The sequence below is a fragment of the Bifidobacterium callitrichos DSM 23973 genome, assembly GCF_000741175.1.
GTDB lineage: Bacteria > Actinomycetota > Actinomycetes > Actinomycetales > Bifidobacteriaceae > Bifidobacterium > Bifidobacterium callitrichos.
Window position 1 is genome coordinate 57,672 of record NZ_JGYS01000011.1, and the last position, 85,890, is coordinate 143,561.

63 protein-coding genes, 1 tRNA gene and 2 pseudogenes (1 of these 66 cut by a window edge) are annotated in these 85,890 nt (G+C 63.3%); 44 read left to right on the plus strand and 22 right to left on the minus strand.

What is annotated here, in order from left to right; all coding sequences use genetic code 11:
• Positions 1-839, plus strand: partial view of an MFS transporter gene (locus tag BCAL_RS07145; RefSeq protein WP_052119157.1) — the 3' portion only. 796 nt of this gene lie to the left of the window's left edge; 839 of the gene's 1,635 nt are visible here — the last part of the coding sequence; its start codon lies off the left edge, out of view; the stop codon is at positions 837-839.
• A gap of 70 nt (positions 840-909) precedes the next feature.
• On the plus strand, positions 910-2,556 hold the full coding sequence (locus BCAL_RS07150; protein WP_202961954.1) for an amidohydrolase: 1,647 nt from the start codon (positions 910-912) through the stop codon (positions 2,554-2,556).
• A 324-nt stretch (positions 2,557-2,880) separates the two neighbouring features.
• On the opposite strand, the gene BCAL_RS07155 is transcribed toward BCAL_RS07150, so the two are convergent.
• From BCAL_RS07155 to BCAL_RS13755, 3 genes are all read right to left on the minus strand, one after another.
• Positions 2,881-3,939 carry a glycyl-radical enzyme activating protein gene (locus BCAL_RS07155; protein ID WP_081887339.1) on the minus strand — a complete coding sequence of 353 codons (1,059 nt, stop codon included), beginning with the start codon at positions 3,937-3,939 and terminating at the stop codon, positions 2,881-2,883.
• A gap of 153 nt (positions 3,940-4,092) precedes the next feature.
• Positions 4,093-5,451: a pyruvate formate lyase family protein gene (locus BCAL_RS13960; protein ID WP_274518255.1), complete on the minus strand. Its 1,359-nt coding sequence runs from the start codon at positions 5,449-5,451 to the stop codon at positions 4,093-4,095.
• Positions 5,406-6,572, minus strand: coding sequence for a pyruvate formate lyase family protein (locus BCAL_RS13755; protein ID WP_238549657.1), 1,167 nt, complete (start codon positions 6,570-6,572; stop codon positions 5,406-5,408). Before BCAL_RS13755 ends, BCAL_RS13960 begins: the two co-directional genes overlap by 46 nt.
• Positions 6,573-7,038: 466 nt before the next feature.
• On the opposite strand from BCAL_RS13755, the pseudogene BCAL_RS13965 reads away from it, so the two are divergent.
• The 7 genes and pseudogenes from BCAL_RS13965 to BCAL_RS07190 all read left to right on the plus strand — a co-directional run.
• Positions 7,039-7,467: pseudogene (locus BCAL_RS13965) on the plus strand (LLM class flavin-dependent oxidoreductase); the annotation flags it as partial.
• Positions 7,468-7,535: 68 nt separating this feature from the next.
• Entirely contained in the window at positions 7,536-8,345 is an 810-nt protein-coding gene (locus tag BCAL_RS13970; protein ID WP_274518252.1) for an NtaA/DmoA family FMN-dependent monooxygenase, read from the plus strand.
• A gap of 235 nt (positions 8,346-8,580) precedes the next feature.
• Positions 8,581-9,609, plus strand: a complete 1,029-nt coding sequence (locus BCAL_RS07170; protein WP_052119158.1) for an aliphatic sulfonate ABC transporter substrate-binding protein — start codon at positions 8,581-8,583, stop codon at positions 9,607-9,609.
• Positions 9,610-9,678: 69 nt separating this feature from the next.
• Positions 9,679-10,602, plus strand: coding sequence for an ABC transporter permease (locus tag BCAL_RS07175; RefSeq protein ID WP_081887340.1), 924 nt, complete (start codon positions 9,679-9,681; stop codon positions 10,600-10,602).
• Between the two features lie 10 nt (positions 10,603-10,612).
• Positions 10,613-11,359: an ABC transporter ATP-binding protein gene (locus BCAL_RS07180; RefSeq protein WP_043166111.1), complete on the plus strand. Its 747-nt coding sequence runs from the start codon at positions 10,613-10,615 to the stop codon at positions 11,357-11,359.
• 279 nt (positions 11,360-11,638) lie between these two features.
• Complete coding sequence (locus tag BCAL_RS07185; RefSeq protein ID WP_202961957.1) at positions 11,639-13,132, plus strand: YeiH family protein; 1,494 nt, start codon at positions 11,639-11,641, stop codon at positions 13,130-13,132.
• A 107-nt stretch (positions 13,133-13,239) separates the two neighbouring features.
• Complete coding sequence (locus BCAL_RS07190) at positions 13,240-13,629, plus strand: hypothetical protein (protein WP_043166051.1); 390 nt, start codon at positions 13,240-13,242, stop codon at positions 13,627-13,629.
• Here the strand turns inward: BCAL_RS07190 and BCAL_RS07195 are convergent.
• On the minus strand, positions 13,626-14,471 hold the full coding sequence (locus tag BCAL_RS07195) for a uroporphyrinogen-III synthase (RefSeq protein ID WP_043166053.1): 846 nt from the start codon (positions 14,469-14,471) through the stop codon (positions 13,626-13,628). The two genes, BCAL_RS07190 and BCAL_RS07195, sit on opposite strands and share 4 nt — an antisense overlap.
• Positions 14,472-14,602: 131 nt before the next feature.
• Here BCAL_RS07195 and cobA point away from each other — a divergent pair, with 131 nt between their 5' ends.
• A complete protein-coding gene (gene cobA, locus BCAL_RS07200; protein WP_052119159.1) occupies positions 14,603-15,328 on the plus strand; it encodes a uroporphyrinogen-III C-methyltransferase in 726 nt (241 codons plus the stop codon).
• Positions 15,329-15,405: 77 nt separating this feature from the next.
• Positions 15,406-15,948 (plus strand): precorrin-2 dehydrogenase/sirohydrochlorin ferrochelatase family protein, encoded by a 543-nt coding sequence (locus BCAL_RS07205; RefSeq protein WP_160268291.1) that lies wholly within the window; start codon positions 15,406-15,408, stop codon positions 15,946-15,948.
• An 18-nt stretch (positions 15,949-15,966) separates the two neighbouring features.
• Here BCAL_RS07205 and BCAL_RS07210 read toward each other — a convergent pair whose 3' ends face one another.
• The 3 genes from BCAL_RS07210 to BCAL_RS07220 form a co-directional block, all read right to left on the minus strand.
• Positions 15,967-17,676, minus strand: coding sequence for an ABC transporter substrate-binding protein (locus tag BCAL_RS07210; protein ID WP_081887342.1), 1,710 nt, complete (start codon positions 17,674-17,676; stop codon positions 15,967-15,969).
• A 440-nt stretch (positions 17,677-18,116) separates the two neighbouring features.
• Positions 18,117-19,082 (minus strand): hydroxymethylbilane synthase, encoded by a 966-nt coding sequence (gene hemC, locus BCAL_RS07215; protein WP_081887343.1) that lies wholly within the window; start codon positions 19,080-19,082, stop codon positions 18,117-18,119.
• Positions 19,083-19,134: 52 nt separating this feature from the next.
• A complete protein-coding gene (locus BCAL_RS07220; RefSeq protein ID WP_081887344.1) occupies positions 19,135-19,623 on the minus strand; it encodes a DUF4235 domain-containing protein in 489 nt (162 codons plus the stop codon).
• A 227-nt stretch (positions 19,624-19,850) separates the two neighbouring features.
• Between BCAL_RS07220 and BCAL_RS07225 the strand changes: the two genes are divergently transcribed.
• Both BCAL_RS07225 and BCAL_RS07230 read left to right on the plus strand, forming a co-directional pair.
• A complete protein-coding gene (locus BCAL_RS07225) occupies positions 19,851-20,561 on the plus strand; it encodes a histidine phosphatase family protein (RefSeq protein WP_043166055.1) in 711 nt (236 codons plus the stop codon).
• Positions 20,562-20,958: 397 nt separating this feature from the next.
• Positions 20,959-22,287, plus strand: coding sequence for an ABC transporter substrate-binding protein (locus BCAL_RS07230; RefSeq protein ID WP_043166057.1), 1,329 nt, complete (start codon positions 20,959-20,961; stop codon positions 22,285-22,287).
• A 128-nt stretch (positions 22,288-22,415) separates the two neighbouring features.
• Here BCAL_RS07230 and BCAL_RS07235 read toward each other — a convergent pair whose 3' ends face one another.
• A complete protein-coding gene (locus BCAL_RS07235; protein WP_043166059.1) occupies positions 22,416-23,432 on the minus strand; it encodes a LacI family DNA-binding transcriptional regulator in 1,017 nt (338 codons plus the stop codon).
• A 459-nt stretch (positions 23,433-23,891) separates the two neighbouring features.
• On the opposite strand from BCAL_RS07235, the gene BCAL_RS07240 reads away from it, so the two are divergent.
• From BCAL_RS07240 to BCAL_RS12770, 6 genes are all read left to right on the plus strand, one after another.
• A complete protein-coding gene (locus BCAL_RS07240; RefSeq protein WP_043166061.1) occupies positions 23,892-24,746 on the plus strand; it encodes a carbohydrate ABC transporter permease in 855 nt (284 codons plus the stop codon).
• On the plus strand, positions 24,746-25,585 hold the full coding sequence (locus BCAL_RS07245) for a carbohydrate ABC transporter permease (protein WP_043166062.1): 840 nt from the start codon (positions 24,746-24,748) through the stop codon (positions 25,583-25,585). Before BCAL_RS07240 ends, BCAL_RS07245 begins: the two co-directional genes overlap by 1 nt.
• Before the next feature lie 1,121 nt (positions 25,586-26,706).
• Positions 26,707-27,114: a hypothetical protein gene (locus tag BCAL_RS07250; RefSeq protein WP_043166064.1), complete on the plus strand. Its 408-nt coding sequence runs from the start codon at positions 26,707-26,709 to the stop codon at positions 27,112-27,114.
• A gap of 237 nt (positions 27,115-27,351) precedes the next feature.
• Positions 27,352-27,651: a hypothetical protein gene (locus tag BCAL_RS13225; protein ID WP_152600353.1), complete on the plus strand. Its 300-nt coding sequence runs from the start codon at positions 27,352-27,354 to the stop codon at positions 27,649-27,651.
• 121 nt (positions 27,652-27,772) lie between these two features.
• Entirely contained in the window at positions 27,773-28,285 is a 513-nt protein-coding gene (locus BCAL_RS13230; protein WP_152600354.1) for a hypothetical protein, read from the plus strand.
• Between the two features lie 49 nt (positions 28,286-28,334).
• A complete protein-coding gene (locus tag BCAL_RS12770; protein WP_081887345.1) occupies positions 28,335-29,144 on the plus strand; it encodes a TraX family protein in 810 nt (269 codons plus the stop codon).
• Positions 29,145-29,158: 14 nt separating this feature from the next.
• Here BCAL_RS12770 and BCAL_RS13235 read toward each other — a convergent pair whose 3' ends face one another.
• The 4 genes from BCAL_RS13235 to BCAL_RS07260 all read right to left on the minus strand — a co-directional run bounded on the left by BCAL_RS13235 (position 29,159) and on the right by BCAL_RS07260 (position 32,998).
• Positions 29,159-29,494 carry a hypothetical protein gene (locus BCAL_RS13235; RefSeq protein ID WP_152600355.1) on the minus strand — a complete coding sequence of 112 codons (336 nt, stop codon included), beginning with the start codon at positions 29,492-29,494 and terminating at the stop codon, positions 29,159-29,161.
• Positions 29,495-29,815: 321 nt separating this feature from the next.
• Positions 29,816-30,346 (minus strand): hypothetical protein, encoded by a 531-nt coding sequence (locus BCAL_RS13240; RefSeq protein WP_152600356.1) that lies wholly within the window; start codon positions 30,344-30,346, stop codon positions 29,816-29,818.
• A gap of 12 nt (positions 30,347-30,358) precedes the next feature.
• A complete protein-coding gene (locus BCAL_RS07255) occupies positions 30,359-31,069 on the minus strand; it encodes a LuxR family transcriptional regulator (protein WP_081887346.1) in 711 nt (236 codons plus the stop codon).
• A 114-nt stretch (positions 31,070-31,183) separates the two neighbouring features.
• Complete coding sequence (locus BCAL_RS07260; protein WP_043166066.1) at positions 31,184-32,998, minus strand: glycoside hydrolase family 13 protein; 1,815 nt, start codon at positions 32,996-32,998, stop codon at positions 31,184-31,186.
• A 108-nt stretch (positions 32,999-33,106) separates the two neighbouring features.
• Between BCAL_RS07260 and BCAL_RS07265 the strand changes: the two genes are divergently transcribed.
• Positions 33,107-33,712, plus strand: coding sequence for a DUF624 domain-containing protein (locus tag BCAL_RS07265; protein ID WP_043166123.1), 606 nt, complete (start codon positions 33,107-33,109; stop codon positions 33,710-33,712).
• A 161-nt stretch (positions 33,713-33,873) separates the two neighbouring features.
• On the opposite strand, the gene malQ is transcribed toward BCAL_RS07265, so the two are convergent.
• Together malQ and BCAL_RS07275 are read right to left on the minus strand one after the other, a co-directional pair.
• Positions 33,874-36,216 (minus strand): 4-alpha-glucanotransferase, encoded by a 2,343-nt coding sequence (malQ, locus tag BCAL_RS07270; protein WP_043166067.1) that lies wholly within the window; start codon positions 36,214-36,216, stop codon positions 33,874-33,876.
• A gap of 390 nt (positions 36,217-36,606) precedes the next feature.
• Entirely contained in the window at positions 36,607-38,295 is a 1,689-nt protein-coding gene (locus tag BCAL_RS07275; protein WP_081887347.1) for an alpha-amylase family glycosyl hydrolase, read from the minus strand.
• Between the two features lie 328 nt (positions 38,296-38,623).
• Here BCAL_RS07275 and BCAL_RS07280 point away from each other — a divergent pair, with 328 nt between their 5' ends.
• The 5 genes from BCAL_RS07280 to BCAL_RS07300 all read left to right on the plus strand — a co-directional run bounded on the left by BCAL_RS07280 (position 38,624) and on the right by BCAL_RS07300 (position 45,133).
• Entirely contained in the window at positions 38,624-39,877 is a 1,254-nt protein-coding gene (locus BCAL_RS07280; protein WP_043166070.1) for an extracellular solute-binding protein, read from the plus strand.
• A gap of 69 nt (positions 39,878-39,946) precedes the next feature.
• Positions 39,947-41,347, plus strand: coding sequence for a carbohydrate ABC transporter permease (locus BCAL_RS07285; protein WP_043166072.1), 1,401 nt, complete (start codon positions 39,947-39,949; stop codon positions 41,345-41,347).
• 29 nt (positions 41,348-41,376) lie between these two features.
• Positions 41,377-42,279 (plus strand): sugar ABC transporter permease, encoded by a 903-nt coding sequence (locus BCAL_RS07290; RefSeq protein WP_043166126.1) that lies wholly within the window; start codon positions 41,377-41,379, stop codon positions 42,277-42,279.
• 5 nt (positions 42,280-42,284) lie between these two features.
• Positions 42,285-44,333: a type I pullulanase gene (pulA, locus tag BCAL_RS07295; protein WP_223847674.1), complete on the plus strand. Its 2,049-nt coding sequence runs from the start codon at positions 42,285-42,287 to the stop codon at positions 44,331-44,333.
• A gap of 11 nt (positions 44,334-44,344) precedes the next feature.
• A complete protein-coding gene (locus BCAL_RS07300; RefSeq protein ID WP_052119163.1) occupies positions 44,345-45,133 on the plus strand; it encodes a TraX family protein in 789 nt (262 codons plus the stop codon).
• 6 nt (positions 45,134-45,139) lie between these two features.
• On the opposite strand, the gene BCAL_RS07305 is transcribed toward BCAL_RS07300, so the two are convergent.
• On the minus strand, positions 45,140-46,165 hold the full coding sequence (locus BCAL_RS07305; protein WP_043166073.1) for a LacI family DNA-binding transcriptional regulator: 1,026 nt from the start codon (positions 46,163-46,165) through the stop codon (positions 45,140-45,142).
• 449 nt (positions 46,166-46,614) lie between these two features.
• Here BCAL_RS07305 and dnaK point away from each other — a divergent pair, with 449 nt between their 5' ends.
• From dnaK to BCAL_RS07345, 9 genes are all read left to right on the plus strand, one after another.
• Positions 46,615-48,501 carry a molecular chaperone DnaK gene (gene dnaK / locus BCAL_RS07310; protein ID WP_043166074.1) on the plus strand — a complete coding sequence of 629 codons (1,887 nt, stop codon included), beginning with the start codon at positions 46,615-46,617 and terminating at the stop codon, positions 48,499-48,501.
• An 11-nt stretch (positions 48,502-48,512) separates the two neighbouring features.
• Positions 48,513-49,175, plus strand: coding sequence for a nucleotide exchange factor GrpE (gene grpE, locus BCAL_RS07315; RefSeq protein ID WP_043166075.1), 663 nt, complete (start codon positions 48,513-48,515; stop codon positions 49,173-49,175).
• Between the two features lie 345 nt (positions 49,176-49,520).
• On the plus strand, positions 49,521-50,531 hold the full coding sequence (locus BCAL_RS07320) for a DnaJ C-terminal domain-containing protein (RefSeq protein ID WP_043166076.1): 1,011 nt from the start codon (positions 49,521-49,523) through the stop codon (positions 50,529-50,531).
• 129 nt (positions 50,532-50,660) lie between these two features.
• On the plus strand, positions 50,661-51,257 hold the full coding sequence (locus tag BCAL_RS07325; protein ID WP_043166131.1) for a heat shock protein transcriptional repressor HspR: 597 nt from the start codon (positions 50,661-50,663) through the stop codon (positions 51,255-51,257).
• Positions 51,258-51,462: 205 nt separating this feature from the next.
• On the plus strand, positions 51,463-52,134 hold the full coding sequence (locus BCAL_RS07330) for an HAD family hydrolase (protein WP_043166077.1): 672 nt from the start codon (positions 51,463-51,465) through the stop codon (positions 52,132-52,134).
• Between the two features lie 44 nt (positions 52,135-52,178).
• The gene (locus BCAL_RS07335) at positions 52,179-52,862 is read left to right on the plus strand and encodes a DedA family protein (RefSeq protein WP_043166078.1); all 684 of its coding nucleotides are present in this window, start codon (positions 52,179-52,181) and stop codon (positions 52,860-52,862) included.
• Between the two features lie 95 nt (positions 52,863-52,957).
• A tRNA-Ala gene (locus BCAL_RS07340) sits at positions 52,958-53,030 on the plus strand.
• A 465-nt stretch (positions 53,031-53,495) separates the two neighbouring features.
• Complete coding sequence (locus BCAL_RS13975; RefSeq protein ID WP_274518253.1) at positions 53,496-53,624, plus strand: hypothetical protein; 129 nt, start codon at positions 53,496-53,498, stop codon at positions 53,622-53,624.
• A gap of 640 nt (positions 53,625-54,264) precedes the next feature.
• Complete coding sequence (locus BCAL_RS07345) at positions 54,265-55,902, plus strand: C69 family dipeptidase (RefSeq protein WP_043167768.1); 1,638 nt, start codon at positions 54,265-54,267, stop codon at positions 55,900-55,902.
• A 21-nt stretch (positions 55,903-55,923) separates the two neighbouring features.
• Here the strand turns inward: BCAL_RS07345 and BCAL_RS07350 are convergent, their stop codons facing one another.
• Positions 55,924-58,296 carry a YhgE/Pip domain-containing protein gene (locus BCAL_RS07350; protein ID WP_043167766.1) on the minus strand — a complete coding sequence of 791 codons (2,373 nt, stop codon included), beginning with the start codon at positions 58,294-58,296 and terminating at the stop codon, positions 55,924-55,926.
• On the minus strand, positions 58,293-60,905 hold the full coding sequence (locus BCAL_RS07355) for a YhgE/Pip domain-containing protein (protein ID WP_052119347.1): 2,613 nt from the start codon (positions 60,903-60,905) through the stop codon (positions 58,293-58,295). The genes BCAL_RS07350 and BCAL_RS07355 overlap by 4 nt, the downstream gene beginning before the upstream one ends.
• Before the next feature lie 272 nt (positions 60,906-61,177).
• On the opposite strand from BCAL_RS07355, the gene rsmI reads away from it, so the two are divergent.
• The gene (gene rsmI, locus BCAL_RS07360) at positions 61,178-62,140 is read left to right on the plus strand and encodes a 16S rRNA (cytidine(1402)-2'-O)-methyltransferase (RefSeq protein WP_043167764.1); all 963 of its coding nucleotides are present in this window, start codon (positions 61,178-61,180) and stop codon (positions 62,138-62,140) included.
• On the opposite strand, the gene BCAL_RS07365 is transcribed toward rsmI, so the two are convergent.
• The gene (locus BCAL_RS07365; protein ID WP_152600443.1) at positions 62,127-62,960 is read right to left on the minus strand and encodes a hypothetical protein; all 834 of its coding nucleotides are present in this window, start codon (positions 62,958-62,960) and stop codon (positions 62,127-62,129) included. The two genes, rsmI and BCAL_RS07365, sit on opposite strands and share 14 nt — an antisense overlap.
• Before the next feature lie 519 nt (positions 62,961-63,479).
• On the opposite strand from BCAL_RS07365, the gene BCAL_RS13245 reads away from it, so the two are divergent.
• From BCAL_RS13245 to BCAL_RS07395, 7 genes are all read left to right on the plus strand, one after another.
• Positions 63,480-63,752 carry a hypothetical protein gene (locus BCAL_RS13245; protein WP_152600359.1) on the plus strand — a complete coding sequence of 91 codons (273 nt, stop codon included), beginning with the start codon at positions 63,480-63,482 and terminating at the stop codon, positions 63,750-63,752.
• A 368-nt stretch (positions 63,753-64,120) separates the two neighbouring features.
• The gene (gene metG / locus BCAL_RS07370; protein WP_043166138.1) at positions 64,121-66,019 is read left to right on the plus strand and encodes a methionine--tRNA ligase; all 1,899 of its coding nucleotides are present in this window, start codon (positions 64,121-64,123) and stop codon (positions 66,017-66,019) included.
• A gap of 829 nt (positions 66,020-66,848) precedes the next feature.
• Complete coding sequence (locus tag BCAL_RS07375; RefSeq protein ID WP_043166141.1) at positions 66,849-68,708, plus strand: ABC transporter ATP-binding protein; 1,860 nt, start codon at positions 66,849-66,851, stop codon at positions 68,706-68,708.
• A 114-nt stretch (positions 68,709-68,822) separates the two neighbouring features.
• On the plus strand, positions 68,823-70,610 hold the full coding sequence (locus tag BCAL_RS07380) for an ABC transporter ATP-binding protein (protein WP_043166142.1): 1,788 nt from the start codon (positions 68,823-68,825) through the stop codon (positions 70,608-70,610).
• A 265-nt stretch (positions 70,611-70,875) separates the two neighbouring features.
• Positions 70,876-73,137 carry a glycoside hydrolase family 127 protein gene (locus tag BCAL_RS07385; protein WP_052119170.1) on the plus strand — a complete coding sequence of 754 codons (2,262 nt, stop codon included), beginning with the start codon at positions 70,876-70,878 and terminating at the stop codon, positions 73,135-73,137.
• A gap of 32 nt (positions 73,138-73,169) precedes the next feature.
• The gene (locus BCAL_RS07390) at positions 73,170-74,006 is read left to right on the plus strand and encodes a hypothetical protein (RefSeq protein WP_052119171.1); all 837 of its coding nucleotides are present in this window, start codon (positions 73,170-73,172) and stop codon (positions 74,004-74,006) included.
• A gap of 10 nt (positions 74,007-74,016) precedes the next feature.
• On the plus strand, positions 74,017-75,126 hold the full coding sequence (locus BCAL_RS07395) for a LacI family DNA-binding transcriptional regulator (protein WP_043260056.1): 1,110 nt from the start codon (positions 74,017-74,019) through the stop codon (positions 75,124-75,126).
• On the opposite strand, the gene BCAL_RS07400 is transcribed toward BCAL_RS07395, so the two are convergent.
• Positions 75,090-77,576: an alpha-L-rhamnosidase gene (locus BCAL_RS07400; protein ID WP_052119172.1), complete on the minus strand. Its 2,487-nt coding sequence runs from the start codon at positions 77,574-77,576 to the stop codon at positions 75,090-75,092. The two genes, BCAL_RS07395 and BCAL_RS07400, sit on opposite strands and share 37 nt — an antisense overlap.
• A gap of 246 nt (positions 77,577-77,822) precedes the next feature.
• On the opposite strand from BCAL_RS07400, the gene BCAL_RS07405 reads away from it, so the two are divergent.
• The gene (locus BCAL_RS07405; RefSeq protein WP_052119173.1) at positions 77,823-79,949 is read left to right on the plus strand and encodes a beta-galactosidase; all 2,127 of its coding nucleotides are present in this window, start codon (positions 77,823-77,825) and stop codon (positions 79,947-79,949) included.
• Between the two features lie 678 nt (positions 79,950-80,627).
• Here BCAL_RS07405 and BCAL_RS07410 read toward each other — a convergent pair.
• Positions 80,628-82,145: an alpha-L-fucosidase gene (locus BCAL_RS07410; protein WP_052119174.1), complete on the minus strand. Its 1,518-nt coding sequence runs from the start codon at positions 82,143-82,145 to the stop codon at positions 80,628-80,630.
• Between the two features lie 241 nt (positions 82,146-82,386).
• Here BCAL_RS07410 and BCAL_RS07415 point away from each other — a divergent pair, with 241 nt between their 5' ends.
• A complete protein-coding gene (locus BCAL_RS07415) occupies positions 82,387-83,133 on the plus strand; it encodes a hypothetical protein (protein WP_152600360.1) in 747 nt (248 codons plus the stop codon).
• A gap of 222 nt (positions 83,134-83,355) precedes the next feature.
• Here the strand turns inward: BCAL_RS07415 and BCAL_RS07420 are convergent.
• Together BCAL_RS07420 and BCAL_RS13765 are read right to left on the minus strand one after the other, a co-directional pair.
• Positions 83,356-84,443 (minus strand): annotated as a pseudogene (locus BCAL_RS07420) (Fic family protein).
• Between the two features lie 515 nt (positions 84,444-84,958).
• Positions 84,959-85,890 (minus strand): transposase (locus BCAL_RS13765; RefSeq protein ID WP_476559203.1); only part of this gene is annotated, 932 nt, incomplete at its 5' end.

The following is an 85,890-nucleotide window of genomic DNA, read 5'->3' on the forward strand; positions in this document are numbered from 1 at the left end:
AGAAGGGCGTCGAGGAGCGCAACGGCGTGGCTTTGTTGCCGCAGTCGTTCCTGAAGACCCCGCAGGTGCTTGCAGGTCTGTATGCATGGCTGATCACCTTCCTGTTCCTTGGAGTCCAGGGCATTCTCATGGGACCGTACCTGCAGCTGGTGGCCGGATGGTCTCCGGCCAAGGTCGGCGTGATCTCCGTCCTGTCCGGATTGCCGACGATTCTCGTGGCGATCGGATTGCCGAAGCTCCTGCCGAATGCGAATCCGAAGCGTGTGATCCAGCTGGGATACATCGTCATGATCGTGGCGTTGTTCATCCGCTCGTTCTCCATCACGCTGCATAGTGCGATCGAATGGCTGGTGTTCGTCGGTACGATCGTCACCGGTATCGGCGTCGGTCTCATCAACTCGCAGGCGTCGAACGTCGTCGCATTGGCGGTGAACGAGCGTGACGCCTCGCAGTCCGGTGGAGTGCAGGGCGTAGCACGCAACATCGGCCAGGCGCTCGGCGTCGGCATTCTTGGAGCGGTACTGCTGTTCGGCATCACCGCGAATGTGGGCAATGCCGTGAGGAATTCTCCGGTGATCTCTTCCGATGTGGCGTCCGCGGTGACGAGCAAGAGCATCACGTTGGTCGGCGACGAGGAGTTCGAGAAGGAGATCGCCGACGTTGGCGCCACGCCTGAGGAGAAGACCGAACTGGTGAGAATCAACGCCGAGCAGCGATACAACGTCACGCGTTCGGCCTACGTCGTCGCCGCCGCGATCGTGGCGTTCGGCCTGTTCACCACTCGCGGCATCACCAAGTTCGGTGAAGCCGCGGAGCAAGACGAACGTAGCGAACGGTAGAAGGGCCTCGGGCATGAGTCTGCACACAAGTCACACACCGAGGCTGTTGTACGGCGGTGTCATCCTTACGATGACGCCTGACTTCGAGCGATGTTCACGTCCGGAGGCGTTGCTCACCGACGCCGATGGGCGCATCGCGTTCGTCGGCTCCCTCGATGAGGCTCGGGCCCATGCCCGAAGTATGACGACCTCCGTACAGGAACGGGATCTGCAAGGCGCGACCTTGCTGCCGGGATTGATCGACCCACACAGTCACTTCTCCGGGATATCGCAGTATTTCACGGCGGCCGATCTCACCAGATCGACGTCCATCGATGACATCGTCATGCGATTGCGGTATTTCGCGTTGCGCAGAGGCGTCTCCACGTCGGATGACGGGGTGATTCTCGGTGTCGGATACGATACGCATCTGATCGCCGAACGGCGTCATCCGAATCGCCATGATCTCGATCGGGTGTCGACGGATGTGCCCGTTCTGGCCGTGCACGTGTCGAGTCATATGCTGGTCGCCAATTCGAAAGCGTTGGACATCGCCGGCATCACACGCGATACGCCGGACCCGGCCGGTGCGCGGTTCGGTCGCGAGGTCGACGGAACGCCGGATGGACTGTGCCAGGAGCCGAATGCCATCTTCGCGGTGTATCGCGCGCTGGGCAGTCGTATGAATGTCGACCCTCTCGCTCTAGCCGATGACATGCAGGACGAGTATCTGTCTCATGGCATCACGACTGCTCAGGATGGCGCGACGACCGCCGGCTGGGCGGACAATCTCGATACGCTCGCCCAACGGGAACGACTTCGACTGGACGTGGTCTCCTACCCGATGTATGGGGAGCCCGTCGCGGACATTCTTGCCCAGCATCGCTACTATGTCGGACCGCGTTACGTGAATCATCTGCGTATTGGCGGGCTGAAGCTGATCCTCGACGGATCGCCGCAGGGACGCACGGCGTGGGTGTCCGAGGCGTATACCCCGGGGCCTGAAGGCACCGATTTCCACGGCAATCAGGCGGTCGGAGACGATGCTGCGTACGATTTCGCACGCACGGCGATTGACTCTGGATTGCAGTTAATGGCGCATTGCAACGGGGACGCGGCTTCGGAACAGTTCCTTGATGTGTACGAGCGTGCGTATGCGGATTCGCCGAACGCGCATAAGGACGGATTGCGTCCGGTGATGGTGCATTGCCAGCTGACACGACGGGATCAGTTCGCTCGCATGCCGGCACTGCATATGGTGCCGTCGTTCTTCGTGTCACACTGCTGGTATTGGGGCGATGCCCACCTGCGTAATTTCGGTCCGGCTCGTGGCCGTCGGATTTCGGCGGTCCGGGATGCGGCCGATTTCGCTCTGCCCTTTACCTTCCATACGGATTCGCCGATCATCCGTCCCAATCTGTTGGAGGCGGTCTGGTGTGCGGCGTCGCGGCGCACCAGCAATGGCGTGCTCTTGGACGAGTCGCAGCGGATCGGCGTTGCGGATGGATTGCGCGCGATCACGGCGAACGCCGCATTCCAGTATGGCGAGGAACATGACAAAGGCACACTGGAAGCCGGCAAATTGGCTGACCTATGCGTGCTGGAGCGAAATCCCCTTACGGTGCCGATCGGTGATGATGGTGCCCCGGAGCCGTCTCTTCGCGATATCCACGTAGTGCGTACCTACAAGGAGGGCGATCAGGTATGGCCCCGCAACGAAGATGAATCCTCTGTCTGATCTGTCTCCTCTGTCTAATGGGCGGGATAGCCACCGCTTGAACGGATTGGGCATGATTTACCTCCCGTCACAGGTCACCCGGTCACGATCGTAGGCGACTTATAAAAGATATAATACTTATAAAAAGTTATAAAACGGGGCAAGTCCCCGTTTACGTACGCTGAGTGGTGGTCAGTGTACGGGGAACGGGAGTATCGGCGGATAATCACCCGTATTCGTACGCCTGCGTCGTGGCAGCATACGAATGCGGGTGATTCAGTCGGAATAGCCACCAGCAACGTACGCCTGCGTCATCTCAGCGTACGGTGGCGGGGAGTTGGAGTTTCAGTCGGAATCCTTGTAGAGGGCGTCGGCGGCCAGACCGGAGGCGAGGACCATGTCGCGGATCTCGTTGAACAGGGCGTCGTCGAGCTTGATGTCGCCCATCGGATAGTCGCGGTCCAAGGCATGGTACTTGCCCTCGCCGAACCGGTGATAGTGCAACGGCTGATAGGTGATGTTCGCCTCACGGCCGCCGAGCCCATGCAGGAAATCGACGATCGCCTCGATATCCTCAAGCGAATCGTTGAACCCCGGGATGATCGGCGTGCGTACCAGCTTCGGCAGCTCGGGGTGATCGGCGCACAGTCGCGTGAAATTGTCGAGGATGCGCTCGTTGCTGTATCCGGTCCATTCGCGATGGACTGCCGAATCCATCGACTTGATGTCGAACAGCACGTAGTCGAGGTGTTCGGCCGCGCTCGCGAGCGAGGCGTACGGGGCGTATCCGCAGGTTTCGATGGCGGTGGTGATGCCGCGTTCGTGAGCGCCCGCGAGCAGGTTCGTCAGGAACGTCCGATGCGCGAGCGGCTCGCCGCCGGAGACCGTGAGCCCGCCGCCGGAACGGTCGAAGAAGACCTCGTCGCGTTCGACGATGTCAAGGATCTCGTCGATCTGCATCGGTCTGCCCTCAAGCGTGATCGCCTTCGACGGGCACGCTTTGGCGAAGCGGGTGATCGCATTGAGATCGAGTTGGTCGAGTACGTCCCGATCAAGGGAGATAGTCGCCGAATCGTTGACACCGGCATCGCCGTCGACCCGGTGTACCGCCGACGGGCACGCCAATGCGCACCGGTCACAGCCCATCGAGGCGATGCATTTGTCGGCCACGTAGCTCACCTCCGGGCCGAATCGCTGCGATTCCGGATTGCTGCACCAGGGGCATCGCAATGGGCATCCCTTGAGGAAGACGATCGTGCGGATGCCGGGGCCGTCGTGCAATGAATAGTGCTGGATGTTGAACACCATCGCCGAGTTCTTCGGGGCCAGACGCCGCCATTCGCCGGTGGGGCGGAGCGAGGCCTCGCGGTCTAAGAGGATACGTTCGGTGAGTGCGTGCTGCATGGTGTGACCAGACTTGTGTATGTGACGGATGTGTGATGGGCATGGGCGTGGACATGGCAGGTGCCCGGGGCACATGTACATGTGAAAGGGGTGGTCATGGCAATCGCGTCATGACCACCCCATTGGCGTGACAATCACACGAGCATCGGCGGACTAGAACGCTTCCTGCTCGTTGCGGGAGATCAGCTCGTCCTGCAGGTCCTTGGACAGCTCGGTGAAGAACGCCGAGTAGCCCGCGATGCGCACGATCAGGTTGCGATACAGCTCGGGGTGCTTCTGCGCCTCGCGCAACGTCTCGTTGTTCATCACGTTGAACTGCACGTGCCACAGCTTCAGGTCACGCCACGTCTCGATGAACTCGACCAGCTTCTCGGTGCCCTCGCGGCCGGCCACGCAGCCCGGGGAGAGTTTGATGTTGAGCAGTCGGCCGGCGTGCTCGTTGTGATCGAAGTTCTTGGTCAGGTAGTTCGACAGCAGGATCGCGGTCGGACCTTCGTGGTCGGCGCCCTGCGCGGCGGACGATCCGTCGGACAGCGGCGTGAACGCGCGACGGCCGTCAGGCGTGGCGGACACCACCTTGCCGAAGGGCACGTGGCTGGTGAACGGCACCAGACGGATGTCCATGTGCACGCCGATCTGCTCGGAGTACTTGGCGGTGAACTCCTGGGCGGTGCGGTCGAGGATCTTGCCGATCTCGTCGGCGTACGGGTCGTCGTTGCCGTAGGCCGGCGCGTTCCTCAGCAGCTGACGAATCACCTCGTAGCCCTCGAAGTCGTGCTCGCACGCCTCCTTGAGCTCGTGCAGGCTGATCACGTGCTCCTCGAACACGAGCTTCTTGATGGCGGCGAGCGAGTCGATCACCGTGGCGAAGCCCATGTATTCCAAGTATCCCAGATCGATGCCGCCGGGGATCTTCGGCTGATGCAGGTCGATGCACGATTCGCGGCACAGCTTCTGCAGCATCGACCCCAGCGGGGTGGCGAAGTGTTCGGCGCGCAGGCGGATGATCTCGTGCTGCTGGATGAACGCGTGCTTGAGCAGGTTGTTCTGCTGCCTGAGGAACGCGGCGAACAGGTCGTCGAAGCTCTGGAAGTCCTCGAACTCGCCGGTCTCCAGACCGAGCACCTCATCGCCGTACTTGAGCATGCGGCCGTTGTACATCACCATCTCCAGCGCGGCCGCGAAGTTGATGTACGCGTTCGGGCTGGTGTAGGTGTCGCGGTTCGGCATGCGGCATTCGGCGCAGCCGGACACGGAGTAGTCGAGCGCCTCGTCGAACTTCGCGCCCTTGCTCAGCAGCAGCGGCACCACGTCCTCGTCGTTGAGCAGCTTCGGGAAGCCCTCGCCGCTCTTGATGGTCAGGGCCACCTCGCGCAGGTAGCGCTTCGGCGAGCGCGTGTGGATGCGCGCCGCGAGATCCGGGTAGTTGAGCGGGAACTCTCGCTTCGACTTGAGCAGGATGTACGTCAGCTCGTTGGTCGCGTCGTAGCCTTCGGGGGTCTGGCCTCCGATGGTGACGGCCTCCCAGTGGGCGTAGCCTCGTTGAACGCGCCGCCCGCGTCGGACAGGTACAGGTCGATGTACTGGGCCATGTCGACCCACATGCATTCGAACAGCTCCTGCGCCTCGTCGGCGGTGATGCGTCCCGCCTCCTTGTCGGCCTTGTAGAACGGGTAAAGGTACTGATCCATGCGGCCGTTGGAGATGATCGTGCCGGTCTTCTGCTCGATGCGGCTGAACAGCTGTGTGAACCACTGGCTCTGCATCGCCTCGTAGAAGGTGCGTGCCGGGTGTTCGGGCACCCAACGGCAGGTTTCGGCGATGCGCTGCAGTTCGGCGGCGCGCTTCGGATCGCCCTCCTCGGCGGCCTGACGTTCGGCCTCGTCGGCGTGACGGTTGGCCCACAGGATGATCGCGTCGGCCGTGAGGATCTCCGCCTCGAGGAACGGTCGCTTCTCGCAGTTGTCGATCGGCGAGAATTCGTCGAGCTGCGCCAGACGCTCCTGCGCCTCGGCGCGCAAGCCGCCGAATCCCTTCTTCAGCACGATCTCGTAGTCGTGGACCCACTGCAGGCTGGAGCGGAACGATGCGGTCTCGTTGACCACGTAGCGGGAGGTCAGCGCCTCATCCGGATTGTAGGTGAGCTTCATCGTCTCCGGGCCGAGCGCCTTGGCGAGGTCCTCGTGGAAGGTTTTGCCCTTCCAGTACGGGGCGATGTCCTCGATGATGGTCTTCGCGTCTTCCGGCGCGATGTCGAACGGCGAGCTTTCGCGCGTGGGCAGCTTCTTGATGGCGAGGTCGAGCGTATCGCCGTCGAGTTCCGGGTAGAGCAGTCCGTAGCGGCCCTCGCCGCCGCCGCGGCCGACGATCAGCTGGTCCTTGTCGACGTACACGGTGGCCTTCTCGGCGTAGTGGTACAGCGCCTTCGCCCAGCGCAGCACCAGCGGCTCGCCTTCGGTCTGGCGGAAGCTTTCGGTGAACAGCAGTCCTCGTTCGACGTCGACGTGCGGCTTCTGCGCGCGGACTCGCGCCAGAATGTCGTTGGCTCGCGTGTGATGGGCGGGCTGCGCCTGCTTGTTCTCGATCTGCTCCTGGATGCGCGTCTCCTGCGGCGAGAGAACGGTTGTGCTCATAGGTGTGTATTCCCCCTGATGAAAATGTGATGCCTCCACCGCATTGAAACCCCCGATTGCGGTGATTACCGGCCATTGTATGGGCGATTCGAGGGGCGACGGGCGGCATCGGGAAGGAATCGCTATAGCCAAATGCTATGGCGCATCATAAGGTGCGTACGGCCCCCTCTGACGAGGGGGCTGGCAGCCGAAGGCTGACTGGGGGAGAGACAGGGGAAGAAGACATGCCGTTGATAATCGGCGATAAGCAGCGTCTATAGGCCTCCGCCGTGCCGCGCGATGCCGCTGACGTCATAATGGGATATCGGCCGGCGGATCGGGGAAGACGGCCGGCATCGGCGCAATCCGCGCGCATACGATCACACGAAAGGTGGCAACACAGGTGGGGGACTTCGCTCGTCAGTCTGCACGACAGATTCATTTCAACGGCTTCGTCAAGGACTGCGTGGGGCACCAGTCCTCGGGCATGTGGCGCTATCCGGGCGATCGCTCGGCGGACTACACCAAACTCGATCACTGGATCGAACTGGCCCGACTGTTCGAGCGGGGCAGGTTCGACGCGATGTTCATCGCCGATCTGGTCGGCTATTTCGACGTGTACGGCGGCAACGTGGACTCCGCGCTGCGCACCGCCTCCCAGCTGCCGATCAACGATCCGACCACATTGGTCTCCGCGATGGCGGCCGCCACGCACGATCTGGGATTCGGCGTGACCGCCGGCGTCTTCTACGAGCATCCGTACACGTTCGCCCGGCGCATGAGTTCGCTCGATCACATCACGAACGGCCGCGTCGGCTGGAACGTGGTGACCGGGTACCTGCCCTCCGCCCTGCGCAACATGGGACAGCAGGACATCCCGCACGACAAGCGCTACGACTACGCCGACGAATACATCGAGGTGCTCTACAAGCTCTGGGAGGCTCGTGGGAGGACGACGCCGTCGTCAGGGACAAGGCCCACGACGTGTACGCCGACCCGGCGAAGGTGCATCCGATCAACCATCACGGCGAGTTCTTCGACGTGCCCGGCATCCACCTGTGCGAGCCGTCGCCGCAGCGCACGCCGGTCATCTTCCAGGCGGGCGGATCGCCGCGCGGCATCCGCTTCGCCGCCGAGAACGCCGAGGCGATCTTCGTGACCGGGCCGACGCCGGAACTGGTGGCCCCGACCGTCAGGCAGATCCGCGATTCGCTCGAGGCCGCCGGTCGCGGCCGATACGATGCGCGCATCTTCATGATGCTCACCGCGATCACCGCCAACACCGAGCAGGAGGCGTGGGACAAGTACCACGACTACGAGCGGTACGCCTCCACCGAGGGCGCGCTGACGCTGTACTCGGGCTGGATCGGCACCGACCTGTCGAAGTACGATCTCGACCAGCCGCTGGACGACATCGAATCGAACGCCATCCAGTCGACCGCCGCCAACATGCAGAAGGTGACCGGCGACGACGGCAAGCGATGGACGGTGCGCGACATCGCCATCAGGCGCGCCATCGGCGGCAACAGCCCGGTGGTGGTCGGCTCGGGCGAGCAGGTGGCCGACGAGCTGCAGCGCATCGTCGAACTCGCCGACGTGGACGGGTTCAACCTCGCCTACGTGACCAATCCGGGCACGTTCGAGGACATCATCGACTACGTGGTGCCGATCCTGCAGGAGCGTGGCGTCTACCAGACCGAGTACGCGCCCGGCACGCTGCGCAACAAGCTGTTCGGCGCGGGCGATCATCTCAAGCCGACGCATCCGGGGTACCGGTACAAGGTTTCGAAGTGAGGCAGTAATCGGCTGAATTTCGGCTGAATTCCAAGGGCTGATAAGGGGTTCAAGATTTTAGGTCTAGTCAATCTCCCGATTTCGGCCCGTCATGGCAGTGCGGATGCGCGATACTGGAGGCTACGCGCGGTCAGGTTGGGGTTTGACCGCGGCGTAATCCACATCTACGAACAACAATCACGGGCCGTCACGGCTCGAACGCATAGAAACACCACATATCGGGGGAACAAGGGGAATGAACGCATCCACGAGATCATCTCTGGCAGGCAGAGTCATCAAGGCGGCGGCCACGGCGGTCGCTCTGGTCATGACGCTGGCCGCCTGCTCGAGTCCGAGCGCGCTGATCGCCAACGCGAGTGACAAGTCGAAGGGCAGCAACAGCGGCAGCACCACGACCGTGCGCATCGCCGCACAGCCGTACCCGCTGTATTCCGACATCTGGGTCGCCTACGAGGAGGGGTATCTGAAGGAGGAGCTCGCCAAGGCCAAGGCCAGCTTCACGTGGGATTCGTTCAAGAGCGGCCCGCTGGTCAACGAGGCGGTCGCGGCCGGTAACGCGGACGTCGGCTACATGGCCGATCTGCCGGCGATCATCGCCAAGTCGACCGGTCAGGACATCAGCATCGTCTCCAACGTGGCCTACGGCGAGAAGGCGCTGGCCGTGCTGGTGCCGAAGGATTCGCCGATCAAGTCGGTCGCCGACTTGAAGGGGAAGAAGGTCGGATACGCCGTCGGATCCTACGCCGAGCATCTGCTCGCCCTGCTGCTGAGCAAGGACGGCCTGACGCTGAACGACGTCACCTCCGCGAACCTGTCGGCCGACGATCAGGTCGCCGCCCTGCAGAACAAGAGCGTCGACGCGATCGTGATCTGGGAGCAGTACATCACCAAGCTCGAGGATGACGGCACGGCCCGCGTGCTGGCGGACGGCACCGGCATCAAGCGCGGCAACATGATCACGTACTTCACCACCGACTACGCCAAGCAGCATCCCGAGGTGGTCAAGGCGTACAACCGCGCCGTGCAGCGCGGCGCCGACCTCATCAACAAGGATCCGGACAAGGCGGCCGCCGCGGTTTCCAAGGACTTCGGCGTGAGCGCCGATCAGCTCAAGACGATCTGGACCCGTCTGACGTTCACGACCAAGCTTGAATCCGCGGACATCGACGCGATCAAGCAGGTCGAGGACTTCGCCTGGAAGAACGGCATCCTCAAGTCCGAGGTCGACGTCGACAAGCTGATCGACACCAGCTATCAGAACTGACTGCTCCTCCCCGAGAAGCGGGACTGAGGGGCAGTCAACAGAGCGCAATGAACGAAAGGTGGAAGTGCAATGGTGGAGAAGGTAATCGCCGGGTTGCCGGCATGGGTGCACGGACGCTCCGAGCGTCCGGCACGTCCGGAGGTCGTCGGTGAGGTCGTGAGCGGCAAGACAGCACAGACCGGGGCCGTCGGGACGACCGAGAAGACGGCCGCTCGCAGACGACGCAAGGCGTCGACGCTCGGACTGACCGGCGTGACGGGGTGGCTGCTGTACCTGGTGCTGCCCGTCGCCATCGTGGCCCTGTGGTCGCTGTACGGCTCGGCCGGTCAGACGCAGTCCTACTCCATGGCCACTCCCCAGCAGATCGTCGCGGCGGCGGTCGAATACGCCACCGACGGCGAACTGCTCATCAACATTCTGGTGAGCTTCACGCGTGTGCTCGAAGGATTCCTCGTGGCACTCGTCGCGGCCGCCGTACTGGGCGTCGCCGCCGGCATCTCCCGCAGGTTCGAGCGCTTCATCGACCTGGTCATGCAGGTTCTGCGCCCGATTCCGGGCATCGCGTGGATCCCGCTGGCGATCCTGTGGTTCGGCATCGGCGAGAACTCGAAGATCTACATCATCTTCATCGGCGCGTTCTTCCCGATGTTCGTCAACATCGTCGACGGCATCAAGGGCATCGACAAGCGCTACTTCGAACTGGGCGAGGTGTACGAGATCCCGAAGTGGCGGTTCATCCGTCAGGTGGTGATCCCCGCGGCCCTGCCGCAGATCCTCACCGGCATCCGCCTCGGCCTGTCCGGCGCGTGGATCTGCGTCGTCGCCGCCGAGATGATCGGCGCGACCTCCGGCGTGGGCTTCATGCTCTCCGATGGCCGTTCGATGTCCCGCCCCGACGTGGTGATCCTCGCCATGCTCCTCATCGGCGTGATCGGCAAGCTCATGGACGACGTCGTCGAATGGCAGCGTCGACGCATCGTCAAGTGGCTGTGAGCGTGTGTGCATGACTGACGACATCATCGACATCCGTCACCTCACCAAGGTGTTCCACACCGACAACGGTGACGTGGAGGCGCTGCACGACGTCACGCTCAACTTCCCGCGAGGCGGATTCACGTCGATCATCGGACCGTCCGGCTGCGGAAAATCCACGCTGCTGCGCATCATCGGCGGACTCGACACCGACTACGACGGCGAGGCGCTGATGGACGGCGAGCCGATCCCCGGACCGGGGCGCGACAAGGGCTTCGTGTTCCAGGATCACCGCCTCCTGCCATGGCTGTCGGTGCGCGAGAACATCCGTTTCGCCCTGCCGCCCGAACATAAGAAGGACGACGGGCTGATCCAGTCGAACATCGATCTGGTGGGTCTGACCGGCTTCGAGGACGCGCTGCCCAAGCAGCTGTCCGGCGGCATGTCGCAGCGCGTCGCCATCGCGCGTGCGCTCGCCAACCGGCCGAAGATCCTGCTGCTCGACGAGCCGTTCGGCGCACTGGACGCGATCACCAAGATCAAGCTGCAGGACCAGCTGCTGCGCATCTGGCAGAGCGAGCACATCACGATGGTGATCGTCACCCACGATATCGATGAGGCCGTGTATCTGGGGCAGACCGTGGTCGTGATGAAGCCGCATCCCGGCGAGATCAAACGCGTCGAGCATATCGACCTGGGCTGGCCGCGCCAGCGCATCGGTGAGGCGTTCAACACCGCCAAGGACTCGATCTACCAGGAGTTCTTCGCCACGAACTGACTGTGTTCGTTATGCACTGTGTTCGTTATGCACACGGGCATGCCGCTATTGATTCCTTCGATAGCGACATGCCCGTTTTTGCTGTAATGGCGAGCTTGCCGGCGGCGGAATCGCCCGCTTAGAATCAAACCAACACGGCGCAGTCAAGCGCATCGGAACCATGAAAAGGATGTCGGGGGACATCCGGAACCGATACGGGCGGTCGGCGAACCCAGCCGGCCGACGGGGCAGACGCCGTGGAACGTCACCATTCGAAGTCAAGCAGAGGGGAAGAATATCGTGACCGCATCAACCGTACCGTCGACCGCCACAGGGGCGTCGACGAAGCAAACGCAGAAAACCAAAGTGAAGGAGGCCGTTCCGGCCGCCGCCGAGGGCAACAAGATCCTCGGCAGCGAGGACTGGTGGGCCGTGTTCATCGGCCTCGGCATCGTCGTGCTCGGCTTCGTGCTGTGGGCGGCGGGCAGCTCGCTCAACCTGTTCGCGGCGAAGATCCCCGGCTGGGGAACCTGGTCGTTCCTGTTCGGCGGCGGCGACGTGACCAAGAACGGCGCCACCACGCACGCGGCCGGCCTCGCCGAACGCTGGCCGAACATCCTGCTGCTGTTCGTCCTGTTCGCGGCGGTCTTCGGCATCGCCGCCTACTTCCTCAAGCTCAAGGTCTCCGCCTTCCTCGGCGGATTCCTCGCGCTGTTCATCCTGAGCTTCGCGGTCAACGTGTTCAGCACCTCGAAGTTCGCCTCCTCGTACAACCTTGAGGCCCCGCTCGTCGCGCTGGTCATCGGCCTGATCATCGGCAATATCGTCAACGCGGAAGGCTTCTTCGGCGGCGCGCTGCGCACCGAACTGTATGTGAAGGTCGGCATCGTCCTGCTCGGCGCGACGCTGCCGTTCACCACGATCCTGTCGGCCGGCCCGGTCGCGTTCCTGCAGGCCACGTTCATCGCCGTCTCCACGTTCCTCGTCATCTACTTCGTCGCCTCGAAGGGCTTCGGCCTCGACAAGCGATTCGCCGCGACGCTCGGCGCGGGCGGCTCGATCTGCGGCGTCTCCGCCGGCATCGCCGTGGGTTCCGCCGTCAAGAGCCGCAAGGAGCACGTCTCCGCGGTGATCTCGATCGTCGTGGTCTGGGCGATCATCTCCATCTTCCTGCTTACGGGCCTGTCCAAGGCGTTCGGCCTGCCCGACGGCGTGGCCGGCGCGTGGATCGGCACCTCCGAGTTCGCCGACGCGGCCGGCGTGACCGCCGCCTCCAGCTTCGGCGAGCAGGGCATCGCGGCCTTCACCCTGATGAAGGTCGTCGGCCGTGACATCTTCATCGGCGTGTGGTGCCTGATCCTGGCGTTCATCGCCATCACCTACTGGGATCGTCAGGATCGCGTCGCCGAGGCCAAGGCCGCCGGCAAGGACGTGAACGCGCTGCCCAAGCAGAAGCTCGACGTCTCCCAGATCTGGCACCGCTTCCCGAAGTTCGTCATCGGCTTCTTCGTCGCCTCGATCTTCCTGACCATCGTCATCGCCACGGCCGGTGCGGGCTCCTCCGCGAGCATCAGCAGCGACCTGATCGCGCCGGTCAAGGAGCTGCGCACGTGGGCGTTCACGTTCACGTTCCTCTCCATCGGCCTGACGACCCGATTCAAGCAGCTGTCTTCGCTCGGCTGGAAGCCGATCGCCGCCTTCAGCATCGGCGCCGTGGTCAACATCATCCTCGGCTTCATCCTGTCCGCGGTGCTGCTGCCCGGCTTCTGGTCCACCATCTCCGTCGCCGCCTGACGTTCGGCCTCAATCAACCAACCAAACGGCACCGGGAGCTCCTCCGGATTCTTCCGGACAGTTCCCGGTGCCGTTTCCATATCTTCCAAATCCCGTAAGGAGCCAACATGTCCTTCACTGATCTGCTTGCCCGCCCGCGCGAGGCCGATACTTCCGGCACCACCTCCGACTCCGGTCTGCCCGTCGTGTGGCATGTGATCGTCGACATCCCGTTCGCGAACTGGACGCTGCGCCGCACCGGCGTCACGCTGGAGGACGCCGCCGAGGATCTACGCCTTCGATCGGCCCGCCTGGCCCGTGCTCAGGCGGTGCTCGCCACGCTGCGCCGCGTCAGCGACTCCGACGACTGGCAGGTCTCGATCACACAGCACGGCATCCGCGCCGAACGTGATGGGGAGCCCTTCGAACAACTCGACCGGCAGCTTACCGACGCCGGATTCACCGCCGACGACTTCATCGTCCACGTCGAATACGCCCGTTCCTGGGGCATGCTTTAGTTCACAAGCAGGCGTTCGATGGCCGTCTGGAGGACATTGTCACGCAAACCGGGAGACACCGCCGTTCCTCCGTCGGCTTCGACCGCCGCGGTGGTGCTCGGACCGAGCGTGTAGTACGCGAGGTCTGCCGCAAAGCACTGCGGGATTCGCTGCATGATGGACCGCAGTCGACGGTAGGCTGAGGGGCTCGTCACGAGGATCCGGTTGATGCGGCGGTTGGCGGTTGGCGGTTGTTGAGCGTTCTCGGTATTGAGACCTGCGGCGTCTTCGGTGCGATTCGGGTCGGGGGCAATCGCCGCGTCAATCGCTTCGCATGCGCGCGATTCGCATTCGTCATCCCAATGATTCTCGTAGATCCGCACGCGTTCGACGTCATCCGGCAGTGCGTTGTGCGCCACGGACAGCGAACCGCACAGATGCACCGCATGCCGGTATCGCATCCTCTTGAGCAGCGCTGCGACTCCGCGCTGGTTCTCCTCCGGCGGAGTGAGGATGGCCGCCTTCGTGCCGGTGACCGTGCCGGCGGCCCTTGCGGTCGCCGCCATACGCTCGCTGAGTACGATCAGCGTGGGGGAAGGCGCATCTTCGCCAGTGCCATCTTCGCGCCACTCGGGGTGGGCGAGATAGATGTTGAGCGCGAAGCCGCTGGTGATCACGATGACGTCCGCATCGCGGATCGCGCGCAGGCCGGCGTCGCCCGGATCCACGGCGCGCAACTCCTTGAGCGGACAGTACACGGGTGCCGCGGTCGAGGCGGCTGCCAGTCGACGCTGCTGTTCCCGATCGACCCGCCGTTGTTCGATGGTGAGCAGGATCGATCCCGATGCCGATGAGTCATGCACAATGATGATGATACGTTTGCGGATGCGTCGATATATGTCGCATACGGCGATCGGTGAGACGGATGGCGCATGAGCCCGCCCAGACACGACTGGACACGACTGGACACGACAGAAAGAAGGGGTACACGGCAATGAGCGATGGATTGGTGTCGTTGGTGGGGGCCGGCCCGGGCAGCGTGGACCTGCTGACCCTGCGCGGCAAGGACCGCATCGAGAAGGCCGACGTGATCGTCTACGATCGTCTCGTCAACCCCGAACTGCTCGACCTCGCCAGACCCGACGCGCAGCGCATCGACGTGGGCAAGTCCGCGCACCATCACCCGGTCAAGCAGCGTGAGATCAACGATCTGCTCGCGCGCCTCGCCAAGGAGGGCAAGCGCGTGGTTCGGCTCAAATCGGGCGATCCGTTCGTCTTCGGCCGCGGCGGCGAGGAGCGCGAATACCTCAAGGCGCAGGGCGTCGAGGTGGAGGTCGTACCCGGCATCACCAGCGCGATCGCCGGTCCGGCGGCGGTCGGCATTCCGGTCACGCATCGCGACTACGCGTCGAGCTTCCACGTGATCGCCGGACATCGCAAGCGCGAGGGGCACGAGCTTGACTGGAACAACATCGCCCACATGGAGGGCACGCTCGTGTTCCTGATGGGCATGGAGTCGTTGGGACGCATCGTCGAGAACCTCGTCGCCAACGGCATGCCGGACACGACGCCGGTCGCCGTGATCCAGTGGGCCACGCGTGCGGATCAGCGCGCCGTGGGCGGCGACCTCGCGACCATCGAGCAGCGGGTCGAACAGGCCGGACTCGGCGCCCCCGCCCTCATCGTCGTCGGCGGAGTCGCCTCCCTCCTCGACGCGTAAATCGCCTCGCCAAGGCGTGACTACACTTGGAAATCGTTGTGGGATGTATCGGAATGCAACGGAAACGAGTGTGGACAATGACTACTGTGAACGCGAACGATAACGCAACCATGAACGCGGCCAACGACGAGGACGAGCCGCTCACCGCTCCGGGCACGAGCCCGTATCCGGTCGACCTGCGCGTCGCCGGCGAGCCGGCCGTCGTGGTCGGCGGCGGCAGGGTCGCGACCCGCAAGGTCACGCACCTGCTCAACGCCGGCGCGAAGGTCACGGTGATCAGCCCGGAGCTGGACGAGGCGCTCGCCGAGCGTGCGAAGAATGGCGAGATCGCCTGGCAGGCCAAGGACTACGAGACCGGCGATCTCGCCGACGCCCGCGTGGTCATCGCCTGCACCGACGACCGGGACGTGAACCATCAGGTCGTGGCGGACGCGAAGCCCGGTCAGCTGGTCAACAACACCGCCGACCCGCAGGAATCGGACTTCTTCAACGTGGCGGTCATCGAGCAGGGCAAGCTGATCGTGACCGTCTCCAGCAAGGGCGTCGACCCGGCTCTGGTGCGCCGCGTCAAGCAGCGTCTGGCGGGTGTCCTGCCGGATCTGCTCGCCGGCGAGGAGTGATCGACCGGATCGGGCCGATCACTCCCGCTCGAGCGACGGGTAGCGCAGCACGAAGTTCGTGTCCATCACCACGCCGCTGATGTCGCCGCCGGTCACCGACTGGGACACGCTTTGCAGGATCGGCAGGATCGGCAGGTCCTTCGCCGCCAGCTGCTGTACCTGTTCGATCGTGTCGAGTCGCTGCGATTCGTCGGTCTGACCGGCCTGCGCCTTGAGCAGCGCGGCCACCTGAGGGTTCTCGTACCCGTTGCTCACGAACCCGTCCGGCGCGAAGTACGGGATCAGATAGTCGGACGGATCCGGGTAGTCGGGCGCCCAGCCGATCTGATAGGCGGGGAAGTCGCCGTCCTGCGAATCGGTGACGACGCGCTGCTTCGAATACTGCACCCATTCGGTCTGCTGCACGTCCACGGAAAACAGTCCGCCGTCCTCCAGCTGCGTCTTGATCGCCGCGTACTCGTCGGCGGATGACGGGCCGTAATGGTCCGTGTTGTACTGGATGTTGAGCTTGACCGGTGTCGTCACGCCCGCGTCGGCCAGTGTCTTGCGCGCCTTGGCGACGTCCGGCTTGCCCGATCCGTCGCCGTACGCGCTGGTGAGCGTGTCGACGAATCCGGCCTGCCCGTCAGGGATGAACGAGTACAGCGGCTTGTACGTGCCCTGATACACGTTCTTTGCGAGCGCCGCGCGATCGACCAGATCCGCGACCGCCTGACGCACCGCCTTGGCCTTGTCCGCGTTGGCGTTCTGCTGCTTCGAGCCGTACGGCTGGGTGCGTAGGTTGAACACGAGATAGCGTCCGCCGCCGCCGTTGCCGGTGACGACCTTGAGCTTGCCGTCCTTCTTCAGATCGGTGATGTCCGTGGGCGTGAGCGAACGGTACGCCACGTCCACGTCGCCCTGCTGCACGGCCAGTTTGAGGTTCGACGAATCCGCGTAGTAGCGGGTCGTCACCTGCTTGTTGTGCGCCGGTTCGATGCCCTGGTAGTCGGCGTTGCGCGCGAACAGCGCGTGGTCATTGCTCTTGTACTCCTTGAGCGAGTAGGCGCCGCTGAATCCGTTGTCCTTGACGACCTCGTCGTCGGTGGCGAGCTTGTCCTTCGGATACGACTGCTCGTCGACGATGCCGGAGGCGGTCATGCTGAGCACCGGCTTCAACGTCACGTCGTCCTTCACCGAGGTCGTGAAGACGACGGTGGTCGGGTCGGGCGCGTCCACGCCGGTGATGTTCGCGAACACCGACACCGGTCCGTTCTCGGAGTTGATCTCCTTGATGCGGTCGATGCTGAACTTCACGTCGCTGCTGGTCAGCGCGTGGCCGTTGGTGAATTTGAGATTCGACTTGAGTTTGACGGTGAACTGCGTGCCATCCTCGTTCCATGTGCCGTTGTCGGCCGCGAGGTTCGGTACGATATCGGCCTTGCCGTTGCGTTGCGCGAACAGCGGCGCGTAGATCTGGTATGCGGTCTGGATCGACCCGAGTTCGGAGATGCCGGCCGGATCGAGGCTGACGACCTTGTCGGTCGTGCCGACGATGATGGCGGCCGCCTGACCGGTGGCCTTCGACGAGTTGGCGGTGGCCGCGCTCGAGCTCGCTCCGTTCGACGCCGTGCCGCCGCACGCCGCGAGCCCCGTGACCAGCAACGCCGCGATCGCGCCGGCCGCCGCATGCCGTATCGTGTGAACGGCATGGCTGTTCCATATGCGAGATGACTTGTGCAATGACATGCTTCCCCCTCTGTCCCTGATTGCCTCTGATGCCTTACCGCGTCACGTACCGGATCGCGATACCGCATGATGCCTTGTTGCGGGCTTCATCTGCACCACTGACAAACCTCGGTGCTGACTGGTGCGATTCATGTATCGACGGGTATGGGCGCGGTCATACGCCCCCAACGCGCCCATACCACGACTGTACCCGCTGAGAGACATCGCATGGTGCAGTTTCGATCGCAATCGTTCAGTTTCGATATTCCAAAATCCGATAACGGGTTCAATCGCCGTCCATTCGTCGCCCGTTCGCCGTCCGATCCTATAGGAACGGACGTTCACGAGGTGCGTTGCGGGGGTGTTTGCGTCCGATACTGCGGGATCGGACGTTTCGGCCGTGCTGGGGAGGCTGTTTTCGACCGATCCTATAGGATCGGACGGCGGTGGGTAGGGCGGGCTTATAGCGGGGATCCGGCGGCGTGCAGGTCGCGGATGACGGAGGCGATGAGCGCGGCGGTTGCGGTCGTAGCCGTGGCGCGGTAGACATGTGAGCCGTCGGGGGTGGCGACCATCGCGTCGAGGGTCAGGGGAGCGTCTGCGGCATCCGATGCGGCACTGCCATCTGTCGAAGACGTGGGATGCCTCGTCATGTCATGCAGCGTCGTCCGTCGCGCGTACGCGCCGATGGGCAGCGTGCAGTTGCCGCCGATCGCGCGCATGAACCCGCGTTCGAGCGTCACCGCCTCGCGCGTCGGCGCATCGTCGATGAGCGCGAGCAGTTCCAGTGTCCTCGTGTCGTCGGCGCGACATTCGACCGCCATCGCCCCCTGCCCCGCGGCCGGCAGCAGCACGTCGCGCAGCGAGAGCCGGTGGAGTCCGGTCGTGTCAGGGGCGAGCCGGTTGATCCCGGCCTCGGCGAGGACGATCGCGTCGAGATGCTCCGTTTCGATCTTGCGGATGCGGGTGTCGATGTTGCCTCGGATCGGCACGATCTCGAGGTCCGGGCGCAGATGCAGCAGCTGCGCCTGACGCCGCTGGCTGTTCGTGCCCACCCGCGCGCCTTGCGGAAGGTCGCCGATCGCGCGTACCGGCGCAAGGCTCAGCAGACAGTCGAACGGCGAATCACGCACCGGCGTGCAGCCGATCGTCAGCCCTTCCGGCAGCTGGGGTTGCACGTCCTTGAGACTGTGCGCGGCGAAGTCGATGGTCCCGTCCTCCAGCTCGCGTTCGATCTCCTTGACGAACACGCCCTTGCCGCCGATGACGTGCAGGCTGGACGTGCGGTCGCGGTCGCCCTGCGTGACGATCGGCACCACTTGGAACTCGACGCCGGGCGCGCACGCCTGCAGCATCCCGATGATGAGTTCGGTCTGGCGCATGGCCAGACGGCTTGTGCGGGTGCCTACCTTGAATGTCGTGGTCATATGAGGAATCTGGTGAGGAATCTGGATTGCGGTGGGATTCAGCGGAGCGGAATCACCTGCCGGACTTGCGGGCCCTGCGCTGGTGACGGCGGTCGACGAACGCCTTCGAACCGCGGTCGGACAGCTGCGAGACGATCGCGCCGAACGCGGCCGAGGCGGCGGCAAAGACGAGACTCGCGACGAAGCCCTGCGGAGCGTCGGCGGCGAGCCCGCGCGCGAGGTTTCGTTTGCTGGCTCCCCGGTCCCAGAGCATCTGGAACGCCTTGCCGGCCACGAGCCCGATGACGGACGGGAACGCCCACTTGAAGAGTTTGTCGCCCAGTGAATCGGGGTCGTTCAGTCTGCGTTCGCGCATGTCGTTCACCTTTTCGTCGATGCGGTGCAATGCCTCGATGGCCTCGTCGGCCGAGGAGTAGTCGGAGCCGGCGTCGGCACCTGTGCGGGCGGCGTGGGCGGCGGCGTGCCGGCCGGTGCCGGAGGTCCCGCCGGTGGAGTCCCCCGTGCCGGTGCCGTGCGTCTCATCGTTCAGCGTCTCGCTCATAGCGTCCAGTCTAGTGTCTCGCCTGCCGCACCGCGCACACTCAGGCGTGAGGTGATACCAGTAAGTTTCGCTGCCTTGAACTACCCCTCAGTCCCGCTGCGCGGGCCAGCTCCCCTGACAAGGGGAGCCGAGTATTGGCTAACGGGGCGCAAAGTGGGTGGTGGATGTTATGGCGACTCGACGAACCGCGGTGGAGCCGGGAGCGTTCACGGGCTAGAGTGGGAGTCATGAGCGAACACACTACTGACGGCACTGTGGCCGTCGACGCCCGCGGCGGGGCCGGTTTCCTGGTGCTGCTGCGTCATGGACAGACCGCATGGAGCGAATCGGGCCAGCACACCGGACGCACGGACATCCCCCTGACCGAGGTCGGCCGCGAACAGGCGCGCGCGGCAGGCGAGAGGCTGCGCGCCGCGTTTCCCGGCGGATTCGACGCGGGATGCGTCTTCTCGAGTCCGCTGATCCGCGCGCGGCAGACCGCGGAATTGGCGGGATTCCCCGATCACGGCGTGCTGGACGGCATCGCTGAGTGGGATTACGGCGGGGCCGAGGGCCGCACGCGCAAGCAGGTGTGCGAGGCGAGCGGCTTCCAGTGGGACGTGTGGCGCGACGGCCCGCAGTCGCTGCCCGAATCGCTGCAGGGCGATTGGGACGAAACGCTGCCGAGCGGCGTGACGGTGCCGGTGCACGCCGGCCCCGGCGAGACGGTCGACGAGGCCGCGACCCGCGCGCGCGGCGCGATCGAGGAGGTGACGCCGCTGCTCGAGGCCGGCCACAACGTGCTGCTCGTCGCCCACGCGCACATCCTGCGCATCCTGACCTCCCAGTGGCTCGGCGTCGACCCGCACTTCGCGAGGCTCCTGCGCCTCGACACGGCCCATTACTCGATCCTGAGCCGCTACAAGGGCGACAACGTCATCGAGCGCTGGAACTGCTAGCGACCGTATCGCGATTGCCCGAGTGACAGGGAGAGGCTGGCTTTAGGCCATCACCGGCACTGCAAACGATAGGCACGGCGTGTCGCGCGATCATGCGCAAACGCGCCGTGCCTATCGTTTTTGATACCAAAATCGATGTGAGCGCTCTCATCGTTGCGAACGCTTGCATTAGAAGCGATCACAACAATCGCTGGAATCACGCGGTTTTATAGACAGATAACAACGATATGTCATTTCTGACGCAATGAAACACCCCGAATACTGCCATCGTTTGCAAAAACGGCGAACATGCGTCATAATGAATCGCGTCGGAACAAACTTCGAGGCGCCAAAGCCGACGCCACCAACCCCGGTCGGCCGCACCGTCCGAGGAGCAACAAGGAAAGAGAAAGGTTCGATGATGAATCGCACACTGAAGTCGACGATCAGCATGGTCGCCATCGCAGCAATGTCCATCGGAGCGCTCGCCGCGTGCGGCTCCAGCACGTCGGGCGACGACGCCAAGGGCAAGGTCTACTACCTCAACTTCAAGCCGGAGGCGGCCGACCAGTGGACCGCGCTCGCCAAGGAGTACACCAAGGAGACCGGCACCGAGGTCAAGGTGCAGACCGCCGCGTCCAACACCTACGAGCAGACCCTGAAGTCGGAGATCGCCAAGACGGAGGCGCCGACCCTGTTCCAGGTCAACGGTCCGGTCGGCTACCAGAACTGGAAGCGCTACACCGCCGACCTGTCCGGCACCGACGTGTACAAGGAGCTCACCAACCAGGACGTGGCCCTGAAGGACGGCGACAAGGTCGTCGGCGTGCCGTACGTGATGGAGACCTACGGCATCATCTACAACAAGGACATCCTCAACAAGTACTTCGCGCTCGACGGTGCCAAGGCCAAGTCCGTCGACGAGATCGACAACTTCGACACCCTCAAGGCCGTCGCCGACGACATGCAGGCGCGCAAGGACGAGCTCGGCATCAAGGGCGCGTTCACCTCCGCCGGCTTCGACTCCAGCTCCGACTGGCGCTTCAAGACCCACCTCGCCAACCTGCCGCTCTACTACGAGTTCCAGAAGGACAAGGTCACCGAGCAGCCGGCCACGATCAAGGGCACGTACCTGCCGAACTACAAGAAGATCTTCGACCTGTACATCACCGACTCCACCACCGACCGCACGCAGCTGAGCGCCAAGACCGGCGACGACGCCAACTCCGAGTTCGCGCTCGGCGAGGCCGCCTTCTACCAGAACGGCACCTGGGCGTGGACCGACCTCGAGAAGGCCGGCATGAAGGCCGAGTCCGTCGGCATGATGCCGATCTACATCGGCGTCAAGGGCGAGGAGAACCAGGGCCTCACCACCGGCTCCGAGAACTACTGGTGCATCAACGACAAGGCGTCCGACGCCGACAAGAAGGCCACCGAGGACTTCCTCAAGTGGGTCATCACCTCCGACACCGGCAAGAAGGCCCTCTCCGAGGACATGGGCTTCACCACCCCGTTCAAGACCTTCGATGACGTGAAGTCCGACAACCCGCTGACCGAGGCCGCCGTCGAGGACCAGAAGTCCGGCAAGACGCAGGTCAGCTGGAACTTCACGATGATGCCGTCCGAGGAGTGGAAGAACAAGCTCGGCCAGGCGCTGCTCGAGTACGCGCAGGGCACCGGCGACTGGAACGCCGTCAAGACCGCGTTCGTCGACGGCTGGGCCTCCGAGTACTCCGCGACCCACTGATCGTCTCTGATCCCTGATTGCCAACCTGATGCCCCGGTGACGGCCGTTCTCCTCCTCGGCCCGTCACCGGGGCATCGTCATATCCGGACTGATGAGCCGGACGGCGGGCAGGTCGCCGCACCGCCGGCTCAGCGCCGGCGCGCGGTGCTCGATCGCACCACCAGCTGCGCCGGCACCTTGCGCAGCGGCTCCCTCACCTCGCGCCCGTTGATGAGGTCCATCGTCATGCGGGCGGCCGCGCGGGCCATCTCGACCGGGTCCTGACGGATCGTCGTCAGCCCGCTGTCCGCGGTGTAGAAGCTGTCGTCATAGCCGATCAGCGACACGTCGCCCGGCACGGACAGCCCGTTGCGTTCGAGCTGGAACATGAGCGGCAGGGCGATGCCGTCCTCCTGGCACGCGATCGCCGTCGGCATCGTGCCGAGGCTCATCAGCTGCGTCACCACGTCGCCGATCTGGTAGTGTCCGTCGGCGTCGACCTTGCACACGATGACCTGCGGCTCGATGCCCTCGCGCCGGCAGCAGTCCATGAACACGTCGAACCGGCCCCGCACCGAGAAGCTCAGCGAGATGTCGCGGTCCGTGCTGATGTACGCGATGTCGCGATGCCCGAGGTTCATCAGGTGACGCGCGGCCAGCGTCGAACCCTGCTCGTCGTCGATGTTGACCGCCGCCGCGAACCCGTGGGCCGACGACTTCGCCGTGTTGATGCCGATGATCGGCACGTCCACGCTGGCCAGCTGCCTGGTCTCCTCGTCGTCGATGTCGAACGAGACGACGATCACCGCGTCCGCGTTGCGGCGCACCGGCAGCATCTCGAAGAACTCGCGGCGCTCCTCGATCGAGGAGATCTGGAAGATCGAGATGTCATAGCCCTCCGCATGGAAGACGTCGTTCAGCCCTTCGATCACGGATGCGGCGAACCACAGGCGGATGTGGCCGCTCATCAGCACGGCGACGCGCAGCGCGCGCCCGGACTTCAGCGCCGCGGCCGAACGGGAGAGCGAGAAGTTGAGCTGGCCGGCCATCGCCAGCACGCGCTCGCGGGTCTTCGCCGAGACCAGATCGGGCCGCGTGAAGGACCGCGACACCGTCGAAATGGAGACGCCCGCCGCCTTGGCGACGTCCTGGATGCTGCTGCTCATGAAACCACCTTGTCGTTCGGATGTGTGGGGCGTCGCGCGCCGGCCGGGGCGCGACGGCCGATGGAGCGTACCGCCCGATCGCGCCGGACGCCCGGTCGCCGCACTTACTGCACGTTTACTGCGCTTACTGCAAAGACTTCCCGCGTAGGAAAACCGCGTATCGACCAGCTTACACGTCCTAGAACTGTTGACTCGCGATGACGACGATTGCATTACAAACGTTTGCAAAAATGGTTCGGAATATGGAAAATCGCAAAAAATAGCCAATATATGGCGATGAACGACTGGTGCTGGGGTGATTGGTGGGGGAGTATGAAACGCCGCAAATGACAACGTTTGACATCATGGCGCCGGGCGGTTACGATGTCACTACAACAACGGATTCGTTCGCCGGCCGCGGGTCGGCGGAAGTCGTGGCACGCAGCGGTGCGCGGCGCTCAAGGAGGAGGATCATCCATCATGGTTAGCATGGCCGGCAAGGCGATACGGAAGTGGTGGGCGCTATTCGCGCTACCCACGTTCGCCGCGTTCATCATCGGGTTCGTGGTGCCCTTCATCATGGGCGTCTACCTGAGCTTCTGCGAGTTCACCACCGTGACCGACGGCGAGTTCGTCGGTCTCAAGAACTACGTCAAGGCGCTCGGCGACAAGGAGTTCCTGCACGCGCTCGGCTTCTCCACCGCGTTCACGATCGTCACCACGATCGTCATCAACGTGGTCGCGTTCTTCATCGCGTACATGCTCACGAAGACGATCAAGGGATCGACGATCTTCCGCTCGGTGTTCTTCATGCCGAATCTGATCGGCGGCATCATCCTGGGCTACATCTGGCTGCTGCTGCTCAACGGCATCCTCGCGCACTGGTCGCGCGCCCTGACCTACTCCGCCACGTACGGCTTCTGGGGCCTGGTCATCCTCGTGTGCTGGCAGCAGATCGGCTACATGATGATCATCTACATCGCCGGCATGCAGGCCCTGCCCACGGACGTGCTCGAAGCCGCGCAGGTGGACGGCGCGAGCGGCACGCAGACGATGTTCAAGATCATCATCCCGCTGATGATGCCCTCGATTACCGTGTGCTCCTTCCTGACCGTGACCAACGGTTTCAAGCTCTACGACCAGAACCTCGCCCTGACCAACGGCGCCCCGAGCAACATGTCCGAGGGCCTCGCGATGAACATCACCCGCACGTTCTACGGCCGCATGGGCTGGGAGGGCGTCGGCCAGGCGAAGGCCGTCCTGTTCTTCATCCTGGTGGCGGTCATCGCGCTCATCCAGAACAAGCTCACGACAAGCAAGGAGGTGGCGGCCTGATGAACGCCGACAAGGTCAAGCACGGAGGGCTCTGGACCGCCCTGTTCACCGTCGTCTCGCTGGCATGGGTCTTCCCGATCGTGCTGGTGGTCATCAACTCGTTCAAGCAGAAGGCGTACATCTCCAAGAACGCCTTCTCCCTGCCCGCCGGCAAGGCGTTCGTCGGATTCGAGAACTACGTGCGCGGCGTGGAGACCACCGACTTCTTCGCGAGCTTCGGCTGGACGCTGCTCATCACCGTCGGATCGGTGCTGCTGATCCTCGTGTGCACGTCGATGTGCGCGTGGTGGATCGTGCGCGTCAACAACTGGGCCGCCAAGCTGCTGTACACGCTGTTCCTGTTCAACATGATCGTGCCGTTCCAGATGGTCATGTTCACGCTCTCCAAGATCGCCGACATGCTGAAGCTCAACACCCCGTGGGGCCTGTGCATCGTGTACCTCGGCTTCGGCGCCGGCCTCGCGGTGTTCATCTTCACCGGTGTGATCAAGGGCATCCCGGTCGAGCTGGAGGAGTCCGCGATGATTGACGGCGCGTCCGTGCCGCGCATCTTCTTCCAGATCGTCGTGCCGATCATGAAGCCGTCGATCGTGTCCGTCGCGATCCTCGAGGCCATGTGGATCTGGAACGACTACCTCCTGCCGTACCTGACCCTCGACCTCGGCAAGTACAAGACGATCTCGGTCGCCGTGCAGTACCTCAAGGGCGGCTACGGCTCGGTTGACATGGGCGCCATGATGGCCTGCCTGGTCCTCGCGATCATCCCCATCATCATCTTCTACCTCATCTGCCAAAAGTACATCGTCAAGGGGGTTATGGCTGGTGCCGTCAAGGGATGATGACTCGTGTCATCATCCATCCCTTGGATGGAAGCCCGGTGGGCTTCCATCAGGCGCCAGGCCGAGGTGCGGCAGCGCCGAGGCTGGTGTTGGGTCTCGCCGTGAGGCGAGTCCGTTGTTCTGGAGGGGGCGGTGAAGGGATGAAAGCCATAATCTCCGTCGGTGTGCCGTACGTTGATCGGGGCTAATGGCGGACAGCCCCCAGAGAACGTACTGTGGCCGTGCGTCAGCGTACGCTCCCTGTGGCTAAATCCGTGTTACCCCGTGTTTTCGTATGCTGACCACAGGCAGGCGTACGAAAACACGGGGTAACCACGATTATCATCCCGGGCAACGTACGCTGAGCGCAGCCAAGCGTACGGTGCCTGTGTGCAGACGGTTTTTCGCCACGGTTTTCGTACTCAACACGCCATCGGGGCCTCACCGGGACCCATCGGGGTCTCACTAGGCCCCATCGGGTTCCCGTGATATGCAAGAACCTCCCCATCTCAATCACACTGGGCCTCCTCCGGGTCCGTTTCCCATCAGAACAGACGGTGTACTGGTGGAAAAGGGACCCGGAGGAGGCCCATTACGTCTTTATGCCGTTAGTATCCCTCGGCTACCGCCGAGATTCGGACACTCACACGCTCTGTATCGTCCGTTCTCAGACATCGGCGCAACCGGTGGGAACGGCGCTCGCTCGGCGTCAGCGCTCGATGCCGTACTCCATGTACGCGTAGTTGTCGAAGAAGCGGTCGTCGTCGCGATCGGTGCTCGAATGGTGGATGTTGTTCTCCTGCATGATGGGCTCCTTTCACCCGTATTGCACTGTTGACTATGGTCTACCGCTCTGTTGTGTCGCCTGTGTATGCCTTCGGCTAACGGCGGATGAACTCGTGCGGAACGCTGGTTGCGGCGTACGTTGCGGTGGGATGGGGTTTCCGCCGGAGCCGCGGGGCTGGAATCGTGATGACGAGGGGTGGCGTTGAGATCGGCCTGTGAGCATGCGAGAGAGGCCCTTTGCAGTTTTCTGCATTGCCATCCGAGGGCCTTGTCAGCGATGGATAGCATCGGTGTCGATGGCTGGACGGCGACTGCCGATCCAGTTGTCTGATGCTTTATCGACAGAAAGGAAGATCATGAAGGTCAGTATGCGACGAGTGCACGTGCTATCCGCCGTTATGGCCGTGATGGCATTACTGGTTGGAATGGCGCTGGCGGGGAACGCCCATGCGAGCACCGATGCAGATGAGTACATTCGCATCGGCAATGTGGAGGTGGCGCGCTCGCTGGGGGTGACTACTGAGGCTCAGCTTCAGCAGCGTTACAGCGAGGGTTATCTCAGCGTCGATTTCAACGAGAAGGCGGAAATCACTGCGATAAGGCCTCTGAGCGCCGAAGAAATGAAGGAGATGCAGCTGACCGAGAATCAGCCTGCTGTAGTTAACGAGACACGTGTTCCCTGTCACGCTTCTGATGTCTGCCTTACCTTCCAAAATGGATCAAAGCGAGGCTTCTACGGAACCGGCATACGGGCGGGCAACTGAACAAATGTCGCATTGTCGAATTCTGGGAAATGGTACGCTAAGTATCGCATCGTTTATAAAGGCGGTAGATATGATTCGCCGGTAGTGCCTTCACATACCAGAGGAGAGCATAAGGGGAATACTATTTCGAAAGTTACTATTATACAATGACTGTTGTATAATAATGTGAATGGTTCTCGGGGATATTCTGGCATGGTCAAGTGCTAGAATATCCCAAAGATCTGAAAGTGGATGTCAATGAGTTCAAATAAGAGGCGATTGGCGGCGCTGGTCATTCTGGCAATTGCGTCTCTTATGGGTTCATGTCTGTATAATTATATTGATAGCACATCGTATATAGTCATTGATAACGTAAAAGTTGCTCGATCAATGAAGATCAAGAGCAAAAATCAATTGGAATCAAGGATTAAATTAGGCTATATTGATGTTGTTTTTAATGAGAAGGCTGAAATAGTTATTGTTCGTCCTTTGCCGTCTATAGAAGATTCTGGTCCGCAAGGTTCTTGTTCCGTGTACTATCGCTGGATTTGTGGATAATAATATATATAGTTGGGTTTTTCAAGCATTAAAAATAATTAATGCAGTTTTCTGCAAGCGCATAAAACAAATATGAGAATTCGCGATAATATGTTATTGACAGATATGAAAGGAAGAAAAAATGAGCAAACTTATACGACTAATAGTTTTTGTATTTATTGTTATGTCAATGGCAATACTGATGCCTCAGGCCGCTCTTGCGTATGATGGTCAGTTTAATGGAGACAAAGAAAATGGGCATAATTCAACAGTTTGTCGTTTGTGCGGTGATTCGGATAATGGAATGGCTGAAAAGGGAATAAGGCCGCCGTTCCAATGGATAGGAGCGGTAAAAGATATATCAGGTGGTAAAACGTATTCTTTCAGTGGAGAGTTGCCGGGGATATTATACAGCGATTACAGGTTTAAAGGCAAAACGTCATACATGCTTAAAATGACAAAAGTGACTCAGCCGGTTACGATAAGAATTACAAAGTACATTAAGGCTGATGATTTGCATAATCCTACAGTTGCTTCGTTTACGGCATATACGAGCGGAGCAGTGCTGGGATTTAGTGCATCAAAAACAAGCGATCAATTCTATATTGAGTTTTCTTCAGACTATGACAGTACATTTGCGGGTTATGTGAAATAACTTGGATTATTGACCAGGAGAAACGAAAGCTCTCCTGCACAATGTTATTATGAATAGTTTACAGTTAAAAATTGTTGCTTGCGTGTTTATGGTAATTGACCATTGCGCGGTATTTGCTTCGCCTTTCATTGCACTTCCGATGCATTGGATTGGTAGGCTTGCAGCTCCTGTATTTGTGTATCTGTGCGTGTGGAGTTGCGAATACACAAGAAATATTTGGAAATATGTGTTCAGCTTATATTGCGCAAGTGTTATAATGATCGTTGTAGATGCGCTGATTAATAGCACGTCGAATGTGTTTAATATGCTGTTTCAAATTGCTTTAGTAATAGCGATTCTCTCTCTTAGTAAAGTTAGATATAGAGCCCTTTTTCTATTATTTTACATAGTTTGGCAGGTTTTCTCATCTCTGTTTGTTATATCGATTTTGCCTGTTTGGGGAGATGCTGCTCAGTATGTTCTCTCTATTGTCCTTGGTAACTTAGTGGATGGAGGCTATTTTTGGGTTTTGTTTGGGGTTGCTTTATTCTACTGCCGTGAAAATGATGTTGTCGTCTCAATATGTGTGATGACGTTCTCAATCATTGCTTTCTTTACTCAGAATCTAGGATTCGAACTCATGACTTTAGTGGGTCAAAATTCTCCTGTGATTGGTATTGTTCAAACTTTTGGATATTTTGGACATTGGGGGCCTTTGGTCAGTAATCAGTGGATGATGGTGTTTTCATGTCCTCTGTTATGTCTATATAACAGAGAGAGGGGATTATATTCAAAGTATGTGTTTTACTTCTTCTACCCAATTCATTTGATTATTATTCACGCGTTCATGGTTATGTTTAATGTATCTCTTGGAGCATAAATAATTAAAATGGACTAGAACGGAATAGCGGCATGCATTGACCAAATGCCTTTGGTCCGAACTTCTAGTGTTCCGTTCATCGCGGTAATGATTTCGCTGTATCTTTTCAGTCCTGAATTCATCCCTTTCATATGCATCCTTTCATTGGGTTCATGTACAGGTTTATCGCTTAATTCAAGTGTTACTTGATTGTCTGTGGTTGAGATAAGCAATGTGTATTCATATTGTGGATCTGAGTGTTTTGTAATATTGCCAAATAGTTCATGAATAAAATCGATAAGGAACCGTTCGATATGTTCGGGTAATTTGTTTATATTTCCTATGGTGATGATTTCGCCATAGTAACCCATGTCCTCGATTCGGTTTTTTTTGTTCCTCGATCTCTTCCTCAATATGTTTTTCTTTATTTTTAATATTTTGAGAACTATGTATCTGAGTTGATTTTTGTCTGATAAAATAAATGTGCTGTCTAGAGTTGTTATCGATTGACGTGTATGGTGTAATGCGTTCGATGCGAGATCGCGAATTGTCAGTAAATCCTTTGTCTGGCTACTTATTCTATCCGATGTTTTGTCTGTTATTGAGGTATTATTGTCTTCAAGTCGTTTATTGATGATCATTATTATGTTTGTTAAATCATTTGTCGTATGATCATGTAACTCTCTTGCGATTTACATGTTGTGCTGTAAGGTTATGTTTTTCTGATGCTCTTTAATGTGTTGTGCATTGATTCTAAAGCCCTGGCCGATTCCTGCGCCTATTACAATAAACGCAATAAAAGTATATGCACTTCCTGCTCCCATTATCCCTGTCGGACGTATGATGCCGTCAAGTATCATTATGAGTGCGTATAATACTGCTATTGCATAACCTATTAATGGTTTATTGTAAGTGGAAACAGCTATTGCGGATATTCCTAGTACAAGCAACGATAATGGCGCAGGATCGAGAATAGTTTCTCCTAGTGCTGTAATCCAAAGTACTGCGTATGAAGCAGAAATAGGGTATTTAATATAATATACTATTATTATCGTTGTTGTGATCAATAGAGCTGTAGTGAGTACCAGTTCTTTTGTTGAAGGTTCCATTGCTTGCAGTAGAATCAGATAATTTATGAATTCTACAATCGCTGGTGTTCCTATAATACATGCTATTAGTGAAAGATAAGGGTGTGCAAATTGTTTTACTATCTTCTTAATCATCTATCTAACCCTTTACACGATATGCATGGATCGACAGTAGTCCATTGCTTCCAGCCAGGTATCAACTCCGAGCTTGCGTTTGATGTTTCTTCGGTGCGATGAGACCGTGTCTGCGGTGATGCCCATGCGCGCGCCGATCTGCTTGCTGCTGAGCGCACCCAGACTGAGGGCGACGATGGAGCGTTCGATGTCGCTCAGTGGCTTCGTGACGTGGCCGTGGACGTTGACTGTTGGTGACGTTTCTGCTGCGGTCTGTTGTTCATCGGCTATCTTCTCGATGGTGTCAAGCAGCCCCTGCCCGAAGGTCGCCTTGTCAAGTAGCGTGGCAATGCCGGCGTGTGCCGCGGCCTGTCGGTAGGTGTCGAGATTGTACGAGGTCATGCCGATGATCACGGTGTGTGGCGATCGACTGAGTATCACCGAGGCGATCTGAGGTCCTGTCACACCGTTCAACGCCATGTCGATAAGCAGTATGTCAGTCTTATCCTGCCCATTCCCGGTCATGCGACATTCCTGGATCGCATAGGCGGGGGACGTGGTTGACCAGATCGTCACTCTACGGCGCAACCTACGACTCTGTGACTCCAGCATTCGCGTGATGCTGTCCAAAGCGAGCGCATCGTTGTCCAGTATCCCGATGCGAAGCAGCGAGTCTGTAACTGCCGCTGCTGTCGTCGAAGTGGTGTCTGCTCCCGTGCTTGCGGCTTGGCTGGCGTAACCCATGATCTGAGTATATGCAGTGCGGGGAAAGGGCGAGGAGGGCCCTTGCAGTTTTCTGCAAAGGCCCTCCCGTTGACTGTTAAGACCGCTTAACAGCCTGCCGGCGTCTGTCGCCTGTCAGCGCACGAGCCAGGCGGTGGCGTCTTGCGGGAGGCGGTCGTCGTCGGTGAGCGGGGCGGAGGTGAGGATCACCGCGCCGTCGGGCAGGGCGACCGGCTCGGCGCCGAAGTTGGTCACCGAGGTGAGCGTACGGCCTTCGGTTGCCGGGCGTGCGTACGCGATGACGTCGTCGTGGTCCTCATCGCCGTTCAGCCAATCGAACGTCGAAGTGTCGCCGGTCGCGGTGAGGAGCTTTGCGCGCAATGCCAGCGCGCGGCGATAGAGGTTGAGCATCGACCCCTTGTCGTCGGCTTCGGCGTCGGCTGCGAAGTCCTTGAACCACAACGGCTGCGGCAGGTGCGGCTCGGCCGCGGGCGTGCCGTCGGCGCGAGTCGCGGGGGAGAAGCCGAACGACGTGCCGGCTGCGAAGTCCGGCGACCACGAGGCCGAGGCGATCGCGGAGGAATCGTCCTCATCCGCGGACCCATCGCCCGTGTGATCGGCCGCACGATCGCCCGCGACCCACGGCAGCGGCACGCGGCAGCCGTCGCGGCCCTTGTCGGTGAAGTTGCGGCGCGTGTTGAACGGCGTCGGGTCCTCGAGGCGATCCCACGGGATGTTCGCGACCTCGAACAGGCCCAGCTCCTCGCCCTGATAGATGTACACGGCGCCGGGCAGCGCCAGCTCCATCAGCGCGGCGGCGCGGGCGCGGCGGGTGCCGAGTTCGCGGTCCTCGGTGTACGAGGTGCCGTCGCGCAGCAGCCAGTCGTGCGCGAGCTGGTGGTAGACGGGGCCCTTCACCTGCGGCAGGCCGTAGCGCGACGGGCTGCGCGGCACGTCGTGGTTGTTCATCACCCATGTGGTGGTCGAGTCTCCGGTTTCGGCGGCCGCCTCGAGGCCGTGGCGGATCGCGGAACGGAACTCGTCGACGTCCCAGTTCGCCTCGGCGAACTCGAAGTTGAACACCTGACCGAGCTCGTCGGTGTCGGCGTACAGGTGCTGGTGCTCCGGCACCACCCACGCCTCGCCGACCGCGAAGCGCGGCGGATCGTACTCGTCGAACACTTCACGCCACTCGCGGTAGATCTCGTGCACCTCGCGGCGGTCCCACAGCGGGCTGGTGAAGTCGTGGCACAGCACCTGCTGCACGGTGTCGGCGGGCATGTCCTCGAGGGGTGTGCTCTCGAGGTCCTTGGCCAGGCCGTGCGCCACGTCGATGCGGAATCCGTCGGTGCCGTGGTCGGACCAGAATCGCAGCGTCTTCTTGAACTCCTCGTGCACGTCCGGGTTCTTCCAGTTGAGGTCCGGCTGCTCCTTGGCGAAGATGTGCAGGTACCACTGGCCGTCGTCGACCTGCTGCCACGCCGGCCCGCCGAACAGCGACTGCCAGTCGTTCGGCGGCAGCTCGCCGTGCTCCCCGCGGCCCTCGCGGAAGATGTAGCGGTCGCGTGCGGCCGATCCGCGGCCGGCGGCCAGCGCCTCCTGGAACATGACGTGCTTGTCGGCCGTGTGGTTCGGTACGATGTCGACGATCACCTTGATCCCGGCTCCGTGCGCGGCGGCGACCATCCGGTCGAAATCGTCCATCGTGCCGAGGCGCGGATCGACGTTGCGGTAGTCGATCACGTCATAGCCGCCGTCGGCGAGATCCGACGGGTAGAACGGCGACAGCCAGATCGCGTCCACGCCGAGATCCTTGAGATAGTCCATCTTCTCGGTGACGCCGGCGATGTCGCCAAGGCCGTCGCCGTTCACGTCCTTGAAGCTGCGCGGGTACACCTGATAGACGACGGCCTGCTTCCACCAGTCGTCGCGTTCGTTGTTCGCGGTCATGCTGTTCCTTTCCCTTTCGTGATGCCAACGCTATCATTGACAACGTATGCAATATGATGTGACGTCCGCGGCGAAGCGGGCGCGCGAGTGATCGACGGAGGTTCGACGATGCGATTCCTGTCACCCGATTCCGGACTCATGCGAGGCCTTGGCGACCTCGTCGATGCGATTTGGATCAACATCCTGATGCTGGTCACCAGCCTGCCGCTGGTCACGGTCGGCGCCGCGCTGTCCGCGGGATTCGACACGGCGCGGCGATCGTTGGCAGGCGAGGGTGGCGGCGTCACCCGCAACTATTTCCGCGCGTTCCGTGCGAACCTTGTCAAGGCGACCGCCCTGTGGCTGCCGTTCCTGATCGTCGGCGCGGGAGTCGCCTACTCGTGGATCGCGCTGCGGATCACGCCGCTGCTCGTGCCGAAATTCGGCCTGACCGTGCTGTGGGTCATCGGCTTCGAATGGGCGTTCGCGCTGCAGTCGCGATTCGAGAATCCGGTCGGCCGGACCCTCGCCAACGCGTACGTGTTCGGTGTGACCCGATTCGGCTACACGCTGGCGATGGTCGCGATCGACGCGGTGTGGATCGCCCTGCTCGTCGCCTGCTGGTTCTACCTGCCGCAGGGGCTGTTCCTGCTCGTCGTGATGGGGTACGGCACGGCGACGATGCTGCACGTGCCGGTGTTCGAGCGGGCGATGAAGGCGTATCTCTCTAGATGAATGACTACCCCTCAGACCCGCTTCGCGGGCCAGCTCGTCCCGCAACTGCGGACGCGCTGCGCGCGCAGCTGACTGGCTCGCATGTCGGCTCGCACGTTGCCTACAAACAGCATTGCTGTTTGTTTTCACGGCAACGTCCTAACAGGGGGAGACGAGATGGGCTAGTTGTTCATCACCCGGGCCAGCGAGAGCACGCGCGGGTCGGCGAACACCTCGTCCGTGTGCACCACCCGCCCCGAGGCATCCTGCAGCGGGATGCGCCAGTTCGGGTACTGGTCCGACGTGCCCGGCTGGTTGACTGTCGCGTGCTGGCCGGTGCCGTCGACCAACGCCGCCTGACGCAGCACCGAGGGCGTGGCGGTCAGCATCGCGTGCATCGCCTCGACGATCTCCTGCTCATGCCCCGGCACATCCTCGGCGGCCTCGGCGCTGAGCCGGCCGTCCTCGACCAGGCGATCCAGCATCGCCTGACGTTCCGCGCGCGCCGAGGCGGCGAACACCTCGACCGGTTCGGACAACAGATGCAGACGTTCGCGCAGCGCGACATGCTCGAACTCCAGATAGCCCGCGGTCGGCGGCAGATCGTGCGTCGTGACCGACGCCAGCGCCTGACGGCGGTAATCGGTCGGCGGCTTGTACGGGTCGCCCGCGTTCGGCGAATCGTCGACGCGTGCGAACCACTCCACATCGGTGCCGAGCACGCCGTGATCGGCCAGAATCCGGCGTACGTAATCAGGCACCGTGCCCAGATCCTCGCCGATGACCATGCCGTTCGCGCGCGTCGCCTCGATCGCGAGCACGGCCAGCATCGCCTCGTGATCGTACATGACGTACGCTCCGCCCTTCGCGCCCATGCCGCGCGGAATCCACCACAGACGGAACAGGCCGAGCACATGGTCGATGCGCACCGCGCCGGCGTGCGCGAAGATCGACTGGACCATCTCGCGGTACACGCGGTATCCGGTGCGCTCGAGATAGCGCGGGTTGAACGGCGGCTGACCCCAGTCCTGACCCTGCTGGTTGTAGAAGTCCGGCGGGCAGCCGACCGTCACCGAGCCGACCGCGAACCGCTCCGGGTTCCACCACGCGTCCGCTCCGAGTGCATGCACGCCGACCGCCATGTCGAGCATCAGCCCCAGCGCCATGCCCGCGTCCTTCGCGGCCGACTGCGCGGCGGTGAGCTGCTCGTCGGCGATCCACTGCAGCCAGCGGTTGAACTCGAACAGGTCGCGATGCTCCTCGACAAGGGCCGTGACTTCGGGCGATTCGCGGTTCGTGCGGCCGAACCACGAGTTCGGCTCCCACGGCGCGCCCCACACCTCGAAGGCGACGCACCACGTCGCGAACGCGTCGAGATCCGGGCCGGCGTGACGCTTGAACTCCTCGAACGCGCGATCGCGCTCCGGTGTGCGCGGCGCGTTGAAGATCAGACGCAGCGCCTCGCGCTTCGCGGCCCACGAGACGTTGAGGTCCATCGGATTCGGGTCGTCGTTGCGGTCGGTGACCCGCGCGTGCAGGGAGTCGACGCGCTCGCGGTCGGCGGGGGTGAGATCGGCGTACTCCGGTACGTCCTGCGGGCGGATGTACGTGACGTTGAGGAACCGGCGCGATTCCGGCAGGTACGGCGACGGCTCGAGCGGCGGGATCGGCGCGCCCGCGTGCACCGGGTTGATGAGCATGAAGTCGGCGCCGGATTTCGCGGCGGCGTCGGCGGCGAGGCGCTTCAGGTCGCCGTAATCGCCCACGCCCCACGAGTCGCGCGAGCGGACCGAGTACATCTGCGTCATCCAGCCCCAGCGCTGGCGGGTCCTGACCGCCTCGGGCAGGGCGATGCGCCTCGGGGCGACGATGAGCGTGGCGTCGGCGGTCTGCTCGGCCATCTCGACGTGCAGGGTGTGATAGCCGATCGGCAGGTCGGCCGGCAGCGTCAGGATGCGGTCGCCGCTGTTGAAATCGGGCAGGATATCGGCGGGGTCGCTGTGGAGTTCGGTGCCGTCCTCGAGGGTGATGGTGACGGTCGGCTCCTCGTCGGTGGCGGGGGTGGCGTTGGTGTCTGCGCTGGTGTCGGCGGTTTCTGGACGATGCAGGCGGATGGTGGCGGGGCTGAGCGTGGGGGCGGGGGCGTCTGGGTCGCCGTCCGAGTCGCCGTCCGGCCCGTCGACCGTGATGACGATGGTCGACGACGGGAGCAAACGTTTGCTGTTTTCCTCCTCGATCGCCGCCTGTGACCGCGCGATCGCCTCGTCCGACGTGGCGTCGACGCCGAGCGCGCCGAGCACGTTGACGAGTACGTCATCGTCGATCTCGACGTAGGTGCCGAGCTGGTCGATGTACGAGGTGGCCACCCCGCTCGCCTTCGCGAGGCGGATCAGCGGGCGAGCCAGACGTTCGGCGCTTTCGGTGTGCTGTGTGCCTGCAGTTCCCTTGTGGTCCGCGGTGTCTGTCGTAGTCTTGGTGTCGACCGGCGACTGGGTCGGCACGTCGGTTGGCGTGTGTTCGCTCATGGGTGTGCTCCTTTGGGTGCGGCTGTGTGCACGCTGCGTCGCGTGCCGGCCGTCGTGCCGCTACTGCGCGACGCGACGGCATCCGGGTGCGGATTGCTGCTGCTGCATACGACCATACCGCGTATTGACATCGTTTGCAATACGGTGGGTGTGGCTAAGTCGAGTGTTCAGGGCTGCTTGTTCATACGTATCTGCGTTATGAGGGGTACATTTCCTGCTTTGCAGACCTCTATCTCGCTTACGAGGGGTACCTGGTGTGGGTATAAAAGCCCAAAAATGGCTTGACGGCCACGAGGGCTGGCTATTCTCGGGGCTTTGTACTTCGGGTAGATACCCCTTGTAAGCGAGATAGATGTCCGCAGGAGTCCCGAAGTACCCCTCATAACGCAGTTAGCGCAGGATCGCGAGGGATTGGGGCGGCAGGACCAGCTCGTCCGCCTCGATCGTCGGTTCGCCGACGGCAAGGCTGATGGCGCGGGCGCGGTCAGTGTCGCCGAGATGCAGGCGCAACGTGTCCCGACCCGGGTTCATCGCCACGATGACCGAGTCGGAGGCGTCTTTCGCCGTGCGGCGATAGGCGAAGAGCCTCCCGTCGCCGGACAGCACCTCGAAACCGGCGTCGGAGGCCAGAGCCGGTGTGGCGTGGCGGAACCGCAGTACGGTCTGCATCCAGCGCCACAGCGAATCCGGGTCGGCCATGCGATCCGCAACCGTCGCCGGCGCGGACGGGCCGCCCTCTACCGGCAGGTACAGATCGGCCGGATCGCCAGCCTCGGAGAACCCGAGGTTCGTCATCCCCGCATCCCACTGCATCGGCGTGCGACTGCCGGTGCGCACGTAGCCGCCTTCCTTGGTGGGCAGCGGACGGTAGCGCATCGCGATCTCGTCGCCGTAGTAGACGAACGGGCATCCGGGCATCGTCAGCAGCATGCCGTAGGCGATCTTGAGCTCATGCTCGGTCAGGCGCTGGCCGACGCGCAGCGTGTCATGGTTCGACGTGATGAGGTCGAAGCGGCCGCCCGCGCGCTCGCAGTCGCGCAGCTGCGGCTCGTACTGCTCGAGGAAACCGCGGATCGACTCGCCCGAGTCGGCGTTGAAATAGCTGTGGTCGCCCTCGCGCACGAGCGGCGTATCGGTGTTGCGCAGCAGCATGTTGTACCCGTTCGGATTGCCGTCCCAACGCCAGTCGAGATAGAAGTCCATGTCGAAGCCGGCCTGCATCGACTCGTTGGGCCGACCCCATTCGGAGACGAACGCGGCTTCGGGGAATTCGGGGCGGATCTTCGAGAACATGTACTGCCAGGTGCGGATCGTCGCCGGCTTGCCCCAGTCGTCGTGCTTGACGAGACTGTCGGCCATGTCGACGCGGAAACCGTCGGCCCCGCGGGAGAGCCAGAAACGCATCACGTCGACCATCGCGTCGCACGTGGCGAGCGCGTCGGGACCGAGCGCGGGCTTCTGCCAGCCCTGCTTCGGGTGTGCGAAGCCGTAGTTCAGCGCCGGCTGGCATTTGAAGAAGTTGAGGATGTACGTGCCGTCGCGATCGGTCTCGCCGCCGATGAACGGCAGGCCATCGCCGCCGGAGATCCAGCAGTCGGTCCAGATGTAGCGTTCGGAGACGTGCTCGCCGGCCGCTTCGCCGGCTCCTCTCGCAACGCGATCGGCGGGATCGGGCTGCGCGCTCGCGCGGAACCATGCGTGCTCCTCGCTGGTGTGGCCGGGCACGAGGTCGAGCAGGACGTGCATGCCGCGTTCGTGCGCGGCGTCGAACAAGGCGATGAGATCGTCGTTCGTGCCGTAGCGCTCCGCGACCTTCCGGTAGTCGCGCACGTCGTAGCCGGCGTCCTTGAACGGGGAGTCGTAGCAGGGGTTGATCCACAGCGCGTTGCAGCCGAGATCTCTGATGTAGTCGAGTTTCGCGGTGATGCCGGGGATGTCGCCGATGCCGTCGCCGTTCGAGTCGTTGAATGACTGCGGGTAGATCTCGTAGAAGCATGCGTCCGCGAGCCACGCTGGGTGGCCGGCTGGGTGGTCGGGGTGATGCTCGTGCTGGTTGGTGATGTCTGCGATGTCGTTCATGGTGCCCTCCTCATTGAACACGCCGGTCGTGTCTCCAGTGTCTCGCGGTTTCCTGAAACGACTGTCAGGATACGCAAGTAATGCGAACCTTGTCAATACGGCATGAAACGCCGCAAAACGTTGAAAAATCAACATAAACACACCGACACGCGCGAAAGAAACGCAAGAAGTTTGCATACGTATGCAAAATCTCGTACACTGGTCCCAACACGAAAACACGGTCCGGCATGGTCGGCAACGAGGCTGCGGTGATCTCGCCCCATCGGCCAAGGTCGGAGCCGACGTGGGGAGTCGCATGGTGGGCGGCTCCGAAGGAAAGGAATCAACGATGATTGCACGATGGAAGAAAGCCCTTGCGGCCGTCACGGCGTGCGTGCTGTCGTTCGGCATGCTGGCCGCATGCGGCACGGCCGGCGCCGGCGCGAACGGCGGCGAGGTCGAGCGCATGACGCTCGTCGTCTGGGCCTCGCAGGAGGACCAGGTCGACTCCGACTCGTGGCTGCAGACCATGGAGAGCGAGTTCGAGAAGCGTCACCCCGAATACGACATCACATGGAAGAACCAGGTCGTCGCCTCGGCCGACGCGGCCACGATCGCCAAGCAGGACCCGACCGTCGCCGCGGACGTGTACACGTTCGCCTCCGACCAGCTCGGCACCCTGATCGACGCCGGCGCGGTCGGCCAGGTCAGTGATCCGACCATGAAGCAGCTCAAGAAGCAGACCGCCGGCAACGAGACGATGCTCAACACCGTCACCGCGCCCGACGGCAACGTGTACGGCGTGCCGCTGGCCGGCAACACCTGGTTCATGTACTACCGCAAGAGCAAGTTCACCGAGCAGGACCTCACCTCGCTCGACGCGATGCTCGCCAAGGGCAAGGTCTCCTTCCCGCTGACCAACTCGTGGTACCTGCCCGCCTTCTACATCGGCGCCGGCGGCACCCTGTTCGGCGAGGACGGCACCGACGCCGAGTCCGGCGTCCAGTTCGGCGGCGAGATCGGCGCGGCGGTCACCAATTACCTGGTCGACCTGCGCAACAACAAGAACTTCGTCAACGACAAGAACGGCTCCGGTCTGGCCGGCCTCAAGTCCGGCAAGGTCGACGTGGTCTTCACCGGCAACTGGGACGCCGCCACCGTGCGCGAGAACCTCGGCGACGACTGGGGAGTCGCCAAGCTGCCGAGCTTCAACCTCAACGGCAAGCAGGTGCAGATGCGCGCGTTCGCCGGCTCCACCGTCTACGCGTGGAACCCGTACACCAAGCACCCCAAGGCCGCCGACCAGTTCTCCGCGTTCCTGTCGAGCACCTACTCGCAGAAACGCCACTACGAGATGCGATCGGTCATCCCCTCCGACGTCGAACTCGCCTCCGAGTCGGACATCAAGAAGGACGCCGTCGCCCAGGCCCAGATGGACACCATCGCCGACACGTCCGTCGTGCAGCCGTCCATCGACCCGATGAGCAACTTCTGGGGTCCGTGCGAGAACTTCGGCAACTCCATCTACAACAAGGAAGTCACCCACGACAACGCGGCCAAGCTGACCGAACAGTGGATGAAGTCCTACGAGAACACGCTCTGACGCCGCGGACGGCCCAGCCCGCAGCAACCCTAAGTCAAGGTAGACCAGGATAAGACAAGGACAACAATCATGGAAGCAACCGTTTCCCCAACCAAGAGCGGCAAGCGCGCCCGCCGCAGGCCGGCGGACTACATCCCGCCGTCCCGCTACACCATCCGCGGCGCGGCCGGGCAGGGCGACGCCCTGACCCGACTCTCGTTCCTCGTGCTCGGCGCCGGCAACATCGCCCGCAGGCAGATCGCCAAGGGCGTCCTGTTCCTCGCCGTCGAGATCGCGTACATCGCGTACATGGCCGTCTCCGGCGTGCCGGCGCTCGCGAACCTCGTCACGCTCGGCTCGCGCACGCAGACCAAGCAGAAGATCGACGGCTATTGGTACTACGATCCGGGCGACAACTCGGTGCTGCTCATGGTCTACGGCATCGCCGCCGTGTTCATCACCGTGCTGTTCGTCGTGTTCTGGTCGTACGCCGTGCGCAGCGCGTACAAGGCGCAGCTGCTGGCCGCCGAGACCGGTTCGGCCCCGACGTTCGGCGACGATCTGCGCAACATCACCGACCGTAACGGTCAGGTGGCGTTCATGGCGCTGCCGGTGGCGGGCATCCTCGTGTTCACCGTGCTGCCGACGCTCATCATGATGTGCATCGCGTTCACGAACTACGACTCCGACCACGTCCTGCTGTTCGACTGGGTCGGCTTCAAGAACTTCGGCCAGCTGTTCAGCGCGACCGGCGAGGTCAACGCCACGCAGTTCACCTCCGTGCTCATCTGGACGCTGGTGTGGGCGTTCTTCGCGACGTTCCTCAACTTCTTCCTCGGCCTGTTCCTCGCGATGGTCATCAACCGCAAGACCACCCGGTTCAAGGGATTCTGGCGCGCGGTGTTCTCCCTGTCGATCGCCGTGCCGCAGTTCGTCTCCCTGCTGGTCATCAACCAGATGCTCCAGCCCGAGGGTGCGATCAACCGTCTGCTCATCGAATGGGGATGGATCGATCAGGCGCTGCCGTTCTTCACCGACACCACATGGGCGCGCGTGACCGTCATCGTCGTGAACCTGTGGATCGGCATCCCGTTCACGATCATGCAGATCACCGGCATCCTGCAGAACATCCCGGCCGAGCAGTACGAGGCCGCGAGGCTCGACGGCGCGAACTGGTGGCAGGCGTTCACGCAGATCACCATGCCGTACCTCGTGTTCGTGCTCACCCCGTACCTGATCACCACGTTCACCGGCAACGTGAACAACTTCAACGTGATCTACCTGCTCTCCGGCGGCAACCCCACGCCCGTGGGCGACACGGCCGGCAAAACCGACCTGCTGATCACGTGGCTGTACAAGCTCACCGTCGATCGCGGCGACTACAACCTCGGTGCCGTCATCGGCATCTTCACATTCATCACGCTTGCGGTGGTCTCGCTGATCACCTACCGTTCCAGCGCTTCCTACAAGGATGAGGGAGGATTCCGATGAGCAGCAACATGAGCGGCAACCGTTTCGATATGACTTCCGTGACGACCGCGACCGCCAAGCCGGCCGGCAACCCGTTCTGGCACGACCAGCGTAAGCGCCGCATCGTCGGCGACGTGCTGAGCCATCTGCTGCTCGCCGTGCTCGCCGTGATCTGGGTCATCCCGATCGTGTGGGTGTTCCTCGAGAGCTTCAACAAGAACCCGGGGCCGTACAACGAGACGTTCTTCCCGACCGAGTACACGCTCGACAACTACGTCAAGCTGTTCACCGACAACCACGTGCTCAACTTCCCGCGCATGTTCATGCACACGTTCGTGATCTCCGTGTTCACCTGCGCGATCAGCGTGTTCTTCGTGCTGTGCGTCGCGTTCTGCATGAGCCGCATGCGCTTCCGCTTCCGCAAGTCGTTCATGAACATCGTGCTGGTGCTGGGCATGTTCCCGGGCATCATGTCCGTCGTCGTGATCTACTTCATCCTGAAGTCCCTGGGACTGACGCAGGGCGTGGGCGTGACGATCGCGCTGATCCTCGTCTACTCGGCCGGCGCCGGCGCGGGCTTCTACGTGATGAAGGGCTACATGGACACGATCCCGATGTCCCTCGACGAGGCCGCGTACCTCGACGGATGCACCCGCTGGCAGGTGTTCACCAAGATCATCATCCCCGTGTGCAAGCCGATGCTCGTCTACCAGGCGCTGACCTCGTTCCTCGGCCCGTGGCTCGACTTCGTCATGGCCAAGGCGATCGCCCGCACGCAGGACAACTACACGGTGGCTCTCGGCCTGTACCAGATGCTCTCCCGCGAGTACCTCAACGACTGGTTCGCCCGCTTCGCCGCGGCCGCAGTGGTCATCTCCGTCCCGATCGCCATCCTCTTCATCATCATGCAGCGCTTCTACCAGGAGTCGATGACTGGAGCGGTGAAGGGATGACACCCGTGTCACTGCCGCTGGCCGTGGTCGATGCGACGCCCGCCGAGCCGGCGATGCCCTGCCCTGATTACCCCGTGTACACGGGTGACGACCTCGGTGCGATTCCCGGCGCGCACGGCACCACCTTCCGCGTGTGGGCGCCGAGCGCCTCCGGCGTCACCCTGCGACTGTTCACCGCCGGATCGGACGGGGAGTCGGTCGAGTCCGCCGAACCGTTCGAGACCCACGAACTGACCACCGGCGCGGACGGCACGTGGCTCGTGCGCTGCGACGGCGTCGGCCACGGCGTCTACTACGACTACCTCGTGCACTTCCCGAACGGCGAGACGCATCGCACCGCCGATCCGTGGGCGCGCGCCGCCGGCGTGAACGGGCGGCGCAGCATGGTCGTCGACCTCGCACGAACCGACCCGGACGGCTGGGCCGACGATCGTCGCCCGCACGTCGCCGCCAAGGATCTCGTCATCTGGGAGACGCACATCGGCGACTTCAGCGCCGACCCGGCGAGCGGCATCCCCGCCGAGCATCGCGGCACGTACCTCGCGTTCACGCACGAGGACACGAGCGTCGACGGCGAGGGCGACTTCCCGACGTGCGTCGCGTACCTGAAGCACCTCGGCGTCACCGCAGTGCAGCTCATGCCGTTCTACGACTACGGTTCGATCGACGAGTCGATTCCCCGCGACGACCCGAACCGCGGCTTCAACTGGGGCTACGATCCGCTCAACTACAACGTTCCCGAAGGCTCGTACTCGACCGACCCGTTCCACGGCGACGTGCGCATCAGGGAATGCAAGCGCATGATCCAGGCACTGCACGCGGCCGGCATCAAGGTGATCATGGACGTGGTCTACAACCACCTGTACTCGCCGGACAACTGGTTCGAGCGCATGATCCCCGGCTACGCGCTGCGCCGCCTGGCCGACGGCACCTTCGCCGACGGCTCCGGCTGCTCGAACGACGTGGCCAGCGAGCACCCGATGATGCGCAGGTACATCGTCGACTCGGTCGTCCACTGGGCGCGCGAATACCACGTCGACGGCTTCCGCTTCGACCTGATGGGCCTGATCGACGTGGACACGATGAACGCGGTCCGCACCGCGCTCGACGCCCTGCCCGACGGCGCGTCGATCCTCATGCACGGCGAGCCGTGGTCCGCCCGCGAGACCGCGCTCGACCCGAACCCAGATCACCCGGTCATCCTCGCCGACAAGCGCGGCCTGCCGTACCTCGACCCGCGCATCGGCGCGTTCTGCGATTCGACGCGCGACGCGGTCCGCGGCCACATCTTCTACCAGAAGGAACCCGGATACCTGACCGGCGCCGCCGACGATTTCGCCGACGACATCCGCCGCGCGGTCGACGCGTGGCGCGGCACGTCGCGCGAGAGCGCGAGCGTGGGGCAGGTGATCCAGTACGTCTCCGCGCACGACGACCTGACCCTGTGGGACAAGCTGTGCGCGGCGATGCGCCGCATGCCGGGGGAGCGCGACTACGCGGCCGGTGGCTCTGCCGTCGGTGAGGCCGGCGCATGCGACGACCTGATGCGCGCCAACCGCCTGGCCGCCGGCATCGTCTTCTCCTCGGCCGGCGTGCCGTTCCTGCTCGGCGGCGAGGAGTTCGCACGCACCAAGCACGGCGTCTCCGACTCGTACAAGAGCCCGGTCGAGCTTAATCGGCTCGACTGGCGTCGCGCGCGGCGACTATCCGGACTGGTCGACCACTATCGCACGCTCATCGCCCTGCGACACGGCAACCCCGCGTACTTCGGCGGCGCGCGCATGGTCGTCGAACGTGACGACGCGGCCGTCGTCTTCCGCGTCGGCGACGACTGCATCGCCATCAACCCGACCGGCAGCGCCCTGACCCAGCCGACCGTCGATCTGGAGACCCTCGGGCCGTACGATGAGGTCACGAGGATCGCGCCCGACGAATGGGCGTGCATCTACGCCTCGATCGGCGCCGACGGCGATGCGGGCTCCCGCCCCGCGCTCGCCGGCAGGGCCATGCCCCTGCCGCCCTACAGCTTCGCCGTCTGGCGCCGCCGCAAGTGATGTAAGGAGAGATGACGATGAATCAGCCGAACCGGTCGCGTGCGTCGCGCGGACTGACCTCGTTCCGACTCAAGGTGATCGGTGCGGTGTTCATGGCGTTGTCGATCGCCTCGACCACGCTCATGCCCGCGATCCTCGGCGTCTCGCTCGACGCCGGCGCGGGCATGGCGTCGATCTCCTCCGCCGACATGGTCTCCCTGACTGAAATCGTCCTGTGCGAGATCATCTCCTGGTGCGCTGTCCCGATCTACGCATGGCTGCTCGTCGACGGTTATCGTCACACGCGCGGCGTGTGGGCGTACGTCGGTCGCCTCGCCGCGCTCGCCGTTGTATGCGAGGTGCCGTACGACCTCGCGACCTCCGGCAAGGCTTTCGATATGTCGTCGCAGAACCCGGTGTGGGGATTGGTCATCGCCCTGATCGTGCTCGCCCTGCTCGACTGGACGGTGGCGCGGTTCGGCCGTGCGGCCGCACGCGTTCTCATCTCCCTAGCGATCGTGCTGGCCGGTATCATGTGGAATCTGCTGATGAACGTCGGTCTGCGCCAGCACGTCATGTACGCGGGCGCGCTGACGCTCGGCTTCGCGCTGATCTTCCGATATCTCGCCGCCCGCGAGAACACGATGATGATCACCGCCGGATTGCTCGGCGCGATGATGCTCATCGTGCCGGCCGTCGGCGTCATGTTCCTGCACTGGCGCAACGGCGAGGCCGGCTATGCGCGGCCGTGGACCAAGTGGGTGTTCTACGCCCTGTATCCGGTCATGCTGCTGGCCGGATGCGTGTTCACTGTGCTGTAGCCGCGCCTAGGCGGCGGTGTAGGGGGCGTCGGTGTCGCGTAGCACAAGCTGGGCTTCGACGGTTTCGTGGGCCTCGCCTAGCTCCTCGCCGTTGATCAGCTTCAACGCCTTGCGCGCAGCGGACCGGCCCATCGCGCGCGGATCCTGGCGCATCGTGGTCAGGCCCATCTCGCGCGCGTAGATGCTGTCGTCGAAGCCGATGATCGAGTAGTCGCGCGGCGTGCGGCGACCGTATCGCTCGAGTTTGATGATCATCGGGATCGCCATCATGTCCATCTGACAGCAGATCGCATCGGGGAACTCGCCGAGTGCGAGCAGCGCGGAAAGCGCCGAATCGACGAACTCCGGACCGCGCGGCACGCTGAGCACGCGCCAGTCGAGATCCCTGCGACGGGCGGTCGCCTCCTCGCACGCGCGGATGAAGCCGCGCCCGCGGGCGTCGATCGAGGCGTCCATATCCGTCGCCTCGGAACAGGGGTACACGATGTGGCGATGCCCCAGTCCGATCAGATGCTGCGTGGCCCTGTACATGCCCTCCTCGTCGTCGATGCTGATCGAGGCGTCGAATCCGGTGGTCGAGGGGATGTTGATGCCGATGATCGGCACGTGGATGCGCTTGAGCTGCTCCACCTCGGGCGGGTCGATCGCGAACGATGCGACGAACACCGCGTCCACGTTGCGCCTGATCGGCAGGTCCGTGAAGAACTCACGCCGATTCTCCGCCGTATCGATGTGCTGGAACAGGGAGATGTCGTAGCCCGCGGGGTGCATCACCGACTCCAGACCGGCGAACACTTCCGTGTTGAACCAGCAGGTGATCTCCTCGTTCATCAGCAGCGCCACGCGGTTCGTGCGTCCGGATTTGAGCGCCGTGGCCGATCGGGAGATGTTGAAATCGAGGCGATCGGCGATGTCGAGCACCCTGCGCCGCGTCTTGTCGGAGACGAGATCGGGGCGTGTGAACGCGCGGGAGACCGTCGAGATGGAGACGCCCGCCGCCTTGGCGACGTCATGGATATCGGCTTTGGTCATCGGGCTCTCCTCCCATCATCGCCGGAGTCAAAGAACGGTACACCATCATACTGCGAACGTTGGCAACGGTGGATCGCGTTGCAGCAAATCGTTCTCAATAAGAAACGTGTGAGGATTGACGGGTCGTCAATCGAACGTTGAGATGGCCAAAATGGCGTGATTGCGCCGTTTCGTCCGTGTGGTGATGTGTGCGGAAATGTGTGGGAGGCTCACACATTTCTTATTGAGAACGATTCGCTGCAAGTTCCCTCTCGGCGACCGGTCGAGAGGGGCAGCCCCCATTTAAAACTTGAGCAACACCCACTCAACTTTTTGTGTGGAATATGGGAATAAAACTTGCGAGTCGGAAGTTGAGTGGTGTAGGCTCAAGTTTTGGAAGGTCCGAGAGACGATCATCCGGAACTCGGGCGAAGAACGTAAGAACGAATAAGACAAAAGGAGCACACATTATGGCACGTGCAGTTGGTATCGATCTGGGCACCACGAATTCCTGCATCGCTACTCTTGAAGGCGGCGAGCCCACCGTCATCGTCAACGCCGAGGGCATGCGCACCACCCCGTCCGTGGTGGCGTTCAGCAAGTCCGGCGAGATCCTCGTCGGCGAGGTCGCCAAGCGTCAGGCCGTGACGAACGTCGACCGCACCATCTCCTCCGTGAAGCGTCATATGGGCACCGACTGGACCGTCGAGATCGACGGCAAGAAGTGGACCCCGCAGGAGATCTCCGCGCAGATCCTGATGAAGCTCAAGAGGGACGCCGAGGCGTACCTCGGCGAGCCGGTCACCGACGCCGTCATCACCTGCCCGGCGTACTTCAACGACGCCCAGCGTCAGGCCACCAAGGACGCCGGCAAGATCGCAGGCCTGAACGTCCTGCGTATCATCAACGAGCCGACGGCCGCGGCCCTCGCCTACGGCCTTGAGAAGGGCAAGGAGGACGAGCGCATCTTGGTCTTCGACCTCGGCGGCGGCACCTTCGATGTCTCCCTGCTGGAGATCGGCAAGGACGACGACGGCTTCTCCACCATTCAGGTCCAGGCCACGAACGGCGACAACCACCTCGGTGGCGACGACTGGGATCAGAAGATCATCGACTGGCTGGTCTCCGAGGTCAAGAACAAGTACGGCGTCGACCTGTCCAAGGACAAGATCGCGCTGCAGCGTCTGAAGGAAGCCGCCGAGCAGGCCAAGAAGGAGCTGTCCTCCTCGACCTCGACGAGCATCTCCATGCAGTACCTGGCCATGACCCCCGACGGCACGCCGGTCCACCTCGACGAGACGCTGACCCGCGCCCACTTCGAGGAGATGACCTCCGATCTGCTCGGTCGCTGCCGTGCGCCGTTCAACAACGTGCTGCGCGATGCGAACATCTCCGTCGGCGACATCGACCACGTCGTGCTCGTCGGTGGTTCCACTCGTATGCCGGCCGTCAAGGAGCTCGTCAAGGAGCTCACCGGCGGCAAGGAAGCGAACCAGTCCGTCAACCCGGATGAGGTCGTCGCCGTCGGCGCGTCCATCCAGTCCGGCGTCATCAAGGGCGACAAGAAGGACGTCCTGCTGATCGACGTGACTCCGCTGTCGCTGGGCATCGAGACCAAGGGCGGCATCATGACCAAGCTCATCGACCGCAACACCGCCATCCCGACCAAGCGTTCCGAGGTCTTCTCCACGGCCGAGGACAACCAGCCGTCCGTGCTGATCCAGGTCTATCAGGGCGAGCGTGAGTTCGCCCGTGACAACAAGCCGCTGGGCACCTTCGAGCTGACCGGCATCGCGCCGGCTCCGCGTGGCGTCCCGCAGATCGAGGTCACCTTCGACATCGACGCCAACGGCATCGTGCACGTGTCCGCCAAGGACAAGGGCACCGGCAAGGAGCAGTCGATGACCATCACCGGTGGCTCCGGCCTGCCGAAGGACGAGATCGACCGCATGGTCAAGGAGGCCGAGGCTCACGAGGCCGAGGACAAGAAGCGCAAGGAGGATGCCGAGACCCGCAACCAGGCCGAGGCGTTCGCCTACTCCACCGAGAAGCTCGTCAACGACAACAAGGAGAAGCTGTCCGACGAGGTGGCCAACGAGGTCACCGAGAAGGTCAACGCCTTGAAGGAGGCCCTGAAGGGCGACGACATCGAGAAGGTCAAGACCGCGCAGAGCGAGCTGATGACCTCCGCCCAGAAGATCGGCCAAGCCCTCTACGCCCAGCAGGGCGCCGAAGGTGCGGCCGGTGCCGCCGGCGCCGCGGGTGCCGGTGCCGCGTCGGGCTCCGCCTCCAACGGCGGTGACGACGACGTGGTGGACGCCGAAGTCGTGGATGACGACGACAAGGACAACAAGTAAGGTTCCGTCCGATGGCTGAATTCAACAAGGACGACTACCTGAAGGATCTGCCGGATCCCGACGACGCGCGCGACACCGCCGCGTCGTCGGCCCCGGCCGACACCCCCGCCGACGCCGCTGCCGCCAAGACCTCGACTCCCTCTGAGGAGGGAACCGGCGCGGCGGATGGCGCGACTGAGGCAGAGACCTCCAATCAGGCCGATGCCGCGGCCGCCGACAAGGACTCCGACAACACCCTGACCCCGCTGGGTCAGGCCAAGAAGGAGGCCGCCGACTACCTCGAGGCCCTGCAGCGCGAGCGCGCGGAGTTCATCAACTACCGCAATCGCGCGAAGAAGGAGCAGGAGCGCTTCCGCCAGCACGGCATCATCGACGTGCTGACCGCACTGCTGCCCGCCCTCGACGACATCGATCGCATCCGCGCCAACAGCGAGATGGACGAGTCCTTCAAGGCCGTCGCCGCGAAGATCGACAAGGCCTTCGAGAAGTTCGGCGTCGAGAAGTTCGGCGAGGCCGGCGAGGACTTCGACCCGACCAAGCACGACGCGATCCTGCACAAGCCGGACGCATCGGCCGAGAAGGAGACCGTCGACACCGTAGTGGAGGCCGGATACCGCATCGGCGACCGCGTAATCCGCGCCGCCCGAGTAGTGGTAGCCTCCCCCCAGAACTGATCCCATCCCGCCCACCCCTAAAGAGGAGTTTGTAGAAGTCAAACAGACTCCTACAAACCCCCGGTGGGCAGGAAATATGCCGGCGTGAAACGAACGTAACGCAAGTTACGCACCCAAGTGAGCGTGGGGCGGGCGAATCGCATATTGTGACCGTAAAGACTTGGCCTATTGCGCTTCGCGCAATCGTCGCGGCATAGCCGCTCCCCTCGCCTACAGACAGCCCACTGGGCTGTCTGTTTCACGGCTCGGCCCGGAGCGTGTCGCAGTATGCGATTCGCCCGCCCCACGCGACAACGCACTTACTTGTGAATAAAAACATAAAAAACAACACGAAAGGAGACATGAATGGCTGAGAACGAATGGCTGAGCAAAGACTTCTACAAAGTCCTTGGTGTCTCCAAGGACGCCACCCCCGAGCAGATCACCAAAGCCTACCGCAAGCTGGCGCGCAAGTACCACCCCGACCTCAACAAGACGAAGGAGGCGGAGGAGAAGTTCAAGGACATCTCCGAGGCCTATGACGTGTTGAGCAACAAGGATCAGCGCCAGAAGTACGATGCCATCCGCCAGTTCGGCATGGGCGGCGCCCGCTTCGCCGGCGGTTCCGGCCAGGGCGGCTTCGACGCCTCCGGATTCTCCGACATCTTCGGTTCGATGTTCGGACAGGGCTCCGGCATGGGCGGCAACGGGAACATCCGCTTCACCACGTCCGGCGGCGGCAATCCGAACCTCAACGACATCTTCTCGATGTTCGGCGGCGCGGCCGGTGCCGGGTCGCAGGGCGCGTACGGTGCTGGCCCCGGCGGCTACTCGTATGAGGAGCCTCCGACCCCGACCAAGGGCAAGGACCGCAACTCGAAGATCACCCTGACGCTTCGTCAGGCCGCCAAGGGCGCGACCGTCTCGCTGTCCGTGGACGGCTCGAAGTTCAAGACGCACATCCCCGCGGGCGTGCGCGACGGCCAGAAGATCCGTCTGGCCGGCAAGGGACACGCGGGTTTGAACGGCGGTGCGCACGGTGATCTGTACCTGCAGGTCAGCGTCAAGCCGGATTCCAAGTTCACGATGCGCGGCCATGATCTGGTGATGGATCTGCCCGTGAGCGTGGGCGAGGCCGTGGCCGGCGCGAAGGTCGAGGCCACCGATATCGACGGCGAGACCGTCACGTTCAAGGTGCCCGCCGGCTCGTCCAGCGGCACCGAGGTGAAGGTCGCCGGCAAGGGCGTGCAGGTCGGCAACACGCCGGGCGATCTCATCGGCCGCGTGATGATCCAGGTGCCGGTCAAGCCGGGTCTGGGCGTCAAGCACGCCGCCAAGGAGTTCGACAAGGCCGCGGGCGACTACATCCCGCGGTGACATGCGGCGAGGTTCCAACGGTTTGGTCCCCGCCATATTGCGCAAATCGACGAAGTACTACCCCTCAGGCCCGTTTCACGGGCCAGCTCCCCTGACAAGGGGAGTCGGAAGGATGCATGGAGGTGAATGATGGCGAGGGTTGCGCGTGAACTGCGCCAGCTGTACGCGATGTGCGCGACGGCGATCGTGCTCGGTCGCGCCGATCTCGACGGCGCCGACGAGGCCGGCTTCGATCTTGAACTGCCGGTGTTCACGATCGGGCAGGCCGCCGAAGTCGCCAACATCCACCCCCAGACGCTCCGCCAGTACGATCGCGTCGGTCTGGTCGTCCCACAGCGTACGGAGGGCGGTGCCCGCCGCTACTGTCTGCGCGACATCGACCGCCTCGTTCAGGCGCAGCGGATGATCCAGACCGAGGGCATCAACCTGTCCGGCGTGACGCGCATCCTCACGCTGCAGGAGGAGAACCGGCAGCTGCGCCGTCAGGTGCGTCGCCTGCAGACGGCCGGCGAGGAGAGCGTGTTCGCCGCCGGACGCGATGGCGACATCGTCGAGATGCAACGGTCGAACAGCGCGCGCATGTGGCGTCGCGCGATCCGCACGCAGATGCGCGAGCTGCCGGGCCGTCCGGCGCCGCGCCCGTTGCGTGGCGTGGCGCCGGACGCCGGCGACGCGTTCGGCTACGGCGATTCGCCCGACGACAAGTCGCTGGTCATCTGGCGCTGAATCGCCTGAATCGCAGATCTTTGCTGTCATTCCGTACGTCATTTCCGTACACGAGGACCGTTATTGCCGGTCCCGCGTACGGTTTTTCTATTCCTCCGCACGATTCCGGCACGTCGCGCGCGGCGACTGTCGGGCTGGTTTGGTGTGATGGAACCGATGGAAAGCCGCGAGCGTTCGCGGCCTGCACGCGACGGACGGAGGAATCATGCTGCTCAAGGCGGTGTTCTGGGATCTCGACGGCACTTTGATCGATTCGGAGCCGTTGTGGCACAACGGCGAATTCGAGATCGCCGCGGCCAACAACGGTACGTGGAGCGAGGATCTCGGCTGGGAGTGCTCCGGCACGCCGGTGCCCGATGTGGCGAGGCGTATGATCGAGCACGGCTGCACACTGTCGGTCGAGGAGATCGACAGGCAGCTCAAGCAGTATGTGTTCGATCAGGAGAAGATCCACATGCCGTGGATCGACGGCGTGACCGACGTGCTGCGCGCGCTCAAGGAGGCCGGCATCCCGTCGATGCTGGTGAGCACCTCTCCGCGTCCGATCGTCGAGAACGTGCTCGACGCCGCCCCCGGCCTGTTCGCGGGCTATGTGTGCGGCGACGACGACGCCAAGCACAAGCCGGATCCGGCGCCGTACCTGCTGGCCGCCTCCAAGCTCGGCATCGCGCGCGAGGACATGGCCAAGTGCGTGGTGCTCGAGGATACGCTCGTGGGTCTTACCGCGGGCGCCGCGTCCGGTGCGACGACGATCGCGCAGACCTGCACGATCCGCACCGACACGTCCGCCGGCCCGCAGTTCGCCTCGATCAACGGCTACGCAGGCATCGACCCGGCCGCGCTCGACGGTTTCGTGCGCCGGCGTCTGGAGGCGTGAGACAGTTCCGGCGTGACGCCCGCGACTGATAGAGTGACAGCGCTATGGCTTTTATCAATTTCATTCTTGAACTCCTGAAGGATCCGCGCGCGGCGATCGCCGGGTGGATCGCGATGGGTGTGGCGCCCACGCTGGGCTTCATCTTCCTGATCGTCTTCATCGAGACGGGTGTGGTGTTCTTCCCGTTCCTGCCCGGCGACTCCCTGCTGTTCGCGGCGGGCGTGTTCGCCGCCCCCGACGCCGTGACCGGCAAGGCCGCGCTGCCGTTGCACTTCCTGCTGCCGGTCGTGTGGCTCGCCCCGATCGTCGGCGACCAGTGCAACTACTTCATCGGCCACTTCTTCGGCCGCCGCATCATCCAGTCCGGCAAGGTCAAGGCGATGACCCCCGAGCGCATCGCCAAGACCGAGAAGATGATCGAGAAATGGGGTCCTCTGGCCGTGTTCTTGGGACGCTTCTTCCCGTTCATCCGCACGTTCATGCCGTTCATCTCCGGCATCTCCGGCATGCGATGGAGCCGTTTCGCGCCGTTCTCGGTGCTCGGCGGCCTCGTGTGGTCGTCGCTGTTCACGCTTCTCGGCTACTTCTTCGGCAACATTCCGGCCGTGCAGGATCACTTCGAGCTGGTGATCGTCCTCATCCTGCTGGTCTCGCTCGCCCCGACGATCATCGGCCTGTTCAAGGCCAAGTTCGGCAAGAAGAAGCCCGCCGCCCACGCCGCCCAGTGACGTGATTGGGGGATTCTTCCGCGTGTCGAGTTGCGAACGCGTGAGAATCGACTATATTGAAGCGAGTTGTCCTGCGGAGCAAGACAACACACCAAGGGGCTGTAGCTCAGTTGGTAGAGCGCTTCGTTCGCATCGAAGAGGTCGTGGTTTCGATTACCATCAGCTCCACAAACCCTCCGGAATTCCACCTCCGGAGGGTTTTTCATTTCCTTTCGTAGGCGCCAATGCCGGTGGTGGCGGTTTGCCGACTCTCGCGTCTGTTGTCATAACGCGATTGTCATAACGTGATCATTCTGACCGTTTTGGCGTGTTGTGGCGAAATCCGTTGCCACAAGTGTCCGGGAAGGGGATTCTGGGTGCGTTGTGTCGATGCGTGTCCGAGGGGCTGTGGTTGCGATTGTCGTGGAATGGCGGAATTCCAAGGATCCGGTTGTGGAGGGGCGTGCCACAACTCTTGCGTTGCCTTGATTTCGTCGTGTTGTGGCGGGGCCTGTTGCCATAAGTGTTCGAAAGGGCGGGGTTGGCTGTGGTGTGGCGGGGATTGCTGCCACAAGATCGCGAAGATGCGGTTCTGGTCGCGTTGTGGGCGGGTAGTGGGGCACGACGGTGTGGAATCGGCGCGTTGTGCGGGTTGTGGCGGGAACGTCCATCGGCATGGGCGTCGGACTGGATGACGTCGGACCGGCCGACATCGGGCCGGACGTTTGGGTGTCGGGCCTCCTGCCTGTCGGCGGCACGGCGGATGAGGTGGATGACGGATGACGATGCGGCGTATGGTGGCACGGCCGACGGCAATGCGGCGGATGACATGACCGACGGCAATACAGCTGACGAGGGGATCAGGCGTTCAACACGCCAAGCCAGTTACATATTCATTACCGGGACAGACCCGTGTCGATTGGACTGTCGATTGGGCTCCGTGGAACAACTGTGCGGAAACAGTTTCTGCGGGATGGTGTCGGGGGAAGCTCGCTATGGTTCGGTTCAACGAGAGGCGTGTGCTGGCGGGTGACCGGAATCTCTCGCTGGAGTGGCGCTTGGGGAGAGGTTGGTGCTAGGGGCTGTCAGGAATCTCTCGCTTATACGGTGCAGGAGAGAGATCTGTGCCGGGCAGTGGCGGAAACCTCTCGCTAAGCGGGGTGTTAGCGAGAGATTGGTGTCAGGTGCGTGCGGCGGGCTCTCGCTGAGGGATCATGGGGAGAGATCCACGGTATGTAGAGTGACGCGGGTGTCTCGCTGGAGGTGGATGGAGGGGGCGACGGCAGCGTGACTGCCATCCGGCTTCGTGCGGCCCGTGATCCGGTGCCGCCCATCCAAGCCACGTCCGTGCGCGGCTCATATCCGCGAATCATCCCTGAGCATGATTTGCCCGGGCGCATCGACCCTCCTAGAGTAGGGCGGCATGTCATGCACCACCATTCTCGTTGGAAAAGCAGCCAGCTATGACGGTTCGACCATCATCGCGCGCGACGATGACTCCGGTTCGGGCCGCTACGATCCCAAGCGCTTCATCGCCGTCGACCCGAAGGACCAGCCACGCCACTATCGCAGCGTCCTGAGCCACGTCGAGATTGACTTGCCGGACAACCCGTGCCGGTACTCGATCGTGCCGAACGTGCTCGATAATCGCGGCATTCTCGCCGAGGCGGGCGCGAACGAATACAACGTCGCGATGAGCGCGACCGAGACCATCGCGGTCAACGAGCGAGTGGCCGCCGCCGATCCATTCGTCGAACTGATCCCCGCGGGCGAGAACGCAGACGAGCATTCCGCCGAAGTCCCCGGCGGCATCGGCGAGGAGGACATCATCACCCTCGTCCTGCCGTACGTCAGGACCGCGCGAGAGGGCGTCGCCCGCCTCGGCGAACTGCTCGAACAGTACGGTACATACGAGTCGAACGGCGTGATCATCTCCGACGTGGACGAGATCTGGTACGTCGAGACGATCGGCGGCCATCACTGGATCGCCCGCCGCGTGCCCGACGACTGCTACGCGACGATCCCCAACCAGCTCGGCATCGACGACTTCGACCTGTCCGACGCGTTCGGCGATCAGCGCGAGTACATGTGCAGCGCCGATCTGCGCGAGTTCATCGTCGATCATCGCCTCGATCGCACGATGCGCGCGCACACCTCCCGCCGCGCCGTCTCCACCCACCGCCGCGACCGGTTCAACCCGCGCGCGGTGTTCGGCGACTCCACGCCGAAGGACCACATCTACAACACGCCGCGTGCCTGGTACATGCAGCGTCACCTGAACCCGAGCGAGGACTGGGATTCCCCCAACGCGCGATTTACGCCGATCTCCGATGACATCCCGTGGTGCCGCGTGCCCGAGCGCAAGGTGTCGATCGAGGACATCGACTTCCTGCTCGGATCGCACTTCGAGGACACGCCCTACGATCCGTACGGCACGCTCGGTACGCCCGAATCGCGCCACCGTTACCGTCCGATCGGCGTCAATCGCACCGGACACATGGTCGCGATCCAGCTGCGCCCATACGCGCCGGAGGCCTTGCGTGCGGTGATGTGGATCTCGTACGGTTCCGGCCCGTTCACGACCGCGGCCCCGTTCTATGCGAACGTCGACGATACGCCCGCGTATCTGCGCGATACGACCCCGGAGGTGTCGACCGCGAACCTGTACTGGACGAACCGTCTGATCGCGGTGATCGCGGACGCGCACTGGTTCGAGACGCAGAACCTGATCGGCCGGTACGTCGAACAGGTGCGCGTGTTCGGCCATCGCCTGGTCGAGGCGACCGATGCCGAGGTCGAGGATGCGATCGCGGCGGCATCGACGCCGGAGCGGCCGAACGCGGATCGGCCGTCCGAGGACGCGCCGGCCGGGGTGGCCGACGGCGTGGCTGGCGTGAGTGGCACCGCCGACGCAAACGGCGTATCTGCGGCGCTTGCGAAGGCCAACGAACGCATGGCCGCCTTCCTCGAGACCCACGCGCACACGCTGTTGAACGACGTGCTCTACACGTCCAGCAACCTGATGCGCAACAGCTTCGCGATGTCCGACCGCTGGATCTGAGCCGGTAACTGCAGGAAGGCCCTACATTACCTTGGTGCTTTCGAGGTTGCGGATGATCCAGTCGTTGAGGCGGATCACGGGCTTGCGCAGCATGAGACCGAGCAGCAGCGAAGGCACCAGGAACAGGGCCAACTTGCCCATCGAGATCCAGTACTCCATGCCGTAGTAGCCGGCCATCGCCGAGTGCATCGCGTCGACGCCGTACGGGAACAGCAGCCATTTGGCAATCACCTGGAAGAACGGCGGCAGGGTCTCCACCGGGAACGTGCCGCCGGAGCCGGCCACCTGCATGACGAGCAGCACGACGGCGATCGCCTTGCCGATGTCGCCGAACGACACCGTGAGTGTGTACACGAGGTTCGAGAACACCAGCGAGGCGAGCCATCCGGTCATGAGGAACAGGAACGGATGCTTGCACTGCACGCCGAGGTAGAACAGGTCTCCGAGGCATACGAGCGTGCCCTGCAACAGCGCGAGCAGACCGAAGATCATGTATCGGCCGAAATACTCCTGATGCAGTTTGAGCCCGAACTGCCGCGCGTTGCCGGGCGATTCGGAGTGCGGCTTGCGCAGCACGTCGAGCATCGCGCCCGGCCCGGCCGCGCGTCCGATCCTCACCGCCTCGCGCAATCCCACGTCGGAGCCGAGCGGCAGGTTGTTGCCGAGCCCTAGGATCACGGCCTTCTCATGGTCGGAGATCGATACTTTCATCATCGCGGCGAGCACGATCGCGCCCACCCAGATCGACAGGATCGTGTAGAACGGCGTCATCGCGGAACCGTAGTTCGCGATCGGATAGATCGCCTTGCGATCCACCTGAACCGGCGCGGACAGCAGCGAGGCGATCTCCTCCGGGTCCGCCGACATGATCGCCGACAGGCCGCTTGCCCCCGCGTCGGACGTGCCGGACCCTCCCGACCCGTCGGACCCGCCGGACAGCCCGCTCGTCAGCGTCGCGAACTTCGCGTTGAGATCGTCCAGCTTCGCCGCCGAATCGGTGAGCGCCTTCGACACATCGCCCAACGCGCCGCGCGCCTCCTTGAGGCCGCCGCCGACCCCGTCCGCGAGCGAGGCCATGCCGTCCGTCGCGCCGGACAGGCGGTCGATCACGGTGCCGGTCTGCGCGGTCAGCTCGTCGATCGACGACTCCAGCGCCTCGAGCTGCGGCTTCAACGTCGTGCGATACGTGTTCGCCGCCTTGTCGACCGCCGCGCGTGCGTCGGCGACCTGCGCCTTCAGATCCGCGCGCGTCTGCTCCGCGTCCGCCATGTCGTCGTCGATCCGCTGCGCCGCCTCTCCCAGCGCCTTGGCCGCGGACGCGAGCTTCGCCTGCGTGTCCGCCGCCTGATCGGCCGCCGCGTCGAGCGCGTCCCTCACCGCCGGCAGCGTCGCCGATTCGGCGAGCGCGCGCAGCGACTCGGCGTACTGTCCGTACGCGTCGGCGTGCGCCTGCACCTTGCCCTGCAATGTGCGCAGTGCGGCTGACGTCTGCCCGGTCTGCACCTTCACGTCGTCGAACGCCGCGTCGATCTCGCTGCTGACTTCCGCGTACGCCTTGTCGGCGCGTTTGAGCGCGGCCTCGGCCTGTGCGCTCGCGCTCGACATCACGTTCTTGAGTCCGTCGGCGCCCGATTTCGCCTGCGTCATCGCCTTCCTGGCGTCCGCGGCGGCCGATCCGGTCGAGCCGAGCAGCTTGTCGGTCGACGCGACGAGGCTTTCGGTCGATTTGATGAGGCTTGCGTACGCGCCGACCTGCGCGGAGGCTGATTTGAGCTGCGAGGACATCGCCTTGATGTGTCCGGTGGCGTTGGTCACGTACTGCTTCATCTGCGGCGTGTCCGCGTATTTCGCGACGTTCGACGCCAGTCCGATCGCGACCTGGCCGATCGTCGTGACGAACGTCTGGTCGATGGTCGTGGCGACGGTGGAGGCGCCCTCATCGGTGATGTGCGGGGCGATCGGGTTGATCTTCTCGTTGAGGTAGTAGTCGAGTTCCGCGTGCTTGACCTTCGTGGAGAACAGGGTCATCATGTCGGCGCTGAAGCTGGAGGGGATGACGAGCGCCGCGTAGTATTCGCCGGAGTGCACGCCGTCGATCGCCTTGTCCTTGCCGACGAACTGCCAGTCGAGCTGGTGGTTGGCGCGCAGGGCGCTGACCACGGTCTCGCCCACGTTGATCGTCACCGGCATGAGGTCGGACTTGTAGCCCTTGTCGGTGTTCGCGACGGCGACCTTGAGCGCCTTCGTGTTGCCGTACGGGTCCCAGCTGGCCGCGATGTTGTACCACGCGTACAGGGCGGGCACGATGACCAGTCCGATCGCCACGATGATCGCGATCACGTTGCGCGTGGCCTGTTGGACGTCCCGTGCGAAGATGCGCCAGATGTTCCTCATCGCGTGCCTCCCTTGCCGTCGTTGCGTCCGTCGCCGCCGCGGGCACGCCGCTTGCGCCGCCAGATGTACCCGTTGAGCATCACGTCGCGGAACTGTTCGGTGGTCATCGCGCCCGTGCCCAGCTGGCGCGAGTAGCTTTCGCGCGTGTATTCGACGATGATCAGGTAGGCGTCGATCACGATGATCGACACGATCCATGCGGTGAGCATCGCGATCTTCGCCTGCGTGGCGAACAGCAGCACGAGGAAGACGATCGGCAGCACGGTCAGCATCACCAGACCGGAGACGATGAGCTTCGGGTAGCGTGTGAAGAACCGGTGCGCGCGGCGCGTGAGCAGTTCGCGCAGATCCTTGGAGTCGGAGGCCTCGCGGAACACGGAGGTCAGGCTCATCCGCTCGTTGACCATCGTGTTGTGTTCGGTGATCATCAGGTCGGTGTCGCTCAGACGACTGTCGAACAGGGCGTTCAGGTTCATCGCGTAGCGGCGTACGACCAGTCCGATGAACAGGGCGACCGGCAGATAGTAGGCGAGGTGCATCATGTCGAGCCAGTAGTGGTTCTCGTACAGGCCGCCGATCGGCCCGCGCATCGCGTTGATGCCGTACGTGAACGGCAGCCAGGGGTGCAGCTCGCGGAAGAAGTCCGGCATCATCTCGATCGGGTAGAGGCCCGATGCGCCCGGGATCTGCATGATCACGAGGATCACCGCGACCGCCTTGCCGATGTGCCGGAACGCGACCGCCAGCGCGTAGATGATGTTGATGTACACGAACGAGCAGAAGATGCCGGCGAGCAGGAACAGCAGCGGATGATCGCATTGGATGCCGAGCAGCAGGTCGCCGGTGCAGGCGATGACCGCCTGCATGAAGCCGATCACGACGAGCAGTAGCCAGCGGCCGAGATAGGCCTGCGTGGCGGTGAGCTGGATCAGCCCCTCGCGGTCCACCTCGAGCTTGTAGATCGCGATGAGCACGAATCCGCCGACCCACAGCGCGAGGTTCGTGTAGAACGGGGTGACCGCCGAACCGTAGTTCGCGATCGGGTAGACGGTCTTCGTGGTGAGCGTGACCGGGCTGCCCATGAACGCGCCGAACTCTTTGTCATTGAGCTTGAGCCGGTCACGCAGCTTGGCGTACGTCTCGGAGCTTTCGATCGCGGCGACGTCGTTCCTCACGGTCGTTACGTCCTGCTGAAGGGTCTTCAGCGAGTCGCGCGTGCCGCCGATCGTCGTCGACGCCTCGGCGAGCGTGCCGTCGAGCTGGGAGAACAGGCCGTCCGCCTGCGTGATGGTCGTGTCGAGCGAGGTGAGCGTGCCCGCGAGCGTGCCGTTGAGCGCGGCGAAGCTGCCGAGCGACGCGTTGAGGTTCGGCATGATCGAGGTCGTGAGGTTCTGGCGTGCCGCGTTGAGTCCGGCGATGCCGCCGCTTGTGGTCGTGCCCGCCACGTTCGACAGATGCGTCGTGACGTCCTTGCCGGCCGTGATGAACGTCGTCGCGTTGTTGCGGAAGTCGCTGACCTGCTGCTGTTGCGTCTTGACCGCCGTGTCGATCACGTTGATCTGGCTCCAGATGTGCCGGCCCAGCGGGTCGGTGGTGTCCTGCGTGATGCCGGCCCGGGTTAGCGCGGCCTTCACGTCGGCGACCGTCTGGGCCGTGGCGTCGAGCGGGACCGAGATCGTCGTCGTGATGCGGTCGACCGACGCCTGCGCGTCGTTGAGTGATCCGGTGATCGCGCCGGCCGCGATGTTCGCCTGCACGCCCACGCCGGACAGCTGCGCCGATCCGAGATCGAACGCGCCGGTCAGCACGCCGCCGAAGCGCTGCGCGTCGTTTTGAGCGGTGTTCAGCAGCGTGCCCGCGTTGTTCGACACCTTGCGTGCCGAGTCGAGCTCCTTTTTCAGCTCGACGAGCGTCCGCCGCGCCTCGGCGACGGAATTGCGCGACTGGTCGAGGCTTGCGCGCGTGCGTCCGAGCGTTTCCGACGCCTTGCGGATGCGCTCGTTCGTCCTGTCGAGATCCGCGATGATGTCGTCGGTTGTCGCGCCCGCCTTGTCCGCGATGTCGTCGCTCGCCTTCGTGACGGCCTTGGCGACGACCTCGCCGACGGTCGACACGAACGTCTGGTTGATCTGCTCGTCGATCGTGCTCGCGCCGGTATCGGTGATCTTCGGTGCGATCGCGTTCTTCTTCTCGTTGACGTAGTACGTGATCTTCGGGCGCTCAGCCGAGCCGGTGACCACGCCCGCGAGGCTCTCGCTGAAATCGTCGTCCAGCACGATCGCCGCGTAGTATTCGCCCTTCTGCATGCCGTCCATCGCTTGTGCGCGGCTGACGAACCGCCATCCGAGCTGGGTGTTCTTCTTCAACTGCGCGACGACCTGCGTGCCGGCGTCCAGCTTGCCCGCGATCGGCGAATCGGTGCCCTTGTCGTCGTTGACGACGGCGACCTGGATGTTGCCGGTGGCGGAGTACGGGTCCCAGTTGGCGAGGATGTTGAACCACGCGTACAGCGACGGGATGATCGCCACGCCGAGCGTGACCACCAGCGCCACCGGATTGCGCAGAATCCGCATGAGATCGCGCGTAAACACCTGCCAGATCGTGCTCATGCCGTTGCCGTCCCTCTTTCGCCGCGATATCGATATCCGAGATGCAGATTACTCAGGGTGGGCGTCGCGCCGCTATATCGTGGACGAAAAACAGCCGTGCAGATGAACCGATGCTGTCCAGATAGTGATTGCGTGCGATTGCGTGCGATTGCATCGGCGGACATGGGTCATCGCCGGCCATCGCCGGTGGACCTGGGCGCGCAATTTAAGAGGGAATTTACGTAGCCTGCGGCATCCGTCACGCGCGAATGGGGGATACTGGAACCATGACTATGACTAGTGCAGACGACGTTATCGAGATCACGGATCCCCAGCCTCACGACGAGTCCCGGCCCCTTGCGGCCGTGCGCATCCCCGTCGGGACCGTGGTGCTCGCGGCCACCCCGATCGGCAATGTGTTCGACGCCTCCGAGCGTCTGAAGGCGCTCATCGAGCACGCCGACATCATCGCCGCCGAGGACACGCGTCGCCTGTACGATCTGGCGAACCGCCTCGGCGTGCACGTCAACGGCCGCGTCATCGCCTACCACGACCACAACGAGCGCAACAAGGCCGACGGGCTGCTCGACAACGTCGAGACGGGCGCGACCGTCCTCGTCGTCTCCGACGCCGGCATGCCGACGATCAACGATCCGGGGCTCGCGATCGTGCGACGCGCCATCGAACGCGGACTGCCGGTCACCTGCGCGCCCGGACCGTCCGCCGTGCTCGACGCGCTCGCCCTGTCCGGACTGCCCACCGACCGCTTCTGCTACGAGGGATTCCTGCCGCGCAAGCACTCCGAACGCATGCAGCACCTGCGCACGCTCCTGCCCGAACGGCGCACGATGGTCTTCTACGAGACGCTGCATCGCATCGACGATTCGATGGACGATCTGCTGGAGGCGTTCGGGCCGAACCGCCGCATGGCCCTGTGCCGCGAACTGACCAAGGACTACGAGGAGGTGCGCCGCGGCACGATCATCGAGATCCGCGACGGCGTGCGCTCCGATCCGCCGCGCGGCGAGATGGTGCTCGTCGTCGCCGGTGCGTCCGACGAGGAGGCGACCGCCGCGGCTCCCAGCACGCTGTCGATCGAGGATCTGGCCCGACTGGCCATCGACCGCGCACTCGAGGACGGGCTGCGCATCAAGGAGGCGATCAGCCAGGTCGCCGAGGAGCACCCACTGCCCGACGGCACCCTGCCCAACCGCAAGCAGATCTATACCGCCGTCCTCAAGCTCAAGCAGGACTGATTTCGTTCTTGGCCTCCTCTGACGAGGGGGCCGAATTATTCCCCGCCCGCCGCTGGGCGTAGATGCGGCTGACCGACCGCAGGAGGGTGCGCGCCTGCGGGACCGTGGGCATGCACGGGTTCTCGTCGAGGATCGTCATGCAGTCGCCAGGGGAGAAGTCGTAGACGTCCATGCAGTCGGCGATCGGCTCGATGAGCAGCATGTCCTCCGTGCGATCGCCGAAGATCGTGACGATATCGCACACGGTGCGCGCCGGACGTGTGACCCGCAAGGGTCCGATGCGCGCCAGATCGCGGTGTTCCACCTTGCGGTCGAACGCGCGCACGCGGCGCCCGTGATGCGTCTTGCGGAAGTGCGAGCGCGACATCACGTCCAACGTGTCGGGGAACGTGCCGCCCATCCACACCCACAGGGCGGTGAACGCGCAGGCGATCGTCGCGAACGGGATGATGCGCTCGGTGATCATCGCCCGCCCGTACAGGGTGTCGGCGTGCTCGATCCAGTATCCGCTGCGCGAGTCCAGTCCGCCGACCGAACCGAGGATCGTCAGGCGTTTGAGACTCAGTGGACCCGGCAGATCGCGGTCGATGAGAATCGGCGGAATGATCGGCTTCGGCCGGGGCGCGAGCGGCATGCCCGGCGTCACCGGCTCGGCCGGCGCGGGAATCGTGTCGCGTGGCGCGTCCGGCGAGGTGTTCCGCGTGGCCGCTGGGGGATTGGGCGGTGGGGGATTGGGCGGTGATGCGTCCTGCGCGGCGTCCGATGGCATCTCCGTATCCGAAGCATGGTTCGATATGAGGTTCGTCGTTGAACTGTCCATGCACCTACGATACCGGTCGGTCGGTCGGCCGCGTTTCCGTCAGACGGCTCCCGTGGATGACGGTGGATGAGCCGGTGGATAAGCGGCAGTGCCGGACGGCTTGATTGGCGTATCGATCGGCGTCTGCCTATCGTGTTTGTTGTCATAACGTGATCATTCTGACCGTTTTGGCGTGTTGTGGCGAAATCCGTTGCCACAAGTGTCCGGGAAGGGGATTCTGGGTGCGTTGTGTCGATGCGCGTCTGGGGTGCTGTGGATGCGATTGTCGTGGAATGGCGGAATTCCAAGGATCCGGTCGTGGAGGGGCGTGCCACGACGTTTGCGTTGCGTTGGTTTCGCCGTGTTGTGGCGGGGTCTGTTGCCATAAGTGTTCGAAAGGGCGGGGTTGGCTGTGGTGTGGCGGGGATTGCTGCCACAAGATCGCGAAGATGCGGTTCTGGTCGCGTTGTGGGCGGGTAGTGGGGCACGACGGTGTGGAATCGGCGCGTTGTGCGGGTTGTGGCGGGAACGTCCATCGGCATGGGCGTCGGACTGGCCGACATCGGACCGGCCGACATCGGACCGAACGTCTGGGTGTCGGGCCTTCTGCCTGCCGGCAGCACGGCGGATGACATGACCGACGGCAATACGGCTGACGACAGAATCAGGCGTTCAACCGCCAAGCCAATTGCACACTTACTGAGGCCGTCCCGTTTGGTCTATCATAATTGCAAGGGAATCGATGGAGATTCCGGCGTAAGGAGAAAGGTGTCAATGAAAAAAGATTTTCCCCCAAAAGACGATGGCGATTGATGAATAAATGCTCTGTGCTGTCGATCGTGGGTTTGCTGTTTCTTGCGATTGCCTTATATCTCACTGCCGTTGGTTCCATTCTGCTTATTATGTGGTGTCTTGTTGTGGCTTTTGCGTGTTCGTTGCTCTCGTCTGTGTTGTGTGTTGTTACTCTATGCTGTTCGCGGCGAATGAATAAGGCGTCCATCGGCCGAAAGATATCCTGTTATGCGATTCCCGTTTCGCTGATGGTTCTTGGATATGCCGGTGTGGTTGTCGTACCGATGATTTTCCATTTTGCGTTTGCCGGGTGATCGTGGCTGTGGGGCGTGAAGATGCGGGACATGCGCCGTCGGACACTTCCACAGCCGCGGTTAGTATCGAGCCTTATGAGTCATATTTTGGTCAATGTTGCATGGCCGTACGCGAACGGCCCCCGCCATATCGGTCACGTGGCCGGTTTCGGCGTTCCGTCGGACGTGTACGCGCGCTACGAACGCATGAAGGGCAACGACGTGCTGATGGTCTCCGGCACGGACGAGCACGGCACCCCGATCCTCGTCGAGGCGGAGAAGGAGGGCGTCACCGCCCAGGAGCTGGCGAACCGCTACAATCGCGTCATCGCCAAGGATCTGTGCGATCTCGGCCTGAGCTACGACCTGTTCACCCGCACCACCACGGGCAACCACGAACACGTCGTCCAGGAGCTGTTCAAGCAGTGCCTGAAGAACGGCTACATCTACAAGGGCACGCAGAAGGTCGCGATCTCCCCGTCGACCGGCCGCACCCTGCCCGACCGCTACATCGAGGGCGAATGCCCGATCTGCCACACCGAGGGCGCGCGCGGCGACCAGTGCGACGCCTGCGGCAACGAGCTCGACCCGGACGAGCTGATCAACCCCGTCTCCAAGATCAACGGCGAAACCCCGCGCTTCGAGGAGACCGAGCACTTCTTCCTTGACCTGCCGGCGCTCGCCGAGGCGAACCTCGCGTGGCTCAACACCCGCGAGGGCTGGCGCACCAACGTCATCAACTTCTCCAAGGGCCTGTTCAAGGAGGTCAAGCCGCGCGCCATCACGCGTGATATCGACTGGGGCATCCCGGTTCCGGTCGCCGGCTGGATCGACAACCCGAACAAGAAGCTGTACGTGTGGTTCGACGCCGTGATCGGCTACCTGTCGGCCTCGATCGAATGGGCCCGCCGCAAGGGCGACCCGGAGGCGTGGCGCGCATGGTGGAACGACCCGAAGACCCCGGGCTACTACTTCATGGGCAAGGACAACATCACGTTCCACTCCCAGATCTGGCCCTCCGAGATGCTGGCCTACAACGGCCAGGGTTCCAAGGGCGGCGAGACCGGCGAGCTCGGCCCGCTGAACCTGCCCGAGCAGGTCGTCGCCTCCGAGTTCATGACGATGGAGGGCAAGAAGTTCTCCTCCTCGCGCGGCATCGTCATCTACGTCAAGGACATCCTCTCGCGCTACCCGGTGGACGCGGTGCGCTACTACATCTCCATCGCCGGGCCGGAGAGCTCCGACTCCGACTTCACGTGGGCCGAGTTCGTGCGCCACAACAACGAGGAGCTCGCCTCCTCCTGGGGCAACCTGGTCAACCGCGTCGCCAACCTCATCGCCAAGAACTTCGGTCAGATCCCGGCGCTCGACGAGGATTCGATGACCGACGAGGACCGCGCGCTCCTGACGGAGACCCGCGGCGCCTTCGACTCGGTCGGCGGCTTCATCGAGAACCATCACCAGAAGGGCGCGCTCCTCGAGGCGATGCGCGTCGTCGGCGACATCAACAAGTACATCTCCGCCGAGGAGCCGTGGAAGATCAAGGACGACGACAAGCGTCTGGCCACCGTGCTGCACGTGGCCGCGCAGGCCGTCTCCGACGCGAACCACCTGCTCGCCCCGTTCCTGCCCCACTCCGCGCAGAAGGTGTGGGAGGCCCTGGGCGGCAAGGGCACGTTCTCGCCGCTGCCGCGTCTCGAGGAGGTCGAGGATCTCGACAAGCCGGGCTTCCACTACCCGATCATCACCGGCGACTACGTGATGGGCGAGACCGTCCACCCGTGGGAGAGCGAGCCGATCGAGGTCGGCGCGCCCGTCGCCAAGCCGACGCCGATCTTCGCGAAGATCCCGAAGGAGGCCGTCGAGGAGGAGCTGGCTCGCTTCGACGAGGCGCTCGCCGCCCGTCGCGCCGCCGAGGCCGAGCGTCTCGCGGCGGCCAAGGCCGAGCTCGCGGATTCCGCAGGCAAGGCCGAGGACAAGGCTGAGGACAAGTAGTTACAAACCTGTCACAGAGTGTTGAGAGTTCTTTCAGGAACGCGCATCGTTCCTCTAAGAAACGGGCGGTTAACTAAAGACTGTCGGCGGATGAAGTTGAACCGCAGGCGAGGTTCTTCCGGACCCCATAACTGAACCCTTCTTCTCTCTTCTCTCTCGCCCGGCGGCTTCTCACCGCCGGGTTTCTTTTTGCCCGTTTGCCCGTGTACGCGGCAACGGAGGCCGATTGCCGCGCGATGTAATGTGGCACCCCGATGTGGTGTCCCATGGTGCAGTTGCCGGTGCCATCGCGCGGTGACTTTCCCATGAAGTAGTGAAATCCCCATGACGCGGTGACACAAAACGGCGGAATCATGCGGTTTGCAGAAAACGGCTCACCGCGTCATGGGAAAGTCACCGCGCGATGTGTACGCAGCCAGCGCGATGGAGAGGCATCGGAACCTCGCGGAGATGCATATGTCGCCGGAAGCCCGGCGTGTGCCGTTACGAACACCCCCGAAACCTCCCCTCGGGCGCATCCCGGTTGCGTTTGTGGCGTCCCTTGTCGGCGAAACACGCGGAGGTTCGCGGATTGCGAACGGGGGAAGGTTGTCTAGACTGGTATGCGTTTGCGAAACGCGATGCGTTTGAGGGTGCGGGGCCGGTGTGGTCCTGTACCCTCAGCCGGTGAAGGAGAGCACCGGTCGGGCGCCGGCGATCGGAAGGTCAATCCGTCGGTGAGCCGGACGCGGGTGGTCGTGAATCGTGGCGGCAACGAATGCCGCGCGCGGCGAAGGAGAGCGCCGTGCCAACCACAGGCAAACAATCCGAAGAAACGGTGACTTCCCCCATGTACGTCGATCCGGGAACCAACCAACAAGCCGGCAACATTCGCTGGATCCTGCCCTACTGCAAACCCGACCTGCCGCGCGTCATCGGCGCGCTGCTGCTGTTCATCGCGAACAATGCGATGGCCCTGACCATCCCCATCATCTCCGGTCTGATCGTCGACCGCGTCATCGTCGGCGGACACACCGACGAGCTGCTCAAGTTCTGCGGTCTGATGATCGCGATGACCGTCATCCGCGTCGGCGCGCGATACGGCTACCAGATGTGGATGGAGCGATTTGGCCAGAACTCCGTATACCGCCTCGTCTCCGACGAGTACGAGAAGCTGCACGAACTCGACTTTACCTACTTCAACCACACGCGCACCGGCGACATCATGAGCCGCCTGACCTCCGACACCGACGCGATCCGCCACTTCCTGAGCTGGGTGAGCTACCAGATCGCCGACTGCGTGGTCATGTTCATCGGCGCCCTGTGCGTGATGTTCGCGATCGACTGGCGACTGGCGATCGCGCTCGCCTGCGTCACCCCGTTCATCTTCATTCTCACGCGCGGACTGTCGACGCACGCGCACCCGCTGTTCTTCGCGATCCGCAACTCGCTGGCCGCGTTGAACTCGATGGTCGAGGAGAACATCGAAGGCAACCGCGTGGTCAAGGCGTTCGTCCGCGAACCCTACGAGACCAAGCGATTCGACGAGCACAACGACGACTACATGCGCCGCAACATGGCGCTCGCCTACAACTCGCGCCGGTACATGCCCTGGCTCGACGGCCTCGGCTTCTCGCTGCAGCTCATCACGCTCGGCTTCGGCGGTTTCCTCGTCATCAAGGGGTACATGACGCTCGGCAACCTCGTGAGCTTCAACTCGTTCCTGTGGATGATCGACGGCCCGGTGCGCGCCTCCGGATGGCTCATCAACGACTGGCAGCGATTCAACGCCAGCTGCATCAAGATCAGGAGGCTGCTGACCGAGAAGTCACGCATCGTGGAGAAGCCCGACGCCGAACAGGCGGTCGCCGACAGGGCCGCCGCATCGCCCGCAGCGCACATTACGGGCGACATCCGCTTCGACCACGTCTCCTTCTCCTTCCCCGACGATCCCGCCACGCCGATCCTCACCGACCTCGACTTCCACGTGCCCGCCGGCACGAAGCTCGGCATCCTCGGCGAGACCGGCGCCGGCAAATCCACGCTCGTCAGCCTCATCTCGCGCTTCTACGACCCGACCTCGGGCCGTGTGCTCATCGACGGCGTCGACGCGCGCGACTGGCCGCTGGCCACGCTGCGCTCGCAGGTGTGCATCGTCGCGCAGGACACGTTCCTGTTCTCCGACACGATCAGGGGCAACATCGGCTTCGGCGCCAATCGCCTCGAAAACGACGGCGACGGGCGCCCGCGCACCGGCTCCGGCGACGGCGCCGACGACGAGTTCATCCGTCGCATGGCGCAGATCGCCGGCGCCGACGGCTTCATCCGTTCGCTGCCCGACGGCTACGGCACGATCGTGGGCGAGCGCGGCGTCGGCCTGTCCGGCGGCCAGAAGCAGCGTCTGAGTCTGGCGCGTGCGCTGGCCGATGATCCGTCGATCCTCATCATGGACGACACGACCTCGGCCGTCGACATGGAGACCGAGGCGGAGATCCAGCGTCATCTGCGCGAGATGGACGGCGACAAGACGATCGTCACCATCGCGCATCGCATCTCGTCGGTGAAGGACTCCGACCTGATTCTCGTGCTCGAGCGCGGGCGGATCGTCGAGCGCGGCACGCACGCCGAGCTCGTGGCCGCGCACGGGCGCTACTGGAGCATCTACTCGAAGCAGCTCGGCGCCCAGTCCGGCGCCGCGCAGGGGTTCTAGCGGACCTGTCCCGCAGTCTGACCCCCTCTGACGAGGGGGCTGTCAGCAAAGCTGACTGGGGGAGAGACAGGTCATGGATACCAAGATCAGAGGATTCGAAAAGGCTTACTTACCATGGCACAACGTAATACGTTCCGCGAGGACGAGGAACTCGAGGAAACCATCAACCTGCGCGACATCGCGCGCGTGGGCAAGTATCTCAAACCGTATCTTCCGCGTGTGGTGCGCATTCTGGCGGTCGTCATCTCGATGAGCTGCATCGTCGTGAGCGTGCCGTACCTGACCAAGATCATGATCGACGAGGCGATCCCGAACAAGGATCTGACCAAGCTGGGGCTGCTCGCCGGCGCGCTGGCGTGCCTGATCGTGCTCTACGAGCTGGCGCTGCGCTATCGCACCGTGTCGATCACGCGCGTCGGCCAGATGATGTTGAAGGACATGCGCCGCGATCTGTTCACGCACATCCAGACGCTGCCGTTCAGCTACTTCGACTCGCGTCCGCACGGCAAGATCCTGATCCGCGTGGTCAACTACGTGAACACCCTGTCGGACACGCTCTCGTCGGGTCTGATCAGCGTGTTCGCCGACGTGTTCACGTTCTTCGTCACGCTGATCGTGATGTTCGTGATCGACTGGCAGCTGGCGCTGTGGAGCCTCATCCTCTTCCCGGTGCTGATCCTGTGGGTGCGCGTGCTGCAGCATTTCCAGCGCAAGGCGTATCAGAAGCTGTCGAACAAGCAGAGCAATCTGAACGCGTTCATCCACGAGTCGATCGCCGGTGTCAAGACCACGCAGACGTTCGCGCGCGAGAAGACCCAGTTCATGACGTTCCAGCAGCAGCAGGACGACGTGCGTACCGCGTGGATGGCGGCCAAGCACATCGAGTTCCTCATGTGGCCGGGCGTGCAGACGATCTCCGTGATGACGATCTCGTTCATCTACTTCGTCGGCATCACGGGCTTCGGCGGCGTGGACGTGACCACCGGCATGCTGATCGCGTTCGTCGGGTATGCGAACAACTTCTGGAACCCGGTCATCAACATCGGCAACTTCTACAACCAGCTGGTCACCTGCTCGGCGTACCTCGAGCGCATCTTCGAGACGCTCGACGTGGTCCCCGAGATCGAGGACAGGCCGGGTGCGCGCGATCTGCCGCAGATCGCCGGCCGCGTCGACTTCAACGACGTCGTCTTCCGCTACGAGGACGGCGGGCGCAACATCCTCAATCTGGTCGACTTCCATGTCGAGCCGGGGCGCACGATTGCGCTCGTCGGTCCGACCGGTGCCGGCAAGACCACGATCGTGAGCCTGCTGTCGCGCTTCTACGACGTGTCCGAGGGGTCGGTCGAGATCGACGGCCACGACGTGCGCGACGTGACGCTCGCCTCGCTGCGCCGCCAGATGGGCGTGATGCTGCAGGATACGTTCATCTTCTCCGGCAACGTGCGCGAGAACATCCGCTACGGACGGCTCGACGCGACGGACGAGCAGATCGAGGCGGCGGCCCGCGCCGTGCACGCGCACGAGTTCATCATGGAGCTGCCCGACGGCTACGACACGGTGGTCGAGGAGCGCGGTTCGACGCTGTCCGCCGGCCAGAGGCAGCTCATCGCGTTCGCGCGCGTGTTGCTCGCCGACCCGCGCATCCTGATCCTCGACGAGGCGACCTCGAACATCGACACGCGTACCGAGGAGGCGCTGCAGGCGGGTCTGCGGCACCTGCTCAAGGGACGCACGTCGTTCATCATCGCCCACCGCCTGTCGACGATCGAGAACGCGGACGAGATCTTCTACATCGACCACGGTCGGATCGTCGAGCACGGCTCGCATGCCGAGCTGCTGGCCGCGCGCGGCGCGTACTGGCGCCTCTACGAGTCGCAGTACGCGGCGATCCGCGCGTAGGGGCGCGGGATCCGAGGGACTCAACGCGATTTCCCGCGATTTGCGCGTTGAGTCCCACTGGATCCCACCGAGTCCCGCGGCAGGTGCCGTTGTTCGTGCTCCGCGTGTCATGGATAAAAGTAGGTTAACGTTAAACATAAATGATGTGAGCGGTAACAGACCGCATCCGCCTACTGCGATCCTGTGGCGCCGTGCCGTGGGGTCGCTGGTCGGCGCGGTCCCCACGCACATGTGATCTTCACGGATGTCAAAGGAGCATACGAACATGACCGATTCCGCAACGACGCCCGCCGCAACGCCCGCGTCCACCGCCGCGCGCCACAGCGCGCCGCTCAAGCTCAGGGACGTGACCGTCACCGATGCGTTCTGGCACACCGAGCAGGAGCTTGTGCGCACCGCCGTGCTGCCGTTCCAGTGGAACGCGCTCAACGACAACGTGCCGGGTGCCGCCCCCAGCTACTGCATGCACAACTTCAAGGCCGCCGCCGCGCAGAACGCGCGCAAGGACACGGAGGGCAAGCAGTTCGTGCCGCCGGCCTACTCCTACCGCGGCTTCGAGTCCAAGCCCGAGGACCCGGCCCGCCCCGATCCGGACAAGTTCTACGGCTTCGTGTTCCAGGACACCGACTTCTCCAAGTGGGTGGAGGCGGTCGGCTACAGCCTCGCCCATCACCCGGACGCCGAACTCGAGGCCACCGCCGACAAGGCGATCGACATCGTGTGCGCCGCCCAGCTCGACAACGGCTACCTCGACACCTACTACATCTTGAACGGCATGGACCGTGCGTTCCACAACCTGCGCTGGCACCACGAGCTGTACTGCCTCGGTCATCTCATCGAAGGCGCGATCGCCTACTACGAGGGCACCGGCAAGGACAAGCTGCTCAAGGCGGCCGAACGCTTCGCCGACTACACCGCCGAGGTCTTCGGCCCGAACGAGGGCCAGTGCAAGGGCTACCCGGGCCACGAGATCGCCGAAATGGCGCTCGCCCGCCTCGCCGGAGTCACCGGCGAGCGCAAGTACCTCGACCTCGCCAAGTTCTTCATCGACGAGCGCGGCACCGAACCCAACTACTTCCGCTACGAGGGCGAACGCGACAAGAAGAACGGCAGCACCGACACCGACTGGAAGTTCGACTACCCGTACGCGCAGGCCCACGAGCCGGTGCGCGAGCAGACCGAGGCGGTTGGCCACGCGGTGCGCGCCGGATACCTGTACTCCGGCATGGCGGCCGTCGCGCGCATGACCGACGATCCGACGCTCGCCAAGGCGTGCGAGAACCTGTGGCGCAACATCGTCGACAAGAAGCTGTACGTGACCGGCGGCATCGGCGGCACGCGCGAGGGCGAGGCGTTCTCCTACAACTACGATCTGCCGAACGACTCCGCGTACTCCGAATCCTGCGCGGCGATCTCGCTCGCGTTCTTCGCCCGCCGCATGCTTGAACTCGACCCGAAGGCCGAGTACGCGGATGTGATGGAGCTCGCCCTGTACAACACCACGCTCGCGGGCATGGCCCTCGACGGCAAGAGCTTCTTCTACGTAAACCCGCTGGAGGTCAACCCGTACGCCTGCCACAAGGATCGCAGGCTCGACCACGTCAAGCCGGTGCGTCAGAAGTGGTTCGGCTGCGCCTGCTGCCCGCCGAACATCGCCCGCATCGTCGAATCGGTGCAGGAGTACGCGTACACGGTTTCCGACGACGCGTCCACGCTGTACACGCACCTGTACATGGGCGGTTCGGCGCAGGTCACGCTCGGCGGCGTGCCGGTGCGTCTGAGCGTCGACGCCGACCTGCCGTGGCATGGCGACGGTTCGGTGGTCGTGCACCTCGGCGACGGCGAATCCGAGGCGTCCGCCGCCCCGTCCGACCGCTTCACGCTCGCCTTCCGTCTGCCCGGTTGGGCCGGCGCGCAGGAGGCGACCGCCGCCGCGATCTCGGCGACCGGCGAATCGCCCGAAGCCGACGGATCGCCCCGCATCACGCGCAACGTGCGCGGCGGCTACCTGTACCTCGCCGGCGAATGGCGCGACGGCGACATCGTCTCCTTCGACTTCCCGATGCCGGTGCGCATGCTCAAGGCCAACCCGCTCGTGCGCGAGGACGTGGGCAAGGTCGCGTTCACGCGCGGTCCGATCACGTTCTGCGCCGAGGAGCGCGACAACGGCGCGAACCTGCACCTGCTGCACGCCGACGTGGACGCGATCCTCGCCGATCCGGGCGAGGTCAAGGTCGAGGACTTCGACTTCCAGGCCGGCGCCGAAGGCATCGACGATCAGGGCCAGGGCGAAGTCGATCAGGTGACCCGTCACATGGTCAGGCTCGAAGTGCCCGCATGGCGCGAGGTCGTGCCCACGGCGGTCGCCGACGCTCCGGCGGGCGATTCCGCGGACGTGCCCGCGTTCTCCCCGCTGTACGCGCAGTACGCGCCGGCCGAACGCGAGTCCGTCACCGCGACCCTCATCCCGTACTTCGCATGGGCCAACCGCGGCGAAAACGAGATGACCGTCTTCCTGCACGACTGATCGCTCGACCCATTCCGACTAGACTGACCCGTATGACCGATGATCAGCAGAGTCAGACGAACGGCGGCGGAGCGCTGAGCGACGAGCAGCAAAGCTCGATCGCGGCGCTCGCCGCCGAGAACACCTATGTGAAGCAGTCGAAGTGGAAGACGTTCCGCGAACTGCCGGCCGCCGACAAGTGGCCGTTCTTCGTGCAGCATTTCCTCGTCGGCACGATCGCGGTGGTGGTGGCGATCGCGTTCATCGTCTCGCTGGCGGTCACGTGGCTCACCAGGCCGCCGCAGACGGAACTGTCTGTCGCCGGCATCGGCATGGGGGAGTACTCCGCCCAGCTGGATGAGCTCAAAAGCGGGTTCGTCAAGGCGGAGAAGATCGATGACGACCGTCTGGTCGACATCGACGGGTCGTTCACGCTCGCGGTGCAGGGCGGTTCGGGCACCGGCTCGTCGAACGGTTCGACCAACTCGTACACGGACGACTCCTCGAAGCTCATGACGATGGTCTCCGCCGGCGACGTCAACATGATCATCGCCGACAAGGCCACGTTCGCCGAACTCGTGCATCGCGGGCTGATCGGCAAGGTCTCCGACGTCGAGAAGGGCGATGCCGCGCTCGGCAAGCTGGCCGACGCCGGCGCGCTGGTCGACAAGAAGGGCGAGCCGATCGCGGGTGCGTCCTCTTCGGATGACGCCGCCGAGGCCGGCAAGGCGTACGGCCTTGCCCTGTCCAAGTCCGCCACATGGTCCGGTGCTGGTGTCGCAGGCGTCAAGGGCCTGCCCGACGACGCCGTCATCGGCTTCTCCAACGTGGTCGACGCCACCCACGCCTCCCGCGCCCGCGACTTCGTCACCTACCTCCGTTTCGAGTGACGGGCTGCACATGAGCAACAAGGGAAGGGTTACTGGCGGCAGGACGACGCTGCGGGACGTGGCGGCGGCGGCCGGCGTCTCCCCGATGACCGCGTCGAACGCACTGCACGACAAGCCCGGCGTCAGGGAATCGACCCGGGCCAAGGTGCTCGCCACCGCCGAGAGACTCGGTTACCGCATCAACCTGACGGCGAGCATGCTCAAGTCGGGGCGCAGCAACATCATTCACATCATCGTCAACGCGTTCGACGCGCCGTTCTACTCGAAATTCGTGCAGTCGCTGACCGCCGCGACCGCCGAACGCGGACTCACGCCGTTCGTCGAACAGACGCACTATTCGCCGGCTGACGGGCAGCGGGCGCTCGCCTCCAACCCGTTCTCCGGGCAGCTGTTCGACGGGGAGATCATCAACGCGGCCGGTCTGGACGCGCCCGGGCTCGAATCGACGGGATTGGGTGCGGGCGCATCGCATCACGGTCGTCCGATCGTGCTCATCGAGGGCTGCGAGGAGACGCCCAGCGTCGACTCGGTGAACTTCCCCAACGAGGACGGTGCGCGCGCCGCCATACGCCATTTGATTGATCGCGGATGCCAGCGCATCGCCATCGCCGTGGGATGCGGGTACCTGTCTCGCGCGGATCTGACGCATGCCGAGGATCCGCAGCAGCTGCGACTGCGCGGAGCCGGCGCCGCGCTGCTCGACGCCGGACTGCCATGCGACGAGACGACAGTGTTCACTGCGTACAACGCCGCGACCGGCATCGAGGCAGGCCACGCCATCGCCGATTCGTCCGATTCGTCCGATTCGTCTCAGGCGTTCGACGGCGTATTCGCGGCCACCGACTATGCGGCGTTCGGCGTGCTGCGCGGTCTCGCCGATCGCGGGGTACGCGTGCCCGACGACGTGAAGGTCATCGGCTTCGACGGCGTCACGGCCGGCACGTACTGCGTGCCGACCCTGAGCACCATCCAGGTTGATTTCGACCAGCTCTCCCGGTTCGCCCTCGACATGATCGCCCGCCGCATCGAGGAGCGCGGCGATTCGTCCACGTCCGCCGCGCCCCCGGAACGCGTCACCGTAGGCTACACGCTCGTCGCCCGCGAATCCACGGAGGTGTAGAGCGAGAAGCGATGCTCGCCGGCCTCCAGTGTGGTTCCGGCGGTGACGACCTCATGCGTATCCTCGTCGACGATGCCGCCATCAGGCTCGTCAAGGCCGGGATCGAGGGTCGCGCGCACGCCCTCCGGCACGGTCACGACGAGACGGCAGGAATCGTTGTCGTCCATCGTCCATGACACCGCGATCGTGCCGCCGGACGGCACCTTATGCGAGGCCGCCCCGGAACGGATCCCGTGACGAACCGCCTCGGCGATGAGCGGAGCCACGCGCACCGTGCGCCAGCCGGGTTCCGCGATCTCGAGTCCGCCGATCGCCGTGTGCATCCAATCGGCCACGGCACCCAGCGCGTAATGGTTGAACGAGGTCATGTCCCCCGGATTCACCTCGCCGTTCGGCAGCATCGAATCCCACCGCTCCCATGTGGTCGTCGCGCCCATGCGCACCTGATACAGCCATGAGGGGCAGCGGTCGGACAGGAACAGCGAGAACGCCTCGCGGGCGTGGCCGGTCGCGCACAGCGCGCCCAGCACGTACGGGGTGCCGGCGAACCCGGTGCCCACCACGTACTCGCGCTCGCGCACCAGTTCGGCGAGCCGCTCGCCTGCGATCTCGCGCAGATGGTCGTGGTCCGTGGCGTCGTCCTCGAGCAGATCCAACGCGATCAGCAGCGCGTACGCGCACTGCGTGTCCGAGGTCATGCGGCCATCCGGCAGCACGAACCGCCTGCGGAATCCGTCGCGGATATGCGCGGCAAGCTGCTCGTAGTGCGCCGCGGCCTGCGGATCGCCGACCACGTCAAGTATCTGCGCGACCAGCTTCGCCGAATTCGCGGCGAACGCGGTCGCCACGAGATTCTTCTCGGTCATCGCACGGGCGGCGTCGTCCGGCGGGGCGGTCGGATCGAGCCAGTCGCCGAGCTGACCGCACCACACCTCCGGTCTGCGATCCCACACACCGTCGTCGGACAGCAATCCCGCGACCTCGTCCATCCAACGCCGGGCGAGCGGCAGGTGACGACGCAGTATGGACGCGTCGCCGGTCGCCATGTACAACGCCCACGGCACCATCACGACCGCATCGCCCCACAAGGCGACCGCCGCCGGCTTGCCCCAGCCGGGCGAGGGGTACGGCACGTAGTAGGGCACCGTGCCCCACTTGTCGGTTTCGATCGCGACATCGTCGAGCCAGCTGTCGAGGAAGCCGGTCACGTCGTACAGGTATGCGGCGGTCGGCGCGAACACGGCGATGTCGCCGGTCCAGCCGAAACGCTCGTCGCGCTGCGGGCAGTCCGTCGGAATGGAGACGAAGTTCGACAGCATCGACCAGCGGACGTTCTCGTGCAGGCGATTCACGCGATCGAGCGAGCAGGAGAAGTCGCCGAGCGGGCGTCGCGCGGAGCTGTAGACGCGTGTGAACAGATCGTCGGCGGTGAGCGGGCGATCCTCGGGCCAGCCGCTGATGCACGCATAGCGGAACCCGTGCATCGTGAACCGAGGCTCCCACCAGCTCTGCGTTGCGTCTCCCTCTTGTCCCGACGCGATGTAGTGATCGCGCTGCACCGCGCGACGCAGCGGACGCGTCGCCGGGCTGCCGTCCGGATTGAGCACCTCGACATGCTGGATCGTGATCTCGGCCCCCGCCGTCAGCCCCTCCGGGATGCGCAGGACCACACGCTGGGTGCAGTTCTGGCCAAAAACCACCAGCCAACGGCCGTCGGCAAGACGGGTGATCGCGCTGCTCGCGGGCAGATGGCGCTCGCCGATCTCTCGCACCGCGGTCGACTCGTCCGCCGGGTAGAGCACGGATGGATCGAACTCCAGCTCCTCGACCGGCTGCCAGCGTACGGAGTCGGTGCCGGGGCTGACGGCGCTGAGCGGCAGTCCGAATCCCGGCAGGGCCTCGCGTGCGTCGTAGGTCTCGCCCTCATACAGCCCGCTTGCGAGGATCGGACCGTTCGTCGTGCGCCACAGGCCGTCCTCGGCATTGCTTGCGATGACGGTCGTGCCGCCGTCCGCGTCGACGATCTCCAGCTGGGCGATCAGGCCGAGCCGGTCGCCGTAGCAGTCGCGCTCGCCGCCGCCGAAGCCGATGCGGCCGCGATACCAGCCGTCGCCGAGCCAGAAGGCCATTGCGTTGTGGCCGTCCGCGATGAGATCGGTCACGTCGTACGTCCAGTACGGCAGGCGTGTGCCGTAGACCGTCCATCCGGGCGTGAGCACGTCGCGGCCGACCCTGTGGCCGTTGATCTCGCATTCGACCAGACCCCACGCGCTCAGGATGAGCCGTGCCGAGGCGATCGTGGGGTGAGAGGAGTGGAGTGGGTGGTCGAACTCGCGCAGGAACACCGGCGGCTGGCGCATGTCCGGCGCGCGGTCGAACGGCGTGGAGTCCGGCCCTGCGATCATGCGCGCCTGCGACGGCGCGTGCGGGGCGATCGGTCCATCTGTCATGAGGTTCCCTTTCCGCTTCGGCCGTCAGTGGCCGTTGCAGAGACCTAGGTGTATGTAACGGTATATATTGTACTGTGCAATCGGCAAAAGAGATAGTGAAGAAATGCCGTGTTGCATGTGGTTGTGACTTCAATTACGATATGTACCGGTACATATAATAATGCTGTTCGTATACATATCAATGACTGGGATCCATGGATGGTCGGGACCCGTATCGAACGGCGATGGAATGAAAGCGAGAGACATATGTCCGAGAACGCGTCAGCGTCCGCCACATCCATCGATCGCATCCTGTTCGGATGCGCCTACTACGACGAATACATGCCCTACGACCGTCTCGACAGGGACATCGAGATGATGAAGGCCGCGCACATCAACGTCGTGCGCATCGCCGAATCGACCTGGTCCACCGAGGAGCCGCAGCCGGGCGAATTCGACTTCCGTCACGTCGACCGAGTGCTCGACGCCACCGAGCGTGCCGGCATCAAGGTGATCATCGGCACGCCCACCTACGCCGTGCCGTCCTGGCTCGTCCGCCTCGACCCCACCGTGCTCGCCGACACCCCGAACGGCCGCCGCGGCTACGGCCCGCGCCAGATCATGGACATCACCAACGCCACGTACCGCCACTACGGCGAGCGCATCATCCGCCGGCTCGTCGCCCACGTCGCCGATCGCCCGAACGTCATCGGCTATCAGGTCGACAACGAAACCAAGTACTACGACGTCGTCTCGCCGAACGTGCGCCAGATGTTCGTGCGTCACGTGCGCGAGCTGTTCGACGGCGATCTCGACGCGCTCAACCGCGCGTGGGGGCTCGACTACTGGTCGAATCGCATCGACGCGTGGGAGGACTTCCCCGATCCGACCAACTCGATCAACGGGTCGATGCGCGGCGAATTCGACGCGTTCCGCCGCGGGCTCGTCAGCGAATACCTCGCCTGGCAGGCGTCGATCGTACGCGAGTACGCGCGCGACGACCAGTTCGTCACTCAGAACTTCGATTTCGGCTGGAAGGGCGGATCGTACGGCGTGCAGCCGGCCGTCGACCACTTCGAGGCGGCCCGTGCGCTCGACATCGCCGGCGCGGACGTGTACTTCCCGACGCAGGACGAGCTCGACGGGCGGCGCATCGCATTTGCCGGCGATCTGACCCGCGGACTCAAGGGCGGACGCAACTATCTGACGCTCGAAACCGAGGCGCAGGGCAACATGGGCTGGCTGCCGTACCCCGGCCAGCTGCGACTGCAGGCGTACGGCAACCTCGCCTCCGGCTCCGATTCGGTCATGTACTGGCATTGGCATTCGATCCACAACTCGTGGGAGACCTACTGGAAGGGCATCCTCTCGCACGATTTCGAGCCGGGGCGAACGTATCGCGACGTCGCGGCGATCGGCGCCGAACTCGAGGCGCACGGCGATCGGCTGCTGCATCTGACGAAGCGCAATCGTGCGGCCGTGATCGTGAGCAATCGGTCGCTCACCGCGCTCGAGCAGTTCTCGCTGGAAGGCGGATTCCGCCGCGGCGGGAATCAGGCCGACTACAACGACGTGGTGCGATGGATGTACGACGCGCTCTACGGGCTCAACATCGAATGCGACGTAATCGACGGCGACCGGCTGGGGGAGGGCGGCGTCACCTCCAGCGGACGTGCGCTGAACGAATACGACCTCGTGCTGGTCCCGACCATGTACTGCGCGTCCGATGCCGCGCTGGAGGCGCTGCGCGCGTACGTCTCCGACGGCGGCCATCTGGTCGCCTCGTTCAAGTCGTTTTTCGCCGACCCGCAGATGAAGGTGCGGTGCGATCGCCAGCCGCACGCCATGACCGACGTGTTCGGCATGTGGTACAACGAATTCACCCCGCCGCACAACGTGGGCCTCGACTTCGCTCCGGTGGCAGCCTCTTACGTCGACGCCGACGCTGAAGCCCAAGTGTTCATGGAACTGCTCATGCCCGCATCCGCGGATGCGTCCGCAGGCACCCAGATCCTCGCGCGCTACCGTCACCCCGCATGGGGCGATTACGTCGCGATCACGCGCCACATGTTCGGCGGCAACGGTGGCTGGGCGGAATACGTCGGCACGATGACCTCGCCCGAGGTCATGCGCGGCCTCGTCGCCGACGCGGCCGACGCTGCCGGACTGACCGGCGCCGACGACTGGCCACGCGCGCTCGCCGGCACGGTTGATGTGCGCCGCGGCGTCAACGCATCCGGCGAACGCATCGACTACTTCCTCAACTACTCCGCCGACCCGGTGACGTTCACCCTGCCCGTATCCGGCGAGGATGTATTGTCCGGAGACGCCCATTCCGCCGGATCGCAGGTCACTCTGGCTCTCTGGGATCTCCTCATCCTCGCCGAGTCATGAAGATGAGGTCGACCTCTAGCATCTCGCGCCGTTAATTCGTTTGTCCCACTCTCGGCTCCCTCCTTGTCAGGGGAGCTGGCGATGGCGAAGCCGAGTCTAGATACTCGGTTGCGCCGCCGCAGACCGACTCGATTGCGTTGCCCGGCCGTGTTGCCTGGCTGCGCGCCTTAGCCGTGTTGCTTGGCTGTGTGCCACTCAACGCAATTTTCGGCGATTTTGGCGTTGAGTGGCACGACGATGCGTCATCACCGTCTTGCCGTCTTTTTGACATATTGTCAAAAGGGCCATTTTCCAACGATTCTGCGATAGTCGATATTGCAAGGGCTGTCCCTGCCGACGATGTGTCTGCCACTCAACGCGAAAAATCACCAAAATCGCGTTGAGTGGCGCAGTTTTCTGCCACTCGGCGAACATCAAACGATTGACATGCGCTGAGTGGCAGACTCGTCACGCTGCCATCCCCGATCCGCCCTGATCACCGTATCGGATCCTACGGGATCGGATGTTTTTCGCAACCCCGCAACCCTCAATAACGTTGGATCCTACGGGATCGAACGTATTGGAACGAGAAATGGGGATTCTCGTAGTGGATCCTATGGGATCGGACGCAATGTGCCTAGACTGGGGCTAGACACTCAGGCCTGATTTGTTTAGCGAGCGGATAGTTGACGGAGGGCACTAGCCGATGACGATGCGGAAGGTGATCGGGGAGTCGCCCGAGCCCGGGACGGCAGGCGCGTGGACCTCGAGCGCGTGCTCGTCGCGCGTCCACTCCAGGCCTTTGCCCTTGCCATCGCCCTCGCCATCGGTCGGCCCACCCAGCAGGTCGATGCGGCTGATGAAGCCGTGGAAGTCCGCGTTGTGTGCGGCATCGCCCTTCCTGAGCCGCGTGAACCGGTACACGCCGTCGTCCGACGGACGCATGACGATGGCGTACAGATTGCCGCCGTTGACCGTGTAGCGTACGTCGCGCGAGGTGAAACCCTTCTTCGTACCGTCCGTGAACTGGCCCTCGACGATCTGCGTGGGGCCCTCGCCGAAGCGCTTCCACGGCTTCGACCCGTAGATCGCCTCGCCGTTGGCCTTGAGCCAGCCGCCGATCGCGGTTAGCACCGCGCGATCCTCGTCGCCGATCGTGCCGTCCGGCTTCGGTCCGACGTTGAGCAGCAGGTTGCCGTTCTTGCTGATGATGTCGACCATGTCCTGCAGGATCTCGCCGGCCGGACGGTAGCGGTTGTTCTCGGTGTAGCCCCACGAGTTGAGCGCGATCGCCGTGTCCGTCTGCCAGTGGTACGGCTTGGCCTCGGCGAGCTGGCCGCGTTCGACGTCCGGCACGGCGGTGCCGAACATCATCGAATCCTGTTTGTAGCAGACCGTGACCTCCTCGCCCCATTCGTCCGCGCGGTCGTAGTAGTAGGCGACGAATCGCCTGAGATACGGCTGGACCGCCTCATGCAGGATCCACCAGTCGAAGTACAGCACCTTCGGGCGGTAGCGGTCCACGATCTCACAGCAGCGCAGCAGCCAGTCATCGAGATACTCGTGGGTGGGCTCGGGCTTGCTGTGCTGGTCCCAATGATCCGGTTCGGGCATGGCCGGCCAGTAGAAGTCGCCGCGTTTGAGCGGCTCGTGGATGTCGCTGTCGAAATCCTTGCCGTGGCCCATGAAGAACCAGTGTTCGACGCGATGCGAGGAGGCGCCGTCGACGAGCCCGCGGCGGTGGAACGCCTCGGTCAGCTCGCCGAGCACATCGCGCTTCGGCCCCATCTCGGCCGCGTTCCAGTGCGACAGGCGACTGGCGTACATCTGGAATCCGTCGTGATGCTCGGCGACGGGCACCACGTACCGGGCTCCGGCGTCCACGAACAGGTCGGCCCACGCGTCCGGATCGAATCGCTCGGCCTTGAACATGGGGATGAAGTCCTTGTAGCCGAAGTCCTTCTGCGGGCCGTAGGTCTTCACGTGATGCTCGAATTCGGGCGATCCCTGGACGTGCATGTTGCGCGAGTACCATTCGCTGCCGAACGCCGGCACCGAGTACACGCCCCAGTGGATGAAGATGCCGAACTTGGCCTCCTCGAACCATCGCGGCGTGCGATGCTGCTGCAGCGACTCCCAATCCGGTTTGAACCGCCCTCGCTCGATCACCTCGTCGATCGCCGCGAGATCGCGTCGCATATCCTCATCGGTCTCCATCGTCCCGTTCCTTTCGCTGTGCCGTGCGGCACTCCGCACGTGTCGTACGTCAGTACGCTGTCCACGATACGAGACCATGCGTACTGCATGACGACATACAAGGCGCGCCCCGACTGCCGGCGGCGGGCGAACGGGGGACGGTGCGTCGTTGGAGAAGCCTGTTGCTACGTAGGAGTGGCGTGGGGTTGTGGTGCGTCGCCGTTTGCGGGACAATGGGAATACACAGGGAGGTGGGGGTGCGATGGTGCGTGATTCAGGACAGGTTCCATTCGATATGACGCCGGTCGAGGAGCCGGATCTCGCCGACGATGCGGGCACGTACGGGGATGGCGGGAGGGCGGCATCTCAGGGTCCGTCGAACAATCACCGTGTGCTGCATCGATTGTTCTCGATTTTCTTCGTGGTGGCCGTTGCGGTGACGATGATGGTTGTGATGGATGCGCGCCATGCGCGTGAGGGCTGCATGGCGGCGGAGACCGAATGGGATCAGGTCGCTGCGGATCTTGCCCGATACCATATCGGCGGATTGACCAAGCCGGCCGAGTGCTCGGAGGATCTGGCGCTGCCGGAGCGGTCGCGTGCCGACGAGCAGGCGCTGCGCGATGATATCGCCCGATTGCAGACCCGCCTGAACGAGGCCATTCAGGCCGAGCAGGCGAAGAATCAGACCGAGGAGACCGATCGTCCCGCCGAGCCACAGAACGTCGAGGAGGAAGAAGAAGAGGACTCCACAGGTCAGGCCGGCATCCTCAGCAGGATGGGCTACGTGAAAATGGGCGCTTCCGCGTTGTTGATTGACGATCCATTGCATCCGGCTCCGAACACCCCGGCAAGGGCCCGGTTGCAGGCCGCATACGACAAGGCCGTAGCGGCGGGCGAGGCCGGCGAGAGGGATGTGGTGCTTATCGAGGAGCTTGAGAACGCCTATGTCGCGTATTTCGGCGAGCGTTATCCGGGCCGGCAGCCGCAGCTGCGGGAATGGGATTGAGTCCTCGTCCCCGGCAGTCCGCGGGGGACTCAGCGCGGTCAAGGCCGATTTCCGGCGTTGAGTCCCGCGAATCTGTGGGATTCAACGCGAATCCCCACGTTTTTCACGCTGAGTCCCCCGAGTCAGGCGGACAAGGCGAACAGGAGGCGCAACAGGGACGGGCAGCTCAAGGAACTCTGGCGTTGGTATGCGCCGTTGTCCACGACGTACGGATGCTGCCGCTCAGCGGATGCGGACGTAACGCGTGGCGCGTCCGGAACCGATCTTGCGGATGGTGCCGTCGTTCTGCAATGCCTTGAGTGCGCGTTCGATGGTGGTCAGGCTGATGTCCGGCAGCTTGGCGTGGACGTCGGCCTTGGATATCGGCACAAGTGTGTCGTCGAACAGGGCGGCGATGCGCTGCGCTTTGGTCGCCCGTTCGCGGGTCGTCGCAGTGTCGTCACCACTCGGGCCGGTCTCTCCGACTACGTATCCGATGCGGTCGTCGAATTCCCTGTACGCGGTGAGGATCATGCCGAGCAGGTAGTTCGTGAACGGCTCGTAGTCGTTCTCTCCCTCGTTCCATCCGACGGTGCTCGCCGCCAGGGCGTCGTAGTAGGTGTCCTTGCTGCCTTCGATGAGGTGTTCGATGCTCACGTATTTGCCCACCTGGTAGTCGTTGCGGTAGAGCAGCAGCAGCGTCAGCAGTCGGCTCATGCGCCCGTTGCCGTCGTTGAACGGGTGGATGCAGGTGAAGTCGAGCGTGAACATGGCGATGGTGAGCAGGGGATCGGTATGCCCATCCTGAATCGCCTCCGCATATGCGTTGCAGATGCGCCCCACCAGTTCCGGCGTGGCCAGTGCCGATGGCGGGGCGAAGCGTACGCGCCGATTGCCGTCGGCGTCCCGCTCGATGATGACGTTGTCGCTGTCCTTGAAGCGTCCGCCGAAGGTCAGCGGCGTGTGGCGGAACAGATCCCGATGCAGTTGGAGTATGACGTTGGGCGTGGGCGGGATGTAATCGTGGCTTTCGTGGACGATGGCGAGCACGTCGCGATATCCGGCGATCTCCTCTTCGGCGCGATTGCGCGGGGTGACCTTTTCGGCGACCAGTGCGTTGAGTCGTTTGTCACTGGTCGCGATGCCCTCGATGCGATTCGAGCGTCGGTGCTTTGGATACGCGCGATGTTCGTCAGCGTGGTGAGCACGTCCGGCCGGATGCCGGTCCTGGCGTTCTGCCGTCCTCGTTCCTCGTGGATGGCGGTGAGCAGGCTCGTCGTGCGTGGGGTGAGCAGCCCGACCGCCGAGGCGATGTAATCGAAGTCCCGCATGCGGCGCCTTCCTTCTGCATCATCGGCTTTATCTGCATCATGTTTTCTGCATCATATGATACCAAAATGATGCAGAAAACAGGGGAGTGAAAATCGAGAAGGACAAGACTGATCCTGTCCGTATCCCGCTAGGGAAGGTCAACTTCTTGCGGGAAATGGACCCTAACAACGCGAATCGCGTCCGATGCCCGCGAGGAGTTCGGTTGCTCTATCGGCTAACGGACGCCGGGATGCCGGGATGCCGGTATGCCGGTATGCCGGAGCGTGCGACTTACCGCGGGCGATGCAGAACCCCGATGGTCATGGTGCCAAGTGTGGTTCGAAGAGGTCTCTCCGCACGCTGACCGTTGATTTTGTGAGTATCGAGGTCTTCGTAACTGTTGATTTTGTGATTCTGGACTAGAATGTAACCGTTGAGTTTGTGAATACCGTTGTTTTGAGGATAGGAGCCATGCATGTTGCGACGTAAGGCGTACCAAAAACTATGGCTCTTCGGGTGTTTGTGTGGGTGTGGATCACTGGTTTGGCCTACTGGTTATTGGCGTCCGGGGAGTTGTAGGTTGAGTCCGCCGCATTTGAGCATGACGAGGCCGATGAGGTTGTCGAGGTTGCGGTAGCCGTAGCCGATTTTGATGGTGGTCTTGATCTTGTTGTTCACGGCCTCTAGCCTGGCGTTGGACAGTCCTCTGCGGATGGTCGTGAGGATGTCGAAGTGGCGCCTGGCGATCTTCTCGCCGAGCTGGACGAATCCGGGGATGCCGGACACGGGACGCGTCCGCGGCCCATTGGCGCAGCAGGGGGTCGGCTTTGTCGGCGGTCTGTTTGAGGATCATGCGCAGGCGTTCCTTGAGCTTGTACGCCTCCCAGAGGGTCTCGTTGGTGTTGGCGATGCATTCCAGTTGGGCCTTCTGGCCGGCGGTCAGGTCGCCCTCGTTCTTCAGCAGCGCCCATCTGGCGCCCTTGACCGGGTCCTTCGCGCCCTTTTTGGCGACGCCTTTCTTCCGGGCCTCGCGCCATGCGGCGGTTCGTACCTTGTCGAGCGCGTCGGTCGCCCAGGACACGATGTGGAACCCGTCGAGGATGCGTTCGGCCTGCGGGCACCAGCGGAACGCGCACTCGTCGATCCACCGGGCCCCGTCGCCGGTGACGACCCGGATGGAGGCGCGCTGCGCCTCGGTGAGCGTCTCGAAGAACAGGTCGAACACCTTCTCCCCGTGCCCCTCGTGCATCCATACGACCCTGCCGCGGTCGTGGTCGACGACCACGGTCATGTACTTGTGGCCCTTGCGGTAGCTGGTCTCGTCCACGCCGATGGAACGCAGATGGTCGAACAGGCCCGCCCCCTGTTCGTCCCGCAGGTCGTCGGCGACCCTTTTGCACACGTGGCCCACGCTCTTCCAGTCGATGCGCATCAGCGCCGACACGGCGCTTCTGGGCGCGTGCACGC

Excerpts from the sequence above, each read along its gene's own strand:
- BCAL_RS07150 (WP_202961954.1), top strand. The coding sequence starts at position 910 with ATGACGCCTGACTTCGAGCGATGTTCACGTCCGGAGGCGTTGCTCACC.
- BCAL_RS07155 (WP_081887339.1), bottom strand. The coding sequence starts at position 3,939 with ATGCAGCACGCACTCACCGAACGTATCCTCTTAGACCGCGAGGCCTCG.
- BCAL_RS13755 (WP_238549657.1), bottom strand. The coding sequence starts at position 6,572 with ATGAGCACAACCGTTCTCTCGCCGCAGGAGACGCGCATCCAGGAGCAG.
- BCAL_RS07170 (WP_052119158.1), top strand. The coding sequence starts at position 8,581 with ATGAACGCATCCACGAGATCATCTCTGGCAGGCAGAGTCATCAAGGCG.
- BCAL_RS07175 (WP_081887340.1), top strand. The coding sequence starts at position 9,679 with ATGGTGGAGAAGGTAATCGCCGGGTTGCCGGCATGGGTGCACGGACGC.
- BCAL_RS07180 (WP_043166111.1), top strand. The coding sequence starts at position 10,613 with ATGACTGACGACATCATCGACATCCGTCACCTCACCAAGGTGTTCCAC.
- BCAL_RS07190 (WP_043166051.1), top strand. The coding sequence starts at position 13,240 with ATGTCCTTCACTGATCTGCTTGCCCGCCCGCGCGAGGCCGATACTTCC.
- cobA (WP_052119159.1), top strand. The coding sequence starts at position 14,603 with ATGAGCGATGGATTGGTGTCGTTGGTGGGGGCCGGCCCGGGCAGCGTG.
- BCAL_RS07205 (WP_160268291.1), top strand. The coding sequence starts at position 15,406 with ATGACTACTGTGAACGCGAACGATAACGCAACCATGAACGCGGCCAAC.
- BCAL_RS07210 (WP_081887342.1), bottom strand. The coding sequence starts at position 17,676 with ATGTCATTGCACAAGTCATCTCGCATATGGAACAGCCATGCCGTTCAC.
- hemC (WP_081887343.1), bottom strand. The coding sequence starts at position 19,082 with ATGACCACGACATTCAAGGTAGGCACCCGCACAAGCCGTCTGGCCATG.
- BCAL_RS07220 (WP_081887344.1), bottom strand. The coding sequence starts at position 19,623 with ATGAGCGAGACGCTGAACGATGAGACGCACGGCACCGGCACGGGGGAC.
- BCAL_RS07225 (WP_043166055.1), top strand. The coding sequence starts at position 19,851 with ATGAGCGAACACACTACTGACGGCACTGTGGCCGTCGACGCCCGCGGC.
- BCAL_RS07230 (WP_043166057.1), top strand. The coding sequence starts at position 20,959 with ATGATGAATCGCACACTGAAGTCGACGATCAGCATGGTCGCCATCGCA.
- BCAL_RS07235 (WP_043166059.1), bottom strand. The coding sequence starts at position 23,432 with ATGAGCAGCAGCATCCAGGACGTCGCCAAGGCGGCGGGCGTCTCCATT.
- BCAL_RS07240 (WP_043166061.1), top strand. The coding sequence starts at position 23,892 with ATGGTTAGCATGGCCGGCAAGGCGATACGGAAGTGGTGGGCGCTATTC.
- BCAL_RS07245 (WP_043166062.1), top strand. The coding sequence starts at position 24,746 with ATGAACGCCGACAAGGTCAAGCACGGAGGGCTCTGGACCGCCCTGTTC.
- BCAL_RS07250 (WP_043166064.1), top strand. The coding sequence starts at position 26,707 with ATGAAGGTCAGTATGCGACGAGTGCACGTGCTATCCGCCGTTATGGCC.
- BCAL_RS13225 (WP_152600353.1), top strand. The coding sequence starts at position 27,352 with ATGAGTTCAAATAAGAGGCGATTGGCGGCGCTGGTCATTCTGGCAATT.
- BCAL_RS13230 (WP_152600354.1), top strand. The coding sequence starts at position 27,773 with ATGAGCAAACTTATACGACTAATAGTTTTTGTATTTATTGTTATGTCA.
- BCAL_RS12770 (WP_081887345.1), top strand. The coding sequence starts at position 28,335 with ATGAATAGTTTACAGTTAAAAATTGTTGCTTGCGTGTTTATGGTAATT.
- BCAL_RS13235 (WP_152600355.1), bottom strand. The coding sequence starts at position 29,494 with ATGGGTTACTATGGCGAAATCATCACCATAGGAAATATAAACAAATTA.
- BCAL_RS13240 (WP_152600356.1), bottom strand. The coding sequence starts at position 30,346 with ATGATTAAGAAGATAGTAAAACAATTTGCACACCCTTATCTTTCACTA.
- BCAL_RS07255 (WP_081887346.1), bottom strand. The coding sequence starts at position 31,069 with ATGGGTTACGCCAGCCAAGCCGCAAGCACGGGAGCAGACACCACTTCG.
- BCAL_RS07260 (WP_043166066.1), bottom strand. The coding sequence starts at position 32,998 with ATGACCGCGAACAACGAACGCGACGACTGGTGGAAGCAGGCCGTCGTC.
- BCAL_RS07265 (WP_043166123.1), top strand. The coding sequence starts at position 33,107 with ATGCGATTCCTGTCACCCGATTCCGGACTCATGCGAGGCCTTGGCGAC.
- malQ (WP_043166067.1), bottom strand. The coding sequence starts at position 36,216 with ATGAGCGAACACACGCCAACCGACGTGCCGACCCAGTCGCCGGTCGAC.
- BCAL_RS07275 (WP_081887347.1), bottom strand. The coding sequence starts at position 38,295 with ATGAACGACATCGCAGACATCACCAACCAGCACGAGCATCACCCCGAC.
- BCAL_RS07280 (WP_043166070.1), top strand. The coding sequence starts at position 38,624 with ATGATTGCACGATGGAAGAAAGCCCTTGCGGCCGTCACGGCGTGCGTG.
- BCAL_RS07285 (WP_043166072.1), top strand. The coding sequence starts at position 39,947 with ATGGAAGCAACCGTTTCCCCAACCAAGAGCGGCAAGCGCGCCCGCCGC.
- BCAL_RS07290 (WP_043166126.1), top strand. The coding sequence starts at position 41,377 with ATGACTTCCGTGACGACCGCGACCGCCAAGCCGGCCGGCAACCCGTTC.
- BCAL_RS07300 (WP_052119163.1), top strand. The coding sequence starts at position 44,345 with ATGACGATGAATCAGCCGAACCGGTCGCGTGCGTCGCGCGGACTGACC.
- BCAL_RS07305 (WP_043166073.1), bottom strand. The coding sequence starts at position 46,165 with ATGACCAAAGCCGATATCCATGACGTCGCCAAGGCGGCGGGCGTCTCC.
- dnaK (WP_043166074.1), top strand. The coding sequence starts at position 46,615 with ATGGCACGTGCAGTTGGTATCGATCTGGGCACCACGAATTCCTGCATC.
- grpE (WP_043166075.1), top strand. The coding sequence starts at position 48,513 with ATGGCTGAATTCAACAAGGACGACTACCTGAAGGATCTGCCGGATCCC.
- BCAL_RS07320 (WP_043166076.1), top strand. The coding sequence starts at position 49,521 with ATGGCTGAGAACGAATGGCTGAGCAAAGACTTCTACAAAGTCCTTGGT.
- BCAL_RS07325 (WP_043166131.1), top strand. The coding sequence starts at position 50,661 with ATGGCGAGGGTTGCGCGTGAACTGCGCCAGCTGTACGCGATGTGCGCG.
- BCAL_RS07330 (WP_043166077.1), top strand. The coding sequence starts at position 51,463 with ATGCTGCTCAAGGCGGTGTTCTGGGATCTCGACGGCACTTTGATCGAT.
- BCAL_RS07335 (WP_043166078.1), top strand. The coding sequence starts at position 52,179 with ATGGCTTTTATCAATTTCATTCTTGAACTCCTGAAGGATCCGCGCGCG.
- BCAL_RS07345 (WP_043167768.1), top strand. The coding sequence starts at position 54,265 with ATGTCATGCACCACCATTCTCGTTGGAAAAGCAGCCAGCTATGACGGT.
- BCAL_RS07350 (WP_043167766.1), bottom strand. The coding sequence starts at position 58,296 with ATGAGGAACATCTGGCGCATCTTCGCACGGGACGTCCAACAGGCCACG.
- BCAL_RS07355 (WP_052119347.1), bottom strand. The coding sequence starts at position 60,905 with ATGAGCACGATCTGGCAGGTGTTTACGCGCGATCTCATGCGGATTCTG.
- rsmI (WP_043167764.1), top strand. The coding sequence starts at position 61,178 with ATGACTAGTGCAGACGACGTTATCGAGATCACGGATCCCCAGCCTCAC.
- BCAL_RS07365 (WP_152600443.1), bottom strand. The coding sequence starts at position 62,960 with ATGGACAGTTCAACGACGAACCTCATATCGAACCATGCTTCGGATACG.
- BCAL_RS13245 (WP_152600359.1), top strand. The coding sequence starts at position 63,480 with ATGGGCGTCGGACTGGCCGACATCGGACCGGCCGACATCGGACCGAAC.
- metG (WP_043166138.1), top strand. The coding sequence starts at position 64,121 with ATGAGTCATATTTTGGTCAATGTTGCATGGCCGTACGCGAACGGCCCC.
- BCAL_RS07375 (WP_043166141.1), top strand. The coding sequence starts at position 66,849 with ATGTACGTCGATCCGGGAACCAACCAACAAGCCGGCAACATTCGCTGG.
- BCAL_RS07380 (WP_043166142.1), top strand. The coding sequence starts at position 68,823 with ATGGCACAACGTAATACGTTCCGCGAGGACGAGGAACTCGAGGAAACC.
- BCAL_RS07385 (WP_052119170.1), top strand. The coding sequence starts at position 70,876 with ATGACCGATTCCGCAACGACGCCCGCCGCAACGCCCGCGTCCACCGCC.
- BCAL_RS07390 (WP_052119171.1), top strand. The coding sequence starts at position 73,170 with ATGACCGATGATCAGCAGAGTCAGACGAACGGCGGCGGAGCGCTGAGC.
- BCAL_RS07395 (WP_043260056.1), top strand. The coding sequence starts at position 74,017 with ATGAGCAACAAGGGAAGGGTTACTGGCGGCAGGACGACGCTGCGGGAC.
- BCAL_RS07400 (WP_052119172.1), bottom strand. The coding sequence starts at position 77,576 with ATGACAGATGGACCGATCGCCCCGCACGCGCCGTCGCAGGCGCGCATG.
- BCAL_RS07405 (WP_052119173.1), top strand. The coding sequence starts at position 77,823 with ATGTCCGAGAACGCGTCAGCGTCCGCCACATCCATCGATCGCATCCTG.
- BCAL_RS07410 (WP_052119174.1), bottom strand. The coding sequence starts at position 82,145 with ATGGAGACCGATGAGGATATGCGACGCGATCTCGCGGCGATCGACGAG.
- BCAL_RS07415 (WP_152600360.1), top strand. The coding sequence starts at position 82,387 with ATGGTGCGTGATTCAGGACAGGTTCCATTCGATATGACGCCGGTCGAG.